This window comes from Streptomyces sp. NPDC101118, assembly GCF_044759445.1.
Taxonomy (GTDB): Bacteria; Actinomycetota; Actinomycetes; order Streptomycetales; family Streptomycetaceae; genus Streptomyces.
The window spans coordinates 57,672-172,651 of sequence record NZ_JBIVZG010000006.1 but is presented as its reverse complement, the minus strand read 5'-3'; the positions used below and the strand labels follow the sequence as shown (position 1 = coordinate 172,651).

94 protein-coding genes, 2 tRNA genes and 1 riboswitch (2 of these 97 cut by a window edge) are annotated in these 114,980 nt (G+C 72.9%); of the genes, 57 read left to right on the top strand and 39 right to left on the bottom strand.

Annotation, left to right across the window (positions count from 1 at the left end):
- The 11 genes from ACIQUQ_RS13515 to ACIQUQ_RS13465 form a co-directional block, all read left to right on the top strand.
- Positions 1-49, top strand: the 3' end of a protein-coding gene (locus ACIQUQ_RS13515) for a TatD family hydrolase (protein ID WP_403974842.1). It extends 824 nt beyond the left edge of the window; only the last 49 of its 873 coding nucleotides appear in the window; the start codon falls outside the window, past its left edge; it ends in the stop codon at positions 47-49.
- A gap of 1,016 nt (positions 50-1,065) precedes the next feature.
- On the top strand, positions 1,066-2,301 hold the full coding sequence (locus ACIQUQ_RS13510) for a ubiquitin-like domain-containing protein (protein WP_403975129.1): 1,236 nt from the start codon (positions 1,066-1,068) through the stop codon (positions 2,299-2,301).
- Positions 2,298-3,191: a 16S rRNA (adenine(1518)-N(6)/adenine(1519)-N(6))-dimethyltransferase RsmA gene (gene rsmA, locus ACIQUQ_RS13505; RefSeq protein WP_403974840.1), complete on the top strand. Its 894-nt coding sequence runs from the start codon at positions 2,298-2,300 to the stop codon at positions 3,189-3,191. Before ACIQUQ_RS13510 ends, rsmA begins: the two co-directional genes overlap by 4 nt.
- The gene (locus tag ACIQUQ_RS13500; protein WP_403974838.1) at positions 3,188-4,081 is read left to right on the top strand and encodes a 4-(cytidine 5'-diphospho)-2-C-methyl-D-erythritol kinase; all 894 of its coding nucleotides are present in this window, start codon (positions 3,188-3,190) and stop codon (positions 4,079-4,081) included. The genes rsmA and ACIQUQ_RS13500 overlap by 4 nt, the downstream gene beginning before the upstream one ends.
- Positions 4,082-4,230: 149 nt before the next feature.
- Complete coding sequence (locus ACIQUQ_RS13495; RefSeq protein WP_403974835.1) at positions 4,231-5,592, top strand: acyltransferase family protein; 1,362 nt, start codon at positions 4,231-4,233, stop codon at positions 5,590-5,592.
- Between the two features lie 61 nt (positions 5,593-5,653).
- Entirely contained in the window at positions 5,654-7,450 is a 1,797-nt protein-coding gene (locus ACIQUQ_RS13490) for an ABC-F family ATP-binding cassette domain-containing protein (RefSeq protein ID WP_403974833.1), read from the top strand.
- A 153-nt stretch (positions 7,451-7,603) separates the two neighbouring features.
- On the top strand, positions 7,604-9,325 hold the full coding sequence (locus ACIQUQ_RS13485) for a PQQ-binding-like beta-propeller repeat protein (protein ID WP_403974830.1): 1,722 nt from the start codon (positions 7,604-7,606) through the stop codon (positions 9,323-9,325).
- Positions 9,326-9,389: 64 nt separating this feature from the next.
- Entirely contained in the window at positions 9,390-11,210 is a 1,821-nt protein-coding gene (locus ACIQUQ_RS13480) for a PQQ-binding-like beta-propeller repeat protein (protein WP_403974828.1), read from the top strand.
- A 165-nt stretch (positions 11,211-11,375) separates the two neighbouring features.
- Entirely contained in the window at positions 11,376-12,065 is a 690-nt protein-coding gene (locus tag ACIQUQ_RS13475; RefSeq protein ID WP_403659317.1) for a response regulator transcription factor, read from the top strand.
- A 158-nt stretch (positions 12,066-12,223) separates the two neighbouring features.
- On the top strand, positions 12,224-13,201 hold the full coding sequence (galE, locus tag ACIQUQ_RS13470) for a UDP-glucose 4-epimerase GalE (protein WP_403974826.1): 978 nt from the start codon (positions 12,224-12,226) through the stop codon (positions 13,199-13,201).
- A 459-nt stretch (positions 13,202-13,660) separates the two neighbouring features.
- Positions 13,661-14,413 carry a LuxR C-terminal-related transcriptional regulator gene (locus ACIQUQ_RS13465; RefSeq protein WP_403975127.1) on the top strand — a complete coding sequence of 251 codons (753 nt, stop codon included), beginning with the start codon at positions 13,661-13,663 and terminating at the stop codon, positions 14,411-14,413.
- On the opposite strand, the gene tamR is transcribed toward ACIQUQ_RS13465, so the two are convergent.
- Positions 14,372-14,869: a MarR family transcriptional regulator TamR gene (gene tamR, locus ACIQUQ_RS13460; RefSeq protein WP_399949846.1), complete on the bottom strand. Its 498-nt coding sequence runs from the start codon at positions 14,867-14,869 to the stop codon at positions 14,372-14,374. The genes ACIQUQ_RS13465 and tamR overlap by 42 nt on opposite strands.
- A 130-nt stretch (positions 14,870-14,999) precedes the next feature.
- Between tamR and ACIQUQ_RS13455 the strand changes: the two genes are divergently transcribed.
- Both ACIQUQ_RS13455 and ACIQUQ_RS13450 read left to right on the top strand, forming a co-directional pair.
- A complete protein-coding gene (locus ACIQUQ_RS13455) occupies positions 15,000-15,872 on the top strand; it encodes a trans-aconitate 2-methyltransferase (RefSeq protein ID WP_403974823.1) in 873 nt (290 codons plus the stop codon).
- Positions 15,873-16,235 (top strand): VOC family protein, encoded by a 363-nt coding sequence (locus ACIQUQ_RS13450; RefSeq protein ID WP_399949852.1) that lies wholly within the window; start codon positions 15,873-15,875, stop codon positions 16,233-16,235.
- Positions 16,236-16,321: 86 nt separating this feature from the next.
- Here ACIQUQ_RS13450 and ACIQUQ_RS13445 read toward each other — a convergent pair whose 3' ends face one another.
- From ACIQUQ_RS13445 to ACIQUQ_RS13425, 5 genes are all read right to left on the bottom strand, one after another.
- On the bottom strand, positions 16,322-18,064 hold the full coding sequence (locus ACIQUQ_RS13445) for an FG-GAP repeat domain-containing protein (protein WP_403974821.1): 1,743 nt from the start codon (positions 18,062-18,064) through the stop codon (positions 16,322-16,324).
- Positions 18,065-18,144: 80 nt separating this feature from the next.
- Complete coding sequence (locus tag ACIQUQ_RS13440; protein ID WP_403974819.1) at positions 18,145-19,869, bottom strand: FG-GAP repeat domain-containing protein; 1,725 nt, start codon at positions 19,867-19,869, stop codon at positions 18,145-18,147.
- A 119-nt stretch (positions 19,870-19,988) separates the two neighbouring features.
- Positions 19,989-21,677, bottom strand: a complete 1,689-nt coding sequence (locus ACIQUQ_RS13435) for an FG-GAP repeat domain-containing protein (RefSeq protein ID WP_403974817.1) — start codon at positions 21,675-21,677, stop codon at positions 19,989-19,991.
- 173 nt (positions 21,678-21,850) lie between these two features.
- Positions 21,851-22,525, bottom strand: coding sequence for a TetR family transcriptional regulator (locus ACIQUQ_RS13430; RefSeq protein WP_399949867.1), 675 nt, complete (start codon positions 22,523-22,525; stop codon positions 21,851-21,853).
- Entirely contained in the window at positions 22,522-23,502 is a 981-nt protein-coding gene (locus ACIQUQ_RS13425; RefSeq protein ID WP_403974814.1) for an acyl-CoA desaturase, read from the bottom strand. The genes ACIQUQ_RS13430 and ACIQUQ_RS13425 overlap by 4 nt, the downstream gene beginning before the upstream one ends.
- Before the next feature lie 437 nt (positions 23,503-23,939).
- Between ACIQUQ_RS13425 and ppc the strand changes: the two genes are divergently transcribed.
- Positions 23,940-26,672, top strand: a complete 2,733-nt coding sequence (ppc, locus tag ACIQUQ_RS13420) for a phosphoenolpyruvate carboxylase (protein WP_403974811.1) — start codon at positions 23,940-23,942, stop codon at positions 26,670-26,672.
- A gap of 77 nt (positions 26,673-26,749) precedes the next feature.
- Here the strand turns inward: ppc and ACIQUQ_RS13415 are convergent, their stop codons facing one another.
- The 7 genes from ACIQUQ_RS13415 to ACIQUQ_RS13385 form a co-directional block, all read right to left on the bottom strand.
- On the bottom strand, positions 26,750-27,532 hold the full coding sequence (locus ACIQUQ_RS13415) for an LPXTG cell wall anchor domain-containing protein (RefSeq protein ID WP_403974808.1): 783 nt from the start codon (positions 27,530-27,532) through the stop codon (positions 26,750-26,752).
- A 197-nt stretch (positions 27,533-27,729) separates the two neighbouring features.
- Positions 27,730-28,317 carry an aminoacyl-tRNA hydrolase gene (gene pth, locus ACIQUQ_RS13410; RefSeq protein ID WP_403975125.1) on the bottom strand — a complete coding sequence of 196 codons (588 nt, stop codon included), beginning with the start codon at positions 28,315-28,317 and terminating at the stop codon, positions 27,730-27,732.
- A gap of 91 nt (positions 28,318-28,408) precedes the next feature.
- A complete protein-coding gene (locus tag ACIQUQ_RS13405) occupies positions 28,409-28,993 on the bottom strand; it encodes a 50S ribosomal protein L25/general stress protein Ctc (RefSeq protein ID WP_399949879.1) in 585 nt (194 codons plus the stop codon).
- Positions 28,994-29,220: 227 nt separating this feature from the next.
- A complete protein-coding gene (locus tag ACIQUQ_RS13400; protein WP_403659348.1) occupies positions 29,221-30,198 on the bottom strand; it encodes a ribose-phosphate diphosphokinase in 978 nt (325 codons plus the stop codon).
- A gap of 123 nt (positions 30,199-30,321) precedes the next feature.
- Positions 30,322-31,767, bottom strand: a complete 1,446-nt coding sequence (gene glmU / locus ACIQUQ_RS13395) for a bifunctional UDP-N-acetylglucosamine diphosphorylase/glucosamine-1-phosphate N-acetyltransferase GlmU (protein WP_403974805.1) — start codon at positions 31,765-31,767, stop codon at positions 30,322-30,324.
- Between the two features lie 110 nt (positions 31,768-31,877).
- A tRNA-Gln gene (locus tag ACIQUQ_RS13390) sits at positions 31,878-31,949 on the bottom strand.
- A 24-nt stretch (positions 31,950-31,973) separates the two neighbouring features.
- The gene (locus ACIQUQ_RS13385) at positions 31,974-32,663 is read right to left on the bottom strand and encodes a hypothetical protein (protein ID WP_403974802.1); all 690 of its coding nucleotides are present in this window, start codon (positions 32,661-32,663) and stop codon (positions 31,974-31,976) included.
- Positions 32,664-32,822: 159 nt separating this feature from the next.
- Between ACIQUQ_RS13385 and ACIQUQ_RS13380 the strand changes: the two genes are divergently transcribed.
- On the top strand, positions 32,823-34,154 hold the full coding sequence (locus ACIQUQ_RS13380; RefSeq protein WP_403974799.1) for a sensor histidine kinase: 1,332 nt from the start codon (positions 32,823-32,825) through the stop codon (positions 34,152-34,154).
- Positions 34,155-34,302: 148 nt separating this feature from the next.
- Here the strand turns inward: ACIQUQ_RS13380 and ACIQUQ_RS13375 are convergent, their stop codons facing one another.
- Positions 34,303-34,809, bottom strand: a complete 507-nt coding sequence (locus ACIQUQ_RS13375) for an SUKH-3 domain-containing protein (protein WP_403974796.1) — start codon at positions 34,807-34,809, stop codon at positions 34,303-34,305.
- Between the two features lie 10 nt (positions 34,810-34,819).
- Positions 34,820-35,389, bottom strand: coding sequence for a YwqJ-related putative deaminase (locus ACIQUQ_RS13370; protein WP_403974794.1), 570 nt, complete (start codon positions 35,387-35,389; stop codon positions 34,820-34,822).
- Positions 35,390-35,654: 265 nt separating this feature from the next.
- Between ACIQUQ_RS13370 and ACIQUQ_RS13365 the strand changes: the two genes are divergently transcribed.
- The 3 genes from ACIQUQ_RS13365 (at position 35,655) to ACIQUQ_RS13355 (ending at position 40,462) form a co-directional block, all read left to right on the top strand.
- On the top strand, positions 35,655-36,632 hold the full coding sequence (locus ACIQUQ_RS13365; RefSeq protein ID WP_403974792.1) for an SMI1/KNR4 family protein: 978 nt from the start codon (positions 35,655-35,657) through the stop codon (positions 36,630-36,632).
- 8 nt (positions 36,633-36,640) lie between these two features.
- Positions 36,641-39,343 carry an SUKH-4 family immunity protein gene (locus ACIQUQ_RS13360; protein WP_403974790.1) on the top strand — a complete coding sequence of 901 codons (2,703 nt, stop codon included), beginning with the start codon at positions 36,641-36,643 and terminating at the stop codon, positions 39,341-39,343.
- 231 nt (positions 39,344-39,574) lie between these two features.
- Positions 39,575-40,462: a cellulose-binding protein gene (locus ACIQUQ_RS13355; protein ID WP_403974788.1), complete on the top strand. Its 888-nt coding sequence runs from the start codon at positions 39,575-39,577 to the stop codon at positions 40,460-40,462.
- 86 nt (positions 40,463-40,548) lie between these two features.
- On the opposite strand, the gene ACIQUQ_RS13350 is transcribed toward ACIQUQ_RS13355, so the two are convergent.
- The 3 genes from ACIQUQ_RS13350 to ACIQUQ_RS13340 form a co-directional block, all read right to left on the bottom strand.
- Complete coding sequence (locus ACIQUQ_RS13350) at positions 40,549-41,358, bottom strand: hypothetical protein (RefSeq protein WP_403974786.1); 810 nt, start codon at positions 41,356-41,358, stop codon at positions 40,549-40,551.
- A 153-nt stretch (positions 41,359-41,511) separates the two neighbouring features.
- Positions 41,512-42,372, bottom strand: a complete 861-nt coding sequence (locus tag ACIQUQ_RS13345; RefSeq protein WP_403974784.1) for an alpha/beta fold hydrolase — start codon at positions 42,370-42,372, stop codon at positions 41,512-41,514.
- Positions 42,373-42,428: 56 nt separating this feature from the next.
- The gene (locus ACIQUQ_RS13340; protein ID WP_403975123.1) at positions 42,429-43,877 is read right to left on the bottom strand and encodes an MFS transporter; all 1,449 of its coding nucleotides are present in this window, start codon (positions 43,875-43,877) and stop codon (positions 42,429-42,431) included.
- A 702-nt stretch (positions 43,878-44,579) separates the two neighbouring features.
- Between ACIQUQ_RS13340 and ACIQUQ_RS13335 the strand changes: the two genes are divergently transcribed.
- Both ACIQUQ_RS13335 and ACIQUQ_RS13330 read left to right on the top strand, forming a co-directional pair.
- Complete coding sequence (locus tag ACIQUQ_RS13335) at positions 44,580-45,365, top strand: ABC transporter ATP-binding protein (RefSeq protein WP_403974782.1); 786 nt, start codon at positions 44,580-44,582, stop codon at positions 45,363-45,365.
- Complete coding sequence (locus ACIQUQ_RS13330; protein ID WP_403974780.1) at positions 45,362-47,935, top strand: ABC transporter permease; 2,574 nt, start codon at positions 45,362-45,364, stop codon at positions 47,933-47,935. The genes ACIQUQ_RS13335 and ACIQUQ_RS13330 overlap by 4 nt, the downstream gene beginning before the upstream one ends.
- A gap of 97 nt (positions 47,936-48,032) precedes the next feature.
- Here the strand turns inward: ACIQUQ_RS13330 and ACIQUQ_RS13325 are convergent, their stop codons facing one another.
- The 3 genes from ACIQUQ_RS13325 to ACIQUQ_RS13315 all read right to left on the bottom strand — a co-directional run bounded on the left by ACIQUQ_RS13325 (position 48,033) and on the right by ACIQUQ_RS13315 (position 50,336).
- Positions 48,033-49,493: a DUF2079 domain-containing protein gene (locus ACIQUQ_RS13325; RefSeq protein WP_403974778.1), complete on the bottom strand. Its 1,461-nt coding sequence runs from the start codon at positions 49,491-49,493 to the stop codon at positions 48,033-48,035.
- A 184-nt stretch (positions 49,494-49,677) separates the two neighbouring features.
- Positions 49,678-50,052, bottom strand: coding sequence for a type II toxin-antitoxin system VapC family toxin (locus ACIQUQ_RS13320; RefSeq protein ID WP_403974775.1), 375 nt, complete (start codon positions 50,050-50,052; stop codon positions 49,678-49,680).
- Positions 50,049-50,336 (bottom strand): type II toxin-antitoxin system Phd/YefM family antitoxin, encoded by a 288-nt coding sequence (locus ACIQUQ_RS13315; protein WP_403974772.1) that lies wholly within the window; start codon positions 50,334-50,336, stop codon positions 50,049-50,051. The genes ACIQUQ_RS13320 and ACIQUQ_RS13315 overlap by 4 nt, the downstream gene beginning before the upstream one ends.
- A 280-nt stretch (positions 50,337-50,616) precedes the next feature.
- Between ACIQUQ_RS13315 and mfd the strand changes: the two genes are divergently transcribed.
- Complete coding sequence (gene mfd, locus ACIQUQ_RS13310) at positions 50,617-54,198, top strand: transcription-repair coupling factor (protein WP_403974769.1); 3,582 nt, start codon at positions 50,617-50,619, stop codon at positions 54,196-54,198.
- A gap of 73 nt (positions 54,199-54,271) precedes the next feature.
- Here the strand turns inward: mfd and ACIQUQ_RS13305 are convergent, their stop codons facing one another.
- Positions 54,272-54,448, bottom strand: a complete 177-nt coding sequence (locus tag ACIQUQ_RS13305; protein ID WP_403974766.1) for an antitoxin — start codon at positions 54,446-54,448, stop codon at positions 54,272-54,274.
- Between the two features lie 108 nt (positions 54,449-54,556).
- Between ACIQUQ_RS13305 and ACIQUQ_RS13300 the strand changes: the two genes are divergently transcribed.
- A complete protein-coding gene (locus ACIQUQ_RS13300) occupies positions 54,557-55,282 on the top strand; it encodes an HNH endonuclease family protein (RefSeq protein ID WP_403974763.1) in 726 nt (241 codons plus the stop codon).
- Between the two features lie 94 nt (positions 55,283-55,376).
- Here ACIQUQ_RS13300 and ACIQUQ_RS13295 read toward each other — a convergent pair whose 3' ends face one another.
- Positions 55,377-56,090: a hypothetical protein gene (locus tag ACIQUQ_RS13295; RefSeq protein ID WP_403974760.1), complete on the bottom strand. Its 714-nt coding sequence runs from the start codon at positions 56,088-56,090 to the stop codon at positions 55,377-55,379.
- 197 nt (positions 56,091-56,287) lie between these two features.
- On the opposite strand from ACIQUQ_RS13295, the gene ACIQUQ_RS13290 reads away from it, so the two are divergent.
- The 3 genes from ACIQUQ_RS13290 (at position 56,288) to ACIQUQ_RS13280 (ending at position 60,709) form a co-directional block, all read left to right on the top strand.
- A complete protein-coding gene (locus ACIQUQ_RS13290; RefSeq protein ID WP_403974757.1) occupies positions 56,288-58,408 on the top strand; it encodes an N-6 DNA methylase in 2,121 nt (706 codons plus the stop codon).
- A gap of 112 nt (positions 58,409-58,520) precedes the next feature.
- On the top strand, positions 58,521-59,195 hold the full coding sequence (locus ACIQUQ_RS13285) for a hypothetical protein (protein ID WP_403974754.1): 675 nt from the start codon (positions 58,521-58,523) through the stop codon (positions 59,193-59,195).
- A complete protein-coding gene (locus tag ACIQUQ_RS13280) occupies positions 59,192-60,709 on the top strand; it encodes a protein kinase (protein WP_403974751.1) in 1,518 nt (505 codons plus the stop codon). Before ACIQUQ_RS13285 ends, ACIQUQ_RS13280 begins: the two co-directional genes overlap by 4 nt.
- A gap of 3 nt (positions 60,710-60,712) precedes the next feature.
- Here ACIQUQ_RS13280 and ACIQUQ_RS13275 read toward each other — a convergent pair whose 3' ends face one another.
- From ACIQUQ_RS13275 to ACIQUQ_RS13265, 3 genes are read right to left on the bottom strand one after another with little or no spacing between them, the layout of a single operon-like run.
- Positions 60,713-61,072: a hypothetical protein gene (locus tag ACIQUQ_RS13275; protein ID WP_403974748.1), complete on the bottom strand. Its 360-nt coding sequence runs from the start codon at positions 61,070-61,072 to the stop codon at positions 60,713-60,715.
- A complete protein-coding gene (locus tag ACIQUQ_RS13270) occupies positions 61,069-61,548 on the bottom strand; it encodes a hypothetical protein (RefSeq protein WP_403974745.1) in 480 nt (159 codons plus the stop codon). The genes ACIQUQ_RS13275 and ACIQUQ_RS13270 overlap by 4 nt, the downstream gene beginning before the upstream one ends.
- Positions 61,506-64,199 (bottom strand): YfhO family protein, encoded by a 2,694-nt coding sequence (locus ACIQUQ_RS13265; RefSeq protein ID WP_403974742.1) that lies wholly within the window; start codon positions 64,197-64,199, stop codon positions 61,506-61,508. The genes ACIQUQ_RS13270 and ACIQUQ_RS13265 overlap by 43 nt, the downstream gene beginning before the upstream one ends.
- A 209-nt stretch (positions 64,200-64,408) precedes the next feature.
- Here ACIQUQ_RS13265 and ACIQUQ_RS13260 point away from each other — a divergent pair, with 209 nt between their 5' ends.
- Both ACIQUQ_RS13260 and ACIQUQ_RS13255 read left to right on the top strand, forming a co-directional pair.
- Positions 64,409-65,029: a SurA N-terminal domain-containing protein gene (locus ACIQUQ_RS13260; RefSeq protein WP_403974740.1), complete on the top strand. Its 621-nt coding sequence runs from the start codon at positions 64,409-64,411 to the stop codon at positions 65,027-65,029.
- Between the two features lie 84 nt (positions 65,030-65,113).
- Positions 65,114-66,088 (top strand): nucleoside triphosphate pyrophosphohydrolase, encoded by a 975-nt coding sequence (locus ACIQUQ_RS13255; protein WP_403974737.1) that lies wholly within the window; start codon positions 65,114-65,116, stop codon positions 66,086-66,088.
- 20 nt (positions 66,089-66,108) lie between these two features.
- Here the strand turns inward: ACIQUQ_RS13255 and ACIQUQ_RS13250 are convergent, their stop codons facing one another.
- The 3 genes from ACIQUQ_RS13250 to ACIQUQ_RS13240 form a co-directional block, all read right to left on the bottom strand.
- On the bottom strand, positions 66,109-67,326 hold the full coding sequence (locus ACIQUQ_RS13250) for a globin domain-containing protein (protein ID WP_403974734.1): 1,218 nt from the start codon (positions 67,324-67,326) through the stop codon (positions 66,109-66,111).
- A gap of 228 nt (positions 67,327-67,554) precedes the next feature.
- A complete protein-coding gene (locus ACIQUQ_RS13245; protein ID WP_403974732.1) occupies positions 67,555-67,758 on the bottom strand; it encodes a hypothetical protein in 204 nt (67 codons plus the stop codon).
- An 11-nt stretch (positions 67,759-67,769) separates the two neighbouring features.
- Positions 67,770-68,621 carry a Scr1 family TA system antitoxin-like transcriptional regulator gene (locus tag ACIQUQ_RS13240; protein WP_403974729.1) on the bottom strand — a complete coding sequence of 284 codons (852 nt, stop codon included), beginning with the start codon at positions 68,619-68,621 and terminating at the stop codon, positions 67,770-67,772.
- A gap of 314 nt (positions 68,622-68,935) precedes the next feature.
- Here ACIQUQ_RS13240 and ACIQUQ_RS13235 point away from each other — a divergent pair, with 314 nt between their 5' ends.
- The 15 genes from ACIQUQ_RS13235 to ACIQUQ_RS13165 all read left to right on the top strand — a co-directional run bounded on the left by ACIQUQ_RS13235 (position 68,936) and on the right by ACIQUQ_RS13165 (position 82,990).
- Positions 68,936-69,463 carry an ATP-binding protein gene (locus ACIQUQ_RS13235; protein ID WP_403974727.1) on the top strand — a complete coding sequence of 176 codons (528 nt, stop codon included), beginning with the start codon at positions 68,936-68,938 and terminating at the stop codon, positions 69,461-69,463.
- A gap of 90 nt (positions 69,464-69,553) precedes the next feature.
- The gene (locus ACIQUQ_RS13230) at positions 69,554-69,745 is read left to right on the top strand and encodes a hypothetical protein (RefSeq protein WP_403974724.1); all 192 of its coding nucleotides are present in this window, start codon (positions 69,554-69,556) and stop codon (positions 69,743-69,745) included.
- Positions 69,729-70,256, top strand: a complete 528-nt coding sequence (locus ACIQUQ_RS13225) for a DUF6879 family protein (RefSeq protein ID WP_403974721.1) — start codon at positions 69,729-69,731, stop codon at positions 70,254-70,256. The genes ACIQUQ_RS13230 and ACIQUQ_RS13225 overlap by 17 nt, the downstream gene beginning before the upstream one ends.
- Positions 70,253-71,083 (top strand): helix-turn-helix domain-containing protein, encoded by an 831-nt coding sequence (locus tag ACIQUQ_RS13220; RefSeq protein ID WP_403974719.1) that lies wholly within the window; start codon positions 70,253-70,255, stop codon positions 71,081-71,083. Before ACIQUQ_RS13225 ends, ACIQUQ_RS13220 begins: the two co-directional genes overlap by 4 nt.
- A gap of 73 nt (positions 71,084-71,156) precedes the next feature.
- Positions 71,157-71,597: a glycine-rich domain-containing protein gene (locus ACIQUQ_RS13215; RefSeq protein WP_403974717.1), complete on the top strand. Its 441-nt coding sequence runs from the start codon at positions 71,157-71,159 to the stop codon at positions 71,595-71,597.
- 9 nt (positions 71,598-71,606) lie between these two features.
- The gene (locus ACIQUQ_RS13210) at positions 71,607-72,038 is read left to right on the top strand and encodes a hypothetical protein (RefSeq protein WP_403974715.1); all 432 of its coding nucleotides are present in this window, start codon (positions 71,607-71,609) and stop codon (positions 72,036-72,038) included.
- Between the two features lie 241 nt (positions 72,039-72,279).
- A complete protein-coding gene (locus ACIQUQ_RS13205; RefSeq protein WP_403974713.1) occupies positions 72,280-73,542 on the top strand; it encodes a cytochrome P450 in 1,263 nt (420 codons plus the stop codon).
- Positions 73,543-73,658: 116 nt separating this feature from the next.
- The gene (locus ACIQUQ_RS13200) at positions 73,659-74,717 is read left to right on the top strand and encodes a transglycosylase family protein (RefSeq protein WP_403974710.1); all 1,059 of its coding nucleotides are present in this window, start codon (positions 73,659-73,661) and stop codon (positions 74,715-74,717) included.
- Between the two features lie 288 nt (positions 74,718-75,005).
- Positions 75,006-75,178: riboswitch (cyclic di-AMP (ydaO/yuaA leader) on the top strand.
- Positions 75,179-75,183: 5 nt separating this feature from the next.
- Positions 75,184-75,867: a transglycosylase family protein gene (locus tag ACIQUQ_RS13195; protein ID WP_403974708.1), complete on the top strand. Its 684-nt coding sequence runs from the start codon at positions 75,184-75,186 to the stop codon at positions 75,865-75,867.
- A 376-nt stretch (positions 75,868-76,243) separates the two neighbouring features.
- Positions 76,244-77,530: a phosphopyruvate hydratase gene (gene eno / locus ACIQUQ_RS13190; RefSeq protein WP_399949990.1), complete on the top strand. Its 1,287-nt coding sequence runs from the start codon at positions 76,244-76,246 to the stop codon at positions 77,528-77,530.
- A gap of 101 nt (positions 77,531-77,631) precedes the next feature.
- Complete coding sequence (locus ACIQUQ_RS13185) at positions 77,632-78,108, top strand: septum formation initiator family protein (protein ID WP_403974706.1); 477 nt, start codon at positions 77,632-77,634, stop codon at positions 78,106-78,108.
- 141 nt (positions 78,109-78,249) lie between these two features.
- A complete protein-coding gene (locus ACIQUQ_RS13180; protein WP_403974704.1) occupies positions 78,250-78,849 on the top strand; it encodes a DUF501 domain-containing protein in 600 nt (199 codons plus the stop codon).
- Positions 78,846-79,787: an exopolyphosphatase gene (locus tag ACIQUQ_RS13175; protein ID WP_403974701.1), complete on the top strand. Its 942-nt coding sequence runs from the start codon at positions 78,846-78,848 to the stop codon at positions 79,785-79,787. Before ACIQUQ_RS13180 ends, ACIQUQ_RS13175 begins: the two co-directional genes overlap by 4 nt.
- A gap of 358 nt (positions 79,788-80,145) precedes the next feature.
- The gene (locus ACIQUQ_RS13170; RefSeq protein ID WP_403974699.1) at positions 80,146-81,531 is read left to right on the top strand and encodes an NAD(P)/FAD-dependent oxidoreductase; all 1,386 of its coding nucleotides are present in this window, start codon (positions 80,146-80,148) and stop codon (positions 81,529-81,531) included.
- A 172-nt stretch (positions 81,532-81,703) separates the two neighbouring features.
- Positions 81,704-82,990 (top strand): class I SAM-dependent methyltransferase, encoded by a 1,287-nt coding sequence (locus tag ACIQUQ_RS13165; protein WP_403974696.1) that lies wholly within the window; start codon positions 81,704-81,706, stop codon positions 82,988-82,990.
- A gap of 10 nt (positions 82,991-83,000) precedes the next feature.
- Here ACIQUQ_RS13165 and ACIQUQ_RS13160 read toward each other — a convergent pair whose 3' ends face one another.
- The 3 genes from ACIQUQ_RS13160 to ACIQUQ_RS13150 form a co-directional block, all read right to left on the bottom strand.
- Positions 83,001-84,344: a PQQ-binding-like beta-propeller repeat protein gene (locus ACIQUQ_RS13160; protein ID WP_403974693.1), complete on the bottom strand. Its 1,344-nt coding sequence runs from the start codon at positions 84,342-84,344 to the stop codon at positions 83,001-83,003.
- Positions 84,345-84,483: 139 nt separating this feature from the next.
- Positions 84,484-87,030: an ABC transporter permease gene (locus ACIQUQ_RS13155; RefSeq protein WP_403974691.1), complete on the bottom strand. Its 2,547-nt coding sequence runs from the start codon at positions 87,028-87,030 to the stop codon at positions 84,484-84,486.
- Positions 87,031-87,086: 56 nt separating this feature from the next.
- Positions 87,087-87,848: an ABC transporter ATP-binding protein gene (locus ACIQUQ_RS13150; RefSeq protein ID WP_403975121.1), complete on the bottom strand. Its 762-nt coding sequence runs from the start codon at positions 87,846-87,848 to the stop codon at positions 87,087-87,089.
- Between the two features lie 413 nt (positions 87,849-88,261).
- On the opposite strand from ACIQUQ_RS13150, the gene ACIQUQ_RS13145 reads away from it, so the two are divergent.
- The 3 genes from ACIQUQ_RS13145 (at position 88,262) to ACIQUQ_RS13135 (ending at position 91,951) form a co-directional block, all read left to right on the top strand.
- Positions 88,262-88,344: transfer RNA gene (locus ACIQUQ_RS13145), tRNA-Leu, on the top strand.
- 469 nt (positions 88,345-88,813) lie between these two features.
- Positions 88,814-90,817: an FG-GAP repeat domain-containing protein gene (locus ACIQUQ_RS13140; protein ID WP_403974689.1), complete on the top strand. Its 2,004-nt coding sequence runs from the start codon at positions 88,814-88,816 to the stop codon at positions 90,815-90,817.
- A gap of 282 nt (positions 90,818-91,099) precedes the next feature.
- Positions 91,100-91,951, top strand: coding sequence for a Bax inhibitor-1/YccA family protein (locus tag ACIQUQ_RS13135; RefSeq protein ID WP_403659652.1), 852 nt, complete (start codon positions 91,100-91,102; stop codon positions 91,949-91,951).
- A gap of 124 nt (positions 91,952-92,075) precedes the next feature.
- Here ACIQUQ_RS13135 and ACIQUQ_RS13130 read toward each other — a convergent pair whose 3' ends face one another.
- On the bottom strand, positions 92,076-92,306 hold the full coding sequence (locus ACIQUQ_RS13130; RefSeq protein ID WP_399950019.1) for a DUF4287 domain-containing protein: 231 nt from the start codon (positions 92,304-92,306) through the stop codon (positions 92,076-92,078).
- Positions 92,307-92,409: 103 nt separating this feature from the next.
- On the opposite strand from ACIQUQ_RS13130, the gene ACIQUQ_RS13125 reads away from it, so the two are divergent.
- Positions 92,410-92,730, top strand: coding sequence for a hypothetical protein (locus ACIQUQ_RS13125; protein WP_403974686.1), 321 nt, complete (start codon positions 92,410-92,412; stop codon positions 92,728-92,730).
- A gap of 54 nt (positions 92,731-92,784) precedes the next feature.
- On the opposite strand, the gene ACIQUQ_RS13120 is transcribed toward ACIQUQ_RS13125, so the two are convergent.
- The 3 genes from ACIQUQ_RS13120 to ACIQUQ_RS13110 all read right to left on the bottom strand — a co-directional run bounded on the left by ACIQUQ_RS13120 (position 92,785) and on the right by ACIQUQ_RS13110 (position 97,990).
- Positions 92,785-93,615 carry a hypothetical protein gene (locus tag ACIQUQ_RS13120; RefSeq protein ID WP_403975119.1) on the bottom strand — a complete coding sequence of 277 codons (831 nt, stop codon included), beginning with the start codon at positions 93,613-93,615 and terminating at the stop codon, positions 92,785-92,787.
- Positions 93,616-94,004: 389 nt separating this feature from the next.
- Positions 94,005-95,225, bottom strand: coding sequence for an acetyl-CoA C-acetyltransferase (locus ACIQUQ_RS13115; RefSeq protein WP_403974683.1), 1,221 nt, complete (start codon positions 95,223-95,225; stop codon positions 94,005-94,007).
- 1,745 nt (positions 95,226-96,970) lie between these two features.
- Positions 96,971-97,990: an SGNH/GDSL hydrolase family protein gene (locus ACIQUQ_RS13110; RefSeq protein ID WP_403974681.1), complete on the bottom strand. Its 1,020-nt coding sequence runs from the start codon at positions 97,988-97,990 to the stop codon at positions 96,971-96,973.
- A gap of 137 nt (positions 97,991-98,127) precedes the next feature.
- Here ACIQUQ_RS13110 and ACIQUQ_RS13105 point away from each other — a divergent pair, with 137 nt between their 5' ends.
- Together ACIQUQ_RS13105 and ACIQUQ_RS13100 are read left to right on the top strand one after the other, a co-directional pair.
- Positions 98,128-99,513, top strand: a complete 1,386-nt coding sequence (locus ACIQUQ_RS13105; RefSeq protein ID WP_403975117.1) for a cystathionine beta-synthase — start codon at positions 98,128-98,130, stop codon at positions 99,511-99,513.
- Positions 99,514-99,923: 410 nt separating this feature from the next.
- Positions 99,924-100,391, top strand: a complete 468-nt coding sequence (locus tag ACIQUQ_RS13100) for a HEAT repeat domain-containing protein (protein ID WP_403974678.1) — start codon at positions 99,924-99,926, stop codon at positions 100,389-100,391.
- A gap of 10 nt (positions 100,392-100,401) precedes the next feature.
- Here the strand turns inward: ACIQUQ_RS13100 and ACIQUQ_RS13095 are convergent, their stop codons facing one another.
- Complete coding sequence (locus tag ACIQUQ_RS13095; RefSeq protein ID WP_403974676.1) at positions 100,402-100,770, bottom strand: hypothetical protein; 369 nt, start codon at positions 100,768-100,770, stop codon at positions 100,402-100,404.
- A 183-nt stretch (positions 100,771-100,953) separates the two neighbouring features.
- On the opposite strand from ACIQUQ_RS13095, the gene ACIQUQ_RS13090 reads away from it, so the two are divergent.
- Positions 100,954-101,799: a MurR/RpiR family transcriptional regulator gene (locus ACIQUQ_RS13090; protein ID WP_399950034.1), complete on the top strand. Its 846-nt coding sequence runs from the start codon at positions 100,954-100,956 to the stop codon at positions 101,797-101,799.
- A 676-nt stretch (positions 101,800-102,475) separates the two neighbouring features.
- Here the strand turns inward: ACIQUQ_RS13090 and ACIQUQ_RS13085 are convergent.
- Positions 102,476-103,837 carry a diaminopimelate decarboxylase gene (locus ACIQUQ_RS13085; protein ID WP_403974673.1) on the bottom strand — a complete coding sequence of 454 codons (1,362 nt, stop codon included), beginning with the start codon at positions 103,835-103,837 and terminating at the stop codon, positions 102,476-102,478.
- Between the two features lie 105 nt (positions 103,838-103,942).
- Between ACIQUQ_RS13085 and hutU the strand changes: the two genes are divergently transcribed.
- The 8 genes from hutU to ACIQUQ_RS13045 all read left to right on the top strand — a co-directional run bounded on the left by hutU (position 103,943) and on the right by ACIQUQ_RS13045 (position 114,159).
- Positions 103,943-105,607 (top strand): urocanate hydratase, encoded by a 1,665-nt coding sequence (hutU, locus tag ACIQUQ_RS13080; protein ID WP_403974670.1) that lies wholly within the window; start codon positions 103,943-103,945, stop codon positions 105,605-105,607.
- A gap of 59 nt (positions 105,608-105,666) precedes the next feature.
- Complete coding sequence (locus ACIQUQ_RS13075; protein WP_403975115.1) at positions 105,667-106,857, top strand: allantoate amidohydrolase; 1,191 nt, start codon at positions 105,667-105,669, stop codon at positions 106,855-106,857.
- Positions 106,848-108,266, top strand: a complete 1,419-nt coding sequence (locus ACIQUQ_RS13070) for a formimidoylglutamate deiminase (protein WP_403974668.1) — start codon at positions 106,848-106,850, stop codon at positions 108,264-108,266. Before ACIQUQ_RS13075 ends, ACIQUQ_RS13070 begins: the two co-directional genes overlap by 10 nt.
- Positions 108,267-108,440: 174 nt before the next feature.
- Positions 108,441-109,613: an imidazolonepropionase gene (gene hutI, locus ACIQUQ_RS13065; RefSeq protein ID WP_403974666.1), complete on the top strand. Its 1,173-nt coding sequence runs from the start codon at positions 108,441-108,443 to the stop codon at positions 109,611-109,613.
- 160 nt (positions 109,614-109,773) lie between these two features.
- The gene (locus tag ACIQUQ_RS13060) at positions 109,774-110,445 is read left to right on the top strand and encodes an LPXTG cell wall anchor domain-containing protein (RefSeq protein WP_403974663.1); all 672 of its coding nucleotides are present in this window, start codon (positions 109,774-109,776) and stop codon (positions 110,443-110,445) included.
- A 47-nt stretch (positions 110,446-110,492) separates the two neighbouring features.
- On the top strand, positions 110,493-111,566 hold the full coding sequence (locus ACIQUQ_RS13055; RefSeq protein WP_403974660.1) for a hypothetical protein: 1,074 nt from the start codon (positions 110,493-110,495) through the stop codon (positions 111,564-111,566).
- Positions 111,563-112,777, top strand: a complete 1,215-nt coding sequence (locus ACIQUQ_RS13050) for a hypothetical protein (RefSeq protein ID WP_403974658.1) — start codon at positions 111,563-111,565, stop codon at positions 112,775-112,777. Before ACIQUQ_RS13055 ends, ACIQUQ_RS13050 begins: the two co-directional genes overlap by 4 nt.
- Positions 112,778-112,803: 26 nt before the next feature.
- Positions 112,804-114,159: a hypothetical protein gene (locus ACIQUQ_RS13045; RefSeq protein ID WP_403974655.1), complete on the top strand. Its 1,356-nt coding sequence runs from the start codon at positions 112,804-112,806 to the stop codon at positions 114,157-114,159.
- 101 nt (positions 114,160-114,260) lie between these two features.
- On the opposite strand, the gene ACIQUQ_RS13040 is transcribed toward ACIQUQ_RS13045, so the two are convergent.
- Positions 114,261-114,980, bottom strand: the 3' end of a protein-coding gene (locus ACIQUQ_RS13040) for a peptide MFS transporter (RefSeq protein ID WP_403974653.1). 798 nt of this gene lie beyond the right edge of the window; the window shows 720 of its 1,518 coding nt (coding positions 799-1,518); the start codon falls outside the window, past its right edge — the gene reads right to left on this strand; it ends in the stop codon at positions 114,261-114,263.

Genomic DNA, 114,980 nt, shown 5'->3' with positions numbered 1-114,980 from the left:
CCTGGCCGGAGCCCTCGCCGCCAACACCGCGCGCGCCTTCGACTACTGAACAGGCGTGCGTGACACTCCGTGGTTGCGCCGCTTTGTTGAGTGACGAACCCTCCGCTAGTCTCCCGTGCCCGTCCCCAGCGGTGGGACCTGGACCGGTGGGAGCGCGTCGTGACGGATGGGCAGGGCAGTCACCGATCCCCCGCGGGGGGCACGGGAGTGGACCCCTTCGGGACGGGTGACCCCTACGGGACCGCCGGCCCGTACGGGCCGGGTGATCCCTACGGCGCCCCTGCGGCCTTCGGGGCGGAGGACGCCCGCGCGGCCGGGGAAGCCCAGGGGCCGGGGGATCCCTTCGGGCCGGGCGGCCCGTACGGGGCGCCCGACGGCCCCGCGCCGGGTACGCCGTACCCGCCGGCCGGCCCGTACCTGCCCGCCGGCCCCTACGCGCCGCCCGCCACGGCACCGGCCGGCTGGGGCGCGTACCCCGGGCCCCCGGTGGACCCGGCCGCCGACACGCAGACGGCCGTCTATCCCGGGCTGTACCCGGGCGACCCCTACGCAGCCGCCCCCTACCCCCCGGGCACCTACCCGGGGACGGACACGTACGCCCCCGCCTATGCCGCCTCCGCGCCCCCGCCCGCCACCGGCACCTCCTGGAGCCCGCCGGAACCGCCCGCGGGAACGTACGGGACGGCCGAGGCCTACGAAGCGGGAGCCGGGTACGCGGAGCCGGGCGGGTACGCCGAGCCCGCGCCGTACGCGGCGGACCCCGCCCCGTACCCCGAGCCGGCCCCCTACGCCGAACCGGGACTCGGCGACCCCGGCGCCCCCGACGACCCGCCCCCCGCCGCCCACGACCCGGCGTACGAGACCGCCCTCGCGCCCGGCACCGGCCGGCGCCGCCGCGCCCCCGCCGTCCCCGCCCCCCGAGACGGCGAACCGGACTCGGGCCCCGAGCGGCGGGCGGCCCGGCGCCGCAAGGCGAACCGCACCGGCCGCACGGGCAGGGGGGCAGGCACCGCGGCCCCCGGCACCGGCCGGGAAGCCGCCCCCGGCACCGCCCCCACCCCCGGCCTGACCCCACCGGAAACCGGCAGCCCCGGCGACCCCAGCAGCCTCTACAGCACCGGCGACCCCACCAGCCCCAGCACCCCCAGCACCCCCAGAGCCGCCAAGAAAACCAGGACCGGCAGGTCGTCGCGCCGCCCCGGTGCCGGCCCCGACGGCTGGCGCAAGATCGTCCCCCAGGCCCTGGTCGTGGCCTTCCTCGCCGGCGGCACCTCCGCCTTCGTGGCCAGCGACAAGGCCGTCCGCCTCACGGTCGACGGCGTCCCCCGCACCATGCACACCTTCGCCGACGACGTCGGCGAACTCCTCGCCGACGAGGGCGTCGGCATCGGCGCCCACGACCTCGTCGCCCCCGGCCCCGGCAGCGCCCTCGGCGACGGCGACGAGATCGTCGTCCGGTACGGCCGCCCGGTCGTCCTCACCCTCGACGGCTCGCGCCGCCAGGTGTGGACCACCGCCCGCACCGTCGAGGCCGCCCTGCGCCAGCTCGGCGTCCGTGCGGAGGGCGCGTACCTCTCCGCCTCCCGCACCACCCCCATCGGCCGCCGCGGCATGACCCTCAGCGTGCGCACCGAGCGCAGCGTCACCTTCCTCGCCGACGGCAACGAGCGCACCATCCGCACCAACGCCGCCACCGTCCGGGAGGCCCTCGACCAGGCCGGCATCACCCTCCACGGCCAGGACACCACCTCCGTGCCGCCCGCCTCCTTCCCGCGCGACGGCCAGACCGTCACCGTCCTGCGCATCACCGGCACCCGCGAGGTGCGCGAGGAGGTCATCCCGTACGAGACCGAGAAGGTCCGGGACGACACGCTGTTCGCCGGCACCGAGGTCGTCGAGCGCGCCGGCAGGCAGGGCGCCCGCCGGGTCACGTACACCCTCCGCACCGTCAACGGCGTCCGGCAGAAGCCGCGGCGCGTCGCCGAGGAGGTCGTGCGCGAGCCCGTCACCCAGCGGATCAGGGTCGGCACCCGGCCCCTGCCCACCTCCGTGGCCGGCGCCGACGGCCTGGACTGGGGCGCCCTCGCGCACTGCGAGTCCGGCGGCCGGCCCGGCGCCACCGACCCCTCGGGCACCTACGGCGGGCTCTACCAGTTCGACGTCCGCACCTGGCAGGGCCTCGGCGGCAGCGGCCGGCCGCAGGACGCGAGCGCCTCGGAGCAGACGTACCGGGCCAAGAAGCTCTACGTGCAGCGGGGGGCGAGTCCGTGGCCGCACTGCGGCCGTAGGCTTTACCGGTGAGCACCGCAGAGCAGCACGACAGCAACGACGCCCTCCTGGGGCCGGCCGACATCCGGCACCTGGCCGAGGTACTCGGCGTCCGCCCGACGAAGCAGAAGGGCCAGAACTTCGTCATCGACGCCAACACCGTCCGCCGGATCGTGCGCACCGCAGAGGTGCGCCCCGAGGACACGGTCGTCGAGGTGGGGCCGGGACTCGGCTCGCTGACGCTGGCCCTGCTGGAGGCCGCCGACCACGTCACCGCCGTGGAGATCGACGACATCCTGGCCGCCGCGCTGCCCGCCACCATCGAGGCACGGCTGCCCGCCAAGGCCGCCCGCTTCGCGCTCGTCCACTCCGACGCGATGCACGTCCAGGAGCTGCCCGGCCCGGCGCCGACCGCGCTGGTCGCCAACCTCCCGTACAACGTCGCCGTGCCCGTGCTGCTGCACATGCTCGACCGCTTCCCGACCATCGAGCGCACCCTCGTCATGGTGCAGTCCGAGGTCGCGGACCGGCTCGCCGCCCGCCCGGGCAACAAGGTCTACGGCGTGCCGTCGGTCAAGGCCAACTGGTACTGCGACGTCAAGCGCGCCGGCGCCATCGGCCGGAACGTCTTCTGGCCCGCGCCCAACGTCGACTCCGGCCTGGTCTCGCTCGTCCGCCGCGCCGAGCCGGTGAAGACCACCGCCACCAAGGCCGAGGTCTTCGCGGTCGTCGACGCGGCCTTCGCGCAGCGCCGCAAGACCCTGCGCGCCGCCCTCGCCGGCTGGGCCGGCTCGGCCGCCGCGGCCGAGGAGGCGCTGGTCGCCGCAGGGATCTCCCCGCAGGCGCGCGGCGAGGCCCTGACCGTCGAGGAGTTCGCCGCGATCGCCGAGCACAAGCCGGCCGCCGAGAGGCCCGCCCTGTGAGCGTCACCGTACGGGTCCCCGCCAAGGTCAACGTCCAGCTGGCCGTCGGTGCCGCCCGCCCCGACGGGTACCACGGCCTCGCCAACGTCTTCCTCGCCGTCTCGCTGTACGACGAGGTGACGGTGACCCCGGCCGCCCGGCTGACCGTCACCTGCACCGGCCCCGGCGCCGACCAGGTCCCGCTGGACCGCACCAACCTGGCCGCCCGGGCCGCGGAGCTGCTCGCCGCCCGGTACGGCCTGGAGCCGGACGTCCACATCCACATCGCCAAGGACATCCCGGTGGCCGGCGGCATGGCGGGCGGCAGCGCCGACGGCGCGGGCGCGCTGCTGGCCTGCGACGCGCTGTGGGGCACCGGCGCGAGCCGCGAGGAACTCCTCGACATCTGCGCCGAGCTGGGCAGCGACGTGCCGTTCAGCCTGATCGGCGAGGCGGCGCTGGGCGTGGGGCGGGGCGAGCAGCTCACCCCGCTGGAGGTCGGCGGCACCTTCCACTGGGTGTTCGCGATGGCCGACGGGGGCCTCTCCACCCCGGCCGTGTTCCGGGAGTTCGACCGGCTGGCCGAGGGCCGGGAGGTCCCCGAGCCCACCGCCTCGCCGGAACTGCTGGCCGCCCTGCGCAAGGGCGACACCGGCGCCCTCGCCGAAGCCCTGGCCAACGACCTCCAGCCGGCCGCGCTCTCCCTGCGCCCGGCCCTGGCGGACACCCTCGCCGCCGGCACCGCCGCCGGCGCCCTGGCCGCACTGGTCTCCGGCTCCGGCCCCACCACGGCCTTCCTGGCCGCCGACGCGGAGTCCGCGGCCCGGATCGCCGCCGCCCTGGAGGCCTCCGGCACCTGCCGCACGACCCGCACGACCACGTCCCCGGCCCCGGGCGCGACGGTCCTCTAGGACCCCGGAGCACCACGGGACCCGTCCGCCGGGGCGGGTCCCCCCGGGCAGGCCCGTGACTCGGCCCCCGCCCCACCCCCGCGTACTCAGCGCGCATCTGAGTACCTGTGCGCTGACGGACGGGGCCCCGTGGGCGGGAGCGTGGGGGCATGTCGTACTCCGTCGCCCAACTGGCCGCCGCCACACCGGGGAACCGGGACCGCTACGTCGACCTGCTGCGGGTCGCCTCGCTCGGGACGGTCGTGTCCGGGCACTGGCTCATGGCCGCCGTCACGCCCGACGGCATCGGCAACCTCCTCGCCGTCGTGCCCGGCCTCCAGGTGCTCACCTGGGTCTTCCAGGTCATGCCGGTGTTCTTCTTCGTGGGCGGCTTCTCCCACGCGCTGTCGTACCGCTCGCTGAGCCGCCGCGAGCCCGGCCGGCCCGTGTACGCGGCCTTCCTGCGCGCCAGGCTGCGTCGGCTGCTGCGGCCCACCCTCGCCTTCGTCGTGGCGTGGGGCGCGGCCGCGCTCGCGGTGCAGCTGGCCGGCGGCGGAGGCGGGCTCACCGGAGTCGCCCTGCGGCTGGTGACGCAGCCGCTGTGGTTCATCGGGATCTACCTCGCCATGGTGGCCTTCACCCCGCCCCTGCTGCGGCTGCACGAGCGGTACGGCTGGGGGGCCTTCGGGGCGCTCGTGGCCGCCGCCGGCGCCGTGGACGTGCTGCGGTTCGCCCTCGGGGTGCCGTACGTCGAGTTCCTGAACTTCGCCTTCGTCTGGCTCGCCGTGCACCAGCTGGGCTTCCTGCGGGCCGACGCCCGCGCCTCCGGCGGGGGCTGGGGCCGGGTGCCCGCGCTGCTGGCCGCGGCCGGGCTCGGCGCCGCCGCCCTGCTGGTCGCCGTGGGCCCGTACCCGCTCTCCATGGTCGGGATGCCCGGCGAGAAGGTCTCCAACATGGCCCCGCCGACCTTCGCGCTGCTGTGCCACGGCCTCTGGCTGGTGGGCGCGGTCGAGCTGCTGCGCCGACCCGCCACCCGCCTGCTCGCCGCCCCGCGGGCCTGGCGCGCCGTCGTCGCCGCCAACGGCGTGGCCATGACCGCCTTCCTCTGGCACCTCACCGCGATGCTCGGTGTGTACGGCGCCCAGCTCGCCCTGGGCCTGGACCTGCCCCGCCCCGCGACCGCCGCCTGGTGGGCCCAGGTACCCGTACGGCTGGCCGCCGCCGCCCTCCTCACGGCCCTGCTCGTCGCGGTGTTCCGCACCTTCGAACGGCCCGCTCCGGCCGGTCCGGCCCCGGCCGTCGGATCCGGCCCGCTCGCCGCGGGCGGGATCACCCTCTGCCTGCTGGGCGTCCTCGGGCTCTCCCTCACCGGCTTCGGCGGCCTGCTGGAGGGCCACACCGCCGTCCTGATAGCCGTGCCCGTCAGCGCACCCGTCGCCGTGGCCATGGTGCTCGCCGGCTGGCTGCTGGTGGAGCGCGCCCCGGCACCGGTGCGGACGCCCGCGCCGTCCGCCACCCGGGACGCAGCCTGAAGGCCCTCCCGGAGGAGGTTAGGCTGAGGGGCTGATCGATCCCCTTCCCTGGAGCGCGTGGATGGCCGTCAATCTGGTCAATGTCGAGGCAGTCAGCAAGGTGTACGGAACCCGCACCCTGCTCGACGGCATCTCCCTCGGCGTGTCCGAGGGAGACCGGATCGGCGTGGTGGGGCGCAACGGCGACGGCAAGACCACCCTCATCCGGATGCTGGTCCGCCTGGAGGAGCCCGACACCGGGCGCGTCACCCTCAGCGGCGGCCTCCGGATGGGCGTACTGACCCAGCACGATTCGCTGGACCCCAAGGCCACCGTCCGCCAGGAGATCATCGGTGACCTGGCCGACCACGAGTGGGCCGGCAACGCCAAGGTCCGCGACGTGCTCACCGGCCTCTTCGGCGGCCTGGACCTGCCCGGCTTCGACCAGGGCCTCGACACCGTCATCGGCCCGCTGTCCGGCGGCGAGCGCCGCCGCATCGCCCTCGCCAAGCTCCTCATGGCCGAGCAGGACCTGCTCGTCCTCGACGAGCCCACCAACCACCTCGACGTCGAGGGCATCTCCTGGCTGGCCCAGCACCTCCAGGCCCGCCGCTCCGCGCTCGTCTGCGTCACCCACGACCGCTGGTTCCTCGACCAGGTCTGCACCCGCATGTGGGACGTGCAGCGCGGCGACGTCCACGAGTACGAGGGCGGCTACAGCGACTACGTCTTCGCCCGCGCCGAGCGCGAGCGCATCGCCGCCACCGAAGAGGCCAAGCGGCAGAACCTCATCCGCAAGGAGCTGGCCTGGCTGCGCCGCGGCGCCCCGGCCCGTACGTCCAAGCCGCGCTTCCGCATCGAGGCCGCCAACGCCCTCATCGCCGACGTGCCGCCGCCCCGCGACACCAGCGAGCTGATGAAGTTCGCCAACTCGCGCCTCGGCAAGACCGTGTTCGAGCTGGAGAACGTCACGGTCGAGGCCGGTCCGAAGACGCTGCTCAAGCACCTCACCTGGCAGCTCGGCCCCGGCGACCGCATCGGCCTGGTCGGCGTCAACGGCGCCGGCAAGACCTCGCTGCTGCGCGCCCTGGCCGAGGCCGCCCGCACCGAGGGCGAGACCCAGCCCGCCGCAGGCAGGATCACCGTCGGCAAGACCGTACGGCTGGCCTACCTCTCCCAGGAGGTCGGCGAACTCGACCCGTCCCTGCGGGTCCTGGAGGCCGTCCAGCGCGTCCGCGACCGCGTCGACCTCGGCAAGGGCCGCGAGATGACGGCCGGCCAGCTCTGCGAGCAGTTCGGCTTCACCAAGGAGAAGCAGTGGACGCCGGTCGGCGACCTCTCCGGCGGTGAGCGCCGCCGCCTCCAGCTGCTGCGCCTGCTGATGGACGAGCCCAACGTGCTCTTCCTCGACGAGCCCACCAACGACCTCGACATCGAGACCCTGACCCAGCTGGAGGACCTCCTCGACGGCTGGCCCGGCTCGATGGTCGTCATCAGCCACGACCGGTACTTCATCGAGCGCACCACGGACACCGTCTGGGCGCTGCTCGGCGACGCCGCGCTGCGGATGCTGCCGCGCGGCCTGGACGAGTACCTGGAGCGCCGCGCCCGGATGGTCGAGGCCGCCGCCCCGGCGCCCGCGGCCGCCCCCGTCAAGGAGAAGACGGCGGGTGACTCCCGCGCGGCGAAGAAGGAGCTCCAGAAGATCGAGCGCCAGCTCAACAAGATCTCGGACCGCGAGAGCAACCTGCACGCGCAGATCGCCGACAACGCCACCGATTTCGAGAAGGTCGCCAAGCTCGACGCGGAGCTGCGCGAACTGCTCTCCGAGCGTGACGAGTTGGAGATGCGCTGGCTGGAGCTGGCCGAGGACGCGTAGGACCCCGGAGGCAGTTGCGCGGGCCGCCGGCCCGATAACAGCGGTGTCACGGGCCGGTTCGCCCTTGGGAACAAGCGAGCGAACCGGCCCGTGGCGTGTCGTAAGCGGGTGGTAAAAAGAGGAACCCGACCGCCGACGCAGAGGTATGCGCTGATGACCACGCCGCCCCACCAGCCCCCCGGCGGCTACGGCGCCCCGCAGCAGCCGAACCAGCCGCCGCAGCCGCCGAACCAGCCGCCGCAGCAGCCCGCTTACGGGTACCCGGGCCAGCAGCCCGCCCCCGGCCAGCCCCAGCCGGGCTACGGCTACCCGGCCGGCCCCAACCCGTACCAGCAGGCGCCCGGCACGCCGAACCCGTACCAGCAGGCACCGGGCACGCCCAACCCGTACCAGCAGCCCGGCCCGTACGCGCAGCCGCAGCCGGGACACGGCTACCCGCCCCCGGTCCCGCCGGGCGCCGGCGGCAGCGGCACCCCGCCGAAGAAGAAGCTGACGGCGCTGATCGCCGCCTCCGTGGCCGGCGTCCTGCTCCTCGGCGCGGGCGCCTGGTTCGTCTTCCGGGACGGCGACGACCCGGAGAAGAAGCCCGTCGCCCAGCAGAGCGGCGACGCCAAGCCCTCCGGTTCCCCCTCGGTCGACACCGGGGACGGCAACGGCGACGGCGCCCAGAACAACCAGGACTACAACGCCGCCCGCAAGCCCGGCGAGGACAAGGTCCTCTGGCTCAAGATGAACGAGCAGGACGTGCCCGGCGACGGCGCAGACGCCCCCGCCATGTGGGTCGTCGGCGACACCGTGGCCAAGGTCGTCTACAAGACCGTCACCGGTTACGGCGTCAAGGACGGCCAGCGCAAGTGGTCCGTGCCGTTCGACGCGGAGATCTGCGGCACGCCCCGCCAGACCACCGCCGACGGCAAGGTGGTCATCGGCTTCAAGAGCGGCGTCTCCAAGAACGCCACGTGCAACCAGCTCCGCCAGATCGACCTCAAGTCCGGCACCGCCGGCTGGACCAAGGAGGTGCCGGAGGAGGGTCCGTTCGACATCATGACCCGACTCCAGCTGGCCATCAGCGGAGACGTCGTCACCGTCAGCCGGCTGGGCCCCTCCAGCGCCTTCAAGGTCAGCGACGGCACCCGGCTCTGGGCCCAGACCAGCGGCCAGTGCCTGCCCGACGCCTACGCGGCGGGCGGCGGCCGGCTCGTCGGCGTCGGCACCTGCACCGACAAGGACCGGATCGGCCACGTCGAGGACGTGGACCCCGCCACCGGCAAGCCCCGGTGGACCTACAAGCTCCCCAAGGGCTGGCGCGCCAACCGGATCTACTCGCTCGACCCGGTCATCGTCGACATGGACAACGACGCCGAGAAGAAGCGCGCCATCGTCGTGCTCGGCTCCGACGGCAAGATGCGCACCCAGTTCATCAGCAAGTCCCAGTTCGCGCCCCGCTGCGAGTGGTCCGTCCTCACCCGCGACCCGCAGAGCTGCATCGGCGCGGTCGCCGACGGCAGCCGCTTCTACTTCCCGACCGCGGGCAAGGGCAACGAGATCGTCGCCTTCAGCCTCACCACGGGCAAGGAGATGTGGCGCGCCACCGCCGGGTCCGACCGCACGGTGCTGCCGCTGTCCGTCGAGAACGGCAGGATCCTCGCCTACGTCGAGCCCACCTACGACAAGGGCGGCGAGATCGTCTCCTTCGCCACGACCGGCGGCAAGCCCACCACCGTGCTGCGCAACCCCGCCTCCGCCCGGGACGTCGAGGACTCGTTCATCGACCCCCAGATCGCCTACGCCGACGGCCGCCTCTTCCTCTCCGTCTCTCGCCTCCTGGGCAAGGACAACACCCAGGAGAAGCTGATGATGGTGTACGGCAAGTGACGGTCCTCCCGGACGAGACGGAATCCCCCCACGTGAGCGCCGACCACCGAGAGGCAAACACCCCATGAGCACCCCGCCCCAGCCCCCCAACGAGGGCTTCGGCGCCCCGCAGGAGCCCCCGGCCGGCGGCTTCGGCGCGCCCACGCCGCCGCAGCAGCCGCCCGCCGGCGCCCCCGGCTACGGCTACCCGCAGCAGACCCCGGGCCCGTACGGCCAGCCGCCGCAGGCCCCCGGCCCGTACGGCCAGCCGCAGCCCGGGCCGTACGCGCAGCCGCAGCCGCAGCCCCAGCCCGGCCCGTACGCCCAGCCGGGCCCGTACGCGCAGCCCCAGCCGGGCCCCTACGCCCAGCCCCAGCCCGTCACGCAGCCGATGTACGGCCCCGGGGCGCCCGCACCCAAGGCCCCGGGCGGCGGCAGCGGCAAGAAGGCGCAGGCCGGCATCGTCGTCGCGGCCGTGGTGGCCGTGGCGGCCATCGTCGGCGGAGGCCTCTGGTACGTGGCCGGCGACAAGGACGCCGACGGGGGCGGCGGGAAGGAAGGGGCGAAGAACAGCGCGTCGGCCACCCCCGGCGGCGCCACGGCCGGCGGCACGCCCGTCCAGACCGAGGCGCTGGAGAAGGCCCCGGCCGACCCCAAGTCGAAGACGCTCGTCAACATCGAGCACCCGAAGGTCACCGACCTGGTGAACGTGGTCGGCTCCTGGCTGACGGACTCCGTCTACGCCAAGACCGACGTGCAGAAGATCGTCGGCTACGACGCGGCCACCGGCACCCCCAAGTGGACCCTGCCGCTGCCCGGCCAGGTCTGCGGCGCCAGCCGCCACACGACCCCCGACGGCAAGACCGCCTTCCTCTACGAGGCCTCCAAGCGCACCCCGGCGAACAAGTACCCGCAGTGCACCGAGGTCGGCGTCCTCGACGTCAACTCCGGCAAGATGGTGTGGAACGGCTCGGTCACCACCACGGCCGGCGGGGACGCGAAGGTCGCCTTCAAGGAGATCACCATCAGCGGCCAGACCGTGGCCGCCGGCGGCCTCCGGGGCGGCGCCGCCTGGAACCTCAACGACGGCAAGAACCTCTGGAAGCCCAGGGCGGACGACCCCGACCGCTGCTACGACATGGGCTACGCGGGCGGTCCCGGCCTCGCCACCATCCGCAAGTGCGGCGACTACGACAACCGCTACCTGGTGGTGCAGTCGCTGAACCCGACCACCGGCGCGCCCGTCAGCTCCTACAAGATGTCCCCGGGCATCGAGTGGGCCAGCATCGTCTCCAGCAGCCCGCTGGTCGTGGCCGCGGACGTCGGCGACGCCGCGGGCGACGGCAGCGGCATCTCGGACCTCTTCTCCATCGACGAGAAGACCGGGCAGCTGCGCCAGCGCATCCCGCTCAAGTCCGACCTGTACGCGGCCCGCTGCGAGGGCACCTCGGTCGAGTCCTGCCAGAAGATCGTCGTGGGCAACGGCCGGGTCTACGTGCCCAGCGAGGAGCGCGAGGTCAAGTCCGGCACCTTCGAGCGGACCAACGAGATCCACTCGTTCGACCTGATGACCGGCAAGCAGACCACGGACCGGGCGTCGGCGGGCGCGAAGTACAAGATCTTCCCGCTGCGGATGGACGGCCCGAACCTGATCGCCTACAAGTGGCCCCCGTACTCCTCGGGCGGCCAGGTGGTCAGCCTGGACGGGAAGACCTTCAAGGAGACCGTCCTGATGCAGAACCCGGGTCACAAGTCCTTCGACGACCCGGAGACCAGCTTCTCCGACAGCTACTCCGAGTACCGCTACGGCAAGGGCCGGCTGTTCATCTCGGAGACCATGATCAGCAAGCCGTACTCGTCCTCCAAGGACAAGGACTGGCTGATCGCCTCCTTCACCACCGGCTGACCCTGGCTCCGAACGGTCCGGAATCGTCCGGCAGTTCACCAGGAGGGCGCCTTTCCGACAAGGGAGGGCGCCCTCTTCGGCCTTCCGGGGGCTTCTCGCCGGTAACCGGCACGCTGCGTCGAACAAGCGTGTAGCTTGCCGGGGCAGAGGGGTAGGGGGCACCTAATGGGCGTCAGGGTCATGGTGGTGGACGAGCACCGGCTGCTAGCCGAGGCTCTCGCCTCCGCGCTCAAACTGCGCGGGCACCGCGTGCTCGCCGCGGCCGCCCCGGCCGCCGGAGCGGCCGAACTGGTCATCAGCCGCGCCCCCGAGGTCTGCCTGCTGGGCACCGCCGCACCCGCCGAGCCCGGCGTCTTCGACCCCGTGGTCCGCATCAAGCGCGAACGCCCCCAGATCGCCGTCGTCGTGCTCGGGCCGGTGCCCAGCCCGCGCGGGATCGCCGCCGCGTTCGCCGCCGGCGCCTCGGGCTACGTACGCCACGACGAGCGCATCGAGGGCGTCGAACGCGCCCTGGCCAAGGCCCGCGCCGGGGAGGCCGCCGTCGCCCCCCAGCTGCTCCAGGGCGCCTTCGCCGAACTCCTCAACCCCGTCCCCGCACCCGACGACGAGGGCAGCAGACTGCTCCAGCTCCTCACCCCGCGCGAGGTCGAGGTGCTGGTCAGGGTCGCCGAGGGCGAGGACACCCGGGTGATCGCCGCCGGGATGAGCATCGCGCCGAGCACCGCACGGACCCACGTACAGCGGGTACTCATGAAACTGGGCGTCGGCTCCCGCCTGGAGGCCGCCGCCCTGGCCGCACGCACCGGCCTGCTGGACCGCGTCTCCATCCCGGTCCAGCCGGGCCCCCGCGCGTAATCCGGCGAACAGCTCCGCGAACGCGCCGCCCGAGACCGCCCGACCGCCTTCCCTCCCCCACCCGCGCGGGTGACGGCCACAGAACACGCACAGCCCGGTCTGGCATTGTGGCGCCGCGGTTCCAGTACGGAGCAACGACTGCGAGAGGGAGCGAGCGAGTGAAGAAGTACCTGGTCACCGGCGGCGCCGGATACGTCGGGAGCGTCGTCGCCGCGCATCTTCTGGAGGCGGGCCACGAAGTGACCGTCCTCGACGACCTGTCCACCGGCCACCGCGAGGGCGTCCCCGCGGGCGCCACCCTGATCGACGGCCGGATCCAGGACGCCGCCCGGCACCTGGACGGCTCTTTCGACGCGGTCCTGCACTTCGCCGCCTCCTCGCAGGTCGGCGAGTCCGTCGTCAATCCCTCCAAGTACTGGGAGAACAACGTCGGCGGCACGCTGGAGCTGCTCTCCGCGATGCGCACGGCGGGCGTCCGCACGCTGGTGTTCTCCTCCACGGCGGCGACGTACGGCGAACCCGCCGACGGGCTGCTCACCGAGACCTCGGTCACCGCGCCCACCAACCCCTACGGGGCCTCCAAGCTCGCCGTCGACCACATGATCGCGGGGGAGTGCGCGGCACACGGCCTGGCCGCGGTCTCGCTGCGCTACTTCAACGTCGCGGGTGCGTACGGGCCGTACGGCGAGCGCCACGACCCCGAGAGCCACCTGATCCCGCTGGTCCTCCAGGTCGCCCTCGGGCAGCGCGGGTCGATCTCCGTGTTCGGCGACGACTACCCGACCCCGGACGGCACCTGCGTACGCGACTACATCCACGTCGCCGACCTCGCGGAGGCCCATCTGGCCGCCCTGGAGACGGCCACGCCGGGTGAGCACCTGGTGTGCAACCTGGGCAACGGCAGCGGGTTCTCCGTGCGCGAGGTCATCGAGACCGTCCGCAAGGTCACCGGCCACCCGGTGCCCGAGGTCATCGCCCCGCGCCGGCCCGGCGACCCGGCCGTCCTCGTCGCCTCCGCCGCCACCGCCCGCGACCGGCTCGGCTGGGAACCCACCCGCTCGGACCTCGCCGGAATCGTGACCGACGCATGGGAGTTCGCACGGCGGCGGGCGGCCGGGGACCCGGCCGGGGCTTGAGGGCGGCGCGGTGCGGCGGCGCGTACGCCGAGCAACGCGCCGCCCCGCGCGGAACGCGCGGGCGCCCGGCGCGTACACGCCGCGTGAAATGCACCACGTGCACCCACGCGTGACCGACCAGATGTTTTCGGCCACCTGCCAAAAGTGAATGCGCCGGGCCCGCGCGGGCGCACCACCCCATCTCCTCGGCGTAACGGCGGAGTTCGTCGTTTCCGTCCGGTAAATCCCACGGGAAAACTTCCGGGATTCGGCCAACTGCCGTGCGTCCCCGCCGTACGCTGATGCTCGACACCGGTGGGGGCCGGTGTTGTTTCAGGGGTCGAGACAGTCGGGTACGGCGTCCGGGTCGGGGTAGCAGTCCAGTTGCGGCGGCGGCCGTGGCGCCGGACTGCGGAACACCCGCTCCGCTTCGGGCGCCGTACCCGCGCCGGTCCGTTCCCCGTCCCTCTGGGGGTGTCTGTGGTTCGTATCCGGGTCCTCGTGGTCGACGATCACCGCATCTTCGCCGAATCGCTCGCCGCCGCGCTCGCGGCCGAGCCGGACGTCGAGGTGTCCGCGGCGGGCAGTGGCCCCGCCGCCCTGCGCTGTCTGGACCGCGCCGCGGCCGACGGCCGCAGGTTCGACGTCATGCTGGTCGACGCCGACCTCGGCGCCGGCACCGGTCCGGCGCGCTCCGTGTCAGAGGGGGGCGGCCCCTCCGACGGCATATCCGTGGTCGCCGCGGTGCGCGGCTCCCAGCCCGCGGTCCGGGCGGTCGTGCTCGCCGAGCGCGACGACCCGCGGCGGGCCGCGACGGCCCTCCAGGCCGGGGCCTGCGGCTGGGTGGCCAAGGACTGCTCGCTCTCGCGCCTGCTGGCCGTGATCCGGGGGGTGCTCCGCGAGGAGACCCACCTGCCCCCGGCGCTCCTGACGGGGGTGCTGAGGGAGCTCACGGCGGCCAGGAAGCACCGTACGGACAGCGAACGGCTGGTCGAGTCCCTCACCCCGCGCGAGCACGAGGTGCTGCGGTGCATGGTGGCCGGACTCAATCGCAAGGACGTCGCCGCCCGTCTCTTCCTCTCCCCGCACACCGTGCGTACCCACATGCAGAACGTGCTGGGGAAGCTGGGGGTGCACTCCACCCTCGCCGCCGTGGCGCTGGCCCGGAGGGCCGGGGTGCGGCCCGCGGAGCTACCCGGGGATGTTGTCGAACGGAGCGGTCAACTGGCGTAGCAGCCCCGCCAGTTCGGTCCGCTGCGCACGCGGCAGCTGGGCCAGGATCGCCCGCTCCTGGGCGAGCAGTCCGGCCAGTGCCTGGTCGGCGCGGTCACGGCCCTCGGGGGTCAGGCGGACCAGTACCCCCCGCCGGTCGCTGGGGTCGGGAAGGCGCTCGACCAGGCCCTTCTTGGCGAGCCGGTCGATGCGGTTGGTCATGGTGCCCGACGTGACGAGCGTCTGGGTGAGCAGCTGGCCGGGGGAGAGCTGGTACGGGGCGCCCGCGCGGCGCAGCGACGTCAGGACGTCGAACTCCCAGGGCTCCAGGCTGTGCTCGGAGAAGGCAAGGCGGCGCGCCCGGTCGAGGTGGCGGGCGAGCCTGCTGACCCGGCTGAGCACTTCGAGCGGTTCCACGTCGAGGTCAGGGCGCTCCCGACGCCATGCCGCGACCAGTCGGTCGACCTCGTCCTCCATGCTGATCAGTGTAAGGGGTCTGTCGATGTGAAGTCTCTTGACGTCAAGATATATTTCGCGCGACCATGGGGCATGGACGGGCGGGAACTGCTTCCGCTTCCGCTCACCCAGCCAGTAGGGAGGCTCGAACATGCATTCCGATACCGCGCCGTCCACGAGCTCCGCAGCCAACACCGCCACGACCCCGGCGACCCCCGTCTGGGACCCCCAGCAGTACCTGCGCCACGCGGACCACCGCACCCGGCCCTTCACGGACCTGCTGGCCCGCATACCGGAGCTCCCCGTCGACGGGCGCCCGGCACGCATCGCCGACCTCGGCTGCGGCCCCGGCAACGTCACGGCGCTCCTCGCCGACCGCTGGCCCACCGCCAAGATCACCGGCTTCGACCTCTCGCCCGAGATGCTCACCAGGGCCGACCAGGAGTACGCAGGCCCCACCGCGGGCGGCGGCAGCCTCGACTTCCGGCCCGCCGACCTCGCCCACTGGATGCCCGAAGAGCCGTACGACCTGATCGTCTCCAACGCCGCCCTCCAGTGGGTGCCCAGCCACCCGGGATCCTTCCCGGCCTGGATCAACGCCCTCACCCCGGGCGGCACCTTCGCCTTCCAGCTCCCCGGCAACTTCTCCGCCCCCAGCCACGCGCTGCTCGCCGCCCTGTGCGACACCCCGCGCTGGCGCGACCGGCTCGCCGGACACGGAGCCCGCTACATCCACCTCCTGGAACCCGCCGAGTACCTCGCCCGGCTCACCGAGCTGGGCTGCGACACGGACGTCTGGGAGTCCACCTACCACCAGCTGCTCCGAGGGCCGGACCCGGTCCTGGACTGGGTCAAGGGCACCGCCCTGCGGCCCGTGCTCACCGCCCTGAAGGACGATCCGAAGGCGGCCGGGGAATTCCTGGAGCAGTACCGGGACCTGCTGCGGGGGGCCTATCCGCCGGGCCCGCGGGGGACCGTCTTCCCCTTCCGCAGGATCTTCGCCGTCGCACGCAAGGAGGCATGAATGCTCGTCGCCGTGGACCACGTCCAGCTGGCAGCCCCGCCCGGTACCGAGGACCGGCTCCGGGAGTACTACACCGGAGTCCTGGGCATGGAGGAGATCCCCAAGCCCCCGGTCCTCGCCGCCCGCGGCGGCTGCTGGTTCGCGGCCGGCCCGGTCCAGCTCCACCTGGGCGTCGAGGCGGAGTTCCATCCGGCCCGCAAGGCGCACCCGGGCCTGAGAGTGCGCGACATCGAGGCGTACGCGCGGCGCCTGGAGGAGCGCGGGGCCGAGGTCGTCTGGGACGACAACCTGCCGGGCCACAAGCGGTTCTACTCCGAGGACCCGGTCGGCAACCGGCTGGAGTTCCTGGAGCCGGCCGCCTGACGGCCGGCCCGGCGCGCAAGGCGGCGGCCCGTCACCGGAACCTCCGGTGATGGGCCGCCGCCTTGCCGTGCCTCCTGCAACCCGGGTCAGACCAGGTTCTTGTACACGTTCCAGCCGCTGCCGATGCCCACCCGGGCCGCGAAGGTGGCGGTGCCGGAGTGGCCCGTGGCCGTGTAGCGGTACAGGTTGCCCGCGCCGTCCCGCGCGAGCAGGTCCGCGCGGCCGTCGCCGTTGATGTCACCGGGGGAGACCAGCTTGGTGTACCCCGACCAGCCGGTGCCGACCTTCACGCGGGAGCCGAACGGCGCCGAGGCCTTGCCGGTGCCCTTGTAGAGGTACAGCGTGCCGCCGTCGCGCGCGACCAGGTCCGCGCGTCCGTCGCCGGTGACGTCACCGCCGCCGACGAGCTCCTCGTACGAGCCCCAGCCCGAGCCCACCCTGACGCGGGAGCCGACCTTCTTGCCCGTACCGTCGCCCGGGTGGAGCCACAGCACGCCGGAGGTGTCGCGGCTGATCAGGTCGCCCCTGCCGTCGCCGTTGAGGTCGCCGGGGCCGGCGACCAGCTCGGTGGCGGACCAGTCGCCGGGGATCGCGCTGTCGTCCGAGTAGTTGTAGAGCTCGCCCTCGTGCAGCTCCAGCAGGGAGGCCCAGTCCCGCTCGGACAGGCCCGTGCCGTAGGTCAGGCGCGGCGAGCCCTGCCAGATGCCGGTGTCACTGGCCTGCCACTTGTCGCTGAGCTTCCCGCTCGCCGAGGCCGCGTACTGCCAGGTGGTGCCCGTCCCGTCGAGGCCCAGGACGCTGTGCTTGCCGTAGTTGGGCGTGATGCCCCCGCCGACGAGCAGCGTGGTGTACTGCCAGCCGGTGGCGCAGTTGCTGCGGGCGCTGAACTTGCCGGCGCTGGTGCCGAAGTAGCAGTACAGCGTGCCGCCGGCGGAGCGGGCGAGCAGGTCCGCGCGGCCGTCGCCGTTGATGTCGTCGTTCGAGAAGAGCGTGTTGTACGCGTTCCAGCCCGGCCCGATCTTCACGCGGGCGCGGAACGGCGACGAGGTGCTGCCGGTGCCCTTGTAGAAGAACAGGTTGCCGTAGGTGGTCCGGGCGACCAGGTCGCCGGTGCCGTCGCCGTCCACGTCGCCCGCGCCGACCAGCTGGTCGTAGACGCCCCAGCCGGTGCCGACCTTGACGGGAGCGGAGAACGGGTTGCCGCTGCTCGCGCCGTTGCCCCGGTAGAGGTAGAGCGTGCCGCCCGGGGTGCGGGCGAGCAGGTCCTGGCGGCCGTCCCGGTTCAGGTCGCCCGCACCGAAGACGCGGTTGTACATCTGCCAGCCGGTGCCCGTCCACAGGGGGGCGCTGGCGCTGGTGCCGTTGGTCGTCCTGAGCGACAGCCGGCCGGAGGGGGACAGCGTGAGCAGCTCGGGCGCCGCGGAGCCCCGCAGGTTGCCGACCTGGATGATGTCCTTCGCCTGCTGGGTGTCGCTGCCGGGAATGGTGAACTCGGGCGCCTCGCCGCCGCTCGAACCGGTCAGGAAGACCCAGGACTTCCCGGACAGGGTGCGGAACAGGAAGTCGCTGTAGCCGTCGCCGTCCAGGTCCAGCCGGGGCTTGGACCGCCCGGTCGCGTACGTGGACCGCTGCGCGCCCGACGGCTCGGCCTGCGGACGCTCCGGCGAGGCCGACGGCTCGGCCTGCGGGCGCTCCGCACCGACGACGGCGCTGGTGCCGGGCACCGGACCGGCCACGGCCGGGCCGGCGCCGAGCAGTGCTCCCGCGGACACGGCGAGGGCCGTGCAGGCGGCGAGGCGGGCGAGGCGCTTGGGACGTGCGTGAGACAAGATCCCCCCAGGGACGTCGTACGACAGGTGGTCGGAAGAGGGCGCGGGGACCCGCACCAGGCGGGCCCCCGCGGAAGGGCCTAGTACAGGCCCTCGAAGGTGTTCCACCCGGAGCCGAGCAGCACGCGCGCACCGAAGGTGGACGTGCCGGTCTTGCCGGTGGCCATGTAGCGGTAGAGGTTGCCGCCGGAGTCGCGGGCCACCAGGTCGGCGCGGCCGTCACCGGTCAGGTCGCCGGGCGAGGCGATCTGGTTGTACGTGTTCCAGCCGGTGCCGACCGTCACGCGCGAGCCGAACGGCGCCGAGGCGTTGCCGGTGCCCGGGTACAGGTACAGCGTGCCGCCCGAGGTGCGGGCGATCAGGTCGGGACGGCCGTCGCCGGTGAAGTCGCCGCCGCCGACGAGCTTGTTGTAGGTGCCCCAGCCGGAGCCGACGCGGACGGCGGTCTTGTACGCCTTGCCGGTGCCGTCGCCCGCGTAGAGGTCCAGATAGCCGGTGGACGTCACGTTGAGCAGGTCGCCGCGGCCGTCTCCGGTGAGGTCGCCGGGGCCGGTGATGTTGACGGCGTTGCCGGGGATGCCGGCGGCCAGCTGGGAGACGTTGCCGCGGTGGACGTACAGCCCGCCGACGGTGATCTCGACCGGGGACACCCAGTTGACCTTGTCCAGGCCGGCGGCGCCGGTCATCTTGGCGGTCGGGATCTGGAATCCGGTGTCGTCCTTCTCGTAGAAGGAGCCGTTCGCCTTCGTGAGGTACTGGTAGATCTTGCCGTCGGTGCCCCGGGCGAGCAGGCTGTGCCTGCCGTAGTTGGCGGTGATGCCCGAGCCGAGGAAGAACTCGGTGTCCTCCCAGCCCGACTGCCAGAAGTGACGGGTGCTGAAGCGGCCGCTGCCGGTCGAGAGGTAGACGTAGACGCTGCCGGCGTAGGTGCGGGCCATGATGTCCGCCCGGCCGTCGCCGCTGAGGTCGTCGGTGGCGACGATCTGGTTGTACGCCCCCCAGCCCGGGCCGACCTTCACACGGGCCTTGAACGGCGTGCTGGAGCTGCCGGTGCCCTTGTAGAACCACAGGTCGCCCGCGGTAGTCCGGGCGAGCAGGTCGCCGATGCCGTCGCGGTCCAGGTCGTTGGTGCCGATGATCTGGTCGTACGAGCCCCAGCCGGTGCCCACGTGGATGCGGGTGCCGAAGGGGTTGCCGGAGGTGGCGCCGTTCCCCTTGTACAGGTACAGCGAGCCGCCCGGCGTACGGGCCAGGACGTCCATGCGGCCGTCCTTCGTGAGATCGCCCGCGGCGATCACCCGGTTGTAGATCTGCCAGCCGTAGCCGGACCAGATCGCGGCGCCCGCGCCCGACTTGCCGGCCGGGTGCAGCGACAGGCGGCCGTCGAAGGACAGCGTCAGCACCTCGGGCGCGGCGGTGCCGCGCACGTTGCCGACTGGGATGACGTCCTTCACCGTCTCGACATCGTCACCGTCGATGGTGAACCTCTCGGAGGTGTCGCTGGTCGAGGACGTCATGAACGACTGGGAGGTGCCGGAAACGTGGCGCCAGACCAGGTCCGGGAGCCCGTCGCGGTCGTAGTCCATGCGGGACTTCGCCGGGGTCGTCGCGTACGTGGACTTCGCGCTGCCCAGCCACGGCATGGCGGGCCGTGACTTCGCGGCGCCCGCCGGCGCGGACGGCTTGTCCGCGGCCAGCGCGGGCGAGGCCCCCAGCGTGCCGGCGGACAGCGCGAGGGCGGTGCACGCGGCGAGACGGGCGAGGCGCTTGGGGCGCGAGATCGGGGTGGGACGGGAGATGGACATGGGTGCCCCCTGGGGACGAGAGGTGGTGCTGGTGGAGAGGAAGAAGAAAAATCGTTTCGCCGCCCGGGCCGCAGACCGCGCGTCGCGTTCTGCGGGCGGCGACGAGGCCGGGGCCGCCGTCAGCCGAGGTACGTGTAGCCGCCCCAGCCGGTCGCGATCCTGGTCCGGGAGGAGAGGGCGGCGGTGCCCGCCTGGCCCGTGCCCGTGTACCGCCAGACGTCGCCCGCGGCGTCCCGGGCGACCAGGTCGGCCCGCCCGTCGCCGTTGAGGTCACCGGTCGCGGCGAACTCGCCGTACGCACCCCAGCCGGGGCCGATCAGGACCCGCGCCGCGAACGGCGCGCCCGCCGACCCGGTGCCCGGGTAGAGGTACAGCCGGCCGCCCGTGTCCCGGGCGAGCAGGTCGGTGCGGCCGTCGCCGGTGACGTCGCCCGCGCCGAAGATCCGGTCGTAGCCGCTCCAGCCGGGGCCCACGGCGACCGGGGCCGAGACCGCCAGCCCCTTGCCGTCGCCCGCGTGCAGGGACAGGACGCCCGAGCCGTTGCGGGTCAGCAGGTCGCCCTTGCCGTCCCCGGTCAGGTCACCCGGGCCGACCAGCAGCCTGGCGCCGGTCCACGTGCCCGTCACCGGCAGGTCCGTGTCGAGGTTGCGGACCGTCTCCGAGGAGAGCTTCAGCAGGTGCGCGTCGTCGCGGGTGTCGAGGCCCGAGGCGAACACGGGCCGGCCCGACCAGCCGCCCGGGTACCCGGCGTCGGTACGCGGCCGGAACTTCCCGTTGGCCAGCTCGCCGTACTCGTACAGCCCGCCGCCCGCGGCCGAGGCCAGCACGCTGTGCCGGCCGTAGTCCGGCACGCTGCCGTGCCCGGCCAGGAAGCGCAGCGCCTCGCCGCCGGTACCGTACTTCGCCCGCGCGGCGAAGGTGCCGGAGCCGGTGGAGCGGTAGGACCACAGGGTGCCGTCGAAGGCGCGGCCGACCAGGTCGGCCCGGCCGTCGCCGTCGATGTCGTCGGCGCCCACGAGCTGGTTGTACGCGTTCCAGCCCGGGCCGACCTTCACCCGGGTCTTGAACGGCGCCGACGAGCTGCCGGTGCCCTTGTAGAACCACAGGTCGCCGTTGAGCGACCTGGCCACCAGGTCGGCGATGCCGTCCCGGTCCAGGTCGTTCGCGCCGACCAGCTGGTCGTACGACTGCCAGCCGCCGCCCACCCGCACGCGGGACGCGAACGGCTCACCGGTCAGCGCACCCGTCGCCCGGTACAGGAAGAGGTCGCCCGACGGGGTGCGGGCCAGCAGGTCGGTGCGGCCGTCGCGGGTCAGGTCACCCGGGGCGATCACCTTGTTGTACGCGTTCCAGCCGCCGCCCGCCCAGCTGCGCCGGGTCGTGCCGTACGGGCCGTCCGCGCTGTACAGCGAGAGGACGCCCCAGGCCGACACGGTCAGCAGCTCCGGCGCGGAGGTGCCGCCCAGGTTGCCCGCCGCCAGGACGTCCTTGAACACCTCGGCCATGTCGACGGCCTGGATGTTGAAGTCCACCTGCTGCCCGCTCTTGGACAGGGTCACCGCGACCCGGCCCTCCACGTCGCGGAACAGGTCGTCGGAGACCCCGTCCCCGTCCACGTCCAGCCGCGGCCCGACCGCGGCCGCCGTCGCGTACGCGGCACCCCGCGCGGACTGCTTGCCCGCGCCCAGCCGCACCTCGGGCAGGGCGGGACCGTCCGCGGCCACCGCGGGCGCGGCGAGCAGCGCGCCCGCCGACACGGCGAGCGCGGTGCAGGCGGCCAGCCGGCGCAAGTACGGCGAAAAAGACAAGGTCCCCCCCGGGACATGAGACGGGTACCCCCGGGGGACTGGGGTGGGCGGTACAGGCGTGCGAACTGCGCGCGGGCCCACGGATTCCCGGGAGTGTCAGGAGGCTAACCCCGCCGCTCCCGGAAAAAGAAGTCGTTGCCCGTACAACCTTTTGCGCTGTCGCGGTGCCCGGCTCAATTCTTCCTGTGGCCCACCAGCCGGGGCTTCGCCTCCAGCCCGTCCAGCCCGTGCCAGGCCAGGTTCACCAGGTGGGCGGCCACTTCCGCCTTCTTCGGACGCCGCGTCTCCAACCACCACTGGCCGGTCAGAGCGACCATGCCGACCAGCGCCTGCGCGTACAGCGGCGCCAGCTTCTGGTCGAAGCCCCGCGCCTTGAACTCCAGCCCCAGGATGTCCTCGACCTGCGTGGCGATGTCACTGATCAGCGAGGCGAAGGTGCCCGTCGACTGCGCCACAGGCGAATCCCGGACCAGGATCCGGAACCCGTCCGTGTAGGCCTCGATGTAGTCGAGCAGCGCGAAGGCGGCCTGCTCCAGCAGCTCCCGCGGATGACCGGCGGTCAGCGCACCCGTCACCATGTCGAGCAGCTGGCGCATCTCCCGGTCCACCACGACCGCGTACAGACCCTCCTTGCCGCCGAAGTGCTCGTACACCACCGGCTTGGAGACCCCGGCCTTCGCCGCGATCTCCTCCACCGACGTGCCCTCGAAGCCCTTCTCGGCGAACAGGGCGCGACCGATGTCCAGCAGTTGCTGCCGGCGCTCCGCACCGGTCATCCGGACCCGGCGGCCACGCCGGGGCTTGTCGTTGCTGGGAATGCTGCCGTCGATCGCCACGTCACCCATCATGCCGCGTTTGCGGCCTTCTCCTTGCGCCGGGCATCGATCCGGGCGTCCGACGGCCAGCGCACGTCGGAGGCCCACCCCGCCTGCTCGAACCAGCGGATCAGCCGGGCACTGGAGTCGACCTGGCCCCGCAGCACCCCGTGCCGCGCCGACGTCGGGTCCGCGTGGTGCAGGTTGTGCCACGACTCCCCGCACGACAGCACCGCGAGCCACCACACGTTGCCCGACCGGTCACGCGACCGGAACGGCCGCTTGCCCACCGCGTGGCAGATCGAGTTGATCGACCACGTCACGTGGTGCAGCAGCGCCACCCGCACCAGCGACCCCCAGAAGAAGGCCGTGAACGCCCCCCACCACGACATCGTGACCAGTCCGCCCACCAGCGGCGGGATCGCCAGCGACAGCATCGTCCAGAAGATGAAGTCGCGCGAGATCCGCCGGATCGCCGGATCCTTGATCAGATCCGGGGCGTACTTCTGCTGATCGGTCTGCTCCTCGTCGAACAGCCACCCGATGTGGGCCCACCACAGGCCCTTCATCAGCGCCGGCACCGTCTCGCCGAACCGCCACGGCGAATGCGGGTCACCCTCCGCGTCCGAGAACTTGTGGTGCTTGCGGTGGTCCGCCACCCACCGCACCAGCGGCCCCTCCACCGCCATCGACCCAGCCACCGCCAGCGCGATCCGCAACGGCCGCTTCGCCTTGAAGGAACCGTGCGTGAAGTAGCGGTGGAAACCGATGGTGATCCCGTGGCAGGCCAGGAAGTACATGAACACCATCAGGCCCACGTCCAGCCAGCTCACCCCCCAGCCCCACGCCAGAGGGATCGCCGCCAGCAGGGCCACGAAGGGCACGGTGATGAAGAGCAGCAGCGCGATCTGCTCGATGGAACGCTTGCTCTCCCCGCCCAGCGTCGCGGAGACCGGCGGCCCTCCGGCCGCCTCCGGGGCGTCTTCGATCACGTCGGGGCTGATGGTCATGGGGCGTCCCCTGAGGGTGAGGAATCGGCGGAATGCCAGGCTACGGAACCGTAACCTACGGCATCGTAAGTATCCCAGCGCCTACCCCCGCGGCAAGAGGGGAACACCCCCCGCGCAAAGAGAAGGGGGACACCCCCGAGGACACCCCGGAAGAAGGAACGGGAGACCCCCGCGGGAAGAAGGGAAGACCCCCGCGGGAAAAAGGGGGGAGACCCCTGCGGAAGCCACGCCCGGAGTCCGTCTGGTGGGCACCGCGACCAGCGCACGAGCAGCGGCGCCTATCCTTGGGTCTCGTCGGACAGCGCGGTCCGCACGGGCAGCCGGGGGCTGCGCACCACACGGCAGTGCCTTCGGACGCACATCCGAACACGGGCACCGCCACGCGTCCCCGCGCCCACCTCCCAGTAGCGCTCGAAACACTGCAAGGAGCCGCACCTGTGAGCAGTGCTGACCAGTCCACCACCGGCAACGCAGAGCTGCGCGCCGACATCCGCCGCCTCGGCGACCTCCTCGGCGAAACACTCGTACGCCAGGAAGGCCAGGAGCTCCTCGACCTCGTCGAGAAGGTCCGCGCCCTCACCCGCACCGACGGCGAAGCCGCCGCCGAGCTGCTCGGCGACACCGACCTGGAGACCGCAGCCAAGCTCGTACGAGCCTTCTCCACCTACTTCCACCTCGCCAACGTCACCGAACAGGTGCACCGCGGCAAGGAGCTGCGCGCCCACCGCGCCGCCGAGGGCAGCCTCCTCGCCCGCACCGCGGACATGCTCAAGGACGCCGACCCCGAGCACCTGCGCGAGACCGTCGGCAACCTCAACGTCCGCCCGGTCTTCACCGCACACCCCACCGAGGCAGCCCGCCGCAGCGTCCTCAACAAGCTGCGCCGCATCGCCGCCCTCCTCGAAGAGCCCGTCACCGGCGCCGGCGACCGCCGCCGCCACGACCTGCGCCTCGCCGAGAACATCGACCTCATCTGGCAGACCGACGAGCTCCGCGTCGTCCGGCCCGAACCCGCCGACGAGGCCCGCAACGCCATCTACTACCTCGACGAACTCCACGCCGGCGCCGTCGGCGACGTACTCGAGGACCTCGCCGCCGAACTCCAGCGCGTCGGCGTCGAACTCCCCCCCGGCACCCGCCCCCTCACCTTCGGCACCTGGATCGGCGGCGACCGCGACGGCAACCCCAACGTCACCCCCGACGTCACCCGCGAGGTGCTGATCCTCCAGCACGAGCACGGCATCACCGACGCCCTCGAACTCGTCGACTTCCTCCGCGGCCTGCTCTCCAACTCCATCCGCTACACCGGCGCCACCGAGGAACTCCTCACCTCCCTCCAGGCCGACCTGGAGCGCCTCCCGGAGATCAGCCCCCGCTACAAGCGCCTCAACGCGGAAGAGCCCTACCGCCTCAAGGCCACCTGCATCCGCCAGAAGCTCCTCAACACCCGCGAGCGCCTGGCCAAGGGCACCCCCCACGAGGAAGGCCGCGACTACCTCGGCACCGCCGAGCTCCTCACCGACCTCACCCTCATCCAGACCTCCCTGCGCGAACACCGCGGCGCCCTCTTCGCCGACGGCCGCATGGACCGCACCATCCGCACCCTCGGCGCCTTCGGCCTCCAGCTCGCCACCATGGACGTCCGCGAGCACGCCGACGCCCACCACCACGCGCTCGGCCAGCTCTTCGACCGCCTCGGCGAGGAGTCCTGGCGCTACGCCGACATGCCCCGCGACTACCGGCAGCGGCTCCTCGCCAAGGAACTCCGCTCCCGCCGGCCCCTCGCCCCCACCCCGGCCCCCCTCGACGCCGCCGGCGCCAAGACCCTCGGCGTCTTCGGCACCGTCAAGGACGCCTTCGAGAAGTTCGGCCCCGAAGTCATCGAGTCCTACATCATCTCGATGTGCCAGGGCGCCGACGACGTCTTCGCCGCCGCCGTCCTCGCCCGCGAAGCCGGCCTCATCGACCTCCACGCCGGCTGGGCCAAGATCGGCATCGTGCCGCTCCTCGAAACCACCGACGAGCTCCGCGCCGCCGACGTCATCCTCAACGACATGCTCGCCGACCCCTCCTACCGCCGCCTGGTCTCCCTCCGCGGCGACGTCCAGGAGGTCATGCTCGGCTACTCCGACTCCAGCAAGTTCGGCGGCATCACCACCAGCCAGTGGGAGATCCACCGCGCCCAGCGCCGCCTGCGCGACGTGGCCCACCGCTACGGCGTACGCCTCCGCCTCTTCCACGGCCGCGGCGGCACCGTCGGCCGCGGCGGCGGCCCCTCCCACGACGCGATCCTCGCCCAGCCCTGGGGCACCCTCGAAGGCGAGATCAAGGTCACCGAGCAGGGCGAGGTCATCTCCGACAAGTACCTCGTCCCCTCCCTCGCCCGCGAGAACCTCGAACTCACCGTCGCCGCCACCCTGCAGGCCTCCGCCCTGCACACCGCGCCCCGGCAGTCCGACGAGTCCCTCGCCCGCTGGGACGCCGCCATGGACACCGTCTCCGACGCAGCCCACGCCGCCTACCGGCGCCTCGTCGAAGACCCCGACCTGCCCGCCTACTTCTTCGCCGCCACCCCCGTCGACCAGCTCGCCGACCTCCACCTCGGCTCCCGGCCCTCCCGCCGCCCCGACTCCGGAGCCGGCCTCGACGGACTCCGCGCCATCCCCTGGGTCTTCGGCTGGACCCAGTCCCGCCAGATCGTCCCCGGCTGGTACGGCGTCGGCTCCGGCCTCAAGGCACTCCGCGAGACCGGCGGCGACGACGTCCTCGAAGAGATGCAGGCCAACTGGCACTTCTTCCGCAACTTCCTGTCCAACGTCGAGATGACGCTGGCCAAGACCGACCTGCGGATCGCCCGCCACTACGTCGACACCCTCGTCCCCGACGAGCTCAAGCACGTCTTCGCCCTCATCGAGGCCGAACACGCCCTCACCGTCGCCGAGGTCCTCCGCATCACCGGCGGCGAGCAGCTCCTCGACAGCCAGCCCGTCCTCCAGCAGACCTTCGCCGTCCGCGACGCCTACCTGGACCCCATCTCCTACCTCCAGGTCTCCCTGCTGGCCCGCCAGCGCGCCGCCGCGGCCGCCGGCGAACCCGCCGACCCGCTCCTCGGCCGCGCCCTGCTCCTCACGGTCAACGGCGTCGCCGCCGGCCTCCGCAACACCGGCTGACCCGGCCCGCACCAACGCCGAGGGCCCCCGCACCGTCCAGGTACGGGGGCCCTCCGCGTACGAGCCTTCGCCCGCGGCTACTGCGTACGGCGGCGGCGCACCACCAGCACCGCACCCGCGGCGATCAGCGCACCCGCCATCGTCGCCAGCAGACCCACCGGCGCACCCGCACCGGTCGTCGCCAGATCACCGCCCGGCGCACCGGACGAACCGCCCGTCGCCGCACCCGACTCCGAAGCGGAAGCCGACGGGGACGCACTGTCCGACGGACCGGCACTGCCGCTCGGCGACACCGACGACGAACCCGAAGGCGAACCGGAAGGCGTGCCCGACGGAGTACCGGACGGCGTCTGCGACGTGCTCGACGACGGAGTGCCCGACGGCGTCCCCGACGGCGTCCCCGACGGCGACGACGAGCCGGACGGCGTACCCGACGGCGACGGCCCGCCCGCGGCCGGGCAGGTGTGCGACAGGTTGAACCACTTCACCGAACCGCCCACCACCTCGGCGGAAGCGGCCGTCAGCTTCGCGCCGGGCGCGGACGCCACGTACGCGTGCTTCTCCGTCGGCGGCCCGAAGACCGTCACGGTCTGCTCGCCACCGGGCTCGAACGTGACCTTCAGCTTCACGAACGTCGTCGAGTTGCCCGGCAGCACGAAGTGCCAGCCGTCCTTCGACGACGGGATGCCGGCGCAGGTCTTCTCGTTCTCGACACCCTGCGACGTCGCCGTCAGCGGCAGCGACTGGTGCAGCGGCACCGGGTACGAATCGGCGGCGAACGCGGGAACGGCGGCCGAAGCCACCAGCAGAGCGGCGGACGCGGGCAGGACGACCGCCCCGCGGATCCTGGATATGGGCATGGGGATACCTCTGGCGCAAGAGGGGGAACTGTGCCGTGGGAGGTGGCGGCTCAGCATGCTGACGGCGCCACCCCCAGGTCAAGAGGCATGCAGCAGTATTCGTACGCAGTTCAGCCCACGCGCCCCGCTTTGTCCGAAGTAACGATCGGCAAACGGAAGGCAAAGGTCCGACCCACACCCCCTCAACTCCCCACCCCTCAGGAGTTGTACGAGGACTGCGCCCGCTCCAGACCCTCCAGCACCAGGCACTCCACCGCGTCCGCAGCCCGGTCCACGAAGTAGTCCAGCTCCTTCCGCTCCGCCGACGAAAAGTCCTTCAGCACGAAGTCCGCCACCTGCATCCGGCCCGGCGGACGGCCGATCCCGAACCGCACCCGGTGATACTCCGCACCCATCGACTTCGTCATCGACTTCAAACCGTTGTGCCCGTTGTCCCCGCCACCCAGCTTCAGCCGCAGCGTCCCGTAGTCGATGTCCAGCTCGTCGTGGATCGCCACCACCCGCTCCACCGGCACCTTGTAGAAATCCCGCAGCGCCGTCACCGGACCACCCGACAGGTTCATGAACGACATCGGCTTCGCCAGCACGATCCGCCGGTTCGCCGGACCCGCCGGACCGATCCGCCCCTCCACCACCTGCGCCCGCGCCTTGTGCGCCTTGAACTTCCCCCGGATCCGGTCCGCGATCAGGTCCACCACCATGAACCCGACGTTGTGCCGGTTCCCCGCGTACTCGGGACCCGGATTCCCCAGGCCCACCACCAGCCAGGGACCGTCGGCCGCCATCTCCGCCATCACAAAGCTCCTCACATGGGACGACCGCCGCCCCGCTCCAGTGGAGCCGGACGGCGGTCGGTCAGCAACCAGACGAAGAGGCTCAGGCCTCCTCGGTCTCCTCGGCCTCGGCGGCCGGCTCCTCGGCCTGCGCGGCCAGGACCTGCAGCACCACGGCGTCGGCGTCGGTCACCAGGGTGGCACCCGACGGCAGAGCGATGTCCTTGGCGAGCACGGACGCACCGGCCTCCAGGCCCTCGACGGAAACCGTCACGGACTCGGGCAGGTGGGTGGCCTCGGCCTCGACCGAGAGGGTGTTCAGGACGTGCTCCAGCAGGTTGCCGCCCGCAGCCAGCTCGCCCTCGGTGACGACCGGGATCTCGACCGTGACCTTCTCGCCCTTGCGGACGGCCAGGAAGTCCACGTGCAGCAGGTCGCGCTTGATCGGGTCCTTCTGGACGGCCTTCGGGATGACCAGCTCGGTGCCGTCGCCCGCGATGTCCAGGGAGATCAGGACGTTCGGGGTCTTCAGCGCCATGAACAGGCCGTGGCCCTCGACGGAGACGTGCTTCGGGTCCTGGCCGTGGCCGTAGATGACCGCGGGGACGACCTTGTTGCGACGGGCCTCACGGGCACCGCCCTTGCCGAAACGGGTGCGCAGCTCGGCGGAGAGCTTGACCTCGGACATGTTCACTCCTCGTGGGGTGACGAAAACGGACAGGGTCACCCGGCCACGAAACGGCCTGCTACGAAGAGCGCGTCGATAACGGAGCGCCGGACACCAAAAGGTGCGGCCTCCCTCGCCGAGCAACTCGAAGAGTCTACCCGGCACGGAGGCCGCACCCCAAAAGGATCTAGCGGGACCCGCACCCGCGAGGACCAGGCCCTACACGGCCCGGCCCCCCAGGCGGATCCTTACTGCTGCTCCTCGAACAGGCTCGTCACCGAACCGTCCTCGAAGACCTCACGCACCGCACGCGCGATCGTCGGCGCGATCGACAGCACCGTGATCTTGTCGAGCTCCAGGTCCGACGGATCCGGCAGCGTGTTCGTGAAGATGAACTCGCTCACCTTCGAGTTCTTCAGACGGTCCGCCGCCGGCCCCGACAGGATGCCGTGCGTCGCCGTCACGATGACGTCCTCCGCACCGTGCGCGAACAGCGCCTCGGCCGCGGCGCAGATCGTGCCACCCGTGTCGATCATGTCGTCGACCAGGACGCACACGCGGCCCTTGACCTCACCCACGACCTCGTGGACCGTCACCTGGTTGGCGACGTCCTTGTCACGGCGCTTGTGCACGATCGCCAGCGGCGCGTCCAGACGGTCACACCAGCGGTCCGCCACCCGCACACGGCCGGCGTCCGGAGACACCACCGTCAGCTTCGTACGGTCCACCTTCGCGCCCACGTAGTCCGCCAGCACCGGCAGCGCCGACAGGTGGTCCACCGGACCGTCGAAGAAGCCCTGGATCTGGTCCGTGTGCAGGTCGACCGTCAGGATCCGGTCCGCACCCGCCGTCTTCAGCAGGTCCGCCACCAGACGCGCCGAAATCGGCTCACGGCCCTTGTGCTTCTTGTCCTGACGGGCGTACCCGTAGGACGGGATGATCACGGTGATCGAGCGGGCCGACGCGCGCTTCAGCGCGTCGATCATGATCAGCTGCTCCATGATCCACTTGTTGATCGGAGCCGTGTGGCTCTGGATCAGGAAGCAGTCCGCGCCGCGCGCCGACTCCTGGAAGCGGACGTAGATCTCACCGTTCGCGAAGTCGAAAGCCTTGGTCGGCACGAGGCCGACTCCCAGCTGGTGCGCGACCTCCTCGGCCAGCTCGGGGTGGGCGCGGCCGGAGAAGAGCATCAGCTTCTTCTCGCCGGTCGTCTTGATCCCGGTCACAGCACTGTCTCCTCAGACGTGTTGAAGCTGCTCGCCCCCGCGCGCGTCCGTCCCGCGCGCGGCAAGCCAGCCGAATTGCGTGCACCTATCACGGTACGCCGACATCGACGTACCCGTTTCCGGTCAGACTTCGCCGACGGGCTCGTCGCCCGCCGACTGAGCCGCCTGCGCGGCCGCGCTGCCCGGACGCTTACGAGCCACCCAGCCCTCGATATTCCGCTGCTGGCCCCGTGCCACGGCCAGCGCGCCGGGCGGCACATCCTTGGTGATGACCGAGCCGGCAGCCGTGTAGGCACCGTCCCCGATCGTGACGGGAGCCACAAACATGTTGTCCGACCCCGTCTTGCAGTGTGAGCCGACCGTGGTGTGGTGCTTCGCCTCACCGTCGTAGTTCACGAACACACTGGCCGCGCCGATGTTCGAGTACTCACCGATCGTCGCGTCACCCACGTACGACAGGTGCGGGACCTTCGTCCCCTCACCGATCGTCGCGTTCTTCATCTCCACGTACGTGCCGGCCTTGGCCTTCAGCCCCAGCCGCGTCCCCGGACGCAGATACGCATACGGACCCACGCTCGCCGACTCACCGATCACCGCACGGTCCGCCACCGCGTTGTCCACCCGCGCACCCGCACCCACCTCGGTGTCCTTCAGGCGCGTGTTCGGACCCACCTCGGCACCCTCCGCCACGTGCGTCGACCCCAGCAGCTGCGTACCCGGATGGATCACCGCGTCCTGGCCGAAAGTCACCGTCACGTCCACGAACGTGCTGCCCGGATCCACCACGGTCACACCCGCCAGCATCGCCCGCTCCAGCAGCCGCGCGTTCAGCAGCCCACGAGCCTCCGCCAGCTGCACCCGGTTGTTGATCCCCAGGATCTCCCGGTGGTCACCACCGACCGACGCACCCACCCGGTGCCCCGCCGCCCGCAGGATCCCCAGCACGTCCGTGAGGTACTCCTCGCCCTGGCTGTTGTCCGTACGGACCTGCCCCAGCGCCTCCGCCAGCAGCTTCCCGTCGAACGCGAACACCCCGGAATTGATCTCGCGGATCGCACGCTGCTCGTCGCTGGCGTCCTTGTGCTCCACGATCGCCGTGACGGCACCCGAGGAGTCCCGCACGATCCGCCCGTACCCGGTGGAGTCCGGCACCTCGGCCGTCAGCACCGTCACCGCGTTGCCGTCCGCGGTGTGCGTCCCGGTCAGCGCGGCCAGCGTGTCACCCGTCAGGAGGGGAGTGTCGCCGCACACGACGACCACGGTCCCGTCCACCGGACCACCGAGCTCCTCCAGCGCCATGCGGACCGCGTGCCCGGTGCCGTTCTGCTCGTGCTGCACCGCGGTGCGGGTCCCGGCGTAGTGCTCGTCCAGATGGGCGACGACCTGCTCGCGGGCGTGCCCCACGACCACGACCAGATGCTGCGGATCCAGCTCCCGAGCTGCGGAAACCACGTGACCGACGAGCGACCGCCCGCTGATCTCGTGCAGGACCTTGGGAGTGGCCGACTTCATGCGGGTGCCCTCACCCGCTGCGAGTACGACGACGGCTGCCGGGCGGTTGGCGCTCACGGGTGTGCCCTTCGGCTTTTCGGGGGTGGACTTCCGAAGGATACCGGGGGGCCACGTCCCGGTAACGAGCACGGGTCCCGACCGGAACGGTCGGGACCCGTTTACTGCTGCTCCCCTGCCAGGACTCGAACCCGGACATAGGACTCCAAAGGTCCCAGTGCTGCCGATTACACCACAGGGGATAGCAAACTCGATCAAATCGGACATTAGGCTCTGTTGATCGAGGTGGCGGCACCTACTATGCCGCACCAGGCCCCCTCGATGCGACGGTACAAGTCGCTACTTGCGGTGACCTTGACGATCAAGCATCCGCGGTAGTTCTCGCCGGTGTTCTTGCGGACAGTCTTGGGGTTGTGCTTCTTCAGCGTGGTCTTCTGCAGCGCTGACGGATCGACGCCCGCAACGTCGGCCCAGTAGTGCTCTGCGCCCGTGACGTCGGCGGATTCGTGGATCATCACGCGGAAGCGCAGCCGGTCGCGGGGGATCCCCAGCAAGTCCAGCCAGGCCAGGTACACGCCGATCACGTCCGGGTCGCTGTTGATGAATGCGACCGTCTCGTCGCGCCGGTAGGGCTTGCTCTTGCTTCCCTCGGCCCAGTACAGGGCCACGCCGGCGATGAAGAGCTCCCGGTCGCTCAGGGCGCCGACGGCCTCACGGGAAGCCGCGATCGAGGCCTGCCTGGCCGCTTCGCGGATGGGGCCTTCCCGTGCCCATCGCTTGAGGGCCGCGTCCCTCCCCTGTTCCTGGGGCGACCGGCGGTCCACCTTCGGCAGGTCCCGCACCCAGAGGGAGACGGAGCTCTTCGAGCAGCCCAGCTCCGCCTGGATCTCGTTGTAGGTGCGGCCCTGGAGGCGGAGCTCGCGGGCTCGGGTCTGGAGGTCGGTTTTCGCTCGCATGGGTTCACCGTCGTCCGGAATGCGGGATTCAGGATCCGGAGTGCGGGCGGTTCAGTCGTATGTGCGGTTACCGGAGGTTTGGGGGAATCGCGGCGCGGGGCCGTGTTAGGGCGGGGAATCGGCGGGAGGGGTGGGGTGGGGCGATCGTAGGGTGGCGGTATGACAAGTACGGGGGAGCAGCGGGTGGGGGCCGGGCGGGACGGGCCCTTGTGGTGGGGGCGGCGGCGGAGTGCCGTGCTCGATGTGGGGCTGGCGGCGGCTTCGGCGCTGGAGTGTGCCCTGGAGGGGGTGGCGTTCGCCGGGGAGGCGTCGTTGCCGGTTCCGGTGGGGGTGGTGTTCGGGCTGCTGGTGGGGTCCGTGTTGGTGCTGCGGCGGCGGTGGCCGGTCGCGGTGGTGTTGGTGGCGGTCGCTGTGACGCCGGCGGCGATGGGTTTTCTGCTGGCGGTGGTGGGTCTGTACACGCTGGCGGCGTCGGAGGTGCCCCGGCGGATCACGGCGTTGCTGGCGTCGATGTCGCTGGTGGGGACGTTCCTGGTGACGTACGTGCGGACGCAGGGGGACGTGCAGGCGGACCGGTGGTACGTGCCGGTGGTGTCGGTGTTCATGGCGGTGGCGCTGACGGCGCCGCCGGTGTTGCTGGGTCTGTACATAGGGGCGCGGCGGCGGCTGATGGAGAGCCTGCAGGAGCGGGCGGATTCTCTGGAGCGGGAGCTGTCGCTGCTGGCGGACCGGGCGGAGGAGCGGGCGGAGTGGGCCCGTCAGGAGGAGCGGACGCGGATCGCGCGGGAGATGCACGACGTGGTGGCGCACCGGGTGTCGCTGATGGTGGTGCATGCGGCGGCGCTGGAGGCGGTGGCGGGGAAGGATCCGGCGAAGGCGGTGCGGAATGCGGCTCTGGTGGGGGACATGGGCCGGCAGGCGTTGACGGAGTTGCGGGAGATGTTGGGGGTGCTGCGGTCGCCGGTGGTGACGGCGGGGCCGGCGGCGTCGGCGGCTTCGGAGGCTTCGGTGGGGTCCGTGCCTGTGGTGTCGGCGGTTCCGGTGTCGTTGGTGGCGGCGGGGCAGGTGTCCGGGGCGGTGGACGAGGGGCCGTGTCTGGCGGAGCTGGAGGCGCTGGTGGGGCAGTCGCGGGCGGCGGGGATGGTGGTGGAGCTGGATGTGCGGGGTGAGGTGCGCGCGTATCCGCGGGAGGTGGAGCAGACGGCGTACCGGGTGGTGCAGGAGGCGTTGACGAACGTCCACAAGCATGCGCCGGGGGCGCGGGTGGTGGTGCGGCTGGCTCACCGGGAGGGTGAGGTGGCGATGCAGGTGGAGAACGGTCCGTCGGATGCCGGGGTGGCGGGTGCGGGGCTGCCGAGCGGGGGGAACGGGCTGGTGGGGATGCGGGAGCGGGTGTTGGGGCTGGGTGGGGTGTTCGTGTCGGGGCCGACGGAGGCGGGTGGGTTCCGGGTGTCGGCGGTGTTGCCGGATCGGGTGCGCCCGGCGGCGTAGTGCGTCTGGAAGGCGTGCTGGGGGCCGGTCCGGGCGCCGGTGCGGGGATGCGTCCTTGGGCGTCGGCGCGGGGATGCGTTCCGGGCGTCGGCATGGAGATGCGTCCCCGGGTGTCGGTGCCGGGCGCGTCCTGGGGGCGTGGGTGGTGTCAGCCGGTGGTGAGGCGGACGGGCTGGAGGCCGGTGAGGAGGGTGGTGAGGGCGTCGTCGATGCCGGCGCCGAGGTACCAGTCGCCGGTGTGGTCGATGGAGTAGACGCGGCCTTCGCGGTCGATGGCGAGGTGGGCGCTGCCGTCGTTCTCGTGTCCGAGGGGGGCGACGGTGGTGTCGAGGGCGCGGCCGAGGTCGGCGAAGGTGCGGGCGAGGTGGAGGCCCGTGAGGGGGTCGAGGGTGATGGTGACGGGGGCTATCTGGCGGCCGGGTGCGGGGGTGCTGACGCGGAGGCCGCCGAATTCGGCCCAGGCTTCGACGGCGGCGGGGAAGACGGTGTGGCGGTGTCCTGCGGGGGTGGTGTGGTCGCGGAGGGCGTCGGCCCAGTACTCGGCCTGCTTGATGTCCCAGCGGCCGGGGCTCCAGCCGGCGGCGCGCAGGGCGGAGTCGACGGTGACCGGGAAGCGGGTCGCCGAGGACCGGTCGTAGGAGGCGGAGGCGGCCATCGGGGCGGGGTCAGCCCTTCTCGTTGTCTTGGGGGGCGGCGAGGTCGACGGGGCGTACGCCGAAGTGGGCGAGGAGTGCGTCGCAGGAGCGGCAGGGGGGTGCGTAGCTGCCGTGGAGGGGGTCGCCGTCTTCGCGGATGCGGCGGGCGGTGACCTTGGCGTGCTTGAGGGAGCGGCGGGCTTCGCTGGGGGAGAGGGGGCGGCGGGAGGCGCGTTTGCTGCGGCCGGCCTCGACGGTGGTGAGGTGGCGGGAGAGCAGGAGTGCTTCGGGACATCGTCCGGTGTGGCGGTCGCGCTGCCCGGTGGTGAGGGTGTCGAGGAAGTCCTGGACGAGGGGGTGGAGTGCGGGGGGCTGGTCGCCCTTGGCGGCGGTGCTGGTGAGGGTTTCGCCTCGTACGGAGAGTGCTGCGGCGATGGTGGGGAGGATGCCGTCGCGGCGGTGCTGGAGGAGGGGGGCGCGGAGGCCGTTCTCGTTGCTCCAGCGTTGGCGGGGGTCGTTGGTGCCGGGTCCCGTGCCGGTGCCGGTGTGGGCTGTGGTGCGGCCCGTCGTGTGGGCCGTGGTGTGTGTTGCCGTCTGCATGGTGCTGGTCGTCCCTCCCGTGGCCGCGGCTCGCGCCGCCGTCGCGCACGCCCCCGTGCTGCGGGACAGCCTGCCAAATGTGCGGTGCCCTGCGGAAGCTGGGTCGAATATTCGTATCAATTCGGATGTTCCCGGCGTGCGGCGGGGTGGGTGGTGCGGTTGGGGCGGACGGGGTGGCTCCGCCGCAGGTGCAGGGGAGGGTGTGCCTCTTGCCGTACGGCTTAGGCTGTGCGGAACCAGCCAGATCCAGCAGGGGGCTACCGCCATGACGACAGGTCGGCTCGGGCAGCAGGCCGCGCCACCCAACGCCGCGTACGCCGGGCAGCTCGTGCAGTTTCCGGACCCGGTCCGGCGCTCGCGGCATCCCGAGGGCGTGCGGATGGACGGGGACGGTCACCCCGACTTCTCCCCGTACGCGCGTGCGGCGACGGAGATCGCAGAACCGCCGGAGGGGTTCGGTGTCGACGAACTGCGGCTGACGGATTACGTGTCGGCGAACGCCGCGATGCACGCGTCGGGTCACGAGCTGTGGGACACGGTGCCCGCGGTGGCGACTCCGCACGGCTGGACCTGGCACCACGTGGCGGGCTCGCGCCGTCTGGAGCTGGTGCCGGTGGAGGTCAAGGCGCTGCTGCGGCACCATGCGGGGCTCGTGACGTCGGCGGTGGACCACACGAAGCGTGGGACGCGGCCATTGCAGGAGGTGCGTCCGGTGCACCTGGGGCTGCCGAAGTCGGCGTTGTCGGTGACGGAGCAGCAGGTCCAGGGCGTCGAGGAGGATCTGGGCTACCGGCTGCCGGAGGCGTACCGGTCCTTCCTGAAGGCTGCGGGCGGTTGTGCGCCGGTGGGTGTGGGTCTGGACCCGGAGCTGGGGCTGCTGGTGGACCAGCCGTTCTTCACGGTGCGGGACGAGGCCGCGGTGAACGACCTGGTGTACGTCAACAAGTGTCTGCGGGACCACCTGACGAAGGACTACCTGGCGGTGGCGTTCGCGCAGGGTGGTCTGATCGCGGTGAAGGTGCGGGGCGAGTCGGCGGGTTCGGTGTGGTTCTGCCCGTACGACGACGCGCGTGACCAGGACGGCTGGTCGGTGCAGGAGCGTGTGGAGCGGCTGCTGCTGCCGTGCGGTGCGGATTTCGACGCGTTCCTGGAGCGGCTCGCGGGCAACCCGCCGGAGCTGGAGACGGTGGCGGGTCTGATGGTGGACGGCGGCTTTGCGCGTGTTGTCCCGGTGGAAGGGTAGTTCCGGCGATGGTGACGTTCGCGCAGGCGCAGGAGCGCGCGGAGGAGTGGGTCAACGGTGACGTGCCCGCGTATCAGCACCGGGAGGTGCGGGTCCGGGAGTTCGGGCTCGGCTTCGTGGTGTGGGCGGAGGACCGTCCCGGGGTGCCGGTGTCCGGTGGTGGCCGTCAGCGGCTGGTGATCGCGCGGGACAGCGGCGAGGTGTCGTTGTGGCCGGGGCTGCCGGTGGGTGAGGTGATCCGCCGGTACGAGGAGGAGTACGGGGCTGCGCCGGCGGCGGGGCCGGAGGCTTCGGTGCCGCCGCAGCGGATCGATTCCGAGGCGACGTCGTTCATGCTGAGTCCGCCGGAGTGGCTGCAGGAGGCGGCCGACCGGGCGGGGATTCCGGACAACCGGGCGGGGGCGGCGGGGTCGTCGTCCGCCGGTTCGGGCGGTTCCCCGGCGGTGGCTGCCGATTCTGCTGTTCCTCCGGTTCCTTCTGTTCCTTCTGTTCCTTCTGTTCCTCCGGTGTGTCCGGCGCCTCCGACTCCGGAGGTTCCCGGGGTCCCGCCGGTTCCTTCCGCCGTTCCGGCTGCCGGTGACGCCGCGTCCGGTGCCGAGGGTGCGGGTGCCGGGCCGGCCGCCGCGCCGCGGGCCGGTGGCTCGCTGCGGCTGTCGTCCCCGGGTGCCGGGCCGGCGCAGGACGCGCCGCCGGCGGCTCCGCTGCCGGGCACGGTGGTGCTGGGTGCGCTGGGCGGTCCCGGTGGTGACGCGTACGAGCCGACCGCGTCCGAGGGCGTGCCGGCGAACGCCACGCCGTGGGCGGGTACGGACGTGAACCAGGGCTCCGACGACGCCTCCGTGCCGCTGCCGGCGACGGTGTTCGCGCCGCCGCTGTCGGGTACGGACGCGGACGACGCCCCGCGCTCCGGTGCCGAGCCGGAGGCGAAGACCACGCTGATGGCGGGCGGCAGCCAGCTGCCGAAGACCGCCGTGGCGCCGGCGATCGACGCGGGTGCGCCGCGTCCCCAGGACATCGCCGACGCGGCCACGAGCAAGGCCCCGGTGAACCGGTCCGCGCCGCCGGTGCCGCCGGGTCCGCCGTCGGCGCCCGCCGGTCCGGGTGCTCCCGGTGCTCCCGGTGCGCCTGGTGCGCCTGGTGCGCCTGGTGCGCCTGGTGCGCCTGGTGGCGACGCGCACCACGCGGCCACGATGCTGGCCGGTCCCGGTGTGGTCCCGCCGCCCGGTCCGCCGGCGCCGCCCGGTGCTCCCGGTGCCGGTGCGCCCACGCCTCCCGGACCGCCCGCGCCTCCCGGCGCGCCCGGTGCGCCCGGCGCCCCCGGTGGCGACGCCCACCACGCGGCGACCATGCTGGCCGGCCCCGGTGTCGTACCCCCGCCGGGTCCGCCGGCGCCGCCCGGTGCGCCCGGCGGTGACGCCCACCACGCGGCGACGATGCTGGCCGGCCCGGGTGTCGTACCGCCCCCCGGTCCGCCCGCCGCTCCGGGTGGCGACGCGCACCACGCGGCGACGATGCTGGCCGGTCCGGGTGTCGTGCCCCCGCCCGGTCCGCCCGCCGCTCCGGGAGCTCCGGGTGCGCCCGGTGGCCCCGGCACCCCGCCCGGCGGTGTGCACCACGCGGCGACGATGCTGGCGGGCCCCGGTGTCGTACCGCCGCCCGGGCAGCCGGGAGCGCCGCTGGGGCAGCCCGCGGCCGGGCAGCCCCCGCAGGCCCCGCCGCCGGCACCCGGTGTGCCCGTGGTGGGCCCGGGCTACCAGGCGGTGCTGCGCTACCGCGCGCCCGACGGTTCCGAGCAGCAGCTGATCCGGCGTTCGGCGCCGGGTACGCCGCACCCGGAGTGGCAGATCCTGCACGAGCTGCGGGCGATGAACGTGCCGCCGCAGCAGGTGCTGGAGCTGCACACGGAGCTGGAGTCCTGCGAGCTGCCGGGCGGTTACTGCGCCCGGATGATCCGGGAGACCTGGCCGCAGGTGCGGATCACCAGCGTGGCGCCGTACGGCAAGGACCACGCGGGCCGGCAGGCCGGCATGCACCACCTGCTCACCCACCAGGGGGAGCTGCACCAGGTGGCGGACGGTCCGGCGCGTCCGGCGCCGCAGCGGGCTCCGCTGCCGCCCGGTGTCCAGACGCTGCCCGCGATCCCGATGGAGGCCATCGGGCAGGAGCTGGCGGGTGTCTTCGGCCCGCAGGGCGTGTTCCGGTTCGAGCCGGCCGCGGTGTCGCGGCAGGGTGTGCCGGAGGTCGTGGCGCAGACGCTGGTGATGGCGGGTCTGCCGGTGGACTTCGGGCCGTTCTTCTGGGCGCAGGCGGTGCCCGGTCAGCCGGTGCCGACGCTGGCGGAGCTGGCGGCGCAGCGCGGGGTGCCGGCGGCTTCGGACGCGGCGTCGTACCTGGTGGTCGGCAGTGACTTCGGCAAGGCGCTGTGCGTGCAGTACGGGACGGCGAACATCGTCGCGGTGCCGGTCGAGGCGGGTCCCGGCGGTGCGCCGGTGCCGCCGCAGTTCGTGAACTCGTCGCTGCCGCAGTTCGCTCGGTCGCTGGCGATGCTGGGTCACATGTGGCGGCTGCGGATGCACCTGACGCCCGAGCAGGCGGGGCGTTGGACGGTGGACTTCCAGGCGCAGCTGGCGGCGCTGGACGGGGCGGCGCTGGCGTCGCCCGAGAGCTGGTGGTCGGTGCTGCTGGAGCAGATGTGGGACGGGCTGCTCTGATCGGCTGAGTGCCCGGTGACGGCCGGGGCGGGATCCTCACGGATCGCGCCCCGGCCGTCCGTTTTTCGGACTGTCCACCTGCTGTCGGCACGGCGAATTCCGGCTTCTGGCGTCAAATGACGCATCCTTGACCGGGAGAGGTGGGCGGAGTGTCGCGTTATGAGCGGATCTCCGCAACGCGTGAGAGCCGTGTCCGAGCGGCCTCCGAGTCGTCCGAGAGGGGCTTCCGTCATGAGCGCAGCCGTGTCAGCGCAGGGTTTCGCGACCGTACGCGGCCGCGGCTACCGGGTGGAGCAGGTCGACCGTTACCTGGCCCGGCTGGGCGCGAGCCGGGACGAGGCGTGGGAGCGGGCGGCCCGGCTGACCGTGCTGGCGCGGGAGATGGAGGAGGAGGCGGAGCGGCTGCGGGCCGCGGTGGAGCGGCTGGCCCCCCAGACGTACGACGAGTTGAGCGAGCGGGCGCGGCGGATCCTCTCCCTGGTGGAGGAGGAGGCCGCGGAGGTGCGGGCGGCCGCGCGGGAGGACGCGGCGGCGCTGCGGGACGCGGCTGCGGCCCACGCGGAGCGGGTGGCCGGGCTGGCGGAGCAGGACGCCGAGGCGGTGCGCGAGCAGACGGAGGTGCGGGCCCGGCAGGCGCTGCTGAGCGCGCAGCGGACGGCCGACGAGGTGCGGGGCGCGGCGCGGGAGGAGGCGAAGGCGCGGCGCCGGGAGTCCGCGGAGGCGCTGGCGGAGATGCAGCGGAGGGCGGACGCGGTGCTGGCCGAGCAGGAGGGGGAGCAGGCGGAGCGGTGGGAGGCCGCGGAGCGGGTGCTGCTGGAGCGGGAGGCGGAGCTGGAGGCGCGGCACGCGGAGCTCGTGGCGTACGCGGAGGGCCGGCTGGCGGAGGCGAAGCGGGCGTACGCGGAGGCGGAGGAGACGGCCCGGCACGGGCAGGAGGACGCGGAGGCGCGGGCGGCGGAGCTGCTGGCGCAGGCGCGGGTGCAGGAGGAGCGGACCGGGCGGGAGACGGACCGGCTGCTGCGGGAGCACACGGAGTGCCAGGAGGAGATGCGGGCCCACATGACCCACGTCCGCAACAGCCTGGCCACCCTCACGGGCCGGGCCCCGGCGGAGGGCTGACCGGCCCCTTCCCTTCCCTTCCCTTCCCTTCCCTTCCCTTCGCCTCGCCTCGCCTCGCCTCCCCGCCGGGCCGGTGCCGGGCGGGGTCAGGTGGCCGGGGGGTAGGGGAAGGGTTCGCTGCGGAGGCCCGTCGGGGTGGTGACCACCAGGGTGGTGGGGGTTTCCGTGCGGGGGGCCGGCAGGAGGAGGCGGCCGTTCTCCAGGTGGGCCTGGACGGGGGCGTCCGTACCGACGGAGACCTGGGCGTGCTCCGGGAAGCCGCCGCCCTCGATGACCAGGGACTCGCCCTGCCGGCTGACGCCGGTGACCACCGGGTTGGGCCGGGGGGTGGCCTTGTTGGCCAGGTAGGCGGCGGCGGGGGCGGCGGTGAGGAGCCAGATCTCGTCGGGGAGCCTGGGCAGGCCGGCTGCCACGTCCATGGCGAAGAGCACCACCACGTACAGCATGGCGACGGCGTTGAAGAGCACGTACTGGAGGTCCAGCAGGTCGGTGCGGCCGGCGTCGTTGCTGATCGCCTCCCGGAAGCGGGCGCGCGCGCCGCTGGGGGCCTTGGTCATGCTGCCGGCCTTCAGCCGGCCGCCGACCACCGCCTTGGCGGCGATCATGGCGACGAACGGGCCGCCGAGCAGTTCCAGGTAGGTGGGGCTCAGCGGGGCGAGCGGGCCGGGGCCGGCGGCGCCGGGCGGGGTGAAGTACGCCAGGCCCTTGCCGGTGGCGACCGCGTAGCCGAGCAGCACCAGCAGCATCCAGACCAGGACCGCGGTCCAGGCGAAGGCCAGGGTCAGGGAGGTGGAGACGCGGCCGTCCCGGCCGGTCACCACCGCGGGCCGCTTCCACACGACGAGCGCCGTGCCGGCGAGCGCCAGCGCGCCCAGCACGGTAATGATCAGTTTCACCGTCAACCCCCCGATTCCCTACGGGTGATGGTGTACCCCGTAAAGGTGACGGGCGCCAGGGTACGTCCCGCACGGCGCGGCGCGGCGCGGTGCGGTGCGGCACGGCGCGGTGCGGTGCTCTCGTACGGCTCCGCACCGCCCCCCGTACGGCGCTCAGCCCCCCGGCCGCGCCGCCGGCTTCGCTCCGGTGTCCGCCAGGAACTCCAGGAGGACCTCCGCGAGCCGCTCGGGCTGGTCCTCGGGTACCAGCGTGGAGGAGTCCTCGATCTCGACCAGCCGCCCCTGCGGGTACAACTCGGCGAGCCTGCGCCCGTGGTCACGCGGCATCAGCCGGTCCTCGGTGGCCCACACGACCAGGACCGGGCGGTCGAACTCGCGCAGCCGTTCGCTCCAGGCCAGCAGTGTCCGCCGCCCGGGCGCGCCGGTGGCGAACTTGGCGAAGTCCCGGCGGATCGCCCGGCTGTGGGTGGCGGGGGCGAACCAGTCGTCCAGGACGTCGTCGGGGATCCCCCGCAGGCTCATCCCGCCGTATCCCCCGGGGTGGTGGCGCACGGCGGGCAGGCGCATCAGCCGGGTCAGGACCCAGACGGAGCCGGGGATCCGGGTCACCCGGGCCATCGCCTTGGCGGGTCCGGGCGGGAAGTTGTCGAAGGCCTCGCAGGCCACCAGCACCAGCCGGGCGATCCGCTGGGCGCGCCCCTGGGAGACGAGGAACTGGCCGCCGCCCCAGTCGTTCAGGACCAGGGTGACGTCGTCCAGGCCGAGCGCCTCGATGAACTCGCCCAGGATCCGCGCCATGCCGGCCTGGGAGAGGTCGGCGTCGGGCTTCATCGGGCTGCGGTGGCCGCCGAGGGGCAGCGTGGGCAGCACGCAGCGGTACCCGCCGAGCAGCGGGACGACCTTGCGCCACTGGGTCCCGCTCATGGGCATGCCGTGGGCGAAGACCAGTACGGGCCCCTCGCCCCCGGTGTCCTGGTAGTCGACCGGTCCGGACGAAAGCTCCACGCGTGGCATTGCGACCCCCCTGTGACGGATCGTTTCACCGTAGCCGCACGGGGCCGGGGAACGGCCTATTCCTGCCGGAGTTCCGGGAGGACGGGGAAGCGCCGCGGGGCCACGAGCAGCAGGATGAGCAGGGCAGCCACGGCCGCTGCGGCGGCGCCGAGGTGGACGTGCTCGACGGCGACGGCGACGGAATCGCGCAGGTACGCGGCGGCGTCGGCCGGGAGGGCGTCGGGGCGGGTCAGCGCCTGGGCGGCCCCGTCGAGGTCCGCGGGGAGCCCGGGTACGGGGGCTCCGGCGAGCCGGGCGGCGATGGTGGCGTTGGCGACCGCGCCGAAGAGGGCGGCGCCGACGCTCTGGCCGACCTGCCGGCAGAACAGCACGGAAGCGGTGGTCGTGCCGCGCTCGGCCCAGCCGACGGTGGACTGCACGCCGACCATCAGCGGCAGCTGGAAGAGGCCCAGGGCGCCCCCGAGCAGCAGCATGATCAGTGCGGGCTGCCAGGGCTCGGCGGGGTGGGGCAGGAGCAGGAAGGACGACAGGATCAGGGCGGCGAGGGCGACGCCCAGGGCGGCGGTGTTGCGGAAGCCGATGCGCCGGTAGACGTGCTGGCTGAGCGCGGCGGTGATGGGCCAGCTGAGGGTCATCACGGACATCACGAGCCCGGCGGCGATGGGGTCGAGCCCGAGCGCGGACTGGGCGTAGGTCGGTACGAAGACCATCGGGGCCACCATCAGCAGGCCGAGGGCGCCCATGGCGAGGTTGACGGCGGCGATGGTGCGGCGGCGCCAGACCCAGCCGGGCAGGATCGGTTCGGCGGCCCGCCGTTCGACGTAGACGGTCACGACGGCGAGGACGGCGCTGCCGCCGAACAGGGCGAGGGAGGGCGCGGAGAGCCAGGGCCAGGCGACGCCGCCCTGGACGAGGGCGGTCAGCAGCAGCCCGCCGCAGGCGAAGACGGCGAGGGCGCCGGCCCAGTCGACGCGGGGGCGGGGGCCGTCGGGGCGGGCGGGCTCGTGGAGGCGGCGGGCGCAGAGCCACACGGCGAGGGCGCCGACCGGCAGGTTGATCAGGAAGATCCAGCGCCAGTCGGTGTACGCGGCGAGCAGGCCGCCGACGGCGGGGCCGGCGACGGCGGAGGTGGCCCAGACGGTGGAGAGGCGGGCCTGGATCCTCGGCCGTTCCTTGAGCGGGTAGAGATCGGCGGCCAGGGTCTGGACGGTGCCCTGGATGGCGCCGCCGCCCAGGCCCTGGACGACCCGGAAGGCGATCAGGGCGGCCATGTTCCAGGCTGCGGCGCAGAGCAGCGAGCCGACGAGGAAGAGGGCCATGCCGCCGATGAGCACGGGCTTGCGGCCGTGGGTGTCGGCGAGCTTGCCGTAGACGGGGAGGGTGACGGTGACGGCGAGGAGGTAGCCGGAGAAGAGCCAGGAGAAGACGGAGAAGCCGCCGAGGTCGCCGACGATCTGGGGAACGGCGGTGGCCACGATGGTCCCGTCCATGGCGACCAGCGCCATCGCCAGCACCAACGCCGCCACGGGCCTCCGGCCGGGTTGTCGCCCGGGGACACCCCCGGCACCCGGCACCGTGCCGGCACCCCGCGGCCCCTTGCCGCCACCGGCACCGACGGTGCCGACTGCACCACCCGCACCGGCCGAATCGGTCTTGCCGCCGGTGCCGCCGGCGCCGCCCGTGCCGCCCGTGCCGCCCGCGCCGGCCGTGCTGTCTGTGCCGGGGTCTGCGGATCCACCGGCGCTCGCGGCCGCGACGGCCGCACCGGCCCCCGCGGGGTCGGGGGCGGCCGAGTCGCTCGCCCCCGTGCCGTCGGCCGCGCCGCCGGCACCCGTGGTGCCGGCGCACGCGTCGCCCGGCTTCTCCCCGCTGGCCACCCAGATCCTTTCACCGTGCACCTATCTACCGCCCCACACCTTCTCATCACCGCACCGGGCCGGGGAATCCCTGAGGGCGCCTCCGTCTCAGGGCGGACGTCCCCTAGGGGTACCTCCGTACTCCGAGCCAGGGGACGTTCGTCCCGACGGAGGACGAGCGCCGCGGATCCGCGTCCTTAACTGGTTCCTACGAGGGGATCGCGCCACCAGGGGGGTGGGGCTAGCCCCCGGGCGAAGACGCCGAAGGGCACCAGCGCGCGGGACCCGCGCCGCGGAACAGACTCGTACGTCCGGCCGGGAGCCGGCGGGAATCGACGGAGGAGAAGAACCGTGACAACGGCTGTGACGAATCCCAGGCACGGGGGTACGGGCGGGCTTACGGCCGCGGCACGGGCGCGGCAGGTCGTGAAGGCGTACGGCTCCGGCGAGACCCGGGTCGTCGCCCTGGACCACGTCGACGTGGACATCGCCCGCGGCCAGTTCACCGCGATCATGGGCCCCTCGGGCTCCGGCAAGTCCACCCTGATGCACTGCCTCGCCGGTCTCGACACGGTGACCAGCGGTCAGATCTTCCTCCAGGACACCGAGATCACCGGCCTGAAGGACAAGAAGCTGACCCAGCTGCGCCGGGACCGCATCGGGTTCATCTTCCAGGCGTTCAACCTGCTGCCGACGCTCAACGCCATCGAGAACATCACGCTGCCGATGGACATCGCGGGCCGCCGGCCGGATGGCGAGTGGCTCAAGCGCGTCGTGGAGACCGTCGGCCTCGCCGACCGGCTCGGCCACCGGCCCACCCAGCTGTCCGGCGGTCAGCAGCAGCGCGTGGCGGTCGCCCGCGCCCTGGCCGCCCGCCCCGAGATCATCTTCGGTGACGAGCCGACCGGAAACCTGGACTCCCGGGCCGGTGCGGAGGTGCTCGGCTTCCTGCGCCGCTCCGTCGACGAGCTGGGCCAGACCATCGTGATGGTCACCCACGACCCGGTCGCCGCCTCCTACGCCGACCGCGTCCTCTACCTCGCCGACGGCCGCATCGTGGACGAGATGTTCAACCCCACCGCCGACCAGGTGCTCGACCGCATGAAGGACTTCGACGCGCGCGGGCGGACGTCATGACCGTGCTCAAGACCTCGATGCGCAACTTCCTCGCGCACAAGGGGCGGATGGCGCTCTCCGCCGTCGCCGTGCTCCTCTCGGTCGCCTTCGTCTGCGGCACCCTGGTGTTCACCGACACCATGAACACCACCTTCGACAAGCTCTTCGCGGTCAGCGCCGCGGACGTCACCGTCAGCCCGAAGAACGCCGAGGGCGGGGAGGAGACCCCGCAGCGCGGCAAGCCCGAGTCCCTGCCCGCCTCCGTCGTGGACAAGGCGGCCAGGGCGCAGGGCGCCGACTCCGCAGAAGGCGTCGTCTTCTCCACCGCGGTGACCGTCGTCAACGCGGAGAACGAGAACATGGGGTCCACCACCGGGGCCCCCACCATCGCCGCGAGCTGGAACTCCAACGAACTGCGTTCGATGGAGATCACCTCGGGCAACGCCCCGCGCGGCCCCACCCAGGTGATGGTCGACGCCGACACGGCCGACAAGCACGGCCTGAAGATCGGGGACGAGCTGCGCACCATCGCCGTCACCGGCGACGTCCGCGCGAAGATCTCCGGCATCGTCTCCTTCAAGGTGACCAACCCCGGCGCGGCCGTGGTCTACTTCGACACCCCCACCGCCCAGCAGGCCCTGCTCGGCAGGACCGGTGAGTTCACCAACGTCAACGTCGTCGCGAAGGAAGGCGTCTCCGACGAGCAGCTGAAGAAGGCCGTCGCCGCCGAACTCGGCTCCGGCTACAAGCTGCTGACCGCCAAGGAGTCCGCGGACGAGGGCCGCGAGGACATCGGCTCCTTCCTCGACGTCATGAAGTACGTGATGCTCGGCTTCGCCGGGATCGCCTTCCTGGTCGGCATCTTCCTGATCTTCAACACCTTCTCCATGCTGGTCGCCCAGCGGACCCGCGAGATCGGCCTGATGCGCGCCATCGGCGCCGGCCGCGAGCAGGTCAACCGCTCCGTCCTCGTCGAGGCCCTGCTCCTCGGGGTCGTCGGCTCGGTCCTCGGCGTCGGCGCGGGCGTCGGCCTGGCCATCGGCCTCATGAAGCTCATGGGCCAGATGGGCATGAACCTCTCCACCGACGACCTCACCGTCCTGTGGACGACCCCCGCCGTCGGCATGTTCCTCGGCATCGTCGTCACCGTCGTCGCCGCGTACGTCCCCGCCCGCCGGGCCGGCAAGGTCTCCCCGATGGCCGCGCTGCGCGACGCCGGCACCCCCATGGACCGCAAGGCCGGCGTGGTACGGGCCGTCCTCGGCCTGCTCCTGACCGGCGCCGGCGCCGCGGCCCTGTACCTGACCGCCACCGCCGACGCGGCCGGCCAGGGCTCCCTGTGGCTGGGCCTGGGCGTGGTGCTGACCCTGATCGGGTTCATCGTGATCGGCCCGCTGCTGGCCGGCGGCGTGGTCAAGGTGCTCTCCGGCGTCGTCCTGCGGCCCTTCGGCTCCGTCGGCCGACTCGCCGAGCGCAACGCCCTGCGCAACCCGCGCCGCACCGGCGCCACCGGCGCCGCCCTGATGATCGGCCTGGCCCTGGTGGCCTGCCTGTCGGTGGTCGGCTCCTCGATGGTGGCCTCCGCCACCGAGGAACTCGACCGCTCCGTCGGCGCCGACTACATCGTCTCCTCGCAGACCGGCCAGCCGGTGATGCCGCAGACCGAGGCCGCCATGCGCAAGGTCGGGGGCCTGGCCCACGTCACCGCGTACCGCGGCGTCGACGCCAAGGTCACCTCGCCCGACGGCAAGACCGTCAAGGAGAGCCTCAGCACCACCGACCCGACCTACGCCGAGGACGTCCGCCGCGAGATGGTCGCCGGCAGGCACGCCGACGCCTACGGCAAGGACGCCATCGCCGTCGGATCGCTCTACGCCGACGAGCACGGGGTCAAGGTCGGGGACCGGCTGAAGGTCGCCTTCGACGGCGGCGGGACCGCCTCCCTGCGGGTCGCCGCCATCGCCTCCGACAGCGGCAACCTCGACAAGGGCGTCATGTACGTGGCCACGGCCACCGCCGAGCGCTACCTGCCCGCCGACCGGATGCCCCGCCCGTTCATGCTGCTCGCCAAGGCGAAGGACGGCACCGCCGACGCCACGTACGAGCAGCTCAAGACGGCCCTGGCGGCGTACCCGCAGTACAAGGTGCTCGACCAGGCCGACTACAAGCAGGACCTGAAGGACCAGGTCGGCCAGCTGCTCAACATGGTCTACGGCCTGCTGGCCCTCGCGATCATCGTCGCGGTGCTGGGCGTGGTGAACACCCTGGCCCTGTCGGTGGTCGAGCGGACCCGGGAGATCGGCCTGATGCGCGCCATCGGCCTCTCGCGCCGCCAGCTGCGCCGCATGATCCGCCTGGAGTCGGTGGTCATCGCCCTCTTCGGCGCCCTGCTGGGGCTCGGACTGGGCATGGGCTGGGGCGCCGCCGCGCAGAAGCTGCTCGCGCTGGAGGGGCTGAACGTGCTGGAGATCCCCTGGCCGACCATCCTCACGGTGTTCGTCGGCTCGGCCTTCGTCGGCCTGGTCGCGGCCCTGGTCCCGGCCTTCCGGGCGGGGCGGATGAACGTACTGAACGCCATCGCGAGCGAGTAGCGGGCGGCGGTACGCGCAACGCACCACGGGGCCCCGCGCCCGCCGGTCCACGGCGGGCGCGGGGCCCCGCACCGTCTCCGTTCCAGGCGCCGGGCGGCTAGCCGCTGTGCTTCAGGAGGACGTACCCCGACGCCTGACCGAAGAGCGTGAAGGTCTCGCCCGGGTGCAGCTTCGCGGCGTACTCGACCGGGTTGCCCGCCCAGCCGGAGTCGTTGTCGAGCGCGATCCAGTCGGGCACCACGCCCCGGGTGTCGCCGATCCAGAACACCCGGCAGCGCGACACCAGCCGGGCGATCGGGCCCACGTCCGCCTCGACGCTCGCGCCGTCCGGGATCCGGGCCAGGAGCTCCTCGGCCTCGGTCACCCGCTCGCTCTTCCGGTACGTCGGCGCCTCCGTGAGGGCGGCGAGGGGCTGGTGCGGGGTGAGCGCGAGGGCGGCCGCCGCGACGGCGACGGGCGCGTGGAGCGCGTACGAGCGCAGCCACGGCCGCGGGGAACGGCGGGCGGCGTCCGCCGCGTCGACCAGGGCCAGGGCCAGGACCGGCATCAGCACGGCGTTGTAGTGCCAGTCCGTCGACCAGTAGTGCTCCTCGCCGGACAGGAACCGCCAGCCCAGCGTCGGCAGCAGGACCAGGAGCAGCGGCGAGCGCAGGGCCAGCAGCCCGGTCGTGGGCACCAGGATCCACAGCAGGGTGCGGATCTTGGTGTCGAGGCCGTCGAGGGGGCCGTGGGAGGCGAGCTTGTCCCAGTAGCCGTAGTCGCCTCCGGTGTTGAAGGCGGGGATCACGACGGTGAACACCAGCAGCGCCGCGGCCAGTCCGAAGACGGCCGTGCCCAGCGCCCACCACGCGGCCCGCGGGTCGGTGCGCCGGGCCCGGAGCGCGACGAGCAGGGCGACGGCGGACAGCGTGACGCCCAGGTCCTCCTTGACCAGCACCAGCGGCAGCGCCCACCAGAGCGCGGCCCGCCAGCGGTGTGCGAGCAGGGCCTCCAGCGCGAAGGCGATCAGGGGGACCGCGAAGCAGATCTCGTGGAAGTCGAAGTCGACGGCCCGCTGGACGCCCCAGGAGAGGCCGAACGCGACCCCGACCGCCGCCCCGCGGGCGCGGCCCAGCAGCCGGGTGGCGGCCCGGGTGACCGGCAGCACGGCCAGCGCGAACAGCGCGGCCTGCGCCACCAGCAGGGTCACCGGGGTCGGGAAGACCCGGTAGAAGGGGGCGAGCAGGGCGGTGACGGGACTGAAGTGGTCACCCAGGATGTGGCTCCCGGGGCCCTTGAGGTCGGCGACCGGCGCCTGGAGGTGCGCGTACCCGCGGATCGCCTGCTCGAAGATCCCGAGGTCCCAGGAGAGGGTCTCCATCCGGCGGTACCGCAGGACGGACTGCAGCGCGTACGCCACGAAGAACGCGCAGGCCAGCAGGTACGGGCCCCGGTCCCGCCGACGGGCGGCGGGAGGGCCGCCCTCGGGGGACCGGGGCCCCGGTATCCGGACGCCGGGCGCGGCCGGGGCGGCTGCGGGCGTCGCCGTCTCGGCGTCGGTACGCGGGGGAGTGGTCAAGGCGAGTCCTGTGGGTCGGCGGCGGGCCAGGGGCCGACCCGGAGGACGGGTACGCGGGGCATCCGGTTGCACCCGCACCCACGCGTCCCCGCCGCGCACGGCCGCCCCGCCCACCCTACGACGCCAGGGGGGTCCTCCCGGGGGCGCGGTGTGTGGACCCACTCGCCGGGTCCGCCGAACCGCGTCAGACAGCGAGGACGGGTACGTCGTAGAGCGGGATGTGCTTGTCACGCGTGACGAGCGTCAGCCCTTCCGTCTGGGCCTGGGCGATCAGTATCCGGTCGAACGGGTCGCGGTGATGGAACGGGAGCTGTGCCGCCCGGATTCCGTGCTGGCCGGTGATCGGCAGGGGCCTGAGCTGGCAGTCCCGCGCGCGCTCCGGCAGGTCCTCGGGTCCGTCCAGCTTTCCGAGGGCTTGTTTGACCGCCAGCTCCCACGGGGTGACCGCACTGACGTAGGCGAGCGACTCTGTGTCGAGCAGCTCTTTGAGCTCGTCCGAGAGCTGGGGCGAGTCGAGCAACCACCACAAGACGACGTGGGTGTCGGCGAGGAGCTTCATGCGTCCTGCCCGCTGAATCCGTCGGAGTCTGCGGCGCCGTCGAGGCCGAAGGCCGAGGCGAAGCCCGCGTCGTCGGAGAGATCATCGAAGTCCTCGTGGATGACCACCGGCTCGACAAGGGAGCCCCTGGCCGTGCGCCGGACCTTGTGAGGGAGCGGGATCACCTTCGCCACCGGCTCACCGGACTTGCTGATGATCACCTCCTCGCCCGTGGCCACGGCTTCCAGGATCTTCGAGAAGTGGGTCTTCGCCTCGTGGACGTTGTACTGCCGGGCTGCTTCCATGGCGGCCTCTCACGACAGGGATGGACTAAGTGCTGGACTTAGGCTAGCCGGAACGGCCTGGTCGTGACCAGCTCCCTCACTCTCCTGAGTGACCAGAATCCCTCGCCGGGGTGACCCGGGCGGCGGTTCGCGAGGACCGTGTGCTCCGTGAGACCAGAGGCGGGGGCACCGGCGTCGTCGTAGGCTGGGGGCACCGGCCCCGCCGGCGCACCCGGCCCGTCTGACGTGTCGGGTCCTTCGCGTTGCCCTCACTCGGACACCCGGACGGAAAGCCTCCTTCATGAGCCTGCACGGTCTGCTCGACGCCGTCACCCAGGACCCCGCGCTGGCCGAGGCCGTCAAGGCGGCCACCGACGGCCACCGGACCCACGTCGACCTCGTCGGCCCCCCGGCCGCGCGGCCGTTCGCGATCGCCGCGCTGGCCCGCCGTACCGGCCGCACGGTGCTCGCCGTCACCGCGACCGGCCGTGAGGCCGAGGACCTGGCCGCGGCCCTGCGCTCGCTCCTCCCGCCGGACGGCGTGGTGGACTTCCCCTCCTGGGAGACGCTGCCGCACGAGCGGCTCAGCCCCCGCAGCGACACCGTCGGCCGCCGGCTCGCCGTGCTGCGCCGCCTCGCCCACCCCCGCACGGACGACCCCGCGGCCGGCCCCGTGAGCGTGGTCGTGGCCCCCATCAGGTCGGTGCTGCAGCCGCAGGTCAAGGGGCTGGGCGACCTGGTCCCCGTGGCGCTGCGCAGCGGCGGCACCGCCGACCTCGGCGAGATCACCGAGGCGCTGGCGGCGGCCGCGTACGCCCGGGTGGAGCTGGTCGAGAAGCGCGGCGAGTTCGCCGTGCGCGGCGGCATCCTCGACGTGTTCCCGCCCACCGAGGAACACCCCCTGCGCATCGAGTTCTGGGGCGACGAGGTCGAGGAGATCCGCTACTTCAAGGTCGCCGACCAGCGCTCCCTGGAGGTCGCCGAGCACGGCCTGTGGGCCCCGCCCTGCCGCGAGCTGCTGCTCACCCCCGAGGTGCGCGAGCGGGCCGCCGCCCTGGCCGAGGCCCACCCCGAGCTGGGGGAACTGCTCAACAAGATCGCCGAGGGGATCGCCGTCGAGGGCATGGAGTCCCTCGCCCCGGTGCTCGTCGACGACATGGAGCTGCTGCTGGACGTGCTGCCGGAGGGCGCCATGGCCGTGGTGTGCGACCCCGAGCGGGTACGCACCCGGGCCGCCGACCTGGTGGCCACCAGCCAGGAGTTCCTCCAGGCGTCCTGGGCCGCCACCGCGATGTCCAGCGCGGCCGAAGGCCGCTCCGGCAAGGGCGGTGGTGGGCGACGGGCGGGGGGAGAGGCGCCCATCGACGTGGGCGCGGCCTCCCTGTGGGGCATCGCCGACGTCCGCGACCACGCCCGTGAGCTGGGCATGCTCTGGTGGTCGGTGTCCCCGTTCGCGGCCGGCGAGGACCTGGCGGACGACACGCTCAAGCTCGGCATGCACGCCCCCGAGGCCTACCGCGGCGACACCGCCCGCGCGCTGGCCGACACCAAGGGCTGGCTCGCCGAGGGCTGGCGCACGGTCTTCATCACCGAGGGCCACGGTCCGGCCAGCCGCACGGTCGAGGTGCTCGGCAACGAGGGCATCGCGGCCCGCCTGGAGGCCGACCTCGGCGCGATCGAGCCCTCCGTGGTGCACGTGTCCTGCGGCTCGCTCGACACCGGTTTCGTCGACCCCGGCCTGAAGGTCGCCGTCCTCACCGAGACCGACCTGACCGGCCAGCGCACCGCGACGAAGGACCTGGGCCGGATGCCGGCCCGGCGCCGCAAGACGATCGACCCGCTGACCCTCCAGGCGGGCGACTACATCGTCCACGAGCAGCACGGCGTCGGCCGCTACATCGAGATGGTGCAGCGCACGGTCCAGGGCGCCACCCGCGAGTACCTGCTCGTCGAGTACGCGCCCGCCAAGCGCGGCCAGCCCGGCGACCGCCTCTACATCCCGACCGACCAGCTGGAGCAGGTCACCAAGTACGTCGGGGGCGAGGCGCCCACCCTGCACCGGCTCGGCGGCGCCGACTGGACCAAGACCAAGCAGCGGGCGAAGAAGGCCGTCAAGGAGATCGCGGCCGACCTGATCAAGCTCTACAGCGCCCGCATGGCGGCCCCCGGCCACACCTTCGGCCCGGACACCCCGTGGCAGCGGGAGCTGGAGGACGCCTTCCCGTACGCCGAGACCCCCGACCAGCTCTCCACGATCGCCGAGGTCAAGGAGGACATGGAGAAGTCGGTCCCGATGGACCGGCTGATCTGCGGCGACGTCGGCTACGGCAAGACCGAGATCGCCGTCCGGGCGGCCTTCAAGGCGGTGCAGGACGGCAAGCAGGTCGCCGTCCTGGTGCCCACCACCCTCCTCGTCCAGCAGCACTTCGGCACCTTCTCCGAGCGCTACAGCCAGTTCCCGGTGAACGTGAAGGCGCTGTCCCGCTTCCAGACCGACACCGAGGCCAAGGCCACGCTGGAGGGGCTGAAGGAGGGGTCGGTGGACGTGGTCATCGGCACCCACCGCCTCTTCTCCTCCGAGACCAAGTTCAAGGACCTGGGCCTGGTCATCGTCGACGAGGAGCAGCGGTTCGGCGTCGAGCACAAGGAGCAGCTGAAGAAGCTGCGGGCCAACGTCGACGTGCTGACCATGTCGGCGACCCCGATCCCGCGCACCCTGGAGATGGCGGTCACCGGCATCCGCGAGATGTCGACCATCACCACCCCGCCGGAGGAGCGCCACCCGGTGCTGACCTTCGTCGGTCCGTACGAGGAGAAGCAGATCGGCGCGGCCATCCGCCGCGAACTCCTGCGCGAGGGCCAGGTCTTCTACATCCACAACCGGGTCGAGTCGATCGACCGGGCGGCCGCCAGGCTGCGCGAGATCGTGCCCGAGGCGCGGATCGCCACGGCGCACGGGCAGATGGGCGAGAGCCAGCTGGAGCAGGTCGTCGTCGACTTCTGGGAGAAGAAGTTCGACGTGCTGGTCTCCACGACGATCGTCGAGTCCGGCATCGACATCTCCAACGCCAACACCCTGATCGTCGAGCGCGGCGACAACTTCGGCCTCAGCCAGCTGCACCAGCTGCGCGGCCGCGTCGGCCGTGGCCGCGAGCGCGGGTACGCGTACTTCCTGTACCCGCCGGAGAAGCCGCTGACCGAGACCGCGCACGAGCGGCTCGCGACCATCGCCCAGCACACCGAGATGGGCGCGGGCATGTACGTGGCGATGAAGGACCTGGAGATCCGCGGCGCGGGCAACCTGCTCGGCGGCGAGCAGTCCGGCCACATCGCGGGCGTCGGCTTCGACCTGTACGTACGGATGGTCGGCGAGGCCGTCGCGGACTACCGGGCCTCCCTGGAGGGCGGCGTCGAGGAGGAGCCGCCGCTGGAGGTGAAGATCGAGCTGCCGGTCGACGCGCACGTGCCGCACGACTACGCGCCCGGCGAGCGGCTGCGCCTCCAGGCGTACCGCGCCATCGCCTCGGCCAACTCCGAGGAGGACGTCAGGGCGGTCCGCGAGGAGCTGACCGACCGGTACGGCAAGCTGCCCGAGCCGGTGGAGAACCTGCTGCTGGTGGCCGGCCTGCGGATGCTGGCGCGGGCCTGCGGCGTCGCCGACATCACCCTTCAGGGCAACAACGTCCGCTTCGGGCCGGTGGAGTTGAGGGAGTCGCAGGAGCTGCGGCTGAAGCGGCTCTACCCGGGCTCGGTGCTCAAGCCGGCCACCTCGCAGGTCCTCGTGCCGCGGCCGAAGACCGGCAAGATCGGCGGCAAGCCGCTGGTCGGGCGGGAACTGCTGGCGTGGACCGGGGAGTTCCTGACGCAGATCCTGGGGTCCTGACGTACGGAACCGCCCGCGCCTCCGCGCGGGCGGTTCCGTACGTCCGTGGTCCGTGTCAGGGAGGACGCAAGGCCTACCTGGTCGGGTCGTCGTCGATGCCGAGCTTCTGCTCCACCTGCTGCTGGGCCTGGTCGACCTGCTCGGTGTACTTTCCGCCCGTCTTCTCGTTGACCTTCTGCTCCGCGGCGTCGGAGGCCTGCTTGCCCTTGCTGCCGTGCAGCATTTCCCTGGCCTTGTCCATGATCCCCATGTGAGGGCTCCTTCCGGTTTCCCGTCTGCGACGGTACGCCCGTTCGGAGTGGTTTGCCTGTTGAGGGCGTAATTGTCATGTACTGTGCGCCGTCTAGGATCTGGCGTCATGCATAGAACCCCTGCTTCCGCCGCCTTGTTGCTGGCCTGCGCCCTGGCCGTATCCGGCTGTTCCGGGGCGAAGCCCTCCGAACCGGACGCCGGATCCGGGGGGATCGGCGGCGGGGGCGACGCGGCGGCCACCGCCCTGCGGGCCGTGGACACCCTCACGGTCAAGGGCCGGGCGCCGAAGAAGGGCTACTCGCGGGACGAGTTCGGCAAGGGCTGGCTGGACACCAACGCCAACGAGTGCACCACCCGGGACGACGTGCTCCGGCGCGACCTGGTCAACACCCGCTTCAAGGGCGACGGCTGCCGGGTGACCTCAGGCGTGCTGAAGAAGGACCCGTACGGCGGCAAGCGCCTGAAGTTCGAGCGGGGCGACTCGAACGTGGACATCGACCACGTGGTGGCCCTGTCCGACGCCTGGCAGAAGGGTGCGGGCAAGTGGGACCGCGCCAAGCGCATAGCCTTCGCCAACGACCCCCTGAACCTGCTGGCCGTCAGTGCCTCGGCCAACCGCCGCAAGGGCGACGGCGACGCGGCGAGCTGGCTGCCGGCCAACCGCGCCTTCCGCTGCCCCTACGTGGCCACGCAGGTGGCCGTGAAGAAGAAGTACGAGCTGTGGGTCACGGCGGCCGAGCGCGACGCGATGCGGCGGGTCCTGGAGGACTGCCGGGCCCAGACCCTCCCGTCCGGCGGCACCCCCACCCGCCCGCCGGGCAAGTACCGCTAGAGCGCACGCCGCACGCCGCACGCCGCACGCCGCACGCCGCACGCCGCACGCCGGATGCCGGATGCCGGACGCGACCGCCGGCCGCGGCCGTGGACTAGGACTTCTTCCAGTCCTTGCAGCCCGTGGTCTTGAAGTACGCATCCTTTGCGGTGATCGTCACCACGGCGCTGCCCGAGACGTTGTCGTTCGCCGCGATCGAGTCGATGCCGTGCTCGGCGTCCTTCGCGCGCTCCCAGTAGCACTGGTCGTCGCTGTTGCCGGTGGACCGGTAGGTGCCGGGCGCGATGTCCGTGCCCACCTTGTACATGCCCCCGTCGCCCTTCATCGCGGTGGCGGGGGTGCCGGCTGCCTTCGGGTCCACCGCCTCCCAGTCCTTGCAGCCGGTGGACTTGAAGATCTTGTCGCTCGCCTTCACCTCCACGTAGCCGGTGCCCGAGACGTTGTCGTTGGCGATGATCGAGTCGGCCTCGCCCCTGGAGTCCTTGGCGCGCTCCCAGTAGCACATGCCGTCGGTGTTGCCCGTGGTCCGGTAGAGGCCCGGCTTGAGGTCGGAGCCGACCTGGAAGTCGCCGTCGCCGCCGAGCGCGGCCTTCTTGGCGCCGCCGGTCTTCTTCTTCGCGTCCTTCTTGGCGTCCTTGTTCGCGCCGGACGAGTGGCCGGCCTTCTTGCCGCCCGAGGACCCGTCCGCGGCCGTGTCCGTGCACGCCGTCAGGGCGATCAGCGCCGCGGCGGCGCCGAGGCCGGCGAGCACCTTGCGGGCCGTCCGGCCGTGACGGGTCCGCTGGTCCTGATGCATGTTCTGGCTCATGGCGATGTGTGCCTTCCTGCGTTCGGATTCCCTTGCGACGAACGTCATCACAGCAGATCTCTGTGAACCGAGTCAACATGATTCACAGAGATTCTCTGATTCACGCCGTGAAGGGGTTCGTGTCGCGTGTACGGGTATGCTCAGCCGACACACCCGCCGACACGCCCGCAGAGACGGGCCGACCAGGGGAGCGAGAGGTGCCGGAGAACGCCGCAGAGGTCACCGCAGCCGAGATCGCCCGGCTCGCGGGCGTCGGCCGCGCCGCCGTCAGCAACTGGCGCCGCCGCCACGCCGACTTCCCCCGGCCCGTCGGCGGCACGGAGACCAGCCCCTCCTTCGCCCTCGCCGACGTCGAGGACTGGCTGCGGGCCCAGGGCAAGCTCGCCGAGGTCCCGCTCCGCGAACGCGTCTGGCAGCAGGTGTCCGGCCACCCCGCCGGAGCCGTCGCCGCCCTCGTCCACGCGGGCTGCGCCCTGCTCGTCGTACGCGACCGGCCCACCGACTGGCTGGAGCTCTCCGCCGTCTCCGACGAGCGGATGGCCGGTCTGCTGCGCCCCGCCCTGGCCCAGGTGCTCGCCGCCCGCCTCGGCCCCGGCCACCCCCTCGCCGGCCGGGAACCGGGCCCCGCGGACATGCCCCTGCTGCGCGCCGCCGCCGACCTCGCCGCCGAACTCGGCGCCCGCCAGGCCTTCGAGTTCCTGCTGGGCCGTCACCTCGACGCCAACCCCCGCCAGTACACCCTCACCCCGCCCGGCCCCGCCGAGCTGATGGCCGCCCTCGCCGGCGCGGCCGCCACGGGCACCGGCACCGCCGCCGCGCCCCTCACCGTCCTCGACCCCGCCTGCGGCACCGGCGGCCTGCTCCGGGCCGTACGCCACCCCGGGGCGCTGTACGCCCAGGACGCGGCCCCCGAACTCGCCGCGCTGACCGCCCTGCGCCTCGCCCTCCACGGCGACGCCGACATCCGCGCCGCAGCCGCCGACAGCCTGCGCGCCGACGCCTTCCCGCAGCTCACCGCCGACGCCGTGCTCTGCCACCCGCCGTTCAACGAGCGCAACTGGGGCCACGACGAACTCGCCTACGACCCCCGCTGGGAGTACGGCTTCCCCGCCCGCACCGAGTCCGAGCTGGCCTGGGTCCAGCACTGCCTCGCCCGCCTCCGCGAGGGCGGCACCGCCGTCCTGCTGATGCCCCCCGCCGCCGCCTCCCGCCGCTCCGGCCGCCGCGTCCGCGCCGACCTGCTGCGCCGCGGCGCCCTGCGCGCCGTCATCGCCCTGCCGGCCGGCGCCGCGCCCCCGTACGGGGTGCCGCTGCACCTCTGGGTGCTCCGCAAGCCCGCCCCCGGCCTCCAGCCGGCCCCCGAAGTGCTGCTCGTCGACGCCGCCGGCCTCGCCGCCGGACCCGCGGGCGAACCCGCCGGCGGCCGCGACAAGGCCGCCTGGCCCGCAGTGCACGACGCCGTACTGGCCGCCTGGACGGCGTACGAGCAGACCGGTGGCGTCGAGGAGCAGCCGGGTGTCAGCCGCTCGGCCCCCGTCATCGAACTCCTCGACGACGACGTCGACCTCGCCCCCGCCCGCCACCTGCCCCCGCCCGCCGCGGGCGGCGGCCCCGCCGAACTCGCCGCCGTACGCGAACGGCTGGACGCCACCCTGCAGCGCGCCGCCCGCCTCACCCCCGCGCCCGCCGGGCCCGCCGCCCCCAAGTCCGCCGCCCCCGAGTCCCGCACCCGCCCGGCCGGCCCCGCGGGCACCGCCGCCACCACCCTCGGCGAACTCGCCCGGGCCGGCGCCCTCACCCTGCGCACGGGCACCGCCGGCGCCCCGCCCGGCACCCCCGTCCTCACCGAGGCCGACGTGTACGCGGGCACCGCCCCCTCCGGCACCGCCGCCCCCGACCCCGGTGCCGCGGCCGACGAACCGGTGCTCACCGAGCCCGGGGACGTCGTCGTGCCCCTCCTCGGCGGCGGCTCCGTCGCCCGCGTCATCGACGCCGGGACCGCCGGCGCCGCCCTCGGCCGCAACCTCCAGCTGCTGCGCCCCGATCCGGCCGCGCTCGACTCCTGGTTCCTTGCCGGCTTCCTCCGCGGCACCGCCAACACCCGCCAGGCCAGCAGCTACGCCTCCACCGCCACCCGCCTCGACGCCCGCCGCCTCCAGCTGCCCCGGCTGCCCCTGGCCGACCAGCGCCGCTACGGCGAACGCTTCCGCGCCCTGGCCGAGTTCGAGGACGCGCTGCGGCTCGCCGGACGCCTCGGCGAACAGCTCGTCCAAGGCCTGTACGACGGCCTGACGGACGGTTCGGTCACGCCGGGGTGATCAACCCGGCAACGGTTCGGCACAACCCGGACCGACTGTCGGCATCGGTGTATACGCTCTTCACGCGACCCGACGCATCTCCACACGCCCGCCCCGCCCTGTCAGGAGCAGCATGCACGGCCCCGGCTTCCCACAGCAGCACCAGCCGCAGCCCGTCAACCGGCCCTCCGACGGGGCCCTGGTGGGCCTGCGCGTGCTCTTCTGCAGCCTCTCGCTGTTCAGCTGCGGGTTCCTCGCGTGGGCCGCGCCCCTGCGCATCGCCGTCGTCAACGGCAGCCGCCGCAACTGGTCGGTCTTCGCGGGCTGCCTCGCGCTGAACATCCTGGCGCTGGTGGGCATCGCCACCGACTCCACCGACGACCTCAGCACCTGGCACGGCAACCTCGGCATGGTCGTGATGCTGTCCACCGCCGTCGCGGCCCTCGGCTGGTTCCTGTACGCGGACATCACGTACTACGCCAGGCCGGCCGGCAACTGGGCCCCGCCCACCGCCTCCGCACCCTTCCCCGGCCCGTACCAGGGGCCCCAGCAGGGGTACGGCTACCCGCCGGCGCACCACACGCCCGTGCCGCAGCCGCCGGTGGGCCAGAACCCGGCGCACCAGACCCCGGTCCCGCAGCCGCCGGCCCACCAGACCCCGGTCCCGCAGCCGCCGGCGCACCAGACGCCCGTACCCCAGCAGCCCGTCCCGCCGCAGCGCCCCCAGAACCACGACATCGGGCAGGTCCGCGCCGAACTCGACGAGCTGAGCGAGCTGCTCCGCCGTGACCAGGAGCGCGACCAGTGACCGGACGCGTCATCGCGGACCGGTACCAGCTCGCCACCGTCCTCGGCCAGGGCGGCATGGGCCAGGTCTGGACGGCGTACGACCAGCGGCTCGACCGCCGCGTCGCGGTCAAGCTGCTCCGCCCCGACAAGGTCAGCGGCGGAGCGGCCGAGGCCGAGGAGATGCGGCGCCGCTTTGTGCGCGAGTGCCGGGTCACCGCGCAGGTCGACCACCCCGGGCTGGTCACCGTCCACGACGCCGGCAGCGACGACCAGGACCTCTACCTCGTCATGCAGTACGTCGAGGGCGCCGACCTCGCCGACCACCTCGCCGAGCACGACCCCTACCCGTGGCCGTGGGCCGTCTCCGTGGCCGCCCAGCTGTGCTCGGTGCTCTCCGCCGTCCACGCCGTGCCCATCGTCCACCGCGACCTCAAGCCGCGGAACGTGATGGTCCGCCCCGACGGCACCGTCCTCGTCCTCGACCTCGGCGTGGCCTCCGTCATGGACGCCGACACCACCCGCCTCACCAACACCGGCACCCCCATCGGCAGCCCCGCCTACATGGCGCCCGAGCAGGCCATGGGCGGCGCCGTCGGCCCGTACACCGACCTCTACGCCCTCGGCGTGCTGCTGCACGAACTCCTCAGCGGCGGCGTGCCCTTCTCCGGCACCACCGCCCTCGGCGTGCTGCACCGCCACCTGTACGAGCCCCCGCTCCCGGTCCGCCAGCTCCGCCCCGAGGTGCCGCCCCAGCTGGAGGCCCTCGTGCTGCGGCTGCTGTCCAAGGACCCGCAGCACCGGCCGGCCTCCGCCCAGGAGGTCTACGAGGCCCTCGCGCCGCTGCTGCCCTCGCACGGCACGCCCGGCGGCCCGCTCGACCCCACCCGCCCCTTCCTGCGCCCGCACGCGCCCTGGCCGGACCGGGCCGGGGCCACCCCGGCCGCGCCCGTGGTACCGCCCCAGCAGGCGCGCGCCGACGTCGCCGGCGCGGTGGAGGAGGTCAAGCGGCTGCTGGACCAGGGCCGGCTGACCCAGGCCGTGGACATCCTGGGGGGCATCCTCCCGGCCGCCGCCGCGCAGCACGGCGAGAGCTCACCCGTCGTCCGCTCCCTGCGCAAACAGTTCGCGGCCACCCTGATGCACGACGGCCAGTACCGCCGCGCCCTGCCCGAACTCCGGCGGCTCGCCGACGAGTACGCGGCCGAGTCCGGCATCGGCCAGCCGCAGTCGCTGCGCTTCCGGTACGAGGCCGCCCAGTGCCTGGAGCAGCTCGGCGAGCCGGCCGCGGCCCTCGCCGAATACCGGTCGCTGCTGCCGTACTTCGAGAACCAGTACGCCAACTCCGACCGCGAGCTCCCGCTGGAGATCCGCCGCCGGATAGGTCACCTGCTGCTCGCGCTCGGCGACCGCGCGGCGGCCCACGACACGCTGGCCCGCCTCCTGTTCGACGCCGAACGCCACCATGGCCCGAACCACCCCTTCCCGGGCGAACTCCGCCGCACCCTCCACTGGCTGGGCCAGGTCCACGGCTGAAGCTCAGCGCGGGTCTGTGGCTCGCGGATGCCCTGTGCTGGCGAAGGTGATCCAGCAGGTGTCGCGGGCGGTGTCCAGGAGGTACCAGATCCGGCCGCCACCGGTCACTTCGATCTGCCATTGCTCGCAGGTCTGTCCGCGATGGCTTCCGTGCGCCAGACCACCCTTGAGGCGGTGGTGCCGGGATGTCTCCGTGACCGGTCCGGGCGTGGTGCGCATGGTGACCCAGGCGCGGTAGGTGTTCTCACGGGCCTGCTGGGCGAGGCTTTCCCAACCCTTGGCCGCGGCCGCGTCGGCGAAGCGGACCTCCCAGTGCCCGTGGGGCGCCGGCGGGGCGGCGCGGTCGCCGCGACCCGCGGTCATGCGACGTCTCGCGGGTCCGGTACGGGGCCGTAGTCGTGGCCGTGGTCCAGGGTCAGCGCGGCGAGCAGGTCCGGGTCGGAGTGGACCTCGGCGGTGTGCTGCCAGGCGATGAGCATCTGTGCCACGGACGCGCTGTTGCCGAGCGAGTCGGCGGCCCGCATGGTGTCGACCAGTTCGACAGCGAAGGCGTGGAGATCGCGCTCGGGCAGGAAGCGGACCCATGGGAAGGCGTCCGGCAGTATGTCGAGGAGCAGTTCCATGCTGCCGGGCTCCCGGCGCGCGATCGCGGCCAGCATCCTGGTGGCTGCCGATACGACGGTCTGGTCCTGCTCGGCTCGCGCTGCGGTGGTGAGGACCAGGTCTTCGCCGTCTCTGCGGTGCAGGAGCAGTCTCGGCGATTCCCGGAGCCGGGCCAGCGTCTGCTTGTTCTTGTTCACCAGCTCGGAGAAGTTGACGGCCGCGTTCTCGATGCCCATGACTTCGAAGTTACTTTGAAAGTCTCCCTGGTGTCATCACCCGGAAGGGGGCGTCCCGAAGGCCGTGGCATTCGGCGTCTTACGGCCGCCAGCGCCAGCAGCAGCGCCCCCGCGCCCCCCACCGCCGCGCCCGCGCGCAGGCCCGGCGGGCGGAAGGTGCAGTCCACCACCGTGCCCCGCACCGGCGTCGCCACCAGGCCCAGGTACGCGCCCGCCGGGGCGTCCCCGCAGCGCCAGCCCGCGATGCGCGGCGCGGCCAGCACGGCCGTGCCGGTGCTGCCCGGCGGCAGGTGGGCCCGTACCCCGTCGTCCCGGACCTCCACCCGCACCGCGCCGGTGGCCCGCAGCCGGGCCACCGCGGCCGCGAGGCGGGACCGGTCCAGGCAGCCCACGCTCCACTCGCGCGGCGCCGGCCGGTCGAAGACCACCCGCGAGCCGGGACCGGGGGAGGCGCCCAGCGGCTGCAGGGCCGCCTGGTAGCGGGGCCGGCCGCCGATCATCCGCACCGGCCGCCCGGCCGCCGGGGCCCCGTCGGTCGCGCCGGCAGGTCCCCGGGCAGCCCCCGGCGGGGTCGGCCGGACGGCGCCCGGGGCCGCCGGAGCGCCCCCGCGCCCGGCCTGCCGGACCCCGTCCGTGGCCCCCCGGGCCCCCCGGCCCGGCCCCGCCAGCCGGACCGTGCCGTTGTAGTCCGGCGCCCACAGGTACACCCCCGTGCCGGGGCGGCAGGAGCCGTCCGGCGCCGGGTCCTCGTACACCCGCGCGCCCAGCAGGAGTTCCTGGTTGCGGAAGGGGGACGGGCCGAAGCGGGGGGTGCCGGCGGGGCGGACCGTCACCAGCGGCGGCACGGCCGCCCGGGTCACGCGTACCGGCCCGTCCACCGTCCCCCGCGCCCGCGCGCCGACCGCGAACACCGCGTCCGTCACCGGGTTGTCCAGGCTCTGCAGGCTCCGGCCCCGCGAGGTCCACCCGGCCCCCAGCGCCGCCATCGTGCGGGTCAGCACGGCCGGGGTGTGGCTGCTGTAGTACGCCCCGCCCTCGCCCCCCAGCAGCAGCGGGTCGTTGCCGGACAGCTGCATCCGGCCCGGGTCGGTGCGGTAGGCGGGCCAGCCCGAGGCGTCCGACACCGCGCGGAACCGGCCGTCGTGCGGCGCGCCCCAGGCCGGGTAGTCGTCCAGCCGCCCCAGCCGCGCCCGGTCCGCGTACGCGGTGGTCGCCGCGGCCTGCCCGGCCAGCGCCCCCGCCAGCAGCAGCGCGGCCAGCGGCACCGCCCGCCCGCGCCGGGCCAGCAGCAGCGCCCCGCCCGCCGCGAGCAGCCCCGCCCCGAACAGCGCGTGGCTCCAGGCGCCCGCCAGCCCGCTGCCCAGGGCGCCCAGGGCCAGTAGGCCGAGCAGCCCGGCCCCGCCGAGCAGGGCCCGTACGCCGGGCCAGCCGGGGGCCAGCGCCTGCCAGGCCGCGATCACCAGCACGCCCGCCAGCACGAAGGTCTGCCGGTACGGGCTGCCGTTCGGGGTCTGGAAGACGTGCCAGGCCAGGTGCGTCGGCTCCCACTGGAAGGACAGGGCCACCGCCACCGCCAGCCCCGCCCACCCGCACCGCTCGCGCACCGGCACCGCCCGGTGGAAGCAGAGCGCGGCGGCGGCCAGCAGCGTGCCGGTCCCCACGAACACGGCGGGCGTGAAGAAGTCGTACGTCGCCGGCAGCGCCCGGGCCAGCACGTCCTCCCACCCGGCCGCCCGGAACTCCGACACCCACCCCGGATGCGCGTGCCGCGACCCGAGGAACACCGGCACGAGCACGGGCGCCGCCAGCGCGATCCCCAGCACGGTGGCCCCGGCCGCCCGCACCAGGACCCGCACCGCTTCCCGTACGCCCCCGCCCGCCGTCACCAGCCGCACCAGCAGCACCAGCGCGGCGCCCAGGGTCGCCATGTAGGCGGTGTAGAAGTTCGCGGTCCACGCCACGGCCACCACCAGCGGCCCCAGCACCGGCCGCCGCCCCCGCAGCACCCACTCGCCCACCAGGCACAGCAGGGGGAAGGCGATCAGGCCGTCCAGCCACATCGGGTTGTACGCGGCCTCGGTGACGGACCACCCGCACAGCGCGTACGAGGCGCCGAGCACCCCGGCGGCCCACCACCGGGGCCCGCCGCGGCGCAGGGTCAGCAGCAGCCAGGTCATCGCGGCCGCCGCCACTCCGGTCTTCAGTACCCCGACCAGGTAGACGGCGAGGTCGATCCGGTCCCGCGGGAAGAGCGCGACCAGCGGGGCGAAGGGGCTGGTCAGGTACGTGCCCAGGTCGGGCAGGAAGCTGGTGCCCCAGCCGGACTGCCAGTTGAGCAGCAGCCCGCCCTCGGCGCGGCCGTGCAGCAGGTCCCACAGCCGGGCGTGGAAGGGGATGAACTGGTTGTTCAGGTCGTTGACGGCGCGGTGGTGCGGGCCGAACGGGAAGATCCGCGCCCCGGCGTCCCCGGCGGTCACGGACAGGGCGGCGATCAGTCCCGCGAGGGCGGCCGCGCGAAGGCTCGTACGGCGGTCCCGGCTGCGGTCCCGGCGGCGGTCCCGGCGGTCCCCAAGGCGGTGGCGACGACGGTCCCCAAGGCGGTCGCGACGGCGGTCCCGGCCCGGGCGGTTGCTGCGGTCGGTCTCGTGCATGGTGGGCGTGACGCTGCCAACCCCGTGCGCCGGGCCGGTGAACGCGACGGAACGGCAAGGGAATCGTTGGTCGAATCGGTAGCTCGGATCACCCCGACTCCCTACCATCGATCACCGCAAGGCCTTGTGCACCGAAGCGCCCATCCGTCACCCGACCACCACCCCCCAACGAGGCGCTCCGCGCCGCCCCTGCCTTCCGGGAGGCTCTCTTGCACCGCCGCACCGCGCTCTCCGTATCCGCCGCCCTGCTCGTCGCGGCCCCCCTGCTGACCGCGTGCGCGGGCGAGGCCCGGCCCGGTACGGCGGCCGTCGTCGGCGGCGAGCGGATCGCCACCTCCGCCCTGCAGGCGCAGGTCAAGGACGTCCGGGCCGCGCAGGACCGGTCGCCGCAGGCCGCCCAGCTGATCGGGGCCTCGGCGGGTCTGGAGCGGGCCAAGCTCAACTCGATGATCCAGAGCCTGGTGCTCCGGAAGGCCGCCGCGGACGCCGGCCTGACCGTCTCCACCAAGGAGATCGAGGACGCCCGCAAGGCCGACGTGCAGCGCACGGGCGGCGAGAAGCAGTTCCAGGACATGGTCCTCCAGCAGGCCTCGATCGCGCCCGGCCAGATCGACGACGCGATCCGGGACCGGCTGATCGTCAGCAAGCTGACGGACAAGTACGGCCAGGACAAGATCATCGAGCCGATCGCGGCCGCCGCGAAGGCGCTCGGCGTCGAGGTGAACCCGCGCTACGGCAGCTGGGACGCCGCCCGGATCCAGCTGACCGGCGGCAAGACCCCCTGGATCCTCCAGAAGACCACGCCCCAGACGGCACCCCAGGGAGCCTGAGCGCCGGGCGGCGGACGCCCCGGGGAGTGCCGTCGGAGTGCCCCCCGGGCGAGTCCACCCGGCGCGCGGAGGTAGTTTCGAAGGGTGACTGACACCCGTACCGACGCCACCGGCCGCATCGTCCTGCTCACCACCAGCCACCGGGTCGCCCCGGGCCTGCTGTCGTGGTCGGCCTGGGAGACCCTGCGCACCGCCGACCGGGTGCTGTGCGCCGACCCGGGCCACCCGCAGCTGCCGTACCTGCGGGAGGCCGGGATCGCGGTCGAGGGTGCCCGGCCGGACGCCCAGGAGCTGGTCGACGCCTGCGCGGGCGGCCGTACGGTTGTGGTCGTCCCGACGGGCGAGGGCGACCAGCGGCTCACGGACGGCCTGGCCCGGATGGCCGGCTCGGGCCGGTTCGCCATGCCCGACCTGGAGCTGCTGCCGGCCTCCTACGACCTGCCCGGCGCCCGCCTCCTCGACCTGGTGCAGGTGATGGACCGGATCCGGCGCGAGTGCCCCTGGTCTTCCCGGCAGACGCACGCGAGCCTGGCCAAGTACGGCATCGAGGAGGCGTACGAGCTGGTCGAGGCCATCGAGGACGGCGACCGGGACGAGCTGCGCGAAGAGCTGGGCGACGTACTGCTCCAGGTGGTCTTCCACGCGCGGATCGCCGAGGAGGACCCGGAGGAGCCCTGGTCCGTCGACGACGTGGCCGGCGGCATCGTCGAGAAGCTGATCCACCGCCACCCGCACGTCTTCGGGGACGCGACCGCCGAGACGCCCGAGGAGGTCAAGGCGCACTGGATGCGGACCAAGGCGGTCGAGAAGCAGCGGGAGTCGGTCACGGACGGGATACCGCTGGGCCAGCCGGGCCTCGCGCTGGCGGCGAAGCTCGCGGGGCGGGTGCGCGGCGGCGGCGTCGACGTGGAGCTGCCCAAGGGCGAGGGCGTCGGGTACGAGCTGCTGGCCCTGGCGGCGCGCGCCGAGGCCGAGGGGGTCGATCCGGAAGCCGCGCTGCGTGCGGCGGCCCGGGCCTACCGGGACGCGATCCGTGTCGCCGAGGGCGTCGGCGTGTAGCCCTCAGCGTCAGGTGTGCGTCAGAGACCGGGTCCGGTCCCGCGCGGGGCGCGGCCGGCCGGGTTGTACCAGTGGGCGTCGGGGGTGTTCAGGAACCACTCGCCGAAGCCGAGCGGCCGGCTGCGGGGTCCGCCGGAGGCGGGCACCGCGTCGTAGAAGATCCGCGCGGGGTCCGCGCCGAGCTCCTCCAGGAGGTAGGCGGTCTCGTCGATGAAGGCGGGCGGGCCGCTGACGTAGACGTCCTGGTGGGGCCAGAGGCCGCGGTTGCTGAGCGCGGTCGCGAGCCGGTCGGTGGCCTGGTTTCGGTGCCGGCCGGGGGCCGGGGTGATGTACGTGACGGCCAGCCAGGGGCAGTGCCGCCGGAGGTCCTCGATCAGCGGCCGGTCGTACAGGTGCGCCTGGTCGCGTGCGACGACGAAGAGCCGTACGTCGTGTTCCGGCGGGCGGTGGACCAGGTCCTCCAGCATGGCCCGGACCGGGGCCCAGCCGGTGCCGGCCGCGATGAAGCTGACCGGGCGGCCCGCGTCCCTGCGCAGGGTCATCCCGCCCCATGCGGCGCCCAGCCGCAGCAGCTCCCCGGGCTGGGCCTCGTTGACCAGGTGGGAGCTGAGCCGGCCGCCGTCGATCCGGCTCACGTGCAGGTCGAGGGTGAGGTCGGCGCGGGGCGCGTTGCCGAGGGAGTACGTGCGCCAGGTGGTCGGCACCCGGTCGCTGCTCACGCTGACGTACTGGCCGGGGGCGTACGGGAGCCGCTGGTGCGGTCGCAGGGTCAGGACGGCGATGTCCCGCCCGTACTGGAGGTGGCGCACGATCTCGGCGTCCCACCAGGGTGGGTCCTCGCTGGAGGCGGCGCCGTCCGTCATGGCGTCGGCGATCACCTGGTACGCCTCGCCCCACGCCTTCTCGACCTCCGGCGTCCACGCCTCGCCGGACGCCTCGGCGAGCGCGGCCAGCAGGCTGGCGCCGACGGCCGTGTAGTGCTCCGGGCCGGCGAGGAACTTCCGGTGGTCCCGGCCGAGGTCACGGAGGTAGGGGAGGAGGGTGGGGTCCTCCAGGTGGGAGACGACGTGCGTCAGCGCGGCGAAGAGACGGTCCCGCTGTCTTTCCATGTCCGCGAACGAGGGCGGGAACATCTCCCGGATGCCGGGGTTGTGCCAGAACAGGTGGGAGTAGAAGAACTTGACCGCGTGCTCGGCCCGTCTCTCCACCACCGCGAAGCTGTTTTTCAAGATCCTCACATCCACAAAACCGAAAGTAGGAATGTGAGACTTGCTCAGGTCAAGGTCTGTCCGATCTGCGGACAGCCGCGACGAACCGTGCTATATGGGGTGCCGGCCCGCTCCTGCGAGGCGTGGCCCGGTCCCCGCGCCGTCCTGGCTCCGCGGCAGGTTGGCGCCCTGCCGCGCCGACGGGTACGGGGCCGGCTACGCCATCTGTGAGACCGGCCACGTACGCCGTGCGGCGGGCTAGCTCTGGTCCAGCAGGTGGTCCGCCTTGCCGGCCTTGATGTCCCGGATGAGCTGCCGGAGCGCCTCGACGCTGTCGGTCAGGGGGGAGTCCTCCGCTCCGGCGACGGCTATGTAGCTGTTGCCGGCCGCGTCGATGCCGATGCGGTAGCAGTTGTTGCCTGCACCGCAGTACGGCTCCTCCCATGCGATGTCGGGTGACATGGCCCGTCCCTTCAGAGTTGTTTGGCGATGCCGTGGATGAAGTCCCGCGACTCCCGCTCGGAGAGCGCCGTCTCGTCCATCCACCGCAGGTGGCTCCGGTACTGGGCGAGCTGAGCCTCTGCGTGGGCGAAGTGCGGACCGTGCGCGGTGTCGAGCTGGACGGTGTCCAACTGCGGTACCGGTCCCTCGGCGTAGAGCAGGGCGTGCCCGGCACCGGGGAAGATGCCGTGCTCGAACGAGATCACGCGCAGGCTGATGTGAGGCTCCTGCCCGCGCTCGATCAGGTACTCCAACTGCGCCCGGGCCACGGCGCGGCCGCCGAACTGCATCCGGAGAGCCGCCTCGTGGATGTACCCCACGTACGGTGTCGGGTTGTCGCCCGCCAGGACCTGGGCCCGTTCCTGGCGGTGCGCGACCCGCAACTCGACCTCCAGCCGCGACAGCTTCGGCAGGAACGAGTCGAAGATCGCGCGGGCGTAGTCCTCGGTCTGGAGCAGGCCGGGCAGGTGCACGGTCTGCGTGGTGAGCAGGCGGCCGGCGTGCCACTCCAGCTCGGAGATGTCGAGCATGCCTGCAGGCAGCTTGCCCCGGTACTCGTCCCACCAGTGGCGCCGGAGCCGGGCGGCCATGGAGACGAGGCCGGCGATGTAGTCCTCGTCGAAGCAGCCGCAGTTGGCGGTCAGCGTCCGCAGACGCTCCTCGTTGATCGTCCGCGTTCCGGACTCGATGTGGGGGATCTTCGACCGGTCCATGCCCAGCAGGGCCGCCGCCTCTTCGGCTGACATGCCGGCCGCCGTCCTGATCCGCCGCACCTCGGCCCCCAGGCGCTGCCGACGGTAGGTCGGGATGGTCCTCGCTGACATCGCGCCCCTTCTCTCGCTCCGGGCAGTCTGCTACCTGACCCCCCGGCGGGTCCATAAATGGCTCATGTGCCAAGAACGTTGCGACACAAGAGCCATAGATGCCCTACAGTCGGTAACGCACCGCTCACGCAAGGGGAGTTGAAGCGCATCGGTGGCGCATGTCCGCGCCGGCCGACAGGCCACGACCCGCCCCGCCAGGGACACATGAGCCCGACCCACCGTGAAGCCATCCGTGCGCGCCGACCTCGCCACACGCCCTCAGTCACGTACGCCGCTGACCACCACGCCACGTACTCAACTCGCGGGAGTTCGCGATGCTCACCCCCTTCCACCCGGCCCCGGCACGTCTCACCGGCTGCCCGGTCGCTCCGCCCACCCCCCAGAACCCGACCGCACCCCCACCCGACGCACTGGCCTGCTCCCTCACCCTCCCCGGGGAAGCCCACAGCGCCCGCATCGCCCGCGGTACCGTCCGCCTCGCCCTGCTGACCCACCGGCTGGACGGACTCGTCCCGGCGGCGGAACAGGTGACCGGCGAGATGGTGGCCGCGGCCTGGCGCCTGAACCCGGGCCGGGACCTCTACCTCTCGCTCCGCTGGCGCGACGACGCGCTCCGCCTCACGGTCTACGACGGCCACGCCCCGCACGAGCACCCCCGCCTGGCCGCCGCCTGCGAGGCGCGCCGCCGCAGCGCGCTCCGCCTCCTGTCGGTCGTCGTCCGGGAGTGCCGCGGCCAATGGGGCTTCGGCGAATCCCGCGAACCGGGCGGCGGCACCCGCACCTGGGCCACCCTCCCTACGACCCCCACCCACACCTACGCCCACCCCCTCCGGCGCGCGTGACGGTTTCCCGTAACGGAAACCCAAAGCCCTTGCACCGGCCCACGGGCCGCGACCAGCATCAGACGCGACACTCGACTTCGAGGGGAAGCAGTGAAACTGACCCGGCTTGCGAGTTCATGCGAAGACGGCGACTGCCCCACCATCTATGCCACGGACCGCGGTACGGTCGCGATCCAAGGGAGCAGGCTGGACGGCCACGGCCTGTTGCTGCCGGAACACGAATCCGTGGTCGAGATCCCGGTGTCCCTCCTCCGAAAGGCAGTCCGTGACCGACTCGTCTAGGACGCTGGGGGAATGGATCGAGGAGTTCGAGCGCGAGGCGTTCCGCCTGGAGACGCTGGACGACTACAGCCAATCCGGCGGCGTGGACGCGTATCGAGCGTTCCTCGCCGGTGAGCCCCAGCCGGAGGACCACAAGACGGCCGCGTGGGTGGGGACCGTGGCGAACGCCGTACGGAATGGGAAGCGCATGTACCGCGTGCACATCCTGTCTCGCCCGCTCACGGAATACCTACGCTTCGAGCTCTCGTGGGGGTACCGCAGGAACATGACGGCCGGGGAGGAGTTCTTCATCCTCGACACCACCCATCAGCCGAACCCGATTCCGGATGCCCCCGACTTCTGGCTCTTCGACGACAAGGCGGTCGGCGCCATGAGCTACGACGGGGCCGGCAAGTTCCTCGGGGCGGAGTTCCTGGGTGAGGAGAGGACTTCCCAGTTCCTCGCATACCGCGACACGGCCATGGCGCACGCCGTGCCGTTCCCCGAATGGTGGGCGAAGTACGGCGAGTGAACAGATCGGGTCTCGGCTCCGCGCTGCGGGCGCTGCGTGAAACCTCCGGCCTGGAGGCGAAGGCGGTCGCCCGCGGTGCGGCCATGTCCCGCTCGAAGCTGTCGAAGATCGAAAACGGGAACGCCTCGCCGAGCGTCACCGATGTGGACTGCATCCTCACGGCCATAGGCGTCTCCGAGGAGGTCAAGGCCGAGTACATGGCCGCGGCCCGCGAGGCGGCGACCGAGATCACGGCCTGGCGCCTGGTCCGCAGGCTCGGGTACAGCCGGAAGCAGCAACAAGTCCAGGCGTTGGAGTCCCAGACCACACTGCTTCGCCTCTTCCAGCCCTCGCTCGTTCCCGGACTGCTCCAGACACCGGAGTACGTCCGTGCAGTGTTCGCCCGGAAGCACCTGTCACCGGCGGAGCTGGAAAGGACGACCGCCGCCCGGCTGGCGCGTCAGCGCGTGCTCTACACGGAGGGAAAGGCGTTCCGCTTTGTCGTCACCGAGCCGGTTCTGAGGTGGCGGATCGTCCCTCCGCTGGTCATGGTCGGGCAACTCGACCGGCTCGTCTCGTTGTCACGGCTCCCGGGAGTCGACATCCGGGTGGTGTCCCTTTCCGCACCGCAGACCGACTTCCCGGGCCATTCGTTCGTCATCAAGGACCAGCGAATGGTCACCGTGGAGACCGTGCACGCGGAAACGGTCGTGACCGACCCCCGGGACATCGGTCTGTACGTCTCCAAGTTCGAGGCGTTCTGGCGGGACGCCGTTGCCGGTGACGAGATGCGGGAACTCGTCGACGGTGTCCGGGACGGCTTCTTGCGCGAACGGGAAACCGGCTAGAAGCGACACCCGGCCGCCGACACCATGGCCCTTCGCAAGGCCAAGGCCAATCGTCGGAGGAAAGGGAATCGCCATGGCGACCGTTGTGGACGTATCGGCCGCGCTGCGGCGCGGCCGGGACCTCGTCGAGCCGGAACTGTTCGAGCGGCTGGCCGCGTTCTGCGCGGACGAGTACGAGCTGGAACGGGGCGAGGCAGACCGGGTCATGGACCAGGCGCTCGCCTTCGTGTGGGTCATCGGCGACACCGGCGCCGATGACATGGCGCCGTCCGCGGCCGTGGACCCCGGCTGGCACACGTTCATGCTGCACACCCGGGAGTACGCGGACTGGTGCGCCGACCGGTTCGGCCGGTTCGTCCACCACGCCCCGAACTCCAAGGTCCGGACGCGCGGGCTGATGATCTCGGTCGTGGAGCGGCTTCAGGGCGCCGGGTTCGCGGTGGACGAGGCGCTCTGGGGGACCGCGGCCGAGTGCAACCAGCCCGCCTGCTGTGGCGACGGACCCTGCTGCTGAGCCGGCGGCGTGGGTGCCGGTGGCGGGGTCGCCGGCTCCGGCCGGGTCACCGTCTTCGAGATGTTCGGGGTCGTCTTCGGGTACGCGACGCACTCGCTCGACGCTCGGGGGCTCGGGGAGGTGGCCGTGGTCGGGCCCCTGACGCCCGGCGTCCGCTGGGAGCGGCTGTGGGAGATGGCGCGGAACATGAACCGGGAGGCGGCCCGGCAGGACGAGCACGCCGCGTGGATCATGGCGCAGGCCTCCCGCGCGTACATCTGCGGGAGCGGACGGATCGTCCAGCTCAGCCGAGGAGAGTGGAAGCTCGCGCCCGGCGGGCGGAGCGTCCGCTTCCCCGGTACGTACTGCAACCGCGACGAACTGTGGACGGGCGATCTGGTGGTCGAGGGGGTGACGCCCGAACAGGTGGCCCCGCGCACGTCGTCGCCTTACGGGGCCTAGCCCGGCAGCACCGGCCGGCCGGGCAGGCACGGCGCTTCCGGCACCGCCGGGCGGCATCCGGCTTCCGGCACCGCCGGCCGGCACCCGGGGCTTCCGGCACCGCCGGCCGGCACCCGGGGCTTCCGGCACCGCCGGCCGGGTGGTACCCCAACCCCCGGCACCGCCGGAGGCACCGGCACCGCCGGAGGCACCCGGCACCACGCGGCGGCCCCCCGCCGGGGCGACGGCTAGGGTCGGCCGTATGCACGACCAGGCCGCGCCCGATTCTCCGCCCACCCTCTTCGACTGGCAGTTCGCCACCGATCCGTACCCGGCGTACGCCTGGCTGCGGGAGCACTCGCCCGTGCACCGCACCGCGCTGCCCAGCGGGGTCGAGGCCTGGCTCGTCACCCGGTACGCCGACGCCCGGCAGGCCCTCGCCGACCAGCGACTCAGCAAGAACCCGGCACACCACGCGGAGCCGGCGCACGCCAAGGGGAAGACCGGCATCCCCGGCGAGCGCAAGGCCGAGCTGATGACCCACCTGCTCAACATCGACCCGCCGGACCACACCCGGCTGCGCCGGCTGGTGTCGAAGGCGTTCACGCCGCGCCGTGTGGCGGAGTTCACCCCGCGGGTGCAGGAGCTGACCGACCACCTCATCGACGGCTTCGCGGAGAAGGGGGAGGCGGACCTCATCCACGAGTTCGCCTTCCCGCTCCCCATCTACGCCATCTGCGAGATGCTCGGCGTACCGCGCGAGGACCAGGACGACTTCCGCGACTGGGCCGGGATGATGATCCGCCACGGCGGCGGACCCCGCGGCGGGGTGGCCCGGTCGGTCAAGAAGATGCGCGGCTATCTGGTGGAACTGATCCACCGGAAGCGGGACGACCTGGGTGATGACCTCATCTCCGGACTGATCCGGGCAAGTGACCACGGCGAGCACCTCACCGAGAACGAGGCCGCGGCCATGGCATTCATCCTGCTTTTCGCCGGTTTCGAGACCACCGTCAATCTGATTGGGAATGGGCTGTATTCCCTGTTTCGGAATCCCGCCGAGAGGGTCCGGCTCCAGGACTCGCTCGCGGCCGGCGAGACCGCCCTGCTGGAGACCGGGATCGAGGAGCTGCTGCGTTACGACGGCCCCGTCGAGCTGGCCACCTGGCGGTTCGCCACCGAGCCCCTGACCCTGGGCGGAGAGCGCATCGCCGCAGGTGATCCGGTACTCGTGGTGCTCGCCGCAGCCGACCGCGACCCGGCCCGCTTCGACGGACCGGACACCCTCGACCTCTCCCGGACCGACAACCAGCACCTCGGCTACGGACACGGCATCCACTACTGCCTCGGCGCCCCGCTCGCCCGCCTCGAAGGACAGACCGCGCTCGCCACCCTGCTGACCCGGCTGCCGGACCTGCGACTTGCCGTCGACCCGGACGAACTCCGGTGGCGCGGCGGGCTCATCATGCGCGGCCTGCGCACCCTGCCCGTGGAGTTCACCCCCCGTCCCAAACAACGGAATTGAGCATTCCTCACTTTCGTGACCTCAACGTGATCTGCGCATCATCGACTTGTGACATCCGTTCGAACCCCGCTAGGTTCGCCGTCACTTCCTTTGCCGCCACGCGAAAGGTCCACCTCATGCGTTCCGGGAACGGCCGTCACCGGCGCCCCCGTCAGGCCCCTGCGCTCGTCGTCACGGCGGGCGTCACCGGCTCCGCACTGGCGCTGCCGCTGCTCGCCGCCACCAACGCCAGCGCCGCCGACACCGCCACGTGGGACAAGGTCGCCGAGTGCGAGAGCGGCGGCACCTGGAGTGCCGACCTCAACAACGGCTTCTACGGCGGACTGCAGTTCACCCAGGAGCTGTGGAAGGAGGCCGGCGGTCAGGAGTACGCGCCCCGCGCCGACCTCGCCAGCCGCTCGCAGCAGATAGCCGTGGCCGAGCGGGTGCTCGCCGAGAAGGGCCCCGGGGCCTGGCCGCTGTGCGCGGCCCCCGCCGGGCTCACCAAGGCCGGCCCCAAGGCCGACGTGGACGACGGCCTCGGCAAGCCGAAGCCGGTCACCCCCGCGCCCGTGCGCCCCGACGAGGGCTCCGGCGCCACCGAGGAGGCCGGCACGGGTACGAAGACCCCCGCGCCCCCCGTGACGCGCACCCCGGCACCGCCGACCGCCGGCACCCCCTCGGGCACCGCCACCCCGGGCGCCACCGGAACCCCCGGAGCCACCCCCGGCACCGCGACCCCCGGCACCGGCACCCCCACCACCCCCGGCACGGGCACGCCCACCACCCCGGGCGCCACCGGCACCCCGGGTACGCCCGGCGCGACCGACGGGGGCACCCCGGGTGCGACCCCCGGAGCCACCGACGGGTCGGCCACCCCCGGCACCGGCAAGCACCGGGGCGACGCGGCCGACGAGACGTCAGGGGGCGTGTCGGGCGAAACGGACGGAACGGGACGTCACGCCCTGACCGCCGACCCGCTCGCACCTGACGCCGGGTCGGGCACCGGCGTCACTCCCGAGGGCGCCGGGGAGTCCACGTACATCGTCAAGTCCGGCGACAGCCTCTCCGACATCGCGGACGCGAAGGGCCTCAAGGGCGGCTGGGCCGCGCTGTACAAGGCCAACGAGCAGGTCATCGGCGATGACGCGGACCTCATCAAGCCCGGTCAGAACCTCGACCTAAGGCAGAACTAGGGGCACTTCGGGCATCCGTTAAAGCGGGCAATGTCCGGATTCATGTAAGTCTGGCGTCAGTGAGACATGAGTCTCAGGCCGTCAACTGGCGTGTCCCGCCCGGAAGCTCGGCTACCGCCCCTTCTCACCTGCGCAAACGCCGGTTCCCGATGCGCAAGTACGGGCCGTTTCTCCCCGATGTCCTGCCTTGAACATCGGGGAGCGGTCTGTCTACGGTCTGAACCGCTCGCCACCGCGGGCTCCTTCGACCGCATCGCCGAGTCCTGCCGGCGGACGGGGGAAACAGTCGTCGCGCAAGCGCCGAAGGCAGGAGCGGGGGACCCAAGGTTTGTGCCGGGCCCGGCCGTTGAAAGACGGTCACGGAACGGCTTGGGGTGAAGCCACGCGCTAGGACGCGAGGCCGGGCAACTCACTACGCCCGAACCCGACAGCTCACCTCGTAGGCGTCGGTGAGGAGAAGCCTCCAATGCTGCTTTCCAAGGGCAAGCACCGTCGTGCGTCCAAGGCCACCCGCATCGTCACCCTCGTCGGCGTGACCGGCGCGGCCGTCGCCGCCCCGCTGATGGTCGCGGGCACCGCCAACGCCGCCACCGCCTCCGAGTGGGACCGCGTCGCGCAGTGCGAGTCCGGTGGCAACTGGTCCATCAACACCGGCAACGGCTACTACGGCGGCCTGCAGTTCTCCCCCTCCACCTGGGCTGCGTACGGCGGCACCGCCTACGCCCCGCAGGCCAACCAGGCCAGCAAGTCCCAGCAGATAGCCATCGCCGAGAAGGTGCTGGCCGGTCAGGGCAAGGGCGCCTGGCCGAGCTGCGGTGTCGGCCTCTCCGGCGCCAAGTACAGCGGCGGCGGCTCGGGCGAGTCCGCCCCGGTCAAGAAGAAGGCCAAGAAGAAGACGACGGAGACCCGCACGCAGCAGGCTCCGACCACCCGCTCCGAGCGCACCACCGCCGCCCCGAAGCCCGCGGCCCCGGCCGCCGGCTTCGAGAAGGGCAACGGCTCCTACGAGGTGAAGGCCGGCGACACCCTCGGCACCATCGCCGACGCCCAGAACGTCAAGGGCGGCTGGGAGAAGCTCTTCGAGCTCAACAAGGACATCGTCACCGATGCCGACCTGATCTACCCGGGCCAGATGCTGAAGCTCTCCTGAACGGCTCCGGTACGGGAGTAGTCCCGGCCCGGCAGTAGCCACGCCCGCCCGGCGCGTCCTCCCCCCGACGCGCCGGGCGGGCGTTCCCCTTTCTCCGGCCCGGCCCGGCCCCCGGACCCTCCGGCCGGGCCGGAGGGCGCTCCGTCCGCCGGCCGCTGACCCCCCGGTAACCCCCTCCCGGAGCCCCTTTGGGAGCCCCTGTGCTCGTTTGATCAGGGGTCTATGTCCTGGAAGGCGGGTATTCGGTCCCTTTTTCGTCCCAGGACCCGGGCGGTCGAGCGGCCGACGCCCCCGACGGGGTTAGGCTCTAGGCGGCGAGGGCCGGTCCCACGGCCCCACACGCCACCGCACATCTAGCGTCACATCCCAGAAGGAGATGCTCGTGCCGTCCATCGACGTCGTCGTAGCTCGGGAAATCCTGGACTCCCGAGGCAACCCCACGGTCGAGGTCGAGGTGGGCCTCGACGACGGCAGCACCGGCCGTGCTGCCGTTCCGTCCGGCGCCTCCACCGGTGCCTTCGAGGCCATCGAGCTCCGTGACGGTGACCCCAACCGCTACATGGGCAAGGGTGTCGAGAAGGCCGTCCTGGCCGTCATCGAGCAGATCGGCCCGGAGCTCGTCGGCTACGACGCCACCGAGCAGCGCCTGATCGACCAGGCCATGTTCGACCTGGACGCGACCGACAACAAGGGCTCCCTCGGCGCCAACGCCATCCTGGGCGTCTCCCTGGCCGTGGCCCACGCCGCGTCCGAGGCCTCGGACCTGCCGCTGTTCCGCTACCTCGGCGGCCCGAACGCGCACCTGCTGCCCGTTCCGATGATGAACATCCTCAACGGTGGGTCGCACGCCGACTCCAACGTCGACATCCAGGAGTTCATGATCGCGCCGATCGGCGCCGAGTCCTTCTCCGAGGCCCTCCGCTGGGGTGCCGAGGTCTACCACACCCTCAAGAAGGTCCTGCACTCCAAGGGCCTCTCCACCGGCCTGGGCGACGAGGGCGGCTTCGCCCCGAACCTGGAGTCGAACCGCGCCGCGCTCGACCTCATCGTCGAGGCCATCAAGCAGGCCGGCTACACCCCGGGCAAGGACATCGCGCTCGCGCTCGACGTCGCCGCGTCCGAGTTCTACAAGGACGGCAAGTACGAGTTCGAGGGCCAGTCCCGCTCGGCCGCCGAGATGACCGAGTACTACGAGGGCCTCGTCGACGCCTACCCGCTGGTCTCCATCGAGGACCCGCTGTTCGAGGACGACTGGGCCGGCTGGAAGGTCATCACCGACAAGCTGGGCTCCCGCGTCCAGATCGTCGGCGACGACCTCTTCGTCACCAACCCCGAGCGCCTCGCCCGCGGCATCGAGGAGGGCTCCGCCAACGCCCTGCTGGTGAAGGTGAACCAGATCGGTTCGCTCACCGAGACCCTCGACGCCGTCGAGATGGCCCAGCGCAACGGCTTCAAGTGCATGATGTCGCACCGCTCCGGCGAGACCGAGGACGTCACCATCGCCGACCTCGCCGTCGCCGTGAACTGCGGTCAGATCAAGACCGGCGCCCCGGCCCGCTCGGACCGCGTCGCCAAGTACAACCAGCTGCTGCGCATCGAGGAGATCCTCGACGACGCCGCGGTGTACGCGGGCCGCAGCGCGTTCCCGCGCTTCAAGGGCTGACCCGGCCGAACCGGCTGACAGCGCCCTGAGCCTCCGTACGTCCCCGCACTCGGTCCCGTACCGTGTGCGGGGACGTACGTGCTTATCAGGGGAGGCGGGACATGGCCGGGAACCGGGATCGGTTCTCCACCGCGACCAGGCTGAAGGCGCTCGGCGAGCGGACCGCGGCCCACGTCTACCGCTCCCAGTCCCGCCGGCAGGTCCGGCGCAGCCGCCTCACCGGGCGAGCGGCGCTGCTCGTGCTCGTCCTCTGTACCCTGGTCGTCGCCCTCGCGTATCCGATGCGCCAGTACGTATCCCAGCGCTCGGAGATCGCGGAGCAGCAGCGGGAGGCCGACCGGGCGCGGCAGCGCCTGGAGGAACTCCGCGACGAGAAGGCCCGCTGGCAGGACCCGGCCTACGTCGAGCAGCAGGCCCGCCGGCACCTGCACTACGTCCGGCCCGGGGAGATCGGCTACACCGTGGTCGACCCGGAGGCCGAGGAGCGGCGCAGCGCCGACGAGGGTGCGGCCGACCGCCCCTGGTACTCCAACGTCTGGGACGGCGTCGACAAGGCCGACCGCCCGGACGAGGATTGACGCACTGCCCGACCGACGCACTGCCCGACTGACGCACCGCCCGACCGACGCACCGTCCCACTGACGCACCGTCCCACCGACGCACAGCCCGACTGACGTACAGCCCACAACAGCACACGAACGAAGAGACGCATCCCAGGCATGGACACGCCCCCGCCCCAGACCGACCGGACCGAGCCCACGGACGCGGACGTCGCCGCGTTCAAGGAGCAGCTGGGCCGCCCGCCGCGCGGTCTGCGCGCCATCGCCCACCGCTGCCCCTGCGGTCAGCCCGACGTGGTCGAGACGGCCCCGCGGCTGCCCGACGGCACGCCGTTCCCGACGCTGTACTACCTGACCTGCCCGCGCGCCGCCTCCGCCATCGGCACCCTGGAGGCCAACGGCGTGATGAAGGAGATGCAGGCGCGGCTCGGCACCGACCCGGAGCTGGCCGCCGCCTACCGCGCCGCGCACGAGGACTACATCGCGCGCCGCGACGCGATCGACGTGCTGGAGGGCTTCCCGAGCGCCGGAGGCATGCCCGACCGGGTGAAGTGCCTGCACGTGCTGGTCGGCCACTCGCTGGCCGCCGGCCCCGGCGTGAACCCGCTGGGCGACGAGGCCATCGCGATGCTGCCCGAGTGGTGGGCCAAGGGTCCCTGCGTGACCCCCTGCGCCGAGAAGGACGAGAAGGACGAGAAGGACGAGAAGGACGAGAAGGACGAGCAGGGCGAGCAGGCCGAGAAGGAGGAGTCCGCATGACCCGCGTGGCGGCGATCGACTGCGGTACGAACTCCATCCGCCTGCTGGTCGCGGACTGCGACCGGGAGACCGGCGAGCTGACCGAGCTGGACCGGCGGATGGTCATCGTCCGGCTGGGCCAGGGCGTCGACAAGACCGGCCGCCTGGCGCCCGAGGCGCTGGAGCGGACCTTCGCGGCCTGCCGCGAGTACGCGGCCGTCATCAAGGAGCTGGGCGCCGAGCGGATCCGCTTCGTGGCCACCTCTGCCTCGCGCGACGCGGAGAACCGCGACGAGTTCGTGGCCGGCGTGCTGGGGATCCTGGGCGTCGAGCCCGAGGTGATCACCGGTGACCAGGAGGCGGAGTTCTCCTTCACCGGCGCGACCAAGGAGCTGGCCGCCCGCCCCGACCTGGCGAAGCCGTACCTGGTGGTGGACATCGGCGGCGGCTCGACGGAGTTCGTGGTCGGCGAGGAGCACGTGCGCGCCGCCCGCTCCGTGGACGTCGGCTGCGTCCGCATGACCGAGCGCCACCTGGTCCACGACGGGGAGATCACGGACCCGCCCACGGAGGCCCAGGTCGCCGCCATGCGCGCGGACATCGAGGCCGCGCTGGACCTGGCCGCCGAGACCGTCCCGCTGGCCGAGGCCCGCACCCTGGTCGGCCTGGCCGGCTCGGTGACCACCGTCGCCGGCATCGCGCTGGGGCTGGCGGAGTACGACTCCGAGGCGATCCACCACGCGGTGGTCACCTACGAGCAGGTTCGAGAGATCTCCGAGCGGATGATCGGCTCGACGCACGCCGAGCGCGCCGCGATCGGCGTCATGCACCCGGGCCGGGTGGACGTCATCGCCGCCGGGAGCCTGGTGCTGCTGGCCGTCATGGAGCGTGTGAACGCCTCCGAGGTCGTGGTGAGCGAACACGACATTCTGGACGGGATCGCCTTCTCGATCGCCTAGGCCGGGGCCCTTGGGGCCGCCGCCCGAACGAACTTCGTGAAGTTCTTCACAAGGAAAAAGGGCCTGTTGGCCGCCTGTAAAGGTCCTTCGAGGGCTGCCGGCGGCCGACAGGCCCGTTTCGTGCGATGCGAGGCCACTGCGGGATCCGTGTCGGATGTATCGACAAAATCAGTGGTCCAGTCCTCCTGGACGCCTCCGGGCCAGTTCAGCGGGGGTGTCAACGTCTCGCCGTACACCCTGGTTCCCGTACCGCGCCATGACCTCGGTCACGTGGGCCGCGCAGTGTAGCAGAGGCCTTGTCTCTCCTTGTGAAGGCCCTCACGAGCATCCCCCTAGCGGGTGCTGGATACTCGATGGCATGAGCACCACGGAGCGTCCCAGGATCCTCGTAGTAGGCGGTGGGTACGTAGGCCTGTACGCGGCTCGGCGCATTCTCAAGAAGATGCGCTACGCCGAGGCGACCGTCACGGTCGTCGACCCGCGGTCGTACATGACCTACCAGCCCTTCCTGCCCGAAGCCGCCGCCGGCAGCATCTCGCCGCGCCACGTCGTCGTCCCGCTGCGGCGCGTCGTGCGTGGGGCCGAGGTCCTCACCGGCCGCGTCACCAGCATCGACCAGGACCGCAAGGTCGCCATGGTCGCGCCGCTCGTCGGCGAGGCCTACGAGCTGCCCTTCGACTACCTCGTCGTCGCGCTCGGCGCCGTCTCCCGCACCTTCCCGATCCCCGGCCTCGCCGAGCAGGGCATCGGCATGAAGGGCGTCGAGGAGGCCATCGGCCTGCGCAACCACGTCCTCGAGCAGCTCGACAAGGCCGACTCGACCACCGATGAGAACGTCCGCCGCAAGGCGCTGACCTTCGTCTTCGTCGGCGGCGGCTTCGCCGGCGCCGAGACCATCGGCGAGGTCGAGGACATGGCCCGCGACGCCGCGAAGTATTACACCAACGTGAAGCGCGAGGACATGCGCTTCATCCTGGTCGACGCCGCGGACAAGATCCTCCCCGAGGTCGGGCCCGAGCTCGGCAAGTGGGGCAAGGAGCACCTCGAGGGCCGTGGCATCGAGATCTACCTCTCGACCTCCATGGACTCCTGCGTCGACGGCCACGTCGTGCTGAAGAACGGCCTCGAGGTCGACTCCAACACGATCGTCTGGACCGCCGGCGTGAAGCCGAACCCGGCGCTGGCCCGCTACGGCCTGCCGCTCGGCCCGCGCGGCCACGTCGACACCGCCCCGACCCTCCAGGTCCAGGGCAGCGACTACATCTGGGCCGCCGGCGACAACGCCCAGGTCCCGGACCTCGCCGCCCGCAAGGCCGGCGTCGAGAACGCCTGGTGCCCGCCGAACGCCCAGCACGCGCTTCGCCAGGCCAAGGTCCTCGGCGACAACGTGGTCTCCGGCATGCGGGGCTTCCCGCAGAAGGAGTACAGCCACGCCAACAAGGGCGCGGTCGCGGGCCTCGGCCTGCACAAGGGCGTCGCGATGATCGTCATGGGCAAGATGAAGATCAAGCTCAAGGGCCGTCTCGCCTGGTACATGCACCGTGGCTACCACGGCATGGCCGTCCCGACCTGGAACCGCAAGATCCGCGTCTTCGCCGACTGGACCCTCGCGATGTTCCTGAAGCGCGAGGTCGTCTCCCTGGGTGCCATGGAGACCCCGCGCGAGGAGTTCTACGAGGCGGCCAAGCCCGCCCCGGCGCCGGCTGCCGCCGCCGCCCCGGCCGAGAAGGCCAAGGCCTCCTAAGCACGACCCTCGAAGGGGCCGCCTGCCATCCGTGGTGCGGGCGGCCCCTTCGGCGTGCCGGGACGGCGTCACTCGTGCACCGTGACGGTTCCTCCGTACGGAACCGGAAGGGCATGTTCGGCCACCGCCGCGGGTACGCGATCCTGATGGGTAATCCCTCGGGAGGTGTGCCATGTCCGACGCCGCGCCGCGGCTGACCAAGCTCGCCGGAGTTCTTCTCGGCGCCCCCCTGCCCCTCCGGATCCGCGCGTGGGACGGCAGCGAGGCCGGCCCGCCCGGCGCCCCGGTCCTCGTGGTCGGGCACCGGCGTGCCCTGCGCCGACTGCTGTGGAAGCCGGGCGAGCTGGGCCTGGCGCGCGGCTGGGTCGCCGGCGAGCTGGACGTGGATGGCGACCTCTACGAACTGCTGGACGCGCTCGCCGGACTCCTCTGGGAGCGCGAACCGGGACTGCGCACCCGCACCTCCCTGCGCGACCCCAAGGTCCGCGGCGCCCTGCGCTCCCTGGCCTCGCTGGCCGGCCCCTGGCCCGCGCCCGCCCCGCCGCCCGAGGAGTCGGTACGCCGCTCGGGTCCCCTGCACACCAGGCGCCGGGACCAGCAGGCGATCAGTCACCACTACGACGTGGGCAACGAGTTCTACGAGCGGGTGCTCGGCCCGTCGATGGTGTACTCCTGCGCCTACTGGCGCGAGGACGGCACCCTGGAGGAGGCCCAGCACGAGAAGCTCGACCTCGTCTGCCGCAAGCTCGGCCTGCGCGAGGGCGACCGGCTGCTCGACGTCGGCTGCGGCTGGGGCTCCATGGCCCTGCACGCGGCCCGTGAGTACGGTGCCCGGGTCACCGGCGTCACCCTCTCGCGGGAACAGGCCGCGTACGCCCTCAAGCGGGTCGCCGAGGAGGGTCTGGCCGACCGGGTGGAGATCCGGGTCCAGGACTACCGCGACGTCAGGGACGGCCCGTACGACGCGATTTCTTCGATCGGCATGGCCGAGCACGTGGGCTCCGAGCGCTACCGCGAGTACGCGCGCACCCTGCACGGACTGCTGCACCCGGGCGGCCGCCTCCTGAACCACCAGATCGCCAGGCCGCCGGAGCAGGACGAATCGGCGTACCGGATCGACGAGTTCATCGACGCGTACGTGTTTCCCGACGGGGAACTGTCCCCCCTGGGCAGCACCGTCACCGAGCTGGAGCGCGCCGGCTTCGAGGTCCGGGACGTGGAGTCGATCCGGGAGCACTACGCGCTGACGCTGCGGGCCTGGGTGCGGAACCTGGAGGAGCACTGGGAGCGGGCCGTCCGGCTCACCTCGCCGGGCCGTGCCCGCGTCTGGCGCCTCTACATGGCCGCGTCGGCCCTCGGCTTCGAACGCAACCACCTGGGCGTGAACCAGATCCTCGCCGTCCGCACCTCGGCCACCGGCGACTCGTCCCTCCCCCTCCGCACCCGCGAGTGGACCTGAGCCGGGCCCGTCACCACCGCTCGAAGGCGGTGAAGGGACGGTCGCCGCCCGACCCGGCGACGATGATCCGCCCCCGGTGCTCGAAGAAGTCGGCGCCGGGCACCTCGTCGCGGAACCGGCGCTCGTCGAGTTCCTCGCCGTCGTCGGCGTCGTACTCGAACAGGTCGGTGATGGCGCCGCTCTGCGAGGACCACTCGCCCAGGACGGTGATCCGGTCGCCCCGCACGGCGAGCCCGGCCGCGGGGTCGTCCAGCTTCCTGCCCCACAGCTCCTCGCCGGTCCTCAGGTCGAAGGCGACCAGCCGGTACTGCTGCCCCTTGTGCCAGTGCCACGCCAGCGCGTACATCCGCTCGCCGACGATCGCCGTCTGGGCGGCGTCGGTCAGGTCGATCTTGTCGTCGCCGCCGCTGAACGCGATGCCCGGCCGCGGCCGCCCGTCCTGGCCGAAGGAGATGAACGTGGCCTCGTCCAACCTCCCGGAGCGTCCGACGGCGAGTACCAGGGGGTCGGTCGACTCGATGCGCACCTTGGCGCGCAGGTCCACGGGACGCCGGGCGTCGAGGGGGACGTTCCACTTCAGCGCGCCGGTGCCGCGGTCGAAGGCCGCCATCATCAGCTCGGCGCCGTCGGTGCTGCCGATGCCCAGCTCGTCGCCCTCCTCGCCGCCGCAGTCCAGGACGGCGAAGACCTGCTCCCTGCCCACGGAAACCAGCTCCGGGCCGCACCCGCCGGGCAGGGCCGCCGTCCAGCGGGGCTTGCCCGTACGCAGGTCGAGGGCGCGCAGGGCGGTGTGGTCGTCCTTGGCCCGTCCCATCAGCGGGGTCCGGTGGCCGTGGGCGACCACGGCGATGTCGCCGCCCGCGTCCAGGAACCCGCCGCCTCCGCCGAACAGGCCGGTCGCGACCTTCCGCCCGGTGGTCCACAGCTCCCGCCCGTCCTTCACGTCGAGCGCCAGGACGGTCGTGCAGCCCTTTCCCCCCGGGGCGGGTTCGGCGACTCCGCCGCCCTCCTGCCCGTACGCGACGAGCAGTACCGACGCGTCCGCGTGGGTCGCGCTCCCGCAGATCCGGGTGCGGCCGGGCGGCACGTACTCCCAGAGCTTCCTGCCGTCCTGCCCGTCGGCGATGCCGTAGCCGGTCACGGCGTCGAACCGGCCCCGGACTGCCACGTCGCCGACGATCCACCGCTCGTTGGCGCCGTCGGCGGGCCGGTCCTTCGCGGTCGCCCAGGTCCGCACCACGGCGTCGCCCGGCAGGTAGCCGTTGTACGACAGGATCCATGCGGTGACGGACCCGATCACCGCCAGAGTGACGACGGTCGTCGTCAGCACCTTCGCGAGCCTGCTCCCCGACATCGTGCGCCCCCCGGCCGTTCGATCTTGGAACGACGGTCAGCGTAGGCCAGGGCCGCCCCCCGGTCCACGGTTACGGGGAAGGGCCCCGGCGACTTCGTGTCGCCGGGGCCCTTCCCCGTGGCCCGTAACCGCCGGGCGGCTACTCGGTCTTGATGGCCGTCAGCATGTTCAGCCGCGCGGCGCTGCGCGCCGGCCACATCGCCGCCAGCACACCGACCACACCGGCCAGGGCCAGGAAGATCCCGATCCGGTCGAACGGCAGGACCAGCTCGTAGCCCGGCACCTGGTCGGCGAAGGTGCTGCCCACCGCCCAGGCGAGGAACACGCCCACCACGATGCCGAGGACGGCGCCGAAGAGGGAGATCACCACGGCCTCCAGGCGGATCATGTTCTTGACCCGGCTCCGGTCGAGGCCGATCGCCCGCAGCATGCCGATCTCCTGCGTCCGCTCGAAGACGGACATCGCCAGGGTGTTGACGACGCCGAGCACCGAGATGATCAGGGCCATGCCGAGCAGGCCGTACATGATGTTCAGCGCCAGGTTGACGATGCCGCCCATCTCGTTGCGCATGTCGGTCTGGGTGGCGATGGTCAGCGCCGGGTTCTTGCCGAGCGCGTCCACGACCTTCTGCTGGTTGGCGTCGGACTCGCCGCCGGTGCTCACGTACACCTCGGGGATGTACGGGTGGTCGCTGTGCGCGCTCAGCACCTTGTCGTCGATGACGAAGGGCGACAGCAGGCCCTCCATGTCCTTGTAGACGGCGCCGACCCGGAGGTCCGCCTTCTTCCCGTCGTCGAACTTCGCCTTGATCGTCGAACCGACCGACAGGCCCTGCGACTTGGCCGTCTTCTCGGCGACCGCGACCTCGCCGCGGCCCAGGCTGCTCAGCGAACCGCTGACCACGTCGATGTTGAGCAGCTCGCCGATGCCGGCCGGGTTGACGCCGGAGGCGGCGTGGAAGTCGTCGCCGAAGTACAGCGCGCCGGCGGTCTGCTGGGAGACGGCCTTGATGCCGGGGGCCTTGGCCAGGGTCTCGGCCACGGACTTGTCGAGGTTGCCGCCGCCGGCCATGGAGACCTTGTAGTCGGCCTTGATCTTGTCCGTGCTCATCCGGTCGACGGCCTTGCCCATCGTGATGCCGATCACGGAGAGGGTGGTGACCAGGGTGAGGCCGATCGCGAGGGAGGCGGCGGTCACGGCGGTGCGGCGCGGGTTGCGTACGGCGTTCTGCGCGGCCAGCTTGCCGGGCACCCCGAACGCGCGCTGCAGCAGCGGGCGTACGGACGCGATGACCGGACGGGACAGCAGGGGCAGCAGGACGATCAGGCCGAGCAGGATCAGGAAGGCGCCGGCACCGATGGTGTAGCGGCCGTTCTCGCCGCCCGTGGAGACGCCGAGGAAGACCAGGGCGATGCCGGCGACGCTCAGCACGATGCCGAAGATGTTGCGGACCAGCAGCGACTTGGCGGTGGACGGCAGGTGGGCGCTGCCCATCGCGGCGACCGGGGGGATCCGGCCGGTGCGCCAGGCGGGCAGCAGCGCGGAGAGGGTCGTCACGAGGACGCCGATGACCAGGGCCCAGACGATGGTGGCGGGGGCCACGACCAGCGGGCCGGCCGGGATCTTGGCGCCGAGGGAGTCCATGACGGAGCGCATGCCGACCGCGAGGCCGACGCCGCTGACCAGGCCGAGGACGGCGGAGACCAGGCCGATGAGGGAGGCCTCGGCGAGCACGGAGCGCATCACCTGGCCGCGCTTGGCGCCGACGGCGCGCAGCAGGGCCAGCTCCTTCGTGCGCTGGGCGACCAGCATGGTGAAGGTGTTGTAGATCAGGAAGATGCCGACGAAGAGCGAGATCAGGGCGAAGACCAGCAGCATGGTGCTCATGCCGCTCATCTCGCGCTCGATGGACATGGCCTGGTCGCGGGCCAGCTCGGCGCCGGTCTTGACCTCGGTGCTCTTGCTGTTGACCAGCGGCTTGACCTCGCCGAGCAGCTGGTCGGCGGAGGCGCCGGGCTTGGCGGCCACGGACAGCTCGTCGTAGAAGCCGGGCTTGAGGTACAGCTTCTGGGCGACGGAGGTGTCGAACAGCACCAGGCTGCCGCCGGCGTTGACCGCGCCGTCCTCGGTGGTGAAGACGCCGGAGAGGGTGTACTCCTTCACGGGGCCGTTGGTGGCGACGCGGATCCGGTCGCCGACCTTGTACTTGCCGGTCTCGGCGCTGGCCTTGTCGAGGGCGACCTGGCCGGCGTTCGCCGGGCCGCTGCCCTGGGTGAAGTCGTAGCGCGGGTCCTTGCCGTCGGCCGCGGGGTCGAAGTTGGAGCCCCGGTTGGACCAGCCGGTGCCGATCAGCTTGCCGTTCTGGTCGCCGACGCCGGCGAAGCCGGAGACGCGTCCGGAGACGCTCTCGACGCCGTCGAGGGCCGCGACCTTGTCGAGGGTGCGCTGGCTGATGCCCGGGTCGCCCTCCAGCTTGCCGCTGTCGTCGCGGACCTGCCCGTACGAGGTGACGGAGACGGCGACGTCCTTGAAGCTCTTGGCGGACTGGCTGGAGAGGGCCTTGCCCAGGGTGTCGGTGAAGACGAGGGTGCCGGCGACGAAGGCGACGCCGAGGGTGACGGCGAGGACCGTCATCAGCAGCCTGGCCTTGTGCGCGAGGATGTTGCGCAGGGCTGTACGGAACATGGTGGAGGAGTCCAGAAGTCTCGGGGGGCTGAGGCGGATCGGGGCTGGGCAGGGCCTCAGCTGGTACGGCCCTTGGCGTCGAACGCCTTCATGCGGTCCAGTACGCCGTCGGCGGTGGGGCGGTACATCTCGTCGACGATGCGGCCGTCGGCGAGGAAGATGACGCGGTCGGCGTAGGACGCGGCGACCGGGTCGTGGGTGACCATGACGACGGTCTGGCCCAGCTCGCGCACGGAGTTGCGCAGGAAGCCGAGGACCTCGGCGCCGGAGCGGGAGTCGAGGTTTCCGGTGGGCTCGTCACCGAAGATGATCTCGGGGCGGGAGGCCAGGGCGCGGGCGACGGCGACGCGCTGCTGCTGGCCGCCGGAGAGCTGGGTGGGGCGGTGGGAGAGGCGGCCGGAGAGGCCGACCATCTGGATCACGTTCTCCAGCCACTGCTTGTCGGCCTTGCGGCCCGCGATGTCCATGGGGAGCGTGATGTTCTCCAGGGCGGTGAGCGTCGGCAGCAGGTTGAAGGCCTGGAAGATGAAGCCGATCTTGTCCCGGCGGAGCTGGGTGAGCTGCTTGTCCTTCAGGGAGCCCAGCTCGGTGTCGCCGATGCGGACCGAGCCGCTGGTGAAGGTGTCCAGGCCGGCGACGCAGTGCATCAGCGTGGACTTGCCGGAGCCCGAGGGGCCCATGATCGCGGTGAACTGGCCGCGCCCGAACTCCACGGAGACCCGGTCCAGGGCGACCACCTGGGTCTCGCCCTGCCCGTAGACCTTCGACAGTTCCGTGGCGCGGGCGGCCACGGCGGTGGTCTGGGGGGCGAGGTTCATGGTGGTCACGAGGTGCTCCAGTCGGGGCTCGGTACGCGGTCTGCGGGACCTTTCCATCGTCACCGGGGAAAGCGCGCGGGGAGTCAGCCGCCAAGCTCGTTCCGGGGTCCACCGGAGTCTGACCGGGAGGGGCGCCGGGTCCTCCTTTGGTATGACGGCGGAAGCGGTCCGTCCCCCTCGCGGCGGTCCGCCCAGGGGGGTGGCCCGGGGTGGCGCGGTGCCGTCGAAATCCCGTCATTCCGATCGTGGGCGGGGGCCGGGCGCGGATGGTCCGGACCGTGCGTTCTCGCACCTGACGGCCCCTCAAGCGTCAATAAAATCAGACAACATCGGGATGATCTTCGCCTGAAGGGAGGACTGTTCCGGTTAGGCTCACCACTGCGTTCAAGGCTTTTCGCGGAGCCCGACGTCTTGCCCGGATGGTGGAATGCAGACACGGCGAGCTTAAACCTCGCTGGCCTACGCGGCCGTGCCGGTTCAAGTCCGGCTCCGGGCACTCACCCTCGCGTCCTCGCCGGCCGTGCCGGCTGCTCCGGCGCGGGGGTTACGCCGGATTCCGCTTCCCGGCGCGAACCGGGGCGCGCTCCGGTTTTCGCGCCGGCTCCCGCCGGTTTCCCCTTCCGTCACGTACAACCCCCGCGCCCCGTCGCGAGTCCGTACACCGACCGTGTACGACCACTCAGCAACCCGGGGGAACCCTTGTCCCACCACCGCGCATCCCGGCGGCTGTTGGCCACCGCCGTGGCCGTCGGCCTCGCCGCGACCGCAGCACCGCTCGCCGCCGCACCGGCCTCCGCGGCGCCGGCCGCCGGGACGGCCGCCCGCGCGGCCGACTCCGCAACGGCCGCCCTGCCGCAGATCGCGTCGAGGTCCCACGTGGTCAGTGCGGGCCCGACCGGCTTCCTGAGCATCGAGCCGTCCCTCGACGTCTACTGGAACAGCTACGCGGGCGGGGGGCCGTCAAGGTGGCTCAGGACGGCGCCCAGTTCGCCCACCACCAGCACCACGGCGCCCTCTCCGACACGGTGGCCACGGGCGACAACTCGTGGACCGGCATGTTCAAGACCGTGACGCTGAAGGACATGGCCACCGGCACCGCCGCCGAGCCGCTGCGCCTCGCGACCTACGGACTCGACCAGTACCTGGGCACGGTGGGCTCCCTCGTGGTGGCCCGCAAGAACATCGGAGTCCAGGCCCAGGAGGTGCACCTGGTGGAGCCCGGCTCGGGCGCCGGCGCGCGCTCCGACCGCACGGTCACCGGACTGCCCGAGGGTGCGTGGGGGATCAGCCTGGAGGCCGTCACCCCGGGCGCCGCACTCTTCGAATACCTGACGGGCGACGGTCCGGCCAGGCGCTACCACTACGCGGTCGTCGACCTGGCCACCGCGGCGGTCACTCACACCTTCGAACGCGTTGGCGCCTACTCCTCCCCCGGCGGCACCGCCCTCTCGGCCACGCACGCGGCCTGGGTCGAGGACGGGGCCTCGGAGACCTCCAGCACCCTGGTGGTCGCCACGCGCGGCTCCGGCAAGGTGGAGCGCCGCCAGGTTCCGCGGCTCTGGACCGCGGGGATCGCCCTGGCCGGCGACACGTTGATCTACGGCTCGCGGGTCGACCTGGAGCAGGGCGGTGAGCCGAGCGACCTCGCGATCAAGGCCATGTCGGTGACCGGCGGCGCCTCCCGCACCGTGCTCGACCACGCCACCTCCTTCACCCCGGCCCCCGACGGCTCGGTGCTCGCCATGGGCGGCACCCTCGCGGACGGCGAGGGCGTCTACCGCATCTCCCCGGCCGCGCCGGGCGCGCCCACCGTGACCAAGGTGGCCACCACCGGCGAGCCGACCGCCGTCAAGGTGCTGGCCTCGGAGGCGCCGGCCGTCACCGCCCTGGAGGGCCGCCGCCCCTGGCACGCCCGCTGGCAGCTCTCCCGTACGAACGTCGAGGCGAAGGTCGTGCTGCGCCACAAGGCGACCGGCGTCCAGACGACCCTGCACATGTACCCCGACCAGCCGGACTACGTGGGCCCGGGCTGGGCGGAGGTGGACTGGCACGGCCTGGTGAACCGCAGCGGCTGGACGCACGCGGCACCGAACGGCGCGTACACCTGGACGTTCACCGCGACCCCGCTCAACGGCCTCGGCCCCGCAGCGACCGCCCAGGGCAGCTTCACCATCGCCCGCAAGCCGGCCCCGCACGACTACACCGACAACGGCTCGCCCGACCTGCTGGCCCGTGACTCGGCCGGCCGCCTCTGGCGCGAGGACACCGTGGACGACCGGCTCAACCCGCATCTGTCGTCCGCTCCCCGCAAGCAGCTCGCCACCGGCTGGCAGATCTACGACCGCATCGCGGCAGCCGGCCAGCTCGGCGGCGGCACGGCGGGAGACGTGGTGGCCCGGGACAAGGCCGGTGTCCTCTGGCTGTACCTGGGCAAGGGCGACGGCACCTTCGCCTCGCGGGTGAAGGTCGGCACGGGCTGGAACGCGTACGACGAGATCACCGGCGGCGGTGACCTGACCGGCGACGGCAGGGCCGACCTGCTGGCCCGGGACAAGAACGGCGTGCTCTGGCTCCACAAGGGCACCGGCAACTGGAAGGCCCCCTTCACCGCCCGCAGGAAGGTGAGCTCCGGCTGGAGCGGCTACAACCAGCTCACGGCAGCCGGCCAGCTCGGCGGGGGCACGGCGGGCGACCTGCTGGCCCGGGACAGGGCCGGCGTGCTCTGGCTGTTCCTCGGCAAGGGCGACGGCACGTTCGCGTCGCGCGTGAAGGTCGGCGCGGGCTGGAACACGTACGGCAGGACGCTCGGCATCGGCGACGCCGACGGCGACGGCCGCGCGGACCTCTTCGCCTACGGCCCCGAGGGCCGCACCTACCTGTACGAGGGCACGGGCGACTGGCGCAAGCCCTTCCGCCCCCGCGAGGGCACGGCCGTCCTCTTCTCCCCGCCCTACAACACGGTCGCCTGACCGGCGTCGCGGCCGCGCGCTCCGGCGATCACCGCCGGGGCGCCCGGCCGGGCCACCACCACGCCCGGCGGGAATCCGCTGGGTACGGGGGACTGGCGGAGGCCGTTCAGTGCCCGCATGGAGGCCCCGGTCCTGTTCTCCGAGGGTTACAACACCGTGCTCTGACCGAAATCCGCCCCCTACTGCTGGCAGGAAAAGATCCTCCCTGAGCAGTAGGGTGGATTCTTTGCTAACGCATTACTCTTGACGCAAGGCCGCGCTCGGTGGCCATGGAGGAGTGAGATGAGGAGCAGCAACCCGGTCTTCTCGCGACGGGGGTTCAGCCGCGACAACGGCTACGCGGGCTTTGACGCGCAGCAGGTGCAGGCCGGGACCGCGACCAACCCGTACGCGACCAACCCTTACGCCGCGGACCCGCAGACGGGGCTGCCGCAGGCGCCCGCGCGCGGCAACGTGATGACCATCGACGACGTCGTGAGCCGTACGGCCATGACGCTCGGCACGGTCATCCTGACCGCCGTCCTGTCCTGGGTCCTGCTGCCGGTCGACCCGGCGAACATCAACAAGTCGTACGGCATCGCCGTGGTCGCCGCCCTCGTCGCGTTCGTCCTCGCGATGGTGCAGTCCTTCAAGCGCAAGCCGTCGCCCGCGCTGATCCTGGGCTACGCCGCGTTCGAGGGCGTGTTCCTCGGCGTCATCAGCGCCGCGACCAGCACGTACATCTCCTCCGGCGTGGTCATCCAGGCCGTGCTCGGCACCATGTGCGTGTTCGCGGCCGTGCTCTTCGCGTACAAGATGCGCTGGATCCGCGTGACCCGCCGCTTCTACGGCTTCGTGATGGCCGCCGCGCTGGGCTTCGTCCTGCTGATGGTCGCCAACTCGCTGTTCATGGTGTTCGGCGGCGGTGACGGCCTCGGCTTCCGTTCCGGCGGCCTCGGCATCGTCTTCGGCATCGTCGGCGTCCTCCTGGGTGCCGCGTTCCTCGCCCTGGACTTCAAGCAGGTCGAGGACGGCGTGACGTACGGCGCCCCGCGCGAGGAGTCCTGGCTGGCCGCCTTCGGCCTCACCATGACCCTCGTGTGGATCTACCTGGAGCTGCTGCGGCTCTTCCAGATCCTTTCCGGCGACGACTAGTCCCAGGACCGGTCCACCGGCCCGGCCCGGTGGACCGGCCCATACGGGAAGCCCCCCGCGAGCACTGCTCGCGGGGGGCTTCCCGTATGTGAGGGGGTAGGTGTGGCTGAGGGGGTCCTTTCGGCTAGCCCAGCTTCCGGGCGGCCCGGCGCAGGTCGTACTCGTGGATGATCGCCTTCGCCTGGCCGTAGGACAGCGGGTGCTGACCGCGGAGCCAGTCGACCTTCTCCTCGAAGCGTACGAGTGAGGGGCCTTCGTCGACGGCGCGGAGCCAGTCGGAGAGATCACGACCGGTTGCCTCGGGGATACGGGAGAGCATGTTCCGGTGGGTTTCCTCGGAGAACTCTTGGGACATGGGCGCCTCCGGACGCATGGGACGTGCCTGGTTCTCTTCACGCCACGGTGCCCGAGCATTCGCCTGTTGGCAACACTGCCGGGCGGCCGCGTAGGGTCGCCGGGTGCTCGATACCTCACCTCTGACCACCGCCGTGGAACGTTTCGCCGACCGGCTCAGGGCCGCCCCGCAGAGCCGTCTGCAGCGCGGCGCGGCCGCCGAGGGACTGGCCGTGGCCAGGCAACTGGCCGCCCGTGCGCTGGAGCTGGAGGGGCTGGAGCCGCGCGAGCTCCCCGACGCCGGGATCTTCGTCGTGGGCGATCAGCTGTCCGTGGCGGGGCGAGATCTGGCCGAGGCACTGCGCACAGCGGAAACGGCCCCGTCCGTGGTGCTGGACGAGGCCGTTCGGCTGGTCGGGGAGGCGGAGGCGCGGGCCCTGGGGTGACCGCCCGGAGCGGTCGCCGGCCCGGGTGCTCCGCCCGGGTGCCGCGGGCCGGCGCTACAGCGAGGCGATGACGCGGTCCGCCAGGATGTAGACGTTGTTCTCGGGGTTCTCGGTGTCGCCGCCGCACGAGAACGTCAGGGCGTACGCGCCGGAGATGCCGGACCCGCCCAGCAGCACCGGAGCCGTGCCCGAGCGCAGCGCCTCGGCGAGCCGCTCCGCCGTCTCCCGGTGGCCCGGGGTCATGCAGAGCGTGGTGCCGTCGGTGAACACGTACACGTCGAGCGTGCCCAGCGGGCCGGGACGGACGTCCGCGAGCGCGGTACGGGCCTCCGCGAGCTCCTCGAGGCGGCTGACGGTGCGCTCGTGGTCGGCGCCCGGCGTGGCCTGGACCGGCACGAAGTCGGGGTGCGAGGGGTGCCGGCGGCGGGCCGCGGCCAGCTCCGGCGAGTCCTCGGGGTACTCGGGGTCGGCCGGCTCGTCCAGCAGCGGCTCCAGGCCCACCAGGTCCGCCTGACGCGGCAGGAAGACCGGGCTGTCCTCGCCCAGCCCCGGGAGCCCGCCCAGCAGCGACGCGGAGGCGTCACCGGCGAAGCGGGGTGCGGCGTCGGCCGCGTCGCGGGCCTCCTGCGCGGCCCAGAAGGCGCGCGCCTCGGCCAGCTCGCGCTCGCGCTCCTCGGCCAGGGCCTCGGCGACGGCGGCTCGTATCTCGGCGGCCGGGCTGTCGGCGGCGGCACGGGCGTGCGGGACGGTCGTGCCGCGCGGGTGCGGGGCCGCGAGCTCGCCGCGGAGGGCGGTGACCTGCTTGCGCAGACCGTGGACGGCGTGCAGCGCAGCAGCGCCCACGGCCGTGGCAGCGGCCGTGGTCAGCAGCAGGGCAAGAGACATGGCGCTCACTGACTAACTCCTGATGTGTTCCGATCCCCCGACTTCCTACATCAGCTTGTATCGACCTGGGAATGGCGTGCAGTGCATTACGTCACGAAATGGACAGGGCTTTCGTCACAGCCGAAGGGCCTGGACAGTGGCTGACCTGCACAAATGCCAAACCCCCAGGACGTAGGTCACATCCTGGGGGAAATTCGGTCACAGGTCGGCCGCGACGCGGTTGGCGCGCGCGGCCCGCGGGGGACGCGCGAGGCCTCCCCGGCCGGGCGTGGCCTGGGCGGGAAGGCTCTCGGGGTGCCGGGCGCGGAAGGTCGCCCGTAGCCGGGCGGAAACGCAGCGCGACGGGAAGCCAGGGGGCGTGGACGACGTCGCCCACGCCCCGGAGGACGTCAGCTCAGGCGCTCGATGACCATCGCCATGCCCTGGCCGCCGCCGACGCACATGGTCTCCAGGCCGAACTGCTTGTCGTGGAACTGGAGGCTGTTGATCAGCGTGCCGGTGAGGCGGGCGCCGGTCATGCCGAAGGGGTGGCCGACGGCGATGGCGCCGCCGTTGACGTTCAGCTTGTCGATGTCGATGCCGAGGTCCCGGTACGACGGGATGACCTGGGCCGCGAAGGCCTCGTTGATCTCGACCAGGTCGATGTCGCCGATGGTCAGGCCGGCGCGCTTCAGCGCCTGCTTCGAGGCCTCGACCGGGCCCAGGCCCATGATCTCGGGGGAGAGGCCCGAGACGCCGGTGGAGACGATGCGGGCCAGCGGGGTCAGGCCCAGCTCGCGCGCCTTGGTGTCGCTCATGATGACCAGCGCCGCGGCACCGTCGTTCAGCGGGCAGCAGTTGCCGGCGGTGACCAGGCCGTCGGGGCGGAACACCGGCTTCAGGCCCTGCACGCCCTCCAGCGTGACGCCGGCGCGCGGGCCGTCGTCCGTGCTGACGACCGTGCCGTCGGGCAGGGTCACGGGGGTGATCTCGCGCTCCCAGAAGCCCTTCTTGATGGCTTCCTCGGCGAGGTTCTGCGAGCGGACGCCGAACTCGTCCATGTCCTGACGGGTCACGCCCTTCAGGCGGGCCAGGTTCTCGGCGGTCTGGCCCATGGCGATGTACGCGTCGGGGATCAGGCCGTCCTCGCGCGGGTCGTGCCAGTCGCTGCCCTCGCTCTGCGCGACGGCCTTCGTACGGGCCTCCGCGTCGGCGAAGAGCGGGTTGTGGGTGTCGGGCAGGCCGTCCGAGGAGCCCTTCACCGAACGGGACACCATCTCGACGCCGGCCGAGATGAACACGTCGCCCTCGCCCGCCTTGATGGCGTGCAGCGCCATGCGGGACGTCTGGAGGGAGGACGAGCAGTACCGGGTGATGGTGCAGCCGGGCAGGTGGTCCATGCCCATCTGGACCGAGACGATGCGGCCGAGGTTGTGGCCCTGCTCGCCGCCGGGGAGGCCGCAGCCGAGCATCAGGTCGTCGATGTCGCGCGGGTCCAGCTCGGGGATCTTGGCGAGGGCGGCCTGGATGATGGTCGCGGTGAGGTCGTCCGGACGGAGGTCCTTCAGCGACCCCTTGAAGGCGCGGCCGATCGGTGAGCGGGCTGCGGAAACGATGACGGCTTCGGGCATCACGGCTCCAGGGGATGCGGTACGGAAAAAGGGCAGGACCGCAGGTGAAGTTACCGGTCCGTACGGTCGAGGTCACCGCCTGACGCGTGTGACGAGTGCCGCATCGCCCCGGCGGAGCCCGTACCCCGGCCCCTCCGCAGCCACCGCCCGGCCCCGCCCGGGGCGCCGGCCGCGTCTCCGTGGGCGCGGCCCCGCCCGGGGCGCCGGCCGCGCCTCCGCGGGCCTGCGTCCCGCCCCTCGGGTGCCCTGCGGGGCCCGGCTCCACCGCACCCCGGGCTGGTGCCGGACCCGCAGGACGCCGGCAACGGCCCGCCGCAGCCTTGCCTGGCCGTCGCCGCGATCCTGGCCCCCTGTCCGCGTCGGCCCGTCGCGCCCACCCCGGATCCGGCCCCTGCTCCCCAGAGGCTGCGCCCCGGCTCCGGCCGCTGCGCCGCCCCGGTGGCCCGCCGGGCTACGCCGCGGGCGCCTGGGGCGCGGGCCGGCCCTCGGCTACCGCTCGGAGGTTCCCCACCCCGCCCTTCTCCCGTTCACGGGGGTTGCACCCCCGACCCCGCGGGGCCGCGCCCCGCCCCTCGCCGGCTGCGCCTGCCCGTGGGCTGGGCCTGGGTGCCCTGCGGGGGCTGGCCCCACCCCACCCTTCTGCCGTTCTCGGGGCTGTGCCCCGACCCCCGGGGCTGCGCCCTGCCCGCGGGCTGGGTCGTGGGTGTCCTGCGGGGGCCCGCCCCACCCCGCCCTTCTCCCGTTCACGGGGCTGTGCTCCGACCCCCGGGGCGCAGCCCCGACCCCCGGGGCTGTGCCCCGATTCCCGGGGTGGTGCCCCGATTCCCGGGGCTGCGCCCTGCCCGCGGGCTGGGTCGTGGGTGTCCTGCGGGGGTTGGCCCCACCCCGCCCTTCTCCCGTTCACGGGGGACACCCCCGACCCCGGGGCTGCGCCCCCCGCAGGGGCTCGGCCGCTGGCCCTGCCGGTCGGGGGTCCCCCCGGACCCAGGGGCTGTACGTCGCTGGGCACCCGTGCCTGGGACGCGGGATCTTGTGTGCCGGCGGGGGCCCGGGGGCGCAGCCCACGGTGAACGGGAGAAGGGTGGGGTGGGGTCGGCCCCGCAGGGCGGCCGCAGCGGCTCCGTGGCCCCCCGACACGGCCCCGGAGGGCGCCCGGGGTCACCAGGGGCCTGGGGAGGCTCCTGGGGCCGTGCGGGGCCCCTGGGGCCTCGCGCCCCCTCGGTCCTCGCCCGGGGACGCAGGGGGCAGCCTGGGACGCCCGCAGCCCGGGCCGCCCGCAGCACGGGCCCGGCGGGGGGCCGGCTGGAGGGCCTTCCTGGCCCGGGCCGCCCGCAGCACGGGCCCGGCGGGGGGCCGGCTGGAGGGCCTTCCTGGCGCAGGCGTGGGTCCGGCGCCGGGCCGGGGCAGGCGCCCCGGTGCCCCGAGCCCCGCGTGGGCAGGGCACCCCGCCCCTGGCCGGGGATCGGCAGGGTCCGTGGCTGGGATCCGGCCCGGGGGGAGGGCACGTCCGCCCCTGGCAGGGGGTCGGCAGGGTCCGTGGCCGGGGCCCGGGCCGGGGGAGGGCGCTTCCGCCCCTGGCAGGGGGGCGGGAGGGTCCGTGGCCGGGGCCCGGCCCGGGGGGATGGCGCCTCCGCCCCTGGCAGGGGATCCGCAGGGTGGCCGGGGCCCGGGCTGGGGGCAGGGCAGCACCCCCCGCCCCCGCTACGGGACCGGCAGGGGCCCGGCGGTCGCCCCGCCCCGCAGGGTTACGGCTGGGACGGGTTCTGGGCCGCCGCCGGGGTGACCTCGGCCGGTTCCAGCGAAGCGACGCGCCGGCGGCGCCGGTGCTTCAGCAGGGCCCACGGCGCGCGGGCCGCCGTGACCTCCGTACCGGCGACGGCCACCGCCGCGGACGCCGCCTTGGCCACCGGGAGCATGTCCTCGTTCCGCGTCGTGTCCAGCCGGTCCGACTCGGGCCACAGCCCCAGCGACGCGCACAGCGTCGGCAGCACGGCCATCGCCGCCGTGGCGTACCCCTCCGCCGACGGGTGGTACGCGTCCGGCCCGAACAGCTCCCGCGGGTTCGCCGCGAACTCCGGCCCCAGCAGGTCACCCAGCGACACCGTCCGCCCGCCCTGCTCGACCACCCCTATGGTCTGCGCGGCGGCCAGCTGCCGCGAGACACGCCGGGCCACCCACCGCAGCGGCTGGTACACCGGCTCGATGGTCCCCAGGTCGGGGCACGTGCCCACGACCACCTCGGCCCCCGCCGCCCGCAGCTTGCGCACCGCCGTGGTGAGCAGCCGCACCGACTGGGTCGGCGGCATCCGCCGGGTGACGTCGTTCGCGCCGATCATGATCACGCAGACGTCCGGCGCGTACGTCGACGGGTCCGCCAGCAGCGCACCCACCTGCCGGTCCAGGTCGTCCGACATGGCTCCCGACAGCGCCACGTTCCGCAGCTCCACCGGCCGCTCCGCCACCGCCGCCAGCCCGGAGGCCAGCAGCGCCGCCGGGGTCTGCCCGGCCCGGTGGACGCCCAGTCCGGCCGCGGTCGAGTCGCCCAGCATGGCCAGCCTCAGCGGCCGCGCGTCCGGGCCGCCGAACTCGGATCCGTACCGGCCGTCCGCCCGCGGCGGATCCGGCTGCCCGGTACCGACCACACGCTTCGCCAGCTGCACCTCGGCCAGCACCAGCCCCACGGCCGCCGCCCCGAGCAGACCGATGCCGCCACCACCGTAAGCGGCGCCCGCCGCGATGCGGCGCGCCGTCCTCGCTCTCGACACCCTTCCGGCCACCTCCTCGTCGCGACCCGGCCGTACATGCCTCTACCTGCCCCGTACCGCCGGTCTGCCAATCGCTTTCGGCTTACTCTGACGGTGCCTCCCGGAGAACCCGTGGAGTCCCCTCCCTGGAGAACATGGTGCAATTCCACGACTCGATGATCAGCCTCGTCGGCAACACCCCGCTGGTGAAGCTCAACCACGTGACCGAAGGCATTCAGGCGACGGTTCTGGCCAAGGTCGAGTACTTCAACCCGGGCGGGTCCGTGAAGGACCGCATCGCCGTCCGCATGATCGAGGCCGCCGAGCAGAGCGGCGCGCTGAAGCCCGGCGGCACGATCGTCGAGCCCACGAGCGGCAACACGGGTGTCGGACTCGCCATCGTGGCGCAGCAGAAGGGCTACAAGTGCATCTTCGTCTGCCCTGACAAGGTGTCCACGGACAAGATCAACGTGATGCGCGCGTACGGCGCGGAGGTCGTGGTCTGCCCGACCGCCGTCGACCCGGAGCACCCGGACTCGTACTACAACGTGTCCGACCGCCTCGCGCGCGAGCCCGGCGCCTGGAAGCCCGACCAGTACAGCAACCCGAACAACCCCCGTTCGCACTACGAGACCACCGGTCCCGAGCTGTGGGAGCAGACGGAGGGGAAGATCACCCACTTCGTCGCGGGCGTGGGCACCGGCGGCACCATCTCCGGCACCGGCAACTACCTCAAGGAGGTGTCCGGCGGCACGGTCAAGGTCATCGGCGCCGACCCCGAGGGCTCGGTGTACTCCGGCGGCTCCGGCCGTCCGTACCTGGTGGAGGGCGTCGGCGAGGACTTCTGGCCGACCGCCTACGACCCGAACGTCACGGACGAGATCATCGCGGTGTCCGACAAGGACTCCTTCCAGATGACGCGCCGCCTCGCCAAGGAGGAGGGCCTGCTCGTCGGCGGCTCCTGCGGCATGGCCGTGGTGGCCGCGCTGCGCGCCGCCAAGGACCTCGGGCCGGACGACGTGGTCGTCGTACTGCTCCCGGACAGCGGCCGCGGCTACCTGAGCAAGATCTTCTCGGACGAGTGGATGGCCGGGCACGGCTTCCTGGAGGAGGCCGGCCCCGCGGCCCGCATCGGCGACGTCCTGGCCGACAAGGAGGGCGGCAGCATGCCGTCCCTGGTGCACATGCACCCCGAGGAGACCGTCGGCGAGGCCATCGAGGTGCTGCGCGAGTACGGCGTCTCGCAGATGCCCGTGGTGAAGCCGGGCGCCGGCCACCCGGACGTGATGGCCGCCGAGGTCATCGGCTCGGTCGTCGAGAAGGAGCTGCTGTCGGCGCTCTTCGCGCAGCGGGCCGCCCTGTCCGACCCGCTGGAGAAGCACATGAGCGCGCCGCTGCCGCAGGTCGGCTCCGGCGAGCCGGTGTCCGACCTGATGGCCGCGCTGGGCGAGGCGGACGCCGCGATCGTGCTGGTCGAGGGCAAGCCGACCGGTGTGGTCAGCCGCCAGGACCTGCTGGCCTTCCTGGCCAAGGGCGCGAAGTAGGCCCCCGGCCTGCCCCCCCGGCCCACCACGCGGCGGGCCGGGGCGGGCGGGCGGCGGGCCCGACGGCGGGCTTCGCGAAACCGGTACGAGCACGACACGTGACGGCAGCACCGGCTTAACACGCCTCCGGCACAGTGGTGTTCGTCGGCAGGACCCGCAAGGGCCCGGCCGGCGACACCGAACGGCGCCAGGAACCTCCGGAGCGGCTCCCGGACCTCCAGGCAGCCTCGGACGCGGCACCGGCCCTGACCCGGAGCCCGTGTCCTCCGCGGGGACCGCCGTCGTCCCGCCCCCCGGGTCCACCCCGGGGGTGCGGCGGTCCCCGCGCCAGACCACCGGCGCGACCGACGTGATTGACGTGATCGACGCGACCGACTCCCCGGCCCACGGCCGCCTCGTATGCTCCGGGCATGGACCGACGACCCCGGGAACCGACGGAGCTGCTCGAAGAGTCCTGGCAGGAGTTCGAAAGCCCCGGCCCGGGCCGACGGCACCTATGCCTCGACGCCATCGGCGACGTCCTGGAGACGGGCCGGCTGGGGCAGGACGACGTCGAGCGGACGGTCGGGCGCCTCGTCGCGGTCGCGCTCGCCGAGGAGGACCACACGACGCAGGAGTCCGCACTGCACGCGGTGTCCACGGCCGCCGCGCACCACGAGCTGCCCTACCGGCTGGTCGAGCCGCTCGCCGCCGGCGCGGACCACTTCCCACCGCTGCTCCTGGAGTACGTCGTGGGCGTCCTGGGTGCGACGCACGACCCGGCGGCGCTCCCGGCGGTCGAGCGGTTCCTCAGCCACCCCCGGGAAGGCGTCCGCAGGGAGGCGGCGGACGCGGTGTACGAGCTTGAGTGGAGCAGCCGCCGCCAGGGCACGGGCTGACTCCCGGAGGTCAGTCCTCCGCGTCGCGGCGCCAGGACTTCGCGGCCGCGCAGAAGTTCACGCCGAGGATGCCGCCCCAGGCCACCAGCAGCCCCCCGATGCCCGCGTTGGCGACGCCGATCGCCGACAGCGGGACCGCCAGCACCAGGCTGAGCGCCGCAAAGCCGTAACGCGCGCCGAATCCGCGCAGGTCAGGGCCCTGGTCCGTGCTGCGCGCGGCCGCCACGCGCTGCTCGGCGAGCCGGCGCGTCAGCTGTACGTCGACCTTGTCCAGGAACGACTCGACCAGCGCGGGCTCGTACTCGGGGCCCAGGTCGCGGCGGGTCTGGAGCGTCGCCTCCAGGTCCTTCTTCAGCACGTCCTTCTCCACCGCGTCCATGACGACCGTCCTCCTCCGGGGGCCCGGGCGCCCCGGGTCTCCGGGTGCCCACGCCCGCCACGGTAGGAAAGACCGCATTCCGGGTCACTGGGGCCAGCACCCGTATCCGCCCTTCGGTCGCCGCTTGCCGTGCTGCATAGATGCATGCACAGTGCAGGGTGACTGAATGGATGGGAGGGGCGGATGAGTGACAGCCCGGCAGCGCGGCTGCAGAAGCTGTTCGAGGGGCACCGCCTGACGCCGACGCAGCGGCGGATCGCCCACTGCATGGTGCGCGGTGCCGCCGACGTGCCCTTCCTGTCGAGCGTGGAGCTCGCGGAGCTGGCCGGCGTCAGCCAGCCCTCGGTGACCCGCTTCGCGGTGGCGCTGGGCTTCGACGGCTATCCCGCGCTCCGGCGCTACCTGCGCGAGGTGGCCCCGGCCGCGGCGCCGCCCGAGGCCGGCGCGGAGGACTCGTACAACTCCTACCAGCAGGCCGTGCAGGCCGAGATCGACAACCTCCGGCACCTCTCGGCGATGCTGGCCGACCCGGCGCCGGTCGAGGAGGCCGGACGCCTGCTGGCCGCGTCGCGCCCGCTGCCGGTGCTCGGCCTGCGGGCCGCCTCGTCGCAGGCGCGCGGCTTCGCGTACTTCGCGGCCAAGGTCCACCCGGACGTACGGCTGCTGGACGAGGGCGGCTCGATGCTGGCCGACCGGATCGACGCGTGTGCGCAGGCCGGCGCCTCGGCCCTGCTGTGCTTCGCGCTGCCGCGCCATCCGCGGGAGGTCGTCGAGGCCCTGGAACACGCACGGGAGGCCGGTCTGACCGTGGTCACGGTCGCGGACTCGGCCTTCGCACCGGTGGCCCGCGTCTCGGACCTGCTCATCCCGGCGGCGGTGGGCACCGGCCTCGCCTTCGACACGGCGTGCTCGCCGATGCTGCTGGGGCGGGTGCTGCTGGAGGCGATGGCCGACGCCCTCCCGGACGCCCAGGCCCGCCTGGAGGAGTTCGACGCGAAGGCGGCGGCCAGGGGCCTGTTCGTGGACTAGAGCGCCCGTTGTGTGGTGCGGGCTACGGGCCGTGCCCGGCCCTGCGGCCGGGGCCGTGGCGGGATGGGTGCGGGCCGTGCCTGGCCTGGCGGCCAGGGGCCGTGGTCAACGGTGGGCCCGTGGACATGTCTTCTGGGGTGCGCCTCCCGGTATGCCCACTGCTTCAACCGGAATGGCGCCTACAGGCCTTCATGCGCCTCCCGGTCCTACCTTCTGTAGCCGGCCCAGGCGTTCAGAGAAGCGTGGCTGAGCTGGCTGGTGGGCTGATGGAGGCTCCCGTGCGCCGGAGACCGCCTCACGGTTTCGCGTGGGCGCACCTTCTATGGCTGATGTTCACGACTACCGGATCTCGATGGTTGCTGCCGTCTCGGACCTCAGCCACAGAAGGTGCGCCCACGCGATAGGTGCGGGCGATCACCGGCGCACGGGAGCCTCCATCAGCCACCCACCATCAGCAACCACGCTTCTCTGAACGCATGAGCCGGCTACAGAGGGATGGTGCCGGGAGGCGCATGAAGGCCTGTAGGCGCACTGCCGGGCAGGCTTGGCTCGCTTCGGGGAGGCGCAATCCAGAAGACATGTCCACGGGCCCACCGTTGACCACCGCCCCCGGCCGCAGGGCCGGGCACGGCCCGCACCACACCGCACCCCCCACCCCCCACCCCGCCCGCACCCCCTACAGCAGCGCGTCCCGCTGCCCGCCCCCCGCCTCCGCCACGATCGACGCCGCCCCCTGCGCCTCGCGCACCAGCGCGAAGCGCACCGCAGGCCCGTCTGCCGTGAAGCCGTAGACGGCCGGGCGCGGCAGGCTGTTGTAGCCGTACGGGGTGGCGAAGCAGTACGCGCCCGTGTCCGGTACGACGACCAGGTCGCCCGGCACCAGCTCCGGCAGCGCCCGCCCCGCCGCCAGCAGGTCGCCGGCGAAGCAGGCCGGGCCCGCGACGTCCTGGACCACCGGCGGTCCCTCCTTCGGGGTGCCCTTGGCGTCGTACGCCAGCATCCGCAGCGGCCAGGCCTCCGGCACGTACACGGTCCGCGTGGCGAGCTGGACGCCCGCGTGGGTGACCGCGATGGCCCGGCCGCCCGAGGCCTTGGTGTACTCCACCCGGGTGACGACGAGCCCGTGCCTGGCCAGCAGCGAGCGCCCGAACTCGGTCACCAGCCCGTAGGCGCCGCCGAACAGCTCCGGCACGGCGGCCCGCAGGGCGCCGACGTACTCCGCGTACGTGGGGGACCCGGCGTCGGAGGTGAAGTCGACCGGCAGCCCCCCGCCGATGTCGAGGGTGTCGACCTGGCGCCGCCCGGCCGCGGCGTTGATCTCCCCGGCCAGTGCGTGGAGCTCCCGCACGCCCTCGGCCATCCGGGCGAGCGGGACCCCCTGGGAGCCGGAGTGGACGTGCAGCCGGGTGAGCCAGGGGCGGTCCCGGTAGGCGGCGAGCAGCCACTCCCGCATCCCCGGGTCCCGCAGCGCGAAGCCGAACTTCGAGGTGGCGGTGGCGGTGGACAGCGCGCCGATCGCACCGGCCCCGGTCTGGGGGTTGATCCGCAGCCCCAGCGGCGAGCGGGTCGGGGCCGAGCCCACCAGGGCGTCGAGCCGGGCCAGCTCCTGGGCGTTGTCGGCGTTCACCGCGATGCCCAGGGCCAGCGCCTCCCGCAGCTCGGCCGGCGTCTTCGCGGGGGAGTCCAGCACGGTCAGCTCGGGCGGCACCCCGGCCGCCCTGGCCAGCGCCAGCTCACCGGGGCTGGCCACCTCGCAGCCCAGCCCCGCGTCCGCCAGCAGCCGCAGCACCGGCACCAGGGGCGCGGCCTTCACCGCGAAGGCGTGCAGGACGGGCGTGCCGGCGGGCAGGGCGGTGGCGAAGGCGGCCGTCAGGGCGGCGGCCGACGCGCGGATCCCCGCCACGTCCAGCAGGCACACCAGCGGCTCGTCACCATCCCCGCCGCCGATCAGTCCCTGGTCGACGGCGGCGCGTACGGCCAGGTCACGGCGTACGACGGCGTCCTGCGCGGTGCTTTCCGGTGCCCGGTCTGCGGCCATGGGACCCAGCCAATCACCGGGGAGTCCCCCGCGCAGCTGTTGACTGAATCTATTCAGCCCGCCAGGATGTGAATGGATTGACCAACATCCTCAGGAGGCAACGCCATGTCAGGACCCCGCCCCGTACGTGCCGCGCGCGGTACCGAGCTCAGCGCCCTGGGATGGCAGCAGGAGGCCGCCCTGCGGATGCTGCAGAACAACCTCGACCCCGAGGTCGCCGAGCACCCCGACAAGCTCGTCGTCTACGGCGGCACCGGCAAGGCCGCCCGCGACTGGCGCTCCTTCGACGCCATGGTCCGCACCCTGCAGACCCTCAAGCAGGACGAGACCATGCTGGTCCAGTCCGGCCGCCCGGTCGGCGTCATGCAGACCCACGAGTGGGCCCCCCGCGTCCTGCTGGCCAACTCCAACCTGGTCGGCGACTGGGCCAACTGGGAGGAGTTCCGCCGCCTGGAGCACCTCGGCCTGACCATGTACGGCCAGATGACCGCCGGCTCCTGGATCTACATCGGCACCCAGGGCATCCTCCAGGGCACGTACGAGACCTTCGCCGCCGTCGCCGCGAAGAAGTTCGGCGGCACCCTGGCCGGCACCATCACCCTCACCGCCGGCCTCGGCGGCATGGGCGGCGCCCAGCCGCTGGCCGTCACGATGAACGACGGCGTCGCGATCTGCATCGACGTCGACCCGCGCGCCATCGAGCGCCGCATCGAGCACCGCTACCTGGACGTCAAGGCCGACAACCTGGCCCACGCCCTCCAGCTGGCCACCGAGGCCCGCGACGCCCGCCGCCCGCTCTCCATCGGCCTCCTCGGCAACGCCGCCGAGCTGCTCCCGCAGATGCTCGCCGAGGGCGCCCCGATCGACATCGTGACGGACCAGACCTCCGCCCACGACCCGCTGTCGTACCTGCCGATCGGCGTCGCGTTCGAGGACATGGCCGACGCCGCCGCCAAGGACCCGGCCGGCTTCACCGCCCGCGCCCGCGAGTCGATGGCCAAGCACGTCGAGGCCATGGTCGGCTTCATGGACGCCGGCTCCGAGGTCTTCGACTACGGCAACTCGATCCGCGGCGAGGCCCAGCTGGCCGGCTACGACCGCGCCTTCGCCTTCCCCGGCTTCGTCCCCGCCTACATCCGCCCGCTGTTCTGCGAGGGCAAGGGCCCCTTCCGCTGGGCCGCCCTCTCCGGCGAGGCCTCGGACATCGCCAAGACCGACAAGGCGATGCTGGAGCTCTTCCCGGAGAACAAGTCCCTGCACCGCTGGATCAAGATGGCCGGCGAGCGCGTCCACTTCCAGGGCCTGCCCGCGCGCATCTGCTGGCTCGGCTACGGCGAGCGCGACAAGGCCGGCGAGCGCTTCAACGACATGGTGGCCTCCGGCGAGCTGGCCGCCCCGCTGGCCATCGGCCGCGACCACCTCGACTGCGGCTCGGTGGCCTCCCCGTACCGCGAGACCGAGGCCATGCTCGACGGCTCCGACGCGATCGCCGACTGGCCGCTGCTGAACGCCATGGTCAACGTCGCCTCCGGCGCCTCCTGGGTCTCCATCCACCACGGCGGCGGCGTCGGCATGGGCCGCTCCATCCACGCCGGCCAGGTCACCGTCGCCGACGGCACCCCGCTGGCCGGCGAGAAGATCCGCCGCGTCCTCACCAACGACCCGGGCATGGGCGTCATCCGCCACGTCGACGCCGGCTACGACATCGCCGAGTCGGTCGCCGACGCCAAGGGCGTCCGCGTCCCGATGCGCGAGGGTGACTCCGCGTGACCTCGTCCGACGACCGGTCCCCGGCCCCCGCGCCGGGGGCCGGGGCCTCGTTCCACACCATGTGGGACGAGCTCCGGCCCATCGGCCGCAACGCCGACACCGGCGGGTACCGCAGGTACGCCTGGACCGGGGCCGACCGGGACTGCCGCGACTGGTTCAGGGCGCAGGCCGAGTCCCGCGGCCTCGCCTACGAGGTGGACCGCAACGGCAACCAGTGGGCCTGGCTCGGTGACCCCGCCGCCGGCGACGCCGTCGTCACCGGCAGCCACCTCGACTCCGTCCCCGACGGCGGCGCCTTCGACGGCCCCCTCGGCGTGGTGTCCTCCTTCGCGGCCCTGGACGAACTCCGCGCCCGCGGCGCCCGGCCCACCAGGCCCCTCGCCATCACCAACTTCGGTGACGAGGAGGGCGCCCGCTTCGGCCTGGCCTGCGTCGGCTCCCGCCTCGCCGCGGGCCGGCTGACCAAGGAGCAGGCGTACGCACTGCGCGACGCGGACGGCACCAGCCTCCCGCAGGCCATGGCGGCCGCCGGGTACGACCCGGAGACCATCGGGCCCGACCCCGAGCGCCTGGCCCGCATCGGCGCCTTCGTCGAGCTGCACGTGGAACAGGGCCGCGCCCTGGACCTGTCGGGCGACCGGGTCGGCATCGCCTCCGCGATCTGGCCGCACGGCCGCTGGCGGTTCGACTTCCACGGCGAGGCCAACCACGCGGGCACCACCCGCCTGGTGGACCGCCGCGACCCGATGCTCACGTACGCGCAGACCGTCCTGGCCGCCCGCCAGGAGGCCGCGCTCGCCGGCGCCGTCGCCACCTTCGGCAAGATCTCCGTCGAGCCGAACGGCGTCAACGCCATCCCCTCCCTCGTCCGCGGCTGGCTCGACTCCCGGGCCGCCGACCAGGCCACCCTCGACACGGTCGTCACCGCCATCGAGAAGGCCGCGCGGGAGACCGCCGAGCGCGACGGCATCGACCTCGGCATCGTGCGCGAGTCCTTCACGCCGGTCGTGGAGTTCGAGCACGCCCTGCGCGACGAGCTGAACCGGATCCTCGGCGGGCAGGTCCCCGTCCTCGGCACCGGGGCGGGACACGACGCCGGAATCCTCTCCGAGTCCGTCCCGACCGCGATGCTGTTCGTACGCAACCCCACCGGCGTCTCCCACTCCCCGGCCGAAACCGCGGCCGAGGACGACTGCGTCGCCGGTGTCCTCGCACTCGCCGACGTACTGGAAGGTCTCGCATGCCGGTGACCACTCTCTGGCTGGAGCACGCCTGGCTCGGCACGAAGGTCGAGCCGGGCGTCGCCCTGGACGTGGCCGACGGCCGCATCACCGCCGTCCGCACGGGGACGGAGGTGCCGCCCCCTGGCGCAGAGGTGCTGCGCGGGCTGACTATTCCTGGCTTGGCCAACAGTCACAGCCATGCCTTTCACCGGGCTTTGCGCGGCACGGTCCAGGCGGGTGTGACGCTTCCCGGACTGGCAAACGCACACTCACACGCCGGATCACCCCCGCAGGGGCGGGGAGGCGACAGTGGGCGGGCACCGGATTCATTCTGGACATGGCGCGAGGTCATGTACGGCGTGGCTCAGAAGCTCACCCCTGACAGCTATTTCTCGCTCGCGCGTGCGACGTACGCGGAGATGGCGCTGGCCGGCATCACCTCGGTCGGCGAGTTCCACTACGTCCACCACGCCCCCGGCGGCACCCCGTACGCCGACCCCAACGCCATGGGCGAGGCGCTGATCGCGGCCGCCGCCGAGGCCGGCATCCGCATCACCCTGCTGGACACGGCGTACCTCTCCTCCGGCTTCGGCGAGGCCCCGAACGCGCACCAGCTGCGCTTCTCCGACGGCACCGCGGAGGCCTGGGCTGAGCGCGTCTCGGCCCTCAAGGACCGTGAGCACGCCCGTATCGGCGCCGCGATCCACTCCGTACGGGCCGTCCCCGCGGACCAGCTGTCCACCGTCGCCCGGTGGGCCGACGAGCGACGGGCCCCGCTGCACGTGCACCTCTCGGAGCAGACCGCGGAGAACGAGGCGTGCGAGGCCGCACACGGGGTCACCCCGACCCGCCTGCTGGCGGACCACGGCGTCCTCGGCCCGCGCACCACCGGCGTCCACAACACGCACCTCACGGACGCGGACATCGCGCTGCTCGGCGGCACCACCACCGGCACCTGCATGTGCCCGACCACCGAACGCGACCTCGCCGACGGCATCGGCCCGGCCGTGCGCCTCCAGCGGGCGGGCTCGCCGCTGTCGCTGGGCAGCGACAGCCACGCGGTGATCGACCTGCTGGAGGAGGCGCGGGCCATGGAGCTCAACGAGCGCCTGGCCAGCCGGACGCGCGGGCACTGGACCGCCGCGGCGCTGCTGCGGGCCGCCACCGCCGACGGCCATGCGGCGCTGGGGTGGTCCGAGGCCGGCACCATCGAGGCGGGCGCCCTGGCCGACCTCACGACGATCGCGCTGGACTCGGTCCGCACGGCCGGCCCGCTCCCGCGGCTGGGTGCCGAAACGGCGGTCTTCGCCGCCACCGCCGCCGATGTCCGCCACGTCTTCGTCGCGGGCCGCCAGATCGTCCGCGACGGCGCGCACCAGTCCGTCCCGGACGTCCCGGCCGCCCTGGCCGAAGCCGTCGCCGCCGTCCGCAGCTGAGGAGTTCCCCTACCCGCCCTTCCTCCGTTCCCTGGGGCTCCGCCCCAGACCCCGCTCCTCAATCGCCGGAGGGGCTTGAATCGCCGGCGTTTGAGGCGCGGGGGTCCGGGGGCGGGCCCCCGGTTTCGGGAAGGGGCGGGGTGGGGGACTGGCAACGCCCTGAGAGGAACCCGCATGACCACCACCCTCATCAAGAACATCGGCAGTCTCGTCACCAACGACCCCGCCCAGGGCGACGGCAGTCGCCTCGGCCTGGTCGAGGACGCGGCAGTCGTCCTCGAAGGCGACCGCATCGCCTGGGTCGGGACCAACGCCACCGCCCCGTCGGCGGACGAGTCGTACGACGCAGAAGGCCGCGCCGCGATCCCCGGCTTCGTGGACAGCCACAGCCACCTCGTCTTCGCCGGCGACCGCACCCAGGAGTTCAACGCCCGGATGTCCGGCCGCAGCTACTCCGCCGGCGGCATCCGCACCACGGTCGCCGCCACCCGCGCCGCCACCGACGCGGAGCTGGAGGCGAACCTGCTGCGCCACCTCCACGAGGCACGCCGCCAGGGCACCACCACCTTCGAGACCAAGTCCGGGTACGGGCTCACGGTCGCCGACGAGGCCCGTGCCCTCCGCATCGCCGCCGCCCACACCGACGAGGTCACCTACCTCGGCGCGCACATCGTCAGCCCCGACTACGCCGACGACCCGGCCGGGTACGTCGCCCTCGTCACCGGCGAGATGCTGGACGCCTGCGCCCCGTACGCCCGCTGGGTCGACGTGTTCTGCGAGAAGGGCGCCTTCGACGGTGACCAGGCCCGCGCCATCCTGACCGCCGGCAAGGCCAAGGGGCTCATCCCGCGCATCCACGCCAACCAGCTCAGCTTCGGCCCGGGCGTCCAGCTGGGCGTCGAGCTCGGCGCGGCCTCGGCCGACCACTGCACCCACCTCACCGACGCGGACGTCGACGCGCTCGCCAACTCGGAGACGGTGGCCACCCTGCTGCCCGGCGCCGAGTTCTCCACCCGTGCCCAGTGGCCCGACGCCCGCCGGCTGCTGGACGCGGGCGCCACCGTCGCGCTCTCCACGGACTGCAACCCCGGTTCCTCGTACACGAGTTCCATGCCCTTCTGCATCGCGCTCGCCGTCCGTGACATGGGGATGACGCCGGACGAGGCCGTCTGGTCGGCCACCGCCGGCGGCGCCCGCGCCCTGCGCCGCACGGACATCGGCACCGTCACCCCCGGCGCCCGCGCCGACCTGGCGCTCCTCGACGCGCCCAGCCACGTGCACCTCGCCTACCGCCCCGGCGTCCCGCTGGTCTCGGCGGTCTGGCAGCGGGGCGCGCGGGTGGCGTAGCGCGCGACGGGCGGCGCGGCCCCCGTACGACCTCCAGGACGAGCCGGACGGCACCCGCCGATCCGGCTCGTCCTTTGTCTTCCCTCGGCAGGGCCCCCGGCGTACCTTGACGCCCAATCTGATGTGTCGTCAGTAACTTTGGCCCGAGGGGAACTCAGAGGTGTCCACGCAGAAACGCTCCGCCGCGCTCGCGCTGGCCGCGGCACTGGCCGGTTCGGCGGTACTGATGGCCGCCCCCGCCGCCCACGCCGACGTCGTCGACGTCAAGTACGACTGCAAGACCCCGATCGGGCCGAAGTCCGCGGTCTCGCCCATCGACATCACCGCCGTCAAGAACGGCGGCTCCTACACGCTGACGATGTCGTTCCGGAAAGGCGTCTCCTCCAGCCCGATCGAGCTGGGCAAGGGCGCGATGAACCCCAGCGCGGTCATCCGGGTCGGGGGCGCGGAGACCGGCACGGTCGCCGTCTCGGGACCGCCCAACGCCGTGGCCGCGCCCGCCAACACCCCCATCAAGATCAGCGACCTGTCGGGCACCTACACCCCGAAGAAGAGCGGCAAGGTCACCTTCACCGCGGACGTCCTCACCATCAAGGCGATGATGACCGAGACCACCTGCACCCCCGGCAACAGCCCCGGCCCGTCACTCCAGATGGAGGTCACCGCCGCGGGCGGGGCCCGGCCGCAGACCGCAGAGAAGGCCGCCACCCTGCCCCAGACCGGGCCCATGGACTCCGCCCTCGCCCTCGGCACCCTCGGCGGCACCGTCCTCCTGAGCGGCGCGGCCGGGGTGCTGTGGCTGACCCGGCGCGGCCAGGGATCGCGGGCCTGACCGCCGCCCGACGCCACGACGCCGATCCGCGACAGGGAGACCCGTACATGCCGTCGCGCCGCAGCCGGCCAGCCGCACTCGTCACGCTCGTCACGTTCGCCGCGGCGGCGCTCCCGGCCCTGCTCTGCCCGCACCCCGCCGGTGCCGTCGTGCCCGGCACGGTCCTGACGGCCACCGCCGGGCCGCCCGGAACCGCCGCCCGCGACCCCCTGCGTGACCCCGGCGGCCCGGGCTGGACCGCGCGGCCCGCCGCCGGACCGGCCACGGACGGCGCCGAGGGCCGCCCGTACTTCTACCTCGAAGGCCTTCCGGGCACCGTCCTGGAGGACCGCCTGGCCCTCGACAACCCCACCGGCGAGACCCGCACGCTCACCCTCCGGGGCGCCGACGCGTACAACGCCGAGGGCGGTGCCCTCGCCGTGCGCCCGGCCCGGGAGACCCGCGCGGCCGGGAGCTGGGTGAGCTTCGGCGCGTCACCGGCCACGGTCCGGATCCCCCCGTACACCCGCGCGGTCGTGCCCTTCACCGTCACCGTGCCGGACGGCGCGGCGCCCGGGGACCACCCGGCCGCCGTGGTCGCCGCCGAGGGCAACCGCGAGGCGGCCGTCCGGGTCCAGCTGCGCGTGACCGGACCGGCCCTGTCCGCGCTGACCGTCGAGGACGTCGCCGTCACCGGCGAGGGTGCCGCCGGCCGCATCACCTACGCCCTGGTCAACCGCGGGAACACGGCCGTGGTCCCGGAGCTCGCGGTCGCCGCCGAGGGCCTGTTCGGGGACCTGCCGGACGGCCGCGCCCACGCGCTCGGTCTGGAACTGCTGCCCGGCCAGCGGGTCGAGCTGACCGAATCCTGGCCCGGGGCACCGGTGTTCGGCCCGGCGGACGTGACGCTGACCGTCACCGCCGCCGGGGGAGCGCGGGCCGAGGGCAGCGCGTCCGCGTGGTTCGTGCCCTGGGGCGCGCTGGGCTGGACCGGCGCCGGGGTGCTGGTCCTGGCGGCCACCGCCTCGGCCGCCGCCCTGCTCGTACGTACCACCAGGTCCCGGCGCGCCGAGGCGCCGCGGGACGAGGTGCGGGCCGGACGGCCCGTACCGGAAGCCGAGTTGACGGGAGCGGTCAGGTGAGCGGCAAGCTCGGGTACGGGTCTGCGGCCCGGCGTGCGCTGGCGGGAGCGGCCGCGCTGGTCGCCGTACTGGCACTGCTCTGCGCGACGGCACCGGCGGCCGGTGCGGCGCCGGGGGAGGGGAAACCGACCGTCGAGCTCTCCCTCCCCGAGGTCGCGAAGGGCACGGAGATCACGGTCGCGGGCACCGGCTGGCGCCCCAGGACCCTGCTGATGCTGCTCGTCTGCGGCCAGAACATGATCGGCGGCACCAACACCTGCGCGAACGCCGACGGCCGGGCCGTCACCACCGACGACGCCGGCCGATTCGGCAAGCAGCTGCCCGTGGTCGCACCGCCCAAGCCCTGCCCCTGCGTGGTGCACGTGGCCACGGTGACCGGGGACCAGGCCGCCGTCGACGCCGCCGTGAAGATCACCGACCACCCGGTGGCCGCGCTGCCGTCCGCGAGCGGCAGCGCCCGGCTCGCGGTGCTGGCGGCGGCCCGGCTGGAGGGCGACGACGGGATCCTCACCTGGTTCGGCGCCCCGCCGAGCCGCAGGCTGGTCGTCACGGTCGGCAACCTCGGCTCCGCCCCGGTGAAGGACCCGCTCTTCCAGATCGGCACCTCCCACGGGGTGTTCGCCCCGGTGTGGGAGGAGCGCCAGTGGAAGGGCACGGTCGGGCCCGGTCAGAAGGCGCGGGTCGCGCTGGAGGTGACGCTCGGCGCGGGCGCGTACGGCGACCACACCGTCTACCTCAAGTACGGGGAGAAGACGCTGGTCACCCAGCCCTGGGGGGTGGACCGCCCCTACGGCGTGACGCTCTTCTGGATCCTGCTCTGCCTGGTCGTCCCGGCCGGGATCTTCCGCATCGGCATGGCGGTCGTCGACCGGGTCCGGCCCGGCGGCCCTGCCGTCGGCGGCCGGCACCGGGGGAGCGCCCGGCTGCCCGAGGCGGCGGCCGCGGTCACCGCGAAGCTGCCGCGGATCCCGGCGGGCGGCCGGCAGCCCGGGCCGGCCGGCGGCACGCCGCCGGGCGCGGCGGCCGCCCCGGGCGGCGCGGCCCCCGACCCCACGACCACCACGGCGGTCCTGCCGTGGTTCGCCCCGGACACCGCGCCGGGCGTACCGGCCCCGGAGCCGGCCCCACTCCACGGATCCACCCCCCACGGATCCGTCCCACAGACATCCGCACCGTCTGAGAACCGTCCGACAACGAAGGGACAGTCGTGAAGACCCAACGGAGGGTAGGCGCGGCCGTGGCCGCGCTCGTGCTCGGCGGCGCGGGCATCGTCATGGTGGCCTCGCCCGCCCAGGCCGCCGAGGTCACGTTCAAGGTCAGGTGTGTGCCGCCCGCGGGCGGCGGTGACCCGGTCGAGGGCGAGACCACCGCGAAGATCACGGCACCCGCCTCGGCCAAGGTGGGCGACGAGGTGGACGTGAGCTGGGAGACCGTCAAGCCCGCGTCCAACAACACCGACCTGATGGACATCCCCAAGGACTCGGTCAAGCCCACGGGCTGGATCGCCCTGGGCGGCGGGGGCGAGCTGAAGGTGGAGGGGGAGAAGAAGAACCCCCCGATCCCCAAGAAGGCCCCGATGCAGATGTCCGTGATGAAGGGGAAGCTGAAGCTCACGAAGGCCGGCAAGGTCACGCTGACGCCGGGCAAGTACGACGTGGCCGTCACCTTCTCCTTCGGCACCTTCGTCACGAAGTGCGCCCCCACGGGCTCGGTGGGCGTGGGCGCCACCATCCACGTGTCCGAGGGCTCCAGCGGCGGTACGACCTCGGGAACCACCTCGGGCACCACGTCCGGTACGACCTCGGGGACGACGTCCGGCACGACGTCCGGCACGACGTCCGGCACCACGTCCGGCACCACCTCGGGCACCACGTCCGGCACGACCTCGGGAACCACCTCCGGGACCACCTCCGGCACCACCGCGGGCACCACCTCCGGCGGCGGTGACGGCGGCAAGACCGAATTCCCGGGCAAGCCCGTCCAGGTCGCGTACGACTGCGGCGCGGTCGTGCCCGGCGGCATCAAGACCCCGGTGACCATCAACGCCAGGAAGAACGGCGGCAGCTACGACCTCACGGTCAAGACCGCCAAGGGCGCCATGGCCAGCCCGATGGACCTCCCCGCGGGCGCGCTCAAGCCGCTCATGGACATCAAGCTGGGCGGCGCCGACAGCGGCTCGGTCCGGGTCTCGGGCCCCGCCAACTCGGCGCCCATCCCCAAGGGCAGCCCCGTCTCCCTCTCCGACATGACCGGCACCTACAAGCCCGGCAAGACCGGCAAGGTGACGCTCAGCCCGGACACCCTCACCATCGAGGTCCGCATGGCGGCGGGCGCCACGCCCATCACCGTGCCCTGCAAGGCGGCCAGCTCCGGCGTCTCCCTGGAGCTGGACACCGCGGCCCAGCCGGGCGGCTCCGCCGGCACCACCGGTGACAAGTCGGGCGGCACCACCGCCGGCCCGCCGCTGGCCGAGACCGGCGCCGAGGACGACGCCGCGCTCAGGGCGCTCGGCCTGGTGGCCGGCACCGTGATCCTGCTCGGCGGCGCGGTCTTCGCCTTCACCCCGTGGCGACGCCTGCGCGGCACCCGCTAGCCGCACCCGCGGCAGGACGCGCGAAGGCCCCCGGCACACCAGGTGTGCCGGGGGCCTTCGCGTACGCGTGCCGCCCTCGGGGGTCAGGGCGTGACCTCAGGTCAGTGCACGTCGCCCATCAGGGCCTGGACCTTCTTGCGGTACATGAAGACCGCCAGACCCGCGACCACCGCGAGCGTGGCCTGCATGGCGATGATGCCGATGCCGTTCAGGTCCACGCCGGCCGTGGAGAGCAGACCGGTGGTGCAGTCACCGGCGGTGACGGCCAGGAACCAGACGCCCATCATCTGGGAGGCGTACTTCTGCGGCGCCATCTTGGTGGTCACGGACAGACCCACCGGGGACAGGCACAGCTCACCGATGGTCTGGATCATGTAGATCGAGACGAGCCACATCGGGGAGACGGTGCTGCCGTCGCCCGCCATGTTCATCGGGACGATGAAGACGAAGAAGGAGGCGCCGACCAGGACCAGACCCATCGCGAACTTCACGATGGTGTTCGGCTCCTGGTTCTTGCGGGCCAGCCACAGCCACAGCCAGGCGAAGACCGGGGCCAGCGCCATCACGAACAGCGGGTTCAGCGACTGGTACCAGGTGGCGGAGAAGCCGAGGCCGAAGACGGTGTCGGCGGTCTTGGAGTCCGCGAACAGCGACAGCGTGGAGCCACCCTGGTCGTAGATCATCCAGAAGACGGCGGCGGCGACGAAGAACCAGATGTAGCCGGTCATCTTCGACTGCTCGGTGGTGCTCAGGTCCTTGTCGCGCTTGATCTTCGTCAGGACCGCGATCGGGATGAGCAGGCCGGCCAGCATCAGCGGGAC

Bases quoted from the DNA above. Each gene is read 5' to 3' on its own strand.
- ACIQUQ_RS13480 (WP_403974828.1), top strand. From the start codon at position 9,390: ATGAGCACCCCGCCCCAGCCCCCCAACGAGGGCTTCGGCGCCCCGCAG.
- ACIQUQ_RS13090 (WP_399950034.1), top strand. From the start codon at position 100,954: ATGAGTGACAGCCCGGCAGCGCGGCTGCAGAAGCTGTTCGAGGGGCAC.
- ACIQUQ_RS13375 (WP_403974796.1), bottom strand. From the start codon at position 34,809: ATGGCCGCCTCCGCCTCCTACGACCGGTCCTCGGCGACCCGCTTCCCG.
- ACIQUQ_RS13165 (WP_403974696.1), top strand. From the start codon at position 81,704: ATGTCCGACGCCGCGCCGCGGCTGACCAAGCTCGCCGGAGTTCTTCTC.
- ACIQUQ_RS13405 (WP_399949879.1), bottom strand. From the start codon at position 28,993: ATGTCCGAGGTCAAGCTCTCCGCCGAGCTGCGCACCCGTTTCGGCAAG.
- ACIQUQ_RS13360 (WP_403974790.1), top strand. From the start codon at position 36,641: ATGGTGACGTTCGCGCAGGCGCAGGAGCGCGCGGAGGAGTGGGTCAAC.
- hutU (WP_403974670.1), top strand. From the start codon at position 103,943: ATGTCAGGACCCCGCCCCGTACGTGCCGCGCGCGGTACCGAGCTCAGC.
- ACIQUQ_RS13425 (WP_403974814.1), bottom strand. From the start codon at position 23,502: ATGACCATCAGCCCCGACGTGATCGAAGACGCCCCGGAGGCGGCCGGA.
- ACIQUQ_RS13265 (WP_403974742.1), bottom strand. From the start codon at position 64,199: ATGCACGAGACCGACCGCAGCAACCGCCCGGGCCGGGACCGCCGTCGC.
- hutI (WP_403974666.1), top strand. From the start codon at position 108,441: ATGACCACCACCCTCATCAAGAACATCGGCAGTCTCGTCACCAACGAC.
- ACIQUQ_RS13115 (WP_403974683.1), bottom strand. From the start codon at position 95,225: ATGCCCGAAGCCGTCATCGTTTCCGCAGCCCGCTCACCGATCGGCCGC.
- ACIQUQ_RS13370 (WP_403974794.1), bottom strand. From the start codon at position 35,389: ATGCAGACGGCAACACACACCACGGCCCACACGACGGGCCGCACCACA.
- ACIQUQ_RS13160 (WP_403974693.1), bottom strand. From the start codon at position 84,344: ATGTCGGGGAGCAGGCTCGCGAAGGTGCTGACGACGACCGTCGTCACT.
- ACIQUQ_RS13430 (WP_399949867.1), bottom strand. From the start codon at position 22,525: ATGATGGGTGACGTGGCGATCGACGGCAGCATTCCCAGCAACGACAAG.
- ACIQUQ_RS13345 (WP_403974784.1), bottom strand. From the start codon at position 42,372: ATGCCACGCGTGGAGCTTTCGTCCGGACCGGTCGACTACCAGGACACC.
- pth (WP_403975125.1), bottom strand. From the start codon at position 28,317: ATGGCGGCCGACGGTCCCTGGCTGGTGGTGGGCCTGGGGAATCCGGGT.
- ACIQUQ_RS13330 (WP_403974780.1), top strand. From the start codon at position 45,362: ATGACCGTGCTCAAGACCTCGATGCGCAACTTCCTCGCGCACAAGGGG.
- ACIQUQ_RS13295 (WP_403974760.1), bottom strand. From the start codon at position 56,090: ATGAGCCAGAACATGCATCAGGACCAGCGGACCCGTCACGGCCGGACG.
- ACIQUQ_RS13440 (WP_403974819.1), bottom strand. From the start codon at position 19,869: ATGTCCATCTCCCGTCCCACCCCGATCTCGCGCCCCAAGCGCCTCGCC.
- ACIQUQ_RS13495 (WP_403974835.1), top strand. From the start codon at position 4,231: ATGTCGTACTCCGTCGCCCAACTGGCCGCCGCCACACCGGGGAACCGG.
- ACIQUQ_RS13130 (WP_399950019.1), bottom strand. From the start codon at position 92,306: ATGTCCCAAGAGTTCTCCGAGGAAACCCACCGGAACATGCTCTCCCGT.
- ACIQUQ_RS13100 (WP_403974678.1), top strand. From the start codon at position 99,924: ATGGACCGACGACCCCGGGAACCGACGGAGCTGCTCGAAGAGTCCTGG.
- ACIQUQ_RS13365 (WP_403974792.1), top strand. From the start codon at position 35,655: ATGACGACAGGTCGGCTCGGGCAGCAGGCCGCGCCACCCAACGCCGCG.
- ACIQUQ_RS13485 (WP_403974830.1), top strand. From the start codon at position 7,604: ATGACCACGCCGCCCCACCAGCCCCCCGGCGGCTACGGCGCCCCGCAG.
- ACIQUQ_RS13450 (WP_399949852.1), top strand. From the start codon at position 15,873: ATGCTCGTCGCCGTGGACCACGTCCAGCTGGCAGCCCCGCCCGGTACC.
- ACIQUQ_RS13150 (WP_403975121.1), bottom strand. From the start codon at position 87,848: ATGAACCTCGCCCCCCAGACCACCGCCGTGGCCGCCCGCGCCACGGAA.
- ACIQUQ_RS13240 (WP_403974729.1), bottom strand. From the start codon at position 68,621: ATGTCAGCGAGGACCATCCCGACCTACCGTCGGCAGCGCCTGGGGGCC.
- ACIQUQ_RS13055 (WP_403974660.1), top strand. From the start codon at position 110,493: ATGCCGTCGCGCCGCAGCCGGCCAGCCGCACTCGTCACGCTCGTCACG.
- ACIQUQ_RS13205 (WP_403974713.1), top strand. From the start codon at position 72,280: ATGCACGACCAGGCCGCGCCCGATTCTCCGCCCACCCTCTTCGACTGG.
- ACIQUQ_RS13070 (WP_403974668.1), top strand. From the start codon at position 106,848: ATGCCGGTGACCACTCTCTGGCTGGAGCACGCCTGGCTCGGCACGAAG.
- ACIQUQ_RS13185 (WP_403974706.1), top strand. From the start codon at position 77,632: ATGGCCGGGAACCGGGATCGGTTCTCCACCGCGACCAGGCTGAAGGCG.
- ACIQUQ_RS13180 (WP_403974704.1), top strand. From the start codon at position 78,250: ATGGACACGCCCCCGCCCCAGACCGACCGGACCGAGCCCACGGACGCG.
- ACIQUQ_RS13305 (WP_403974766.1), bottom strand. From the start codon at position 54,448: ATGGGGATCATGGACAAGGCCAGGGAAATGCTGCACGGCAGCAAGGGC.
- ACIQUQ_RS13170 (WP_403974699.1), top strand. From the start codon at position 80,146: ATGAGCACCACGGAGCGTCCCAGGATCCTCGTAGTAGGCGGTGGGTAC.
- ACIQUQ_RS13475 (WP_403659317.1), top strand. From the start codon at position 11,376: ATGGGCGTCAGGGTCATGGTGGTGGACGAGCACCGGCTGCTAGCCGAG.
- ACIQUQ_RS13085 (WP_403974673.1), bottom strand. From the start codon at position 103,837: ATGGCCGCAGACCGGGCACCGGAAAGCACCGCGCAGGACGCCGTCGTA.
- ACIQUQ_RS13320 (WP_403974775.1), bottom strand. From the start codon at position 50,052: ATGAAGCTCCTCGCCGACACCCACGTCGTCTTGTGGTGGTTGCTCGAC.
- ACIQUQ_RS13300 (WP_403974763.1), top strand. From the start codon at position 54,557: ATGCATAGAACCCCTGCTTCCGCCGCCTTGTTGCTGGCCTGCGCCCTG.
- mfd (WP_403974769.1), top strand. From the start codon at position 50,617: ATGAGCCTGCACGGTCTGCTCGACGCCGTCACCCAGGACCCCGCGCTG.
- ACIQUQ_RS13215 (WP_403974717.1), top strand. From the start codon at position 71,157: ATGGCGACCGTTGTGGACGTATCGGCCGCGCTGCGGCGCGGCCGGGAC.
- ACIQUQ_RS13200 (WP_403974710.1), top strand. From the start codon at position 73,659: ATGCGTTCCGGGAACGGCCGTCACCGGCGCCCCCGTCAGGCCCCTGCG.
- ACIQUQ_RS13455 (WP_403974823.1), top strand. From the start codon at position 15,000: ATGCATTCCGATACCGCGCCGTCCACGAGCTCCGCAGCCAACACCGCC.
- tamR (WP_399949846.1), bottom strand. From the start codon at position 14,869: ATGGAGGACGAGGTCGACCGACTGGTCGCGGCATGGCGTCGGGAGCGC.
- ACIQUQ_RS13355 (WP_403974788.1), top strand. From the start codon at position 39,575: ATGAGCGCAGCCGTGTCAGCGCAGGGTTTCGCGACCGTACGCGGCCGC.
- ACIQUQ_RS13095 (WP_403974676.1), bottom strand. From the start codon at position 100,770: ATGGACGCGGTGGAGAAGGACGTGCTGAAGAAGGACCTGGAGGCGACG.
- ACIQUQ_RS13315 (WP_403974772.1), bottom strand. From the start codon at position 50,336: ATGGAAGCAGCCCGGCAGTACAACGTCCACGAGGCGAAGACCCACTTC.
- ACIQUQ_RS13175 (WP_403974701.1), top strand. From the start codon at position 78,846: ATGACCCGCGTGGCGGCGATCGACTGCGGTACGAACTCCATCCGCCTG.
- ACIQUQ_RS13275 (WP_403974748.1), bottom strand. From the start codon at position 61,072: ATGACCGCGGGTCGCGGCGACCGCGCCGCCCCGCCGGCGCCCCACGGG.
- ACIQUQ_RS13490 (WP_403974833.1), top strand. From the start codon at position 5,654: ATGGCCGTCAATCTGGTCAATGTCGAGGCAGTCAGCAAGGTGTACGGA.
- ACIQUQ_RS13235 (WP_403974727.1), top strand. From the start codon at position 68,936: ATGCTCACCCCCTTCCACCCGGCCCCGGCACGTCTCACCGGCTGCCCG.
- ACIQUQ_RS13075 (WP_403975115.1), top strand. From the start codon at position 105,667: ATGTGGGACGAGCTCCGGCCCATCGGCCGCAACGCCGACACCGGCGGG.
- ACIQUQ_RS13385 (WP_403974802.1), bottom strand. From the start codon at position 32,663: ATGCGAGCGAAAACCGACCTCCAGACCCGAGCCCGCGAGCTCCGCCTC.
- ACIQUQ_RS13135 (WP_403659652.1), top strand. From the start codon at position 91,100: ATGAGGAGCAGCAACCCGGTCTTCTCGCGACGGGGGTTCAGCCGCGAC.
- ACIQUQ_RS13340 (WP_403975123.1), bottom strand. From the start codon at position 43,877: ATGGCGCTGGTCGCCATGGACGGGACCATCGTGGCCACCGCCGTTCCC.
- ACIQUQ_RS13270 (WP_403974745.1), bottom strand. From the start codon at position 61,548: ATGGGCATCGAGAACGCGGCCGTCAACTTCTCCGAGCTGGTGAACAAG.
- ACIQUQ_RS13245 (WP_403974732.1), bottom strand. From the start codon at position 67,758: ATGTCACCCGACATCGCATGGGAGGAGCCGTACTGCGGTGCAGGCAAC.
- ACIQUQ_RS13120 (WP_403975119.1), bottom strand. From the start codon at position 93,615: ATGTCTCTTGCCCTGCTGCTGACCACGGCCGCTGCCACGGCCGTGGGC.
- ACIQUQ_RS13155 (WP_403974691.1), bottom strand. From the start codon at position 87,030: ATGTTCCGTACAGCCCTGCGCAACATCCTCGCGCACAAGGCCAGGCTG.
- ACIQUQ_RS13285 (WP_403974754.1), top strand. From the start codon at position 58,521: ATGCACGGCCCCGGCTTCCCACAGCAGCACCAGCCGCAGCCCGTCAAC.
- eno (WP_399949990.1), top strand. From the start codon at position 76,244: ATGCTCGTGCCGTCCATCGACGTCGTCGTAGCTCGGGAAATCCTGGAC.
- ACIQUQ_RS13380 (WP_403974799.1), top strand. From the start codon at position 32,823: ATGACAAGTACGGGGGAGCAGCGGGTGGGGGCCGGGCGGGACGGGCCC.
- ACIQUQ_RS13195 (WP_403974708.1), top strand. From the start codon at position 75,184: ATGCTGCTTTCCAAGGGCAAGCACCGTCGTGCGTCCAAGGCCACCCGC.
- ACIQUQ_RS13415 (WP_403974808.1), bottom strand. From the start codon at position 27,532: ATGCCCATATCCAGGATCCGCGGGGCGGTCGTCCTGCCCGCGTCCGCC.